Here is a 112,801-nt window from a genome sequence, read left to right on the forward strand (position 1 = left end):
TCAAGCATCCGATTCCGCGACAGTCGAAGGTCCGGCGCACATCCAAGACTTCCAAGACGACGCGCAACGGTTCGCTGACGGATCTGGGTCCGCCAATCTTGGTTCCGCCGCGCGCCGGCCTCGCGTGCAGTACGTCGGCGATCCCTACTACGACGATCGCGGGAACACCTCAGTGCTGATTCAGGAGTTCCGACTTCCTGTGCCTGGGCCTCAGCGCGTGCGCATCGACCTTGCGGTAACCCTCCCCGGGACCGGCGGGCGGGAAATAGATCCGCCAATCGGCGCCAGCAAGCCCGAGCTGATCGGTTGGGAAGACCCCACCGGGGGGTTGTTCAGCTCCGATCCGCAAATCCTCGAGGGCGGCGAAACCGTCTGGCGGGCCGTCGTGCGGCCGGCACCGGACACCATGACTGAGATCGGCATCAAGGTCGAGGCGGTGAAGACCCCGTGACTCGACGCGTCCTTCCCTACCGTGTTCCTTCCGAAGACGTCGTCGCTGTCGAGCCGTGGCGCCTCGTGGTCGAGGACGGCGAAGTAGCCTTGCCGGAGGCTTTGCCGGATTGGGACTACCAAATGGATCTGCACGTGCGCAGGAGCGTCCGCGTCGATTTGGACCGGACACGTCAGCAGTCGGGTCTGCCCGCAGACGCTTCGCTCATGCTTTCCACCGTGTGGACCGCCACCGGATCAAACCTGAGTGGCCCGGCGCAGCACCTGCCTTTGGCTGAAGCCGGCACCGTAACGGCAGAGTTCGACGTCCGTCTGCGTGGCTCCGACCTCGGCGGTCTGCTGCTGCTGGACACGGCGCTGGTGCTGGCCGAACGAAGGAACGACACACGGCCTTCGTCACCTCGGCGGGCGGGCTCCGTACTGTGGAGCGACCGAGCGGAACTACGGCTCCAGGGGGACGCCCCGCAGTTCCCCATGGCTGTGATCGACTTCGCCCGGACTTCGTTCCCCGATGAAGCTGCCTGGCACCTCCAAATCAGCGGCGGCTTGGAGCACGCCACTATGGGCGCGCTGCTACTTCTGGTCAACGAGCGAAATACGGTCACCGCCACGGCTTTCCAGAATGCGGCGAGACCTCGTTCCATTGATCGGATTGTGCTCTCCGCGGTGTACGCCGATGCCGCCCGCGTCATGATTGAACACGCTCTGAGCCACGACGACTTCACCGAGGATGCTGACTTCCCGGATGGTTCACTCGGCGCCACCCTGCTGAGTCTGTTCGACCAGCTCTTCCCAGGGCAGTCGATCACTGACATACGTCTGCGCCAACGGCAGTCACCTGCCTTGTTCGCCTCGGACCTGCAAGCAGCCGTCAAGATCTTCGAGGTGTCATGATGAGCTTCCTCTATCCTCGGCTGCTCGCCGAGCAGGCGAGACCGCTCTTCGCCGAGTACGGGCATCTCACCATCGACGAACTCTCCCGCCGTGTGGCCCTCGCCCACGAGTCCGCGGTATACGTGGCCACCGGTGGTGACCGAGTCTCCGCCACTCAGCTGCTTGAGCTGCGGGAAGGCGTAATTGACCTGGCGAAGCAGGCCGGGTTCCCAGGGGACACCGACCGGAACCGTAACGCCGAGTTCGACCTGCGGCTGGCAGCTCTGTTGCACGCCGAGATGGGGATGGTGCCGGCAGAAGCCGCGTCCCGAGACGTCTGGGCATTCCTGGCCCTGGTCCTCTTGCCGGACGTCGCCTTCTGGCGCTACCCCCAGCCGCCCAAGGATCGCGTTCTGGGCACCGACCTCACCCGACACGTCTTCGGCCGACTCTGGTGGCGCGCTCAGCTCGTGCGCTCGCCAGGTGATCCGGAGCCGTACGGTGCGCTCAAGATTCTCGGCGAGGCCGCGTTCGATCAAATCTACGCTCGCCGCGCTGCACTCGGTGGAAGCCCCCATCTGGTCCGGGCCATCCTACGGGTCTGGAAGGACCTCGACCTGACGGGTCTGAACGAGCGCGAAACGCTACGCGACTTCCTCAAGCGGCTGCTCCGACTAGCGCCGTTCGTTCTCTTCGACGGTATTGAGGAGAACGCTTTGGATGAGGAGTTGCGGACAGTGGCACAGGAATCCCTTGCTGCTCAACGCCCTACCTCTCTCCCTGCGACACAGCTCACTGCGCAGAACGAGGCCGTTGTACAGAGTGATGCACCCGGCAGCGAACTCGCAACAGCGCTGGGGGGCACAGAGCCGCAGACGTCTCAGCCCTCACCGGTGGCCTTGGGCAACCTCCATCGATTCCGTTCGGTCGAAATATGCGCCGGGGCCGGCGCGCAGGCTCTCGGGCTCGAGCGTGCCGGATTCGACCCGGTATTGCTCATCGACAGCAAGGCAGACGCGTGCTTCACAATCGACAAGAACCGCCCGCACTGGGACGTGGTCTGCATGGACCTCACTGAATTCGATCCGAGCATGCGCCCCGAGACGCTTGGGGTCGATCTACTCAGCGGTGGCCTGCCACGTGTCAAGTCGTCGGCGACTGTCGCTCGGGTAGAGGACACGGAGGAGCGCACAGTCCTCAAAGCCGCGATCGCTCTGGCACGAGCGATCAAGCCAAAAGCGGTGCTTCTGGAGAACGTTCCTGATCTCGTCCAAAGCGCCGACTTCGAGGCCGACCGCACGTGGATCGAAAGGGAACTTGAAAGCGCGGGCTACCACTTGACGTGGCAAGTCCTCAACGCGGCGGAGTTCGGGGTTCCCCAGAATCGCAGCAGTGGATTCCTGGTGGCCCTGCAAGACCCTTACTTCGCACGCTTCTCCTGGCCTGAATCGGACGGTCTTCAACCTCCGACCGTCGGCCAAGTCCTGGGCCCATCTATGGCATCCCGAGGTTGGCCCGGCGCAGACCGCTGGATCAAGACCGCCGACCGCGTCGCACCAGCACTTGTTGGCGGCTCCGAGCGCCGGGGTGGTGCAGACCTCGGCCCGACCGGCAGCAAGAAGGCGTGGGCCGCGCTCGGGATCAATGGCAACAGCCTTGGAGATGAACCCCCGGACGCGACCTTTCCTGCGGAGGGCGTGCCCAAGCTCACCGTCGAGCAGGCCGCAGCGATCCAAGCATTCCCCGAGGACTGGCGTTTCGCCGGAGGAAAGACGTCCAGGTACCGTCAGATCGGCCATGCCATGCCGCCGCCGCTGGCAGCTGCTGTCGGGCGTGCGCTCGCAGCAGCGCTTCGAAGCTAAGATCGCTCCATGCACACGCCCGGCCCCCTCAGCCCCGAGCCCATCACAGTCGTGGACCTGTTTTCCGGCTGCGGCGGGTTCACCCAGGGGTTTCACGAGTTTCGCCCCGAGGGGGCACCTGGTGACGGACCCGTCTTCCACAGCATCGCCGCTGTCGAACACAACGCCGCGGCGGCTGCCACGTACGCCGTGAACTTCGGAAGCGGCCGACCGAACAAGAGTCTCCCACCCGCCCGTGTCCACTTCGGTGACATCGAGAAGTGGGAGCCGACACCAGAGGCTCTGCACGCGGATGTCGTGGTGGGAGGCCCTCCATGCCAGGGCTTCTCAGCTCTGAACCGTGGCAGAACAGGCATAGAGCGCAATCGTTTGTGGGAAGAATACGTCCGCATCGTTGCCGTGATCCGCCCGAAGATCTTCGTCATCGAGAATGTCGATCGATTTCTAAAATCGGATGAGTTCCGCAACCTGCTCATGCAGGTGGAAGACGGCGGACTTTTGGCCGAATACAAGCTCGTCGACCCGCCAGGCCACACTCCGAGCGAGACACAGGAGCAGAAGAACAGGCGTTACCTCTTGAACTCCGCCGATTATGGGGCGGTTCAAGCACGTAGACGTACGATTGTCATTGGCGTGAGGTGCGACATCGACAACGGTCGCACGATGAAGTACCCGGAAAAGACGCACATCCGGGGTCCGAGGCGCAAGGCGGGCACCCCTAATCAGCCTATCGATGGTATTGACGGGGGCTTGCCCTCTTGGCTGGCAGTCGACGACGTATTCAAAGAGTCCCGCGAACTCGCACTCCGAGGTACCGACCTTCCGGACGGCAAGGAGTACATCGCCGAGATCGACGCTGTACAGCCCGGAATCTTCATGACGAGCGACCTCCACTTCGGCCGCAATCCAGAACCGCTCTCCATAGCTCGCTACCTCGCGATTCCCAAGGGAGGGAATCGCAAGGACCTACGGGGGAAGTGGTTCACTCAGGACGAGTCCGGTAAGATCCAGATCTTCTACACCCCGGACCCTGCTGGGGTAAGGACACCGGTCAGATATCTCTCGACCGAGAGCTGGGACAATCACAACACAGGAACCGGCGATGTCATGGGACGTCTCCGGGAAGGGGAGCCGTCGGTCACGATCCGAACCGAGTTCTTCAAGCCGGAGAAAGGCCGCTACCTCCACCCGGAGGAGCCCCGGCCCATCACGCACTACGAGGCTGCCAGAATCCAAGGCTTCCCTATCGACTTCCGCTGGTGCGGTTCAAAGACTGACATCGCCACGCAGATCGGCAATGCCGTGCCCATCCCTCTCGGGACGGCCATCGCCGGGGCAATCCACTCCTATTTGCGCGGTTGAGACAAATATTCGCCCCATCACGGGCTGTGTCCCTCCCGCGATGATGGGGTGTGAATCTGTCAGTTGCGCCGCTGATGAAGGTTGACGGCTCCGACTACGCCCTGCCGGTCTCGCGCGTCTGCATCATTCGGCGGGATGAGCAATCAGGCGCATCCCGTGGTCCACTCACAGGCCGGCCCTCAACGATCGACAGCTTTGGCATCGGCTTCTGCCTCGAAGTGCATCTGGGCTCGATCGAGGGCGTCGTCAGCGTCTCGTCCATGGGCTCGGAACCAGTAGAGGATGTCGGCGATGACCTCAATCGCCGCCTCCTCCGCTGCCACAGCATTCAACCTGCTGCCGTGCGCGGCGGGCGGCGCCTTGGCCTCGCCGTAAAGACCGAGCAACGCTTCGGCTCTTGCGACGCGTGGGTTCTCCCGATGGCCGCTTGGTGTTGTCAGGCCGGTAGCCAGTTCACACCAAGTCACTTTCTGGTCGGCAAGTAGTTGGACGCCCCACCGGTCAGCAACCGCGTCGACCAGCGCCACCCCTCGCCCGCTCTCCGCCTCCGCCCCGGCGTCGAGCAGCGTCGGCAGGGCCCGAGTATCCGGATCACGCACCTCAATGCGCAGGCGAGTGCCACTCATCGAGACGGCCAAAGTGCTCGGCGTACCGCGACCCACGTGGTTGATCACATTGGCCACGAGTTCGCTGACGCAGAGCTGAGCGGAGTCCACGATGTCGTGCAGCCCCCAGAGCCCGAGTCGCAGACGCAGGATGCGCCGTAAGGCGCCCACTTCTTCAGGCTCGGCGGCGAAGGCCACGTCCCACGGCTTTCGTGACATACAGGCTTCATGAACCACGGAGACCTCTCTCATCGCTTGCCGACTCCGCCTGCGTAGCGGAGCGTTATGAGCACTCACTGTGAGTGGCACCACTGACAGGATGGCGGCCGCACATCCCGCCGTGCAATGTGCACGACGGGAATCCCACTTCCGAGTGATTGGCAAGCACACCCCTTGGCGCGAGACTGAATGCCCGCTATTCGACCGACTGTTGAGAGGGCTGTGATGGCCGGTTCTCCGACGGCGCGGCGCCGCCGTCTCTCGATCGAGCTCAAGAAGCTGCGTGAGACGAGCGCACTCACCTGCGCCCAGGTCGGCGAGGCCCTGGACTGGAGTGGCTCCAAGGTGAACCGGATGGAGACGGGGAGCGGCAGAATCCAACCCTCGGACGTCGACGCCTTGTGCCGGTTCTACGGAACCAGCGACGAGCTGCGTGAGTTCCTGAAGTCGTTGGCGAGGCAGGCCAAGACACGTGGCTGGTGGCAGGTGCACGGCGCCGGTGTTCCCGAGTGGTTCAACATCTACATCGGCCTGGAGCAGGACGCGTCAACGCTTCGGCAGTACCAGTGCGAGCTGCTGCCCGGTCTCATGCAGACGGCTGTGTACGCGTCCGAGCTGCACAAGACCGGCGCGCATATGTCTCCTCACGACATTGATCGCGCGGTTCGTGTGCGCATGGAACGCCAGACCATGCTGACTCGGCCCTCAGCGCCAGACGCCTGGTTCATCGTGAACGAGGCTGCCGTGCGGAACGTCATCGGAAATCGGGCACTGATGCGGGAGCAGCTCGAGCGTGTGCTGGAGTCGGCAGAATTGCCCAGTGTGACCTTGCAGGTGCTTCCGTTCGACTCCGGTACCTATCCGGCCACGGGCTCGTTCACCATGCTCGGCTTCCCTGATCCGGAAGACCCGGACATCGTCTACCGGGATGGCATCACCGATGCCATCTACCTCGAGGGCGAGCACCATGTTCGTGAGTACGCAAGAGCCTTCGACGGCCTGCGGGCCGCGGCTCTGAGTCCTCAGCGCTCCAGTCAGCTGATCAAGTCGGTACTGAAGGAACACGCGAATTGAGCACGGTAGAGGCACAGGGTCGCGACCGCTCGATGTGGTTCACGTCGTCGTACAGCAACGGTGCAGGAGGTGAATGCGTCGAGTGTGCAATGACCGCGAAAGCCATGCTCGTTCGGGACTCCAAGCGTAGAAGCGGGCCTGTGGTCGCCGTGCGGGCCCTGGCGTGGAGCGACTTCATACGTTCGGTATGCATCGACGGGATCGAGGCCCGCGAAAGGTGACGCGAGCGGGCCTCTCAGCCATCCCCACAGCCGGAGTTCCTCACGCGAGTCACGGTGACGCAGCCAAGTGCGCAGGCGGGAAGTGGACCACCAGACTCGCGTCCCCGGGTGTGGGGACCCCACCAAGGGTGCGAGAAGCGGACGTGCGGCGTCCGGCTGCTGACCCGAACCCCACTGCTTCGAGGGGCCCGCTATGGCGGAGAAGCGCCTCAATCCGTGGTGAGTTTTGCCAGAACCCGTCGCAGAGACCGGGCCTCATCGCTGCCCGGAGGCAGCGTGGAAAGGCAGGCTCGCAACCGCCTTACGGCGCCCACCGGCACCTGATCCGCACCCAACTCGTCGACCACCCGGCCGAGGACGTTGAATCCCCAGTACTTGATGAAGGGCAGCTGTTCACGAACAACCGCGTCGACGAGCAGGTCGAACTTCGTCGCGTCCGGAACCGCGTACAGACGGGCATGGGCGGCCAGGCGCGTCCCGGGGTCCTCGGACGCCAGCATGGTCTGTAGGTCCAGCGAGGGGATGTGCGGGGTAACCCTGAGCAGATCGGCGAAGATCCGCTCCTGTTTCGCGGTACGCGCGGGGCCGCCGGCCTCGGTTCGCCGTAGTCGGGTGTAATCGGAGGCCAGGCGCTCCAGCGTCGCTTGCGCTGCGCGGACATCCGCCGTGTCGTCCACCCGGTCGGTGCTGCCCGCCGCCGCAAGCGCCACGCGTGCGGTTGCGGCTACTCCGTCGACCTCCTGATCGAGGAGCGTCGTCCGCGCTTCCGTAGCCTCGATACGGTCTTCTAGCTGCCTGTACTTAAATCGGGGGCCTCCCGGGAGCTCGATACTCTCCAACACGTCGCCCAGCCAGGGAACGACGGCGACCACGAGCAGCGCGACAGTGATCGTATCGATCTTGATGTCTGGCCAGATCGCGTGCACCACGGCTAACGCGGCTGCCACGAGTGACACGGAAGCGGCTATCCCGCGTCGACGCCGCCGCTGGGATGCGTCGCCTCGCCCTCGCGTGGCGCGGCCCTCTCCAAGCTCCCCCTCAGTCACCGGCCCAGCATGCCAGACCTCGGTCGACGGCTGCAGACAGATCGGTGACCTCGGAGTCCAGAGGATGCCTCGTCGTCTACGCGCAAGCGTGCCGATGGAAACAGATCCGCCAGCAGCCCGGCCCGCACCCCGCGGCTCCGTCGCGCACCAGACCGGTGTCACTGCCCCTTCTTGCCGGAAGAACCGGCAGAAGCAGACGGCGTCTTCCCTGCGGTGCCACTGCCCGCCGCGCCGTCGCCCCCGCCGTGGGGGGCACCGCCCGACGCCGGCAGATGGGCGCAGTAGTCCGCGACAGCCGCTTCGCTTCCCGCCGCCTCGACAAGGCGCCGCGGTGCGGCCGGCGGATGGCCGTGTGTCTGCCGGGCCGCCCGGTAGGCGGTGCACAGGCTGCGCAGCGACTGGGCTGCCGCGGACGGGGCCGCCGCGTCGGAGGAGGAGCGCGCTCCGGGCTTCCCGCTTCCGGGGGCCGCGCCGGTGGCACCGGCGTCAGGGAGTTGGCCGGGTGCGCGCGTCGTCGAGGGCCGCGGCTGGGAGGAGGCGGAGACCTGCGCTTCGCCCGGGGTCCGTCCCGAGGCTCCCGGGAGGGGCAGGTGGAGGGCGTTGGTCTGGACGGCCACCGCCACCCCGCCGAACGTCAGCGCGGCCGCCACCGCGCCGATCCCGGCCTTGGTCCATCCCGGCGTCCTGCGGCGGCGGTAGCGGGGCACACCCGCCGACGCGTCCGGGAGGGCTCCGGCCGACACGGCCCGGAAGGCGGCCACCGCGGCCTCCTCGCCGTCCGCGGGCGAGACGTCCTCGGGGGTGGCGGCCGCCGCCCACAGCACCGCCGACAGACTGCCGAACTCCCCACCGCCCGCATCCGGTGCACGCTGCAGCAACCGCTCGGCCGTGCGGTCGTCCAGCCGGCTCCGCTGTCCTTTCCTCACGCGGTGTCCTCCAGTATCGCCGGTCGGCCCACGGCCGGGCGTGGCGGCTGACCGGTGTGCAGCATCTCGGCCAGTTTCCTCAAACCCCGGTAGGCGCAGACGCGTACGGTGCCGGGACGCTTGCCCAGCACCCGTCCGGCCTGCTTGGCGTCCAGCCCCAGCACGACGCGCAGCAGGACCGCCTCCGCCTGGTCGCGGGGGAGACTGGCGATGAGCGCCAGGGCGCGGTCCGTGGACACCGATTCGAGCGCCTCGTTCGCGGTGTCGGACGCCGACGGCAGGTCCAGCAGGTCGTTCTCGTCGCCGCCGGTCACGGGGCGTCGGCCGGAACGTCGCAGATGGTCGAGCGCCCGGTTGCGGGCGACCTTGGCGGCCCAGCCACGGAACCCGTCACCGTCCCCGTGGAACGTGCCGAGGTCACGGGCGATGTGCAGCCATGCCTCGGACATCACGTCCTCCGCGTCGGCCGCGCCGACCAGCGTCCGCACATAGCGCAGCAGCATCGGGTGCACCATCCGGTAGACGCGGCGGAACCCGTCCTCGTCACCGTTCCGGGCGGCGTGCACGGCATCGGTGAGGGCGGCGTCATGACTCTGCCGGTCCCGGGCCGCCGGGTCTCTCCTTGCCTCGCGCACGGTGGTCATCCTGCCGCACGGCGGGCCCCGACAGACCACCGGCCCGGTTCCTCACCGTTTGTGCGACTCGTCCCGCACCGTAGGGACGAGGTGTAACACTTCCGGCCGAGTCGGCTCTCTCTTTGCGGTCGGCCGAGTCGGCAGGCCGGTCAGGACAGGGGGCACAACTCGTGCAGTGGACGGACGAAAGCGGCAGAACGTACGGCGAGGATCCGTACGGCGGCGTCGGGTACCCGTATGCCCACGGGTACGACCACGGCGGCAGCACCGTCGCGGACACCGCCACCGTGCCCGGGTACCCGACACACCTCGGGCAGTGGACGCACCCGGGCGGTGGCCCCCGTGCGACGGGACCGGACCCCTACGTCACCGGAACGCCGTCTTACACGGTCGGCACGCAGCCTTATGCGGCCGGCACACCGCCTTACGCGACCGGACCGGCCCCCGCACCCACGGGATGGGACGCCCCCCACGGCGACGTCCTGACCGTGCCGCCCCCGGAACCCGACACCCCCGGCCACGTACCAGCCGCGGACGCAGCCGACAGCGAGTCGGTGCGGCCCGTCTTCGTCGACTCCTCCGGGCGACGCCAGCGCCGCGTGCTGCGCGCCGTCCGGCTGCTGCTGATCCCCGCCGGCGGCTACGTCGCCCTGCTGATCAGCGCGGCGCTGGGCGGCCCCACCCTCGACGCCCCCTTCGTCCCCCAGCCGGACCCCACGCACCACCCGGCGGGGCCCAGCGCGGCCGCGCCCGACTCCTCCCCCGAAGCCGGCCGGTCCGCAGGGAGCGCGAGCCCCACCACGGCGCACCAGGCCTCCCGCCCCGCCGCCCGGCCGACAGCGGCCGCCACCCGTGCGGCCACGTCCGCGCCCACCGCCGGCGCCTCCCCGACTCCGGCCCCGGCCGCCACCCGTGCCGCCGCGCCCAGCCCCACCCCCAAGGGCCGCGCGATCGGCTCGTCCCACAAGCCCGTGAAGTGACCAAGGCCCCCTGACGTGACCAACCGCCGTCGCAGCGACGCCGCTCCCCCGCGCCGCCACAGCCACAGCCGCAGCACCCGCGAGATCACGCCCCGCACCCACTGGCTGCTGCTGAGCGTGCTCGCGGTGACCCTGTCGGCGGCCCTGCTGCTGCAGGGTTACACCCACCACATGTTCGGCATCGCGTCGGACGACGTGACCGGCGCCCGCGGCCGGAACGACACGGTGCCCGGCCAGGTGGTCCACGGCGGCCCGGTGGTCGCGAACGCCGCCACCTCCCCGCACACCGCCCGGGCGAAGGCCCGCACCATCGCGCTGACCTTCGACGACGGCCCGGATCCCGTCTGGACGCCACGGATCCTGGACGTGTTGCGCCGCAACCATGTGCACGCGACCTTCTTCGTCGTCGGAACCCAGGTCGTCGCCCATCCGGAGCTGGTCCGCCGGATCATCGCCGACGGCAACCAGGTCGGCGTCCACACCTTCACCCATCCCGACCTGGCCCGCCTCGCCCCGTGGCAGCGTTCCCTGGAGCTGCGGGAGACCCAACTGGCGGTGGCCGGCGCCGCGGGGGTCACCACCGCGCTGCTGAGGCCGCCGTACTCCTCGGAGAACGACGCGCTGAGCGACACCGACTGGACCGTCCTCAAGGAGGCCGACGCGGCGGGCTATGTCACGGTGCTCGCCACCCGGGACGCCGAGGACTGGCAGCGGCCCGGCGTGGACCGCATCGTCGCGAACGCGACACCCCACGGTCCCGCGGGGCAGATCGTGCTGATGCACGACGCCGGCGGTGACCGGGCGCAGACCGTCGCCGCACTGGATGTCCTGGTGCCACGCCTGAAGGCCCGGGGTTTCCGGTTCGCGACGGTCGGCGACGCCGTCGGCATGAGCGCACCCGTGCGGCCCGCCGGGCTCCGCGACCACCTGCAGGGGCTGGCCCTCATCTGGATGCTGCGGGGCGGCGACTGGGTCGTGTGGCTGCTGGGCGTGCTGATGTACGCGGCGGGGGCGATCAGCGTGCTGCGCGCGGTGGTCGTGCTGATCGCCGCCCGACGGCACCGGCGGCTGCGGGCCCGGCGCCGGGGCCGGACCTGGGGGCCGCCGGTGACCGAGCCCGTCAGCGTCATCGTCCCCGCCTACAACGAGAGCGCGGGGATCGAGGCGGCCGTACGCTCGCTGCTCGGCTCCGACCATCCGGTGGAGATCATCGTGGTGGACGACGGTTCGACCGACGGCACCGCCGACCTGGTGGAGTCGCTGCGCCTGCCGGGGGTGCGTGTGATCCGGCAGCGGAACGCGGGCAAGCCCGCCGCCCTCAACACCGGACTCGCCGCCGCCACCTGGGACCTGGTGGTCATGGTCGACGGCGACACGGTCTTCGAAGCCGACACCGTCCGCACGCTCGTGCAGCCCTTCGCCGATCCCCGCGTGGGTGCCGTCTCGGGCAACGCCAAGGTCGTCAACCGGGGCGGTCTGCTGGGCCGTTGGCAGCACATCGAGTACGTGATCGGATTCAACCTGGACCGGCGCCTGTTCGACCTCGCCGAGTGCATGCCGACCGTTCCGGGCGCGGTGGGCGCGTTCCGCCGCCGGGCGCTGCTGGACCTCGGCGGCGTCAGCGACGTCACCCTCGCCGAGGACACCGACCTCACCATGGCGCTGTGCCGCGCCGGCTGGCGCGTGGTGTACGAGGAGGGCGCGAAGGCGTGGACCGAGGCGCCCGCGTCACTGAACGCCCTGTGGCGGCAGCGGTACCGCTGGTGCTACGGCACCCTGCAGGCCATGTGGAAGCACCGCGGGGCACTGGTGCAACGGGGTGCCGCCGGGAAACTGGGGCGCCGGGGCCTGGTCTATCTGCTGCTCTTCCAGGTGCTGCTGCCCCTGCTCGCCCCCGTCGTGGACGTCTTCGCCGTGTACGGGCTGGTCTTCCTCGACCCGGTGCGGGTCATCGGGCTGTGGCTGGCCTTCCTGCTGCTGCAACTCGTCATGGGCCTGTACGCGTTCCGCCTGGACGGGGAGCGGCCGGGCCCGCTGTGGAGTCTGCCGCTGCAGCAGTTCGTCTACCGGCAGCTGATGTACCTGGTGGTGATCCAGTCCGTGTTCACCGCCGTGTCGGGCTCGCGGCTGCGCTGGCAGCGCATGGAGCGGTACGGCAGCCTGCAGGCCCCGGCCCCGGTGGGTGCGGAGGCTCCCCCGAGCGACCTCAGCCGGCAGGCGCCCGGTTTCGCGCAGCCGGCACCGTACGACGGCCCTCCCCCACCGTCGCCGCACGGCCCCCTTCCGCGGCCGGCACCGTACGACGCCCCTCCGCACCCGGCACCGTACGACCCCTTCGCGCGACCGGCACCGTACGACGGACCTCCACAGCCCGCACCCCACGACGGCTTCCGGCAGCCCACGCCGCACGAGACGACCCAGTGGTACTGAGAGGACAGTGACTCGAGCACATGAGCGGACACCGGCGCCGACCGCCGCAGCGCACCTTCGCCGGCAGCCGTGCCGCGGGTGACCGCGCCACGGGCCGCCGGGCCGCACGGCACCAGGCACCCGGCCCGGGGCAGCAGGTCCCCGGGCCGGGCATGTCACGGCGCGTGCGGAGAGCGGCGCCGCAGAGGAAACGGTGGATCGACTACCCGCGCGCGGACAGGACGGGTCCGCGCCGCTGGCTGCCGTCGGTGCGTCAGCTGCTGGGGCTGTTCCTGTTCTTCTTCGGCGCCACGGTGGCGGCCGTCGGTTACGCCTACGCCACGGTCACCATCCCCGACCCCAATCCGTCGACGCTGCTGCAGAACAACGTCTACTACTGGTCCGACGGCACCGTCCTCGCGACCGACGGCAGCGTCAACCGGCAGAACGTCACCCTCGCGCAGGTGCCCGCGGACGTGCAGGGGGACTTCATCGCCGCGGAGAACGCGTCCTTCTACACCGACCCGGGCATCGACCCGCAGGGCATCCTCCGCGCCGTCGTCCACATGACCGAGGGCGGATCCGTGCAGTCCGGATCGACGATCACACAGCAGTTCGTCAAGAACACCTATCTCGACCAGTCGCAGACGCTCTCACGCAAGGTCAAGGAACTGCTGATCTCTTCCAAGATCGGCGCGGTCATGAGCAAGCAGCAGATCCTCCAGGGGTACCTGAACACCTGCTTCTTCGGCCGTCAGGCCAACGGCATCGAGGCCGCCGCCCGCATGTACTACGGGCTCCCGGTAGAGAAGCTCAACGTGAGCCAGGGAGCGTTTCTCGCGGCAGCGGTCAACGAACCGAGCCTCTTCCAGTACGCGGACTCCGACCCCGCGGCCAGGGCGCAGGCCAAGGCACGCTGGTCGTGGGTGCTCGACCGGATGGTGACCGTCGGCAGGCTGACGCCGCAGCAGCGGGCCCGGTACGCGGCCGCCGGCTTTCCGGCGCCCAGGAAGTGGAGCCCCGGTTCGGGGTTCACGGGCCAGGTCGGCTACCTGGTCCAACTGGCCAGGTCGTACGTCCAGGCGCACGATGCGCACATCACCGACAGCAGCCTGAGCCGGGGCGGTTACCAGATCCACACCACCTTCGACAGGAAGAAGACGGCGGAACTGTCCCGGGCCGTGGCGAAGGTGGGCAAGGAGCGCCTCGACCCCGCGCACCGGTCGGTCGACCGGGACGTGCAGGTCGGAGCCGCCTCGGTGGATCCCAGGACCGGAAGGATCCTGGCCGTCTACGGCGGTCCCGGCTTCGACCGGGCCCACTACGCGGACAACGCCGACACCTCCGGCGTCCCGGTGGGCTCGACCTTCAAACCGGTCGTCCTCGCCGCCGCGCTCCAGTACGGGGCCGTCCTGCAACCCGGCAAGTCCCCGCAACCGATCACCCCGGCCGGCAAGTTCGACGGCGACGACGGCATCCAGATCAGGGACCAGCAGGGCCATTACGTCACCGACGACAAGGACCCCACCGGGCTCCTCCACCAGCACAACGACACCGACCAGCGCTGGGGTTACATCTCGCTGCGCACGGCGATGGAGCAGTCGGTCAACACGCCGTACGTGCAGCTCGGGGAGGACGTCGGCTACGGGAACGTCGCGAGGACGGCGGAAGCCCTCGGGCTGCGCTCCGGCAGCCTCGCCGCCCCCAGCGCCGGCTTCTACATCGGCACCTCGACGCCGAGCGCGATCCGGATGGCGGGTGTCTACGCGACCTTCGCCGCCGACGGGATGCAGGCCGCTCCGTACTCGGTGACCGAGGTGACCCACAACGGTTCGCCTCTGACCGGCTTCACCGCCCCCGCCCCCGTACGGGCCCTGCCGACGGCGGTCGCCGAGAACGTGACCGACGTGCTCCGGGGCGTCATCGCCCGGGGAACCGGCACCAAGGCCCAGGCGCTCGGCAGGACCGCTGCCGGCAAGACCGGAACCACCGACGACTACCGGTCGGCCTGGTTCATCGGCTACACCCCGCAACTCGCCACGTCCGTCGTCCTCTTCCGGGAGGACCCGAAGCACCCGCAGTTGCAGTCGCTGATCGGCGTCGGCGGCCTGCAGAAGGTGTTCGGCGGCGACATCCCCACCGAGATCTGGACCCAGTACATGCGCGACGCCCTCGCCGGCCTGCCCGACGCCTCCTTCCCCGTGCCGGCCCCACTCGGCCGGGGTGCCGACGAGCCCGGCGCTCCGTCCCCCTCACCCTCCCGCGCCAAGCCCCCCGTCAAGCGGGGCGGCGGCACCGGCAAGAAGACGGCCCCCACCCGGGACGCCCCTACGGCCGGCCCCGTCTGCCGCCATCGGAAGTGCCGTTGACCCCCGTCCTCCCGCTCGCAGCGCGACGCCCTGCTGCCCGGCAGTCCCGGACGCTCTACGTGATCTGGCCGGCGGCCCACTCGGCCCAGTCGCGGCGCGGGCCGTGACGGTGGGCTACTCCCCCGTCGCTCAGTTGTCGGGCGATGTCGAGGTGGCCGACGTGGCGGGCGTACTCCTGAAGGCCCTCTGTCAGGGCAGCCGGGTACGGGAAGACCGCCACCCCTGGCGAGGTGGCGGTCTTCCCGGCTGCGGTCGCGCTCCGGGCGCGATCCGCTCGAAGCGTTACGAGGGGCTGTTGTAGCGCTCGATCATGTGGACCCGGTCGAAGGTCCAGTTGCCCGGGGCGGCGGTCCAGCTCCCCGCGGGCCCGTTGAGGGTTCCGTCGGCCTTGGTGGTCCAGGTGATGGTCTTCACCGAACCGTCGGCGTAGCCGTAGAAGGTGGCGAGGTCGTCGCGGCCGTCACCGTTGAAGTCCCCGGTCACGAGCTGCATGTGATCCCGGTAGTAGTCGCCGGCGGCGGTGGTCCACAGGTCGGTGCGGTTGCCCAACTGGCCGGAGGGGCCGGTGGGGGTGAAGCCGATCACCGCGTCGTGGCCGTCGGCGTAGTCGTACCAGACCGCGACGTCGTCACGGCCGTCGCCGTCGAAGTCCCCGGAAAGGACGGTGGCCCTGGCGAAGGTCCATCCGGTCGGCGAGTTCCAGCCGGCCACGGGCTCGCCGAAGCCGCCGTCGGGCTTGGCGGGGAAGGTGAAGAACTTGACCTCACCGGTGGCGTAGCCGTAGAGGGCGGCGAGGTCGTCGCGGCCGTCGCCGTTGAAGTCGCCGGTGACGAACTTCATGTTCGTGGCCGTCCAGCCGTCCGTGCGCTGGAACGAGGAGAACGGGGCGTTGAAGCCTCCGTCGGGCTTGGCGAGGAAGGTCTGCAGCTTGTCACTGCCGTCGGCGTAGTCGTACCAGACGGCGATGTCGTCGCGGCCGTCGCCGTTGAAGTCACCGGCGTTGACGGTCATCCGGGAGAAGGTCCAGCCGGAGGTGGCCTTCCAGGAGAACTGGGGAGCGGCGAAGGTGCCGTCTCCCTTGCCGATCCAGGTGATCAGGGCGACTTCGCCGCTGTCGTACCCGTAGAAGGCAGCCACGTCGGCGATGCCGTCCCCGTTGAAGTCACCGGTGACCCTCTTCATGTGGGAGGCCACGTAGTTGCCTGCGGGGGTCTGCCAGCCGCGGGCGGGGGCGCCGAAGCCGCCGTCGGGGGTGGCGGGGAACATGTGGATCTGGTCGCTGCCGTCGGCGTAGTCGTACCAGTCGGCCATGTCGCTGCGGCCGTCGCCGGTGTAGTCGTGGCGGACGGTGGTGCCCGCGGCCCACTGCGACTCGCCGTTGGCGTTGTAGATGACGAAGTTGCCGCGGTCCTGCAGAACCGCCTTGCCACCGGGAGCCGTGGTTCTGGACTGCCACAGGACGGTGGTGCCGTCGGTGTCGACGACGGCGAGGTTCCCGTTGGCGTCGAAGCGGGCGGTCGCGCCGGGGTGACCCCCGGTCTTGGTGGACCACCTGGTGGTGCCCGCGTTGGAGACCACGACCAGGTTGCCGTCGGACTGCAGGGTCAGCCGGGCGGCGTTGGAGGTCAGGCTGTCGCCCGCCCTCAGCACGGTGCCGGCCGCGAGCGTGTTGCCGTGGGCGACGTTGTCCAGCCGGGTGGAGACGGCGTCGGTGCGGGTCTCGGACGAGTCGATCCCGAAGCAGCCGCCCTGGTAGGACTGGCTGCTGAGGGCGACCAGTTCGGTCCTGCCGTCCTTCTGCCGCACGATCGGCCCGCCCGCGTCGCCGGCGCAGATGGCGTCCCCCGCCGTCTTGCCGTGCATGGCGATCGTCGTGCCGTTCACGGAGTCGACGGTGAAGGTCGCGGTGTGGAGTTTGAGCGGTGCCCACTCGTCCTTGGTGCGGCCGTATCCGGCCGCCGTCAGCTCCTCGCCGGCGGCGGGTGCGGTGCTGGCGAACGCGACCGGCGTGATCCCGGTGGTCGGTGAAGCCAGACGGCCCAGCACCAGGTCCCGGTCATCCCGGGGGACGAGTTCGACCACGTCACGGGTCTGGCCACCGGTGGTGGTCAGATCGGTGCGGCCGATGGTGGCCGTGGTCTTCCACTTCGGCTTGCCGGGGGTCACCTGGGTCGCGTCGTCCGCGGCGAAGCAGTGCGCGGACGCGGCGATCCACTGCGGCGCCACCAGTACCGCGGAACAGGCACGCAGGCCGTCCCCTATGTCCAGACGGGCGGTGAAGGCGTAACTGTCGTCGGTGGGGGCAGGGCCGGTGACGGCGGACGCGGGCGGGGCGCACAGAGCGGCCGGGCCGGCGAGGAGTGCGGCGACGAGTGCGGCAACGCGCACGTGTCTGGTGTGTCGCATGACGTGAATTCCTGGGAGTGAGGTCTGCGGGGCCGATGACCGGCCGCCGGCGGAACGGGGCAACGGAGGCTGCACACGGGCTACTTGGAGGACCTGATCTCCACGAGCATGAACGCACGGCCCTGGTCGTCGGCGCTCTCCCCGACCGCGGTCCAGGCGTTCTTGTCGACGTCGAAGGACTTCTGCTCCGTGCCGGTGGTCATGTCCACCTGCGTCGCGTAGTCGTTGCCCTTGATCCCGTAGACGGAGGGGATCTCCAGGGTGAGCCAGCCGGAGTTGCCGGTGACCTGGAAACAGATCTTGTCCCTGCTGCGCGCCCAGACCTCGAGCTGCCCCGTTCCGCTCACGCAGTCGGCGAGCGTGATGTGTCCGTCGCCCCGTTTGAGGACGATGTGCTTCTCCGCCAGGATCTTGTCCGCCTGCGGGTAGTTGAAGTTCTCCACGGCGTAGCCGGGGGCTTCACCGGCGACGGGCGCGGCCGCCTGTGTTCCGGAGTTCCCGGAGGCGGAGGTGCCGCCCGGGAGGGCCAGCCAGGTCAGCGCGCCGGCCACTGCTGCTGCCAGCACGGTACCGACGAATCTCTTGTTCCTCGGCCTTGCCGCGATTGCGCTACGCGCCTTCATTGAAGTCCTATGGGTTGATTCTGATGGGTACGCCAGAACGCGTTCAGTACGTACGTCGGGCTGCGACGGGCCGGGTGGCGGAAGTCGGCGCGAAATGAGCACCCTCAGAAATGCACATGGTCATGGAATCGCCCCCCGGAAATGGGCCATCGACGGGAGAGACCCCTTCTGGGGATCACAGCGTGAAACTCACCCGCAGTCTCGTTCATCCAAGCTGGAATTGTTGATCGCTGTCCACCGGACGAAGAGTGGAAAAAAGGTTACTTTGCAAGAGTCCCGCATGGCGTGTGTCACACGACGAAAGGACTGTCGCCGCCCGTGTAAGGGTTTTAGTCACCTCGTTGTGCGAGCAGCCACCGTTTTTCTGGCCACCACCGCCTTACTGGTTTTCGTGGTCGGGTCCTCGATCCACCGGTCCTGCCTTTGACCGCGGGCTTGACGCTCGGTTCGGGTTCGAGGCAGGTGCCGGCGAGAATGTGGTGAAGAGGCCGGGATGGGGCTGGGCGACGGTGAGCCGGCCCTGCCGCCGAGCGTGGCGTTTCACCCGGCGGCTCCTGCGGCCGGAGCGCGTCCGCCACCCGCGGGCGGCGCCGTCGCGGTTCAACCCGGTTGAGAATGCGGGCCGTTCGCTTCGCCTTGGGTCCCCGTCATGCCACAGACGGCCGACTTGCCGAACGGCGCATCGAAGATCAGCGATGACTCCACGTGTTCCCCCTCCATGGACCTGGTGTCACGCACACGCGGGGAGCCGTCAGGAAGGGTCATTTCCCGAGTCGGACACTCGAAAGCCTGCACGTGGCAGATAAAGCTGATCGAGATGATCCTTGGCTTGCCGTATGCAGAAACGAGGGCGAGGAGAGCCGGCGCAAGCATCTCCAGCGCGATTCCATTCATCCTGCACGGGACGGCCGCAGAGGGATTGGGACACCTCTGCCGCCAGCGTGTGACCTGAACACGTTAACTCCCGGTTGTTCACCTGTCCAGCAAGGCGAAACGGACAACCACGCCAAAAGCAGACAAGAAAGTTGTAGAAATCTGAAATATCTGGGTGGCTGCATTGGTCATTGTGAAGAAACGGTGAAGGTGATGTGCCAGAATAACGGGTTGCCTTGATCCCTGTAAAGATCAGGCAAGGAAAACCGTTCGCGCCCGATGAGTCCTTCGGTGATTCCCGGATGTCGCAGCATTCGGACAACCGGGCCGGATCGGGAGGACCTGCCGGTCATTTATCTGTTCTCCTTTGCTTGCACCGAAAAACTGTGTGAGGATCCCCTTTCGGTTGGCGCACAGGAGAAGTGATGGGGGAAAGTCACCGTGCGCCGATATGGAGCGGCCTGCACTCAAGCGGCACGGTCACAGCTGCCAAGGGCCGCAGGACCGTACGCCCAGGGCGCCCGCCGCGGTTGCCTCCTCGCCCTCCACCGGCCTCGACGAGATGTCCGCCCATCGGTGTCGCGTGCCGCCAGCCACTTCGCCCTGTCAGTCAGCACCTTGAGGACGACACACATATGCAGACAACTTTCTGGAGCAGACGGCGCCTCCTGACTGTGGCGGCTGCCACCGCGGCAGCGTCGGCGCTGCCGCTGACCAAGGCGCCCCGGGCCTTCGCCGACACGAGTGGGACCCCCGACATCCCCTCGCTCCCCGACACACCGCGGGCCAAGGCCGTCGCCGCGTGGCAGGGCGGCGGCAAGGCGACCAAGGCCGCGGCGGCCGCCGCGCTCGCCGGCACCGACGCGGACGTCGAGGCGTTCCTCACCTCGGCGTTGCCGGCCGCCATCGCCGAGGACAACCGGGCCGCCGTCTTCAAGACGCTCTCTCTCGCCGGCAAGGGCACGACCGCCGAGATCTCCCGTGTGCTGGAGGCGGGGGACGCCGAGATCTCGGCCTTCCTCGCCGGTGGGTACAGGACGGCGCAGATGGAGGACATGCGGGTCCTCGCCCTCACGCTGAAGTCGTTGGGCGGCAGTGGCGTGCAGGCGGCCGCGGACACCGCCGTCAACGACGGTTCCGGCGACGCGCTGCTGAAGTTCATCACCGACACCCAGTTCTCCGCGCGTCTGGAGGACGAGACCGTCGAGGTCTTCAAGATCCTCAAGGGTGCCGGGCCCGAGCTCACCAAGTACGCGCGGCGCGCCCTGGACGACGGTGGCGCCGACGCCATCCGCTGGTTCCTGGAGATCGGGCAGAACATCGCCCGGGCCCGGGACGACGAGGCCGCCACCATCGAGCAGCTCGTCGCGGTCACCGAACGGCAGTCCAAGCGTGCCCAGTTGTCGACGGAGAAGGCGAAGGAGGAGTCGGACAAGGCGAAGACCGCCGCCGCCGAGGCCAAGAAGGCCGCGCTGGAGGCCGCCGACGAGGCGCAGGCCGCCAAGGGGGACGTCGCCAAGTCCGCTGCCGCCGCCCGCAAGGCCGCGAGCGCCGCCAAGGGCGCGGCCAACGCCGCCTCCATCGCCATCTCCGCCTCGTACGCCGCCCAGACCGCGGCCCGCAAGGCCGCCTGGGCCGCGCACGCCGCGACGTCCGCCGCCGCCACGGCCGCCTACGCCGCGTCCGCCGCGTACCAGGCCGCCATGGCCGCCTCCAAGGACGCGTCGAAGACGGCGGCCGCGAAGGACGCCGCGATCGCCGCCCGCAACGCCGCTGCCAAGGCGCGTACCGCCGCCAAGGCCGCCGACGCCGCCAAGATCGCCTCCGACCAGTCGGTCGCGGCCGGCAACTCGGCTGCCGCCGCCGCCCGTGACTCCGCCGCCGCCGCGAACGCCTCGGCCACTGCCGCCACCGCCGCCGGCGCGGCCAACTCCGAGGCCGCCGCCGCGCGCGCCGCCGCCGCCGAGGCCGACGCCCAGGCCGCACGCGCCACCAGGGCCGCCTCCTCCGCGCAGTCCCTGGCCAACACCGCGGCGAACGCCGCCGGGGCCGCCCGCGACGCGGCCAACTCCGCGGCCGACCACGCGGAGAAGGCGGCCGCCGCGGCCGACGAGGCGGTCAAGTACGCGGGGCAGGCGCTCGACTTCGCCAACAAGTCCACCGCATACGCCAACGACGCCCAGGCGGCGGCCGATGCCGCGGTCAAGGCTGTCCTGGACGCGCGGGACGTGGAGCAGAAGGCGCGCGACGCGGAGCTGGCCAAGCTCGACGAGTACACCGAGCAGGGCAAGGCCGACGCCGCCGCGCTCGCCGCGCTCGAGCAGCGGGACAACGAAGCGGCCCGCAACCAGCTGACCCAGCAGCAGGCCACGGACTCGGCCACGCTGGACCTGATCGCGGCGGCCGAGAAGGCGTTCAAGGACGGCGACCACCCGACCGCCGTCGGCCACGGCCGCAAGGCCTGCCTCGCTCTGCTGTCGTCGCACGGCACCTGGACCCGCGAGGCCGCGGCGTTCGCGCTCGCCGCCGGTGACGAGTCGATCCTGACCTGGATCGACACCGACCGGACCATCGCGCAGAAGCAGGACGACCGCGAGACCGTCCTCTTCCTGAGCACCGTCTCCACAGCCGGTGTGGCGGCCGCGGCACAGGCGGCCCTGGAGTCCACGGACGAGGCCGCACCCACCGCCTTCCTGACCACCGGCGCGATCGAGGCGGCCAAGGAGGACCAGACTGCGGCGATCTTCCGGATCCTCGGCAACAACCCCGGCAACGCCGTCAGGCAGGCGGCGAACGACGCGCTCAACGACGGGTCGGCCAAGGCGGTGCACGAGTTCTTCACCGTCAAGTACGCGCCGGCTCAGGCCGAGGACGACAACGTGGCCGTCTTCTTGGCCATCGGCTCCGCGGGCCCGTACACCAAGATGATGGCGACCGTGGCGCTCGAGGGCCCGAGCTGGATGCGCCGCAACTTCGTCTCCACCGTCTACCAGCGGACGCTGCAGCTCGACGCGGACTCCGCCGCCCACATCGCGGCGATGCAGGCCTTGCTGGCGCACGCCGCCAAGCTGGCGCAGGACGCGACGACGAACGCGGCCTACGCGCAGAAGGTCGCGGCGGAGGCGCGCAAGGCGTCGGACGAGGCGCAGAAGTGGGCCACCGCCGCCACGAACTCCGCCGCCAAGGCGCAGACGTACAAGCAGCAGGCGCAGGCGAACGCGGACGCCGCGGAGAAGTCCGCGGCCGACGCCCAGGCCTCCGCCGACAAGGCGAAGAGCGCGGCGCTGGCCGCCCGGGGCGCCTCACGGCGCGCCAACTACTCGGCGAACCAGGCGACCGCCGCCGCGGCAGCGGCGACCATCTCCGCCAACAACGCGCAGGCTTCCGCCAATGCGGCCGCCGCGTCCGCGCTCCAGGCCGGCAAAGACGCAACGACGGCGGCGAAGGCCGCGTCCGAGGCGAAGCACATCGCCGCCACCAAGCGCAGGCAGGAGCAGATCGCGGCGGCCAAGGCGGCCGCGGAAGCGGCCGCGAAGGCCAAGCAGAACGGCGTCGATCAGGCGGACAACGCCGACAACGACGCGGCGAAGGAACCGTACAGGTTTCTGGGCGGCACGGCGAAGGACTGGAAGGGTGTCGCCGACACGCTCGGCACCATCTCCACGTACACGGGCTACGCCGCCGCCCTGTCGCTGCTGGTGCCCCCGCCGGCGGGCGAGGTCCTCTACGGCGTCTTCGGCGGCGTCTCCCTGATCACCGGTGTGGCCAGCACCGTCATCTACGGGTTCGCCGAAGGGCCGTTCTCCGCGGACTGCCTGAACTCGGCGTTCGGTGTGGCCGTGGGTGTCTTCACCACCGGCCTTCCGTGGGGCAAGTTCGGCGGGGTGATAGGCGACGCCCTCGGCCCGCTCGAACACGGCGCACTGTCCGTCGGCGCCCAGATCCAGCGCGTCGGTACGGCGGCCCTGTCGCCGGCCACCGGTGCCATCGTCTCCGCCGGAAAGGCCGTGGGTGACGCCGTCAGTGACACCTGGCATGACCTGACGCCATGGTAAGAGCTCACGTCACCACGGACGGCTGGGTCCTCATCGCCGGCGCCGCCACCATCGTCTACCTGGTGGCGATGCGCTGGTGCATGCCCACCCCCAAGGCGAAACAGCGCGTGTCCGTGGCGCCCTTCGTCGGCCTGGTCTTCTTCGTGCCCGCGGCCGTGGTGAGGGGTTACTCCCTCTCCCACACGCTGTACTTGTACAGCTGCGTCCTGCTCACGTTCGTCGTCATGCTGGTCCCGGTGCGGAAGAGGGTGATGGCCGACATCGTCGAGCAGCAGCAGAAGCCCTGGGAAAAGGTCCCGTTCGACGTGGTGAGCCTGTACTGGGTGGCCTTCTCGTTCACCGGCTGCGTCATCGCGACGGTCTGTCTGTGGCCGGTCCTCGAATAGCATGACACGGAGCGTAAAGGGCGGCGCACGCCCGTGGTCCGGGTGTGCGCCGCCTTCGGCGTTTCGGCGCCCGGCACCGCCCGGGCGCCGGCACCTCAGGGGTCACCGAGAAGCGGCCGGGCCTACGTGATCTGCCCGGCCGCCCATTCCGCCCAGTCGCGGCGCATGGCGTTGAACCGCAGGCCGTACTCCAGGACGATCCGGCGGGGCTGAGGCCCTTCATCCGGACCAACGTCGTCATCACCGCCGTGTGGACCGCCGCCTTCGCCCTGACCGCCATCGCGCTCGCCGTCGTCGCGCACGCGGGGAACGCCCACTCCACCACGGCCACCCTCATACAGGTCGCCGGGTTCGTGATCCCGATGGTGTTCACGGTCCGCTACATCGCCGCCGTCCAGGCCAAGGCGGCCGGCGCCGCGTGAAACAGATCGGCCGGCCCGTCCTGCCCGGCCGACCCGGTCCTGCACGGTCGACCGGCCGGACGGCCGCGGACGTTACCTCCGTACCCAGAGACAGAACGGGTGCCCCGCCGGGTCGTACAGGACGCGTACGTCGTTCTGGGGTTGGAAGTCCGCCACCGTGGCGCCCAGCGCGCGGGCGTGCTCGACGGCTGTCGGCAGGTCGGCCACCTCGATGTCCAGGTGCATCATCATCTGCTGGTCGGACGGGGTGGACGGCCAGCGTGGGCGCCTGTAGGACGGCTCTGTCTGGAACGACAGGCCGGCCGTGCCGTCGGGTGGCGCGATCTCGACCCAGCCCGGCTCTTCCTTCCGCACCGGCCAGCCGAGCAGGTCCTGGTAGAACCGCGCGAGCTCGTGGGCGTTCGGCGCGTCGAGGGTGGTCGCGGACAGCGTGAAACGTGGTTGCGGCTTCATGGGGTCCTGGTGCCCCGGTTTCTTGACGGGAGGCCGTCACGTCAGCGGGAGGGTTCGCTCGACGAGCGTGTCGACCTGGGCACGCCCCGTGTCAGGGCTGGGCGGCCAGCGCGTCCAGCAGTTCCACCTACGGGCTCTCTTCGCCGTTGAGTCGCCGGAGCAGGCCGAGGAGTGTCTCCCGGTCCCCCGCCGGCAGGACGGCGAAGCATTCGGCGAGTACTTCGTCGGCGACCTTGCCTCCCCTCGCCAGGACCTGTTCGCCGGCGGATGTCAGGTGGTGCTCGATGCGGCGGCCGCGGCCCGGGCGGCGCTCGATCAGGCCCTGGGTGGTCAGGCGGGCCGCGAGGGTGCCGAAGGCCTGTTCGGTCTGGAAGGTCGCCGCGGCGAGTTCGCGGGCCGACGCCCCGGGGGAGCGGCTGATCGCCCTAAGGGCGTCCCACTGGGCGAGCGTCGTCCCGACGGCCGCGAGGGCGCTGTCGAGCGCCCGGTGCTGCCGGTACTGGGCTTGCTTGACCGCTCTGCCGAGGACTTGAAGGTCGCCGAGGTCGCCGCGCGTGAACTGCATGATGCAAGTCTACGCTCGTGACTAAGCTAGCTTAAATAAAGATATTTAGTTACTGTGGTCGCATGCAGACAGAGACCACAGCGGTCGTCCACGACGACCTGCCCCTCACCTTGTCGGAGGCCGGCCGCGGCAGGCCGGTCCTGATCCTGCACGGCGGTGGAGGCCCGGCCACGATGACCGGTCTGGCCGCGCGCCTCTCCGAGAGCGCGCACACCCTCACGCCCGTGCACCCCGGATGGGACGGCACCCACCGGCCCGCGTGGCTCACCGGTGTCGACGACCTGGCCCTCGCCTACCTGGACCTTCTGCGCGACCGTGCGCTGGACGACATCCTGGTCGTCGGCTCCTCGCTCGGCGGCTGGATCGCCGCCGAGATGGCCGTGCGCGACACGGCCGGGATCATCAGCGGCCTCGTCCTGATCGACGCCGTCGGCGTGCACATCGAGTCGGAACCGATCACCGACTTCTTCGCCCTCGACGCCCGCGGCGTCGCCGAGCACTCCTGGCACGACCCGGACCGCCACTACGTCGACCCGGCCGGCATTCCCTCCGACCAATTCGCCGTCCGCCAGGCCAACATGGCCACCCTGCACACCCTGGCCGGCGACCCCTACATGCACGACCCCAAGCTGCTGCGCCGGCTCGGCCGCGTCCGGGTTCCCGCCCTTGTGCTCTGGGGCGAGAGCGACCGTATCGTCAGCCCCGCCTACGGCGCCGCGTACGCCGAGGCCTTCGGTGACGGCCGGCTCGAGGTCGTCCCGAAGGCGGGCCACCTGCCGCACATCGAGCAGCCGGACGCCACCTTCGCGCACATCGCCGCACACATGGAGGGGCGGGAGCCGCTCGTCGTACACGAGTGACACCCGCCCCTTGAGACCATGCGTCCCAGCGTCAGCCGAACATGCCCGGCCGGTAGTCCCCCGCCGGCTGCCGGACGATGACGTTCAGACGGTTGTAGGCGTTGATCACGGCGATCAGGGACACGAGGGCCGCGAGCTGGTCCTCGTCGTAGTACTTGGCGGCGTTCGCCCACGCCTCGTCGGTGACGCCACCGGCCGCGTCGGCGATGCGGGTGCCCTGCTCGGTCAGTTCCAGGGCGGCGCGCTCCGCGTCGGTGAAGACCGTGGCCTCCCGCCAGGCGGCGATCAGGTTGAGGCGGACGGAGGTCTCCCCGGCATGGGCGGCGTCCTTGGTGTGCATGTCGGTGCAGAAGCCGCAGCCGTTGATCTGGCTGGCGCGGATCTTCACCAGTTCCTGGGTCGCGGCCGGGAGGACCGAGTCCGACACGACCTTGCCCGCGGAGTTGATGTGCTTCAGGAACTTGGCCGCGATCTGGTTGCCGAAGAGGTTGAGACGGGCGTCCATGGTGATCTCCCCACACCTTGCCGTGTCGATGGTTACGCAACAAGGACAGGACGACCCGGTGCGGATGTGACATGCGGGCGGGCCAGATCGGTGTGATGTGCGCCACTCGCCGGCCTTCCGGGAACGCGCTGACGGCCGCGCGGCCGCATGCGGGTGTGCCGGCCGGTCCAGGGTCGCTTCGGGAGGGAGCGGTTGCCGCCGCGGGGCGAGGAGCCGGGTCGCTCGGGGGCGCCGGTCCTCGCTCCGCGGTCATGGGGGCGATCACATATGCGTGGGTGCGGGTGTCACACCGCCGGTGCCAGTTCCGCCTTTCCGAACAACAGCGCGAACCCGGAGGGGAGTTGGCGGAGCAGACGAGTCGTCAGGTCGTCGCCCACCAGGGCGGGCAGCGTGCTGAGGACCGCGCTGACGTCCCAGCGCGCCGTCGCCGGTGTGGCGCCCTCGATACGGGTCGCCACCGCGTCCACGAACTCGGGCGCCGTCAGCGGCCGTGTCACCGGGATCTGCGAGGCGATCAGACGCGCCGCTTCCTCGGGGAGGCGGCGGGCCAGTTCCACGCGCTCGTCGCCGATCACATGTCCGCCGAGGGCGCGGAGCACGATACGGGTGATGCGCTCGGCCTCCTTGATGGTCGTGTACTGGCCGGATTCCTGCACCGCGTCGACCAGCCTGGACCAGTCGGGCCGCGTCGTCGCCTCCACCGCGCTCGGCGCGTCCACCAGGATTGCCGTATCGATCGCGCCCGTCGTCGCCGCTCCGGTCGCCGCCGCCGCTCTCGTCGTGGTCGTACTCATCGTGCGGGTACTCCTCCGTTTCGCTTCCCCACCCGGTCCCCTCCCGGGTACCCGATTGCCGTCGCCCGTCCCGCGGCGTTTTCGGACACGGGACGGGCGCTTTTTTGCCGCGGCGGACGTCAGCTGCTGAGCTGCTTGCGCTTGTCGCCGCCCGTGATCTGGATGCGGCGCGGCTTGGCCTCCTCGGCGACGGGGATGCGGAGGGTGAGGACGCCGGCGTCGTACGAGGCGTCGATGCGTTCCGTGTCCAGGGTGTCGCCCAGGAACAGCTGGCGGGTGAAGGTTCCGGTGGGGCGCTCGGCCACGACCATGTCGGCGCCTTCGGGGGCCGCGGTGCGGCGTTCGGCGCGGACGTTCAGGACGTGGCGTTCGACGTCCAGGTCGATCGACTCGGGGTCGACGCCGGGGAGGTCGAAGTGGACGACGAGTTCGTCACCGGAACGGTAGGCGTCCATCTGCATCGCCGCGGGGCGTGCGGTGCTGCCGAAGACCTGCTGCGTGAGCCGGTCGAGTTCGCGGAACGGGTCGGTGCGCATGAGCATCACAGGTCACTCCCTTCCTGAGGCGCTGCTGTGCGATGCCCTTTACGACTTCTTATATAGCGCGGAGGCAGAAAGTTGACAAGCTCCGACTCAAGTTGCGGGGAGGATGGTGTTTGCGCAGGTGAGTCGGGGGCGTGGGGCCGGACGCGACGGCGCGTGCGGGAAGACGGTGGTGGCGCGCCGGGTGGACACCCCGCGCCGCGACGCGCCCGCGCGCAGGGTTAGCCTCGATCGATCACACACAGATCACACACACGCACCATCAGGAGGCAGGCAGCGATGGCGAAGGTTCCCACAGCTCTGGTCGCCGCGAGCGGACTCGTCGGCGGGTACGGGGTCGCCCGCTGGACGGGGAAGCGGCAGCTGGGCGGGGCCGTACTGGCCGTCGCGGGCGCCGCGGCCGCGCAGCAGTGGCGGCGGCAGGCCGGGGGCGTGGCGGCCGGGGCGCTGAGCGCCGCGTACGTCGCCGCGTTCGCCGGGTCGCACCCGCTGGCCAAGAAGGTGGGCGCGTGGCCGTCGGTGTTCGGGGTCGCCGGGGCCGTCGCGCTGGCGTCCTGGGCCGTGGCCGACCGGCGCGGCTAGGAGAGGCCGACCGGGCCCGGTAGGACAAGCGGACGGCGAGCCCGGCCCCGGCCGTCGACCCTGCTGACCGGGCTCACCGCAGCGGTCCCGAACAGGGCCCAGCCACGTCCATCCTCGCCCCCGGCCCTCACAACGGATTCGTGAGCGTCAGCTCCTCCCTCTCCTTCGCCCACTCCCCCCGGAACGCCCGCGCCACCCCCGCCGCGACCAGTACCCCGGCCGCGATCAGCAGCGTGAAGGCCCCCCAGGCCAAGGGCCACAGGGAGGCGTCCGGGTCCGGATGGGCGCGCAGGGAGACGTGCATCAGCGCGGCCGGGGGTCCCGCCACCAGCAGCAGGGGCCAGCCGAGGTCGTCCCAGTGGCCGAAGTAGGCCGCGAGGAGCAGCAGGGCCAGCGCGAGGAGGAGGACGCCGACGACCGTCACGGGGGTCGTCTCCTCGGTGACCTCGGGGGCCGTGGGGCGGTTGCGCAGGTCCCACGGCAGGCACAGGAGGTACGCCCCGGCCGCGAGCGCGGCGCCGAGCAGGCGGATCAGCCAGCGCTCGGGCCAGGGGCGCCTTCGCATGGGCGGAACAGCTTCTCGGTCATACGTACGAGGGTGACCGCGGAGCGGCGGGGTCGGGAGAGTACGGATACTCAGATCCTCACCGCTACGCGGCCACCGGTGCCGCCTCTTACGGCGTCGCCTGTGCCCCTCGCGTCGTCGTCGCCGCCGTCAGCGGCCGGGCGATGTCCTCCAGCGAGCGCCGTTCCGCCCGTACCGCGAGCAGGGCCGCGACCAGGCCCGCCGCGCACATCACGGCCGCACCGATCTGGAAGGCGAGGACCGTGTCGGCGACCTTGCCGGTGCCGGTGAGGTCCGCGAACAGGATCGGGCCGCTGATACCGCCGGCCGCGGTGCCGATCGCGTAGAAGAAGGCGATGGACATGGCCCTGGTCTCCATCGGGAACACCTCGGAGACCGTCAGATAGGCGCTGGAGGCGCCCGCCGAGGCGAAGAACAGCACCGCGCACCAGCAGGCCGTCAGCGTGCCCGCGCTCAGCGAGCCCTGGTCGAACAGCCAGGCCGTGCCGAACAGCAGCACGCCGGAGATCAGGTATGTCGAGGAGATCATCACCCGACGGCCGACCGTGTCGAAGAGCTTGCCGAGCAGCAGCGGGCCCATGAAGTTGCCGATCGCGATGACGGCGAAGTAGTAGCCGGTGTGGTCGGCGGGCACGTCGAAGAACTTGGTCAGGATCGCGCCGAAGCCGAACGTGATCGCGTTGTAGAGGAACGCCTGGCCGATGAAGAGCGAGAAGCCCAGCACGGAGCGCCTGCGGTAGTCGTGGAAGACCGTGCGGGCGATGGTGGCGAAGCCGATGCTCTCGCGCTGGTGGATGGTGATGGTGCCCTCAGCCTCGGGGAGCCGCTCCCCCCGCTCGTCCTCGATCCGCTGTTCGATGCCGGAGACGACCTGTTCCGCTTCCTGCTCCCGGCCGTGGATCAGCAGCCAGCGTGGGCTTTCGGGGACGTGCCGCCGTACCAGCAGGATGACCAGGCCGAGGACGACGCCAAGGGCGAAGGTCAGCCGCCAGCCCACGTCCTTCGGCAGGATCGCGGTGTTCAGGGCGAGGATCGACAGCAGCGCGCCGCCGACGGCGCCCACCCAGAAGCTGCCGTTGATGATCAGGTCGACCCGGCCGCGGTACTGCGCCGGGATCAGTTCGTCGATCGCGGAGTTGATGGCCGCGTACTCACCGCCGATGCCGAAGCCGGTCAGGAAGCGGAAGAGGAAGAACCACCAGGAGTTGAAGGACACCGCGGTCAGGGCGGTGGCGCCGAGATAGACCGCGAGAGTGATCATGAACAGTTTCTTACGGCCGAACCGGTCGGTCAGACGGCCCCAGAACAGGGCGCCGACGCAGGCGCCCGCCACGTACAGGGCGGCCGCGAGACCGGTGACCTGGCTCGAGCTGATCGCGAGTCCGCTGCCGGGCTCGGACAGACGGCTGGCGATGTTGCCGACGACCGTGACCTCCAGGCCGTCGAGGATCCACACCGTGCCGAGGCCGATCACGATCGTCCAGTGCCAGCGTGACCAGGGCAGACGGTCGAGACGGGCGGGTATGGCGGTGGTGACCGTGCCAGGGCGTGGCGCGGTGATCGACATGGCTCCCTCCTCACGGGCGCCGGGGGTGACGCCGCATGCGCCCCGGGTTCCCGCGCCGGCGCCGGTTACGCCCCCAGCGCCCGCGACACCGTGTAGATCAGCAGCCCGGCCAGCGAACCCACCACCGTGCCGTTGATCCGGATGAACTGCAGGTCGCGGCCGATGTGCGCCTCGATCTTGCGGGTGGTGTGGCCGGCGTCCCAGCTCGCGACCGTGTCCGTGATCAGGGAGGTGATCTCCTTGCGGTAGGTGGTCACGACGTGCACTGCGGCGCCCTCCACCCAGGAGTTCACCTTGCCCTGTGTCTTGGGCTCGGTGGCCATGCGGGCGCCCAGCGACAGCAGCGACGCCCGCACCCGCAGCCGCAGCTCGCTGCGCTCGTCCTCCGCCGCCGAGACGATCATGGAGCGTACGGCCGTCCAGGCGGAGGCGATCAGGTCCTGCACCTCGCCGCGGCCCAGCACCTCGCCCTTGAGCCGCTCCACGCGCGCCCGGGTGTCGGTGTCGGACTGCAGGTCGGAGGCGAAGTCGGCGAGGAACCGGTCGAGGGCGCCGCGCGCGGGGTGCGTGGGCGCGTCCCGCGTCTCGGTGACGAAGCGGAGCAGCTCCTTGTAGACCCGCTCACCGACCTTCTTGTCCACGAAGCGGGGCGTCCAGCCGGGGGCGCCGCCCTGGACCGCGGCCATCACCTGGTCGTCGTGCAGGACGAGCCAGTCGTGGGCGCGGGCGCAGATCAGGTCCACGATCCGTCGGTGGCCGCCGTCCGCGACGACGCGCTCGAGCAGCTTGCCGAGCCCGGGCGCGATCTCCTGGGCGTCGGCGCGGCGGGTGATGGCCTCGCCGACCACCGCCTGGACGTCGGAGTCGCGCAGCACGGTCAGGGCCCCGCGCAGGGCCGTCGCCAGCTCGGCCGTCACCCGATCGGCGTGCTCCGGATCGGCGAGCCAGGCACCCAGACGGCTCGCTATGCCGACGGCGCGCAGCCGCTGCCTTACGACCTCCTGGGACAGGAAGTTCTCCCCGACGAACTCGCCGAGGGAGACGCCGAGCTGGTCCTTCTTGTTCGGGATGATCGCCGTGTGCGGGATCGGCAGGCCGAGCGGGTGACGGAAGAGGGCCGTGACCGCGAACCAGTCGGCGAGCGCGCCGACCATGCCCGCCTCGGCCGCCGCCGCCACATAGCCCGCCCAGGGCCCCGCGCCCGTGTTCTGCGCCCATCTGGCCAGCGCGTACACCACCGCGACCAGCAGCAGCAGCCCGGTCGCCGTGCCCTTCATCCGGCGTACACCCCGGCGCTTCTCCTCGTCGGCAGGGCTGAAGGACGTCATCGCCCGGCCGGCGGCGACGCCCGGGCCGGACGGCTGCCGCACCGTCACCTCGTCGTCCGTCTTCGTCCGTTCCATCCACTCCACCCGTCCGCGTCCCCCGTACACATTGTCCCTTCCCGACCGACTCATGGAACGGAACAGGAGTTCCCGGCGTCTTGTCCGGAGAGGGAAGATTCGGGGGCTTTCCATGGTTACGTCGGGGGTTTCCCCCAAGGGGCCGGCCCAGGGCCGCGCCGGTTTCCTTCCGCCCCATGACGCATCATGGGAATGATCAATACGGAGCCCCGGGCTCCGCTCCCCTAGGAGACAACGCAACCGCATGACCAGGAAACACGGTTATGCCCTGCTGGCGGCTGTCCTGACGATCGTTCTGACCGTCTCGGCCGCCATATACATCGGCGTCACGGCCGGTGACGGCGGCCGCCGTCACACTCCGGCCGCCGGCCGGCCGACCCCGCCGAACGCCGCCGAACCCGCCTCCACCGGCATCTGGGTGGGCGCCTGGGCGGCCTCGCCGTCCGGGGCCGAGCCCGGCACCTGGGCGACCGGCCTGGCGGGCAGGTCCGTCCGCAACGTCGTACACGTCGGCGTCGGCGGGACGAGTGCCCGCATCACGCTGTCCAATCTCTACGGCGGACAGCCGCTGAGCATCACGCACGCCTCGATCGCCCTCGCCGCCGCGGACGACACCGCCCGGGTGGCCGACGGCAGCATGCGCCGGCTCACCTTCGGCGGCCTCCCCTCGGTCGTCATCGCGCCCGGCGGGCAGGTGGTCAGCGACGCCGTACGGATCGTCGTCCCGCGCGACGCGGACGTGCTGGTGACCACCTACTCCCCCGCCCCGTCCGGCCCGGTCACCTACCACCGGCACGCCCAGCAGGTCTCCTACGCGGCCCAGGGCGACCGCACCGAGGACACCAGCGGCGCCCCCTTCACCGTCCCGACCCTCTCCTGGCGCTATCTGACCGCGCTCGACCTGCTCAGCAACGAGGCGACGGGCACCGTCGTCGCGCTCGGCGACTCGATCACCGACGGCATCACCTCCACCGTGGGAGCCGACCGCCGCTGGACGGACGTGCTGTCCGAGCGGCTGCGGGAGGCGGCCGGACCGGGTGAGGTGCCCCGCTACAGCGTGGTCAACGAGGGCATCAGCGGTAACGAGGTCCTGGCGAGCGGCGGGGGCCGGCCGGCCGACAACCCGAGCGGTCTGAGCCGTTTCGGCCGCGACGTGCTGGAGCGTACGAACCTCAAGGTGGTCGTCATCGACCTCGGCGTCAACGACATCATCCACAACCCCGGCCGGGCCGACCCGGACCGGATCACCGCGGGGCTGCGCACCCTCGTCCACGAGGCCCACGCACGCGGCCTGAAGGTCGTCGGTGCGACCCTGATGCCGTTCAAGGGCCACCGCGTCTACCGGACCGACCGCGAGCAGGTGCGCCAGGCCGTCAACGCGCGGATCCGCTCGGGCACCGTGTTCGACGCGGTCGTCGATTTCGACCGGGCGCTGCGCGACCCCTACGACCCGCGCCGGCTGCGCTCCGACTACGACTCGGGCGACCACCTCCACCCCAGCGACAAGGGGTTCCGGAGGATGGCGGAGGCCGTCGACCTGACCTCGCTCAAGGGCGCCGCGCCCGCCGAGCTGTAACCCGGCTCACCGAGCCGCGATCCCGCTCACCAGCCGCCGTGACGGCGCCGGTCGCGTTCCTCGCGCCGCGCCTCACGGCGCTCGCGGTGCTCCTCCTGCCGCTCCTCGCGGCGCTCGCGCACCCAGTCGCGGTGCTCCTCGAGCGCCTTGTGGGCGTCGAACAGGCCCTCCAGGCCCTCACGGGGGGTGTTCTCCAGTTCCCCGCGACCGGCCTTGCGTTCCAGCTTCTCCTGGCGCCGCTGTTCCTTCAGCCGTTGCCGCTCGGCCTTGGTCAGCTTGCGCTCGACGCCGACCCCGCCCCAGAACGCGAACCCGGTGATGACCACGCGCGGCGCGCCCGGCTCCCCCGGCACGCCCTCCTCACGGTGGTCGAAGCCGCCCATGATGCCGATGCCGCGCACGACCACCTCGACCCCGGGCGGCACGATGACGTTCATTCCGCCCATGATCGCCACGCAGTTGATCTCGACCTCCCGGTCCGCGAAGTCCGCCTCCCTGAGGTCGATCTCACCGCCGCCCCAGAAGGCGAAGCAGTTGAACCGCCTGGGCACCCGCCAGCGGCCCGTGCGCTGGAACCCGGACATCACGGCGACCGCCCACGTGGACGACCCCTCGCCACCGGTGATCCGCTCGGCCCAACGGCCGCCCAGCACCGGTTCCTTGGTCAGGGACACGGCCGGCGGCGTGGCACCCGCGACCGGCAGGTCCCGGGTGATCGGCGCCAGTTCACGGTACGTCCGCGCCTTGTACGTCGCCTCCAGCCGCTCCTCGAACTCCTCCATGTCGAGACGGCCCTCCGCGAGGGCGTCCCTGAGGACCTCGGCGACTCGTTCACGATCGGCATCGGAGGCGCGCAGATCCGGATCCGGGACCGGGGTGTGCGGCGCCGGCCGCTGCTCGTCGCTTCCCCCGTGTGACACAGCGTCGGTCATGGGCGTCAGCCTACGAGTTCGCGGCGTCCCGGACCACGCCGCGGCCCTCACCGGCCTCCTCGGTGTGCTTCTCCGCGTGTACCTCGGTCCCCTTCCCCGCGTGCACCTCCGTGTGCTTCTCCGCGTACATCTTCGCGATCACCGCCTCGATGTCCGGCTCCCGCACCGACAGGTCCACCAGCGGATACTCTGCCGCGACCCGCGCCACCAGCGGCGCCGCCGACTGTGACGCCGGGAACGCGAGCCACTGCCGCGGCCCCTCCACCCGCACCACGCGCGCGGGCGGCGCCTGGATCGGCGGCAGCTCCCGCTCCAGGTCGACCACCAGGGTGCGTTCGCTGTCGCCGACCTCGTGCAGCCCGGCGAGCGGGCCGTCGTACATCAGGCGGCCGTGATCGATGACCATCACCCGGGAGCACAACTGCTCGATGTCCTGCAGGTCGTGCGTGGTCAGCAGCACCGTCGTACCGCGCTCGGCGTTCACCTCCCGCAGGAACTCCCGCACCTTCGCCTTGGAGATGACGTCCAGCCCGATCGTCGGCTCGTCCAGGTACAGCACCTCGGGGTCGTGCAGCAGCGCCGCCGCGATGTCGCCGCGCATCCGCTGGCCCAGCGACAGCTGCCGCACCGGCACGTCCAACAGCGCGCCCAGCTCGAGCAGTTCGACCAGACGGTCGAGGTTCTCACGGTAACGGGCGTCCGGGATGCGGTACATGCGGTGCATCAGCCGGTAGGAGTCGATCAGCGGCAGGTCCCACCACAGGGTCGTACGCTGCCCGAAGACCACGCCGATGCGCTGCGCGAGCCGGGTCCGCTCCCGGGAGGGGTCGATGCCGGCGACCCGCAGCCGGCCGCCGCTCGGGGTCAGGATCCCGGTCAGCATCTTGATCGTGGTGGACTTCCCCGCGCCGTTCGGCCCGATGTAGCCGACCATCTCACCGCGTGCCACGGTGAAGGAGAGGGAGTCCACGGCCCGCACCTGCCGCCGCTCGCTCTTGAGGAACCCGGTCCTCTTGCGCACGTCGAAGACCTTCTCGACACGGTCGAGTTCGATGAACCGGCCGTCTTCGCGCCGGCCGTCGTGAACGGGGCCGCCGTTCATGCTGTCCATGAGTTGTCCCTCAGCTCCCCGTACTCCGGTACGAACGCAGTCCCGCCCGCCACGCCAGCCCCGCCAGCCCGCAGCAGCCCGCCGCGACCAGCGGCGGGGCGAAGGCGACCCAGGACGGCAGGTCGAGCGGATAGGGCCGCCCCAGCACGTACAGCGCGGGCAGCCAGTTGACGAAGGCGAGCGGCAGCACGAACGTCACCCCGCGCAGCAAGTCCTTCGCGAACACGGTGGGCGGGTACTGCAACAGCGTCTGCCCGCCGTAGGTGAAGGAGTTCTGCACCTCGGAGGCGTCCTGCGCGACGAACTGGAACGCCGCGCCCGCCACGAACACCGCGCAGAAGATCCCGGCGCCGCTCGCCAGCGCCAGCGGGACCATCAGCACCTTCAGCGCGGTCCAGGAGACGTCCAGGGCGGCGACGGCGTACCCGAGGACCAGCACCCCCTGGGTGATCCGGCCGAGGCGGCGCAGCCCGAAGCGGTCCGCGGCGACCTGTGCCAGCACCGGCACCGGGCGCACCAGCAGCGTGTCCAGCGTGCCGTCGCGCACCCGCCGCCCCAACCGGTCCATCGAGCCGAGCGCGAGGTCGGCGAAGCCGAAGGCGGTCGCGGACAGGCCGTACAGGAACGCGACCTCCGACAGGCTGTAGCCGCCGAGCGTGTCGATCCGCGAGAACATCAGCATGATCGCGACGAAGTCCAACGCGGTGCCGGCGAAGTTGCCGAACGTGGTCATCGCGAAGGAGGCGCGGTAGGCCATGGTGGAGCGGATCCACATGGCGGTGATCAGACGGTAGGCGCGCAGCCCCTCGCGCACCCGGCCGTACGTCCTCCCGTCGCCGTACGTCCTCCCGTCCCCGTACACCTCCGTACGCTCCCGGCCCGACGAGCGGACGAGGTCTCCTTCAGCCACCCTGCACCACCACCCGCCGGGTCGCCGCCGACTGCACCAGCCGCCCCGCGGCCAGCAGCACCACCGCCCACGCGCCCTGGAAGGCGTACGTGGGCAGGGGATCCGCCGTGCCGAGCAGCACGTCCAGGGGGGCCTGGAGCAGCGCCGACCAGGGCAGCACACGGACGATCTCGCCGAGCGCGCCGGGGAAGACGTTCAGGGGCAGCAGCATGCCCGAGCAGAAGACCGCCAGCAGCCAGGACAGCTGGGCCACGCCCGCCCCGTCCAGCAGCCAGAACGCGCACAGCGCCACGACGAACCGGATCGCGAAGCTCACCACCACTCCGAACCCGACCGCGACCAGGAAGGCCAGCCAGGTCAGCGGGCTCGTGGGCAGCGCGAGCGGGAACAGCAGCGCGCCCACCACCAGCGGCACCACGCCCCGGCCGAGCAGGTGGAACAGCGCCCGCCCCACGTCCGCGGCCAGCCACCACAGCTGCAGGTCGGCGGGCCGGTACAGGTCGATCGCGATGTCACCGGTGCGGATTCGCTCGATCAGCTCGTCCTCGAAGCCGCCGCCCATCACGGAGACGGTCATCAGCAGTGCCTGCCCCGTCCACACGTACGTCAGCGCCTGGCCCTCGTCGTAACCCCCCAGGTGCGGCCGTTCGTGCCACAGGGCCAGATAGGTGTATGCCAAGATCAATCCGAAGACTGTGTTGGTGAACACCCCCGCCGCGGTCGCGGTCCGGTAGGTCGCGTACCTCCGGAAACCACCGGCCGCGACAGCGGCGTACAACCGCCCTGCCCCCACGGGAGTCCTCCCTTCGAAGCGTTCCGGGCGAAGCGCAGGAGCCTAGCGCGCGGGCGACGTGGTGTACCACACGTTTTCCCGCGCGGAACGTCCCTCGCGCAGGGAACTGGAACGCAAGGTGCGACAGTCTTCATCAGGGGATGCAGATGGCGCATGAGGACGTACGGGAACGTACGACGCGAAACGGGAGTCCGGCACCACGATGAGCGACGAGCCACAGCCGCAGAAGAGCAGCCAGGTGGTGGCGTCCGAAGAACCACGGACGGCGCCTGTCGCCGCGATCCCCGGCGACGGCCCGAAGCGGCCGAAGCGCACGGGATGGCGCCGGCTGCTCCCCACCTGGAAGACGGTGCTCGGCACCCTCGTGGCGGGCGTGCTGCTCCTGGCCGGACTGTTCGCCCTCGGCTACTACACGGTCAAGATCCCGGCGGCGAACGCGGCGGCCACCAAGCAGAGCAACGTCTACCTGTACGCGGACGGCAGCGAGCTGGCCCGCGACGGCACCGTCAACCGCGAGAACGTCGAGCTCGCGGAGATCTCCAAGGCCGCCCAGCACGCCGCGCTCGCCGCCGAGGACCGCGACTTCTACACCGAGTCCGCCGTCGACCCCAAGGCGATGGTCCGCGCGGCCTGGAACACGGCCACCGGCAAGGGCAAGCAGTCCGGCTCGACGATCACCCAGCAGTACGTGAAGAACTACTACCTCGAGCAGCAGCAGACCGTCACCCGCAAGGTGAAGGAGTTCTTCATCGCGATCAAGCTGGACCGCGAGAAGAGCAAGGACGACATCCTCGAGGGCTACCTCAACACCAGCTACTTCGGCCGCAACGCCTACGGCATCCAGGCCGCCGCCCAGGCCTACTACGGCGTGGACGCCAAGGACCTCGACGTCGGCCAGGCCGCCTACATCGCCGCCCTGCTCAACGCGCCCAGCGAGTACGACGTGATCGCGCACCCCGAGAACAAGGGCGCGGCGCTGGCCCGCTGGAACTACGTCCTCGACGGCATGGTCAAGAAGGGCTGGCTGAGCGCCGGCGAGCGCCAGAAGGTGACCTTCCCCGCGCCCCGCCAGCAGGTCCACGCCTCCGGCATGTCCGGGCAGCGCGGCTACCTGGTCGAGGCGATCAAGGACTACCTCACCGGCAACAAGATCATCGACGAGGACACCCTGGCCCGCGGCGGCTACCGCATCACCACCACGCTGGAGAAGTCCAAGCAGGACGCCTTCGTCAAGGCCGTCAACGACCAGGTGATGAGCAAGCTCGACAAGAAGAACAACAAGGTCGACCGGTACGTCCGCGCCGGCGGCGCCGCCATCGACCCGGCCACCGGCAAGGTCGTCGCGATGTACGGCGGCATCGACTACACCAAGCAGTACGTCAACAACGCGACCCGCCGCGACTACCAGGTCGGCTCCACGTTCAAGCCGTTCGTGTTCACCTCGGCGGTGCAGAACGGCTCCCGCACCCAGGACGGCGTCACCGTCACCCCGAACACGGTGTACGACGGCACCGACAAGCGGCCCGTGCAGGGCTGGTCCGGCGGGGCGTACGCGCCGGAGAACGAGGACAACGTCTCCTACGGCCCGATCACCGTCCGCAAGGCCACGGACAAGTCCGTGAACGCCGTGTACGCGCAGATGGCGGTGGACGTCGGCCCGTCCAGGGTCAAGCAGACCGCGATCGACCTGGGCGTGCCCGCGAACACGCCCGACCTGCAGCCGTACCCGTCGATCGCGCTCGGCACGGCCACCGCGAGCGTCCTCGACATGACGCAGGCGTACGCGACGCTCGCCAACCACGGCAAGCACGGCGCGTACACGCTGGTCGAGAAGGTCAGCAACGGCACGCAGAACATCGAGCTTCCGCAGCAGTCCACGAAGCAGGCGGTCAGCCGGGAGGCGGCGGACACCACCACGTCGGTCCTGCAGAGCGTGGTCGACAACGGCACCGCGACCGCCGCACAGGGCGCCGGCCGGCCCGCCGCCGGCAAGACCGGCACCGCGGAGGAGGACCAGGCGGCCTGGTTCGCGGGTTACACCCCGCAGCTGGCCACCGTGGTCGCGGTGATGGGCCAGGACCCGGACACCGGCAAGCACGAGTCGCTCTACGGCGCGATGGGCCTGGCTCGCATCAACGGCGGTGGCGCGCCCGCGCAGATCTGGGCGCAGTTCACCAAGGACGCGCTGCAGGGGCAGCCGGTGAAGGACTTCGACCTGCAGCTGCAGGCGGGCGCGGACCAGACGCTGGAGCCTCCGAGCACCGGGCCTACGGACCAGCAGCCGGGCACCACCGGCGACCAGTCGAACGGCGGCACGACGGGCGGCCAGTCCACCACCCCGGGCCAGAACCAGGGTCAGACCCAGGGGCAGACGACGGGCGGCACCCCGGGCACGGGCGGTACGACGACGGGCGGCACACCCGGCACGGGCGGTACGACGACCGGCGGCGCCACGACGGGGACGGGCGGCACCACCGGGGACGGCGGCACGACCGGCACCGGAGGCACCACCGGCGACGGCGGCACGACCGGCACCGGAGGCACGACGGGCACGGGAGGCACGGGAGGCACCGGGGGGACCACCGGGGACGGCGGCACGACGGGGAACGGCGGGACGACCAGCGGGGCGGGGACGCTGAGCACACAGGGCCACAGGCTGTAGCGGCAGGGTCCTCGCCGTACGCGACGGCCCGCACCGGATCACACCGGTGCGGGCCGTTCGCACGCGTGGGAGTCGGGACGGTCAGATGCCCAGATCCTTGATGATCTTCGCCACGTGGCCCGTCGCCTTCACGTTGTACAGGGCGCGCTCGACCTTGCCGTCCTCGTCCACGATCACCGTGGAGCGGATGACGCCGACGACCGTCTTGCCGTACAGCTTCTTCTCGCCGAAGGCACCGTACGCCTCCAGCACCTTCTTGTCCGGGTCGGCGAGGAGGGTGACCTCCAGGGACTCCTTCTCGCGGAACTTCGCGAGCTTCTCCGGCTTGTCCGGGGAGATGCCGATGACGTCGTAGCCGGCGCCCGCCAGCAGTTGAAGGTTGTCCGTGAAGTCGCACGCCTGCTTGGTGCAGCCGGGGGTGAGCGCCGCCGGGTAGAAGTACACGATGACCTTACGGCCCTTGTGTTCGGCCAGGGAGACCTCGTTGCCGTCGGCGTCGGGCAGGGTGAAGGCGGGGGCGGTGTCGCCGGGCTGGAGTCGCTCGCTCATCGGTACCTCACGGGGCAAGGGGCGGGTCACGCGGATCCGCGGGTCAGCGGTTCACCGGACGAGCCTAATCTCCTTCGGACCCTCCACGGGGTGCCGATGGGTGCCTTCGGCACGAAGCTGACAGACTGTCCAGCACAGAATCAGGAAATTGCGCGGAACACGTCGCACACGACCACGGAGGAAGCGCGGTGACGGACACGTCGAGCACACCGGACACCAGGACTCCGGCCGAGATCGAGGCGGACATCAAGCGCCGCCGCGAGACGCTGGCCGAGACGCTCGACGAGATCGGAGTCCGGGTGCACCCCAAGACGATCGTCGGGGACGCCAAGGCCAAGGTCGTCTCCAACATCGACCACACGCTCGGGCGGGCCTACGTGGGCGTCAACCGGGCCGTCAGCGAGGTCAAGGGCCAGCTGGTCACCGAGGAGGGCGCGCCGCGCCTTGAGCGCATCGTGCCCGTGGCGCTGGTCGTGGTCGGCGTCGTGGGACTGTTCGCGCTGGGCTCCCGGCGGCGCAGGGACTGACCCGGCCGCGCGCGAAGCCGTCGAAGGCAGGTAGGTTCAGGGCGTGAGCGAGAAGACCCACCACGACAAGTTGCCCATCCGGATGCTGCACGACCGCGTACTCGTGCGGCAGGAGACCGGCGAGGGCGAGCGCCGCTCCGGCGGCGGCATCCTCATCCCCGCGACCGCGGCCGTGGGCCGGCGCCTCGCCTGGGCCGAGGTCGTCGCGGTCGGGCAGAACGTACGGACCGTGGAGCCGGGCGACCGGGTCCTGTTCGACCCGGAGGACCGGGCCGAGGTGGAGGTGCGCGGCATCGCGTACGTCCTGATGCGCGAACGCGACCTGCACGCGGTGGCGGCGGACCGCTTCGAGGGGGCGGAGGACTCGACGGGGCTGTACTTGTAGAGGGCGGCTGAGGGGCCGGCCACCCATCGCCGGCCCCTTCGACGTCACCGCGCCCTGCCGACGGGCCCCCGCCCACCCGAACTGCCATGCCGTGACGGCGACATGGCGTGGTCCGAAGGGTGGGGGGCCAGCGGGGCGTGCCGAGTCCCCCGTACACTGAACGGCACCGAGCGGCACGAGCAGGCGAAGTGTTCGCTTTGGGGCGGTCGTGGCGAAATAGGCGATACGCGCGGGTTTTAGGTGCCCGTGGGAGAAATCCCGTGTGGGTTCGAGTCCCACCGACCGCACACAGACATCGCATGGTGAAAGGCCCGGTCCGAGCAAGGGACGGGGCCTTTCGTGCAGCCTGCGTCAGCCCAGCAGTTCCCGCACCGCCGGTACCAGTGCGCGGAACGCCTTGCCCCGGTGGCTGATCGCGTTCTTCTCCTCGGGGGTCAGTTCCGCGCACGTTCGGGTCTCGCCCTCCGGCTGGAGGATCGGGTCGTAGCCGAAGCCGTTCGTGCCGGTGGGCTCGTGGCGGAGGGTGCCGCGGAGTTGGCCCTCGGCCACCCGTTCCGTGCCGTCGGGGAGGGCCAGGGCCGCCGCGCAGGCGAAGTGGGCGCCGCGGTGGGGCTCGTCGATGTCCGCGAGCTGGGCGAGGAGCAGGTCGAGGTTGGCCTTGTCGTCGCCGTGGCGGCCCGCCCAGCGGGCGGAGAAGATGCCGGGCGCGCCGTTCAGGACGTCGACGCACAGGCCGGAGTCGTCCGCCACCGCGGGCAGGCCCGTGGCCTTGGCCAGGGCGTGGGCCTTGAGGAGGGCGTTCTCGGCGAAGGTGACGCCGGTTTCCCTGACGTCGGGGATGTCGGGGTAGGCGTCCGCGCCGACCAGGTCGTGCGGGAGGCCCGCTTCGGCGAGGATCGCCCTGAGTTCGGTGATCTTTCCGGCGTTGCGCGTGGCGAGGATCAGGCGGGTCATGGGACCAGTATCCGTGGGCGGTGCGTGGCCGCGGCGCCCGCCTGCGGGGCTACGAGGACGTGCAGACCTTCGTCAGTTCGCCCGCCGCGTTCGTCACCGGGGCCACGTCGGGGGTCTTGTCGCCGTTCTTCATGGCGTCGCGGACACCCGTGACCGCCTTGTGCAGGTCGTCGACCGCCTTGTTGACGTCGACGTTGTCCGTCTTGTCGCTGATCTTGTCGAGGTTCTTCTCGATGGAGTCGAGGGCCTCATCCGTCTGCGTCGGGTCGTTCGCCGCGTTCTCGACGGCCTGCTGGAGGCCGGTGACGCTGTCGGCGATGGCGTCGGCGGTCTGGACGCAGTCGATGGCCTTGTTCACGGCGTCGCAGCCCGCGCTCGCGCCGATGGCGGCGAGGACGGCGACGGCCGCGAGAGCGGCGGTGGCGGTGCGTCGGCGGTGGCGCGCGGCCATGGAGCGGTTCCCTCTCCGTGGGTGGTGACGGTGGGGCGCGCGGTGTCGCGCGTGCGCCCCGCCCGGGTCACTCCTGAAAACGCCGTACCGCGCTACGCGGTTGCCTCCAGCGCCGCCCGCTGGATCGCGGTGAGCTGTTCGCAGCCCGCCATCGCGAGGTCGAGGAGGGCGTTCAGTTCCCCACGGTCGAAGGGTGTCGCCTCCGCCGTGCCCTGGACCTCGACGAAACGGCCGTCGCCGGTGCAGACGACGTTCATGTCGGTCTCCGCGCGGACGTCCTCCTCGTAGCAGAGGTCGAGGAGCGGCACGCCGGCCACGATGCCTACGGAGACGGCGGAGACGGTGCCGGTCAGCGGCTGCCGGGTGGCCTTGACGAGCTTCCTGCGCTGCGCCCAGGCGACGGCGTCGGCGAGCGCCACGTAGGCGCCGGTGATGGCGGCGGTGCGGGTGCCGCCGTCGGCCTGGAGGACGTCGCAGTCGAGGACGACGGTGTTCTCGCCGAGCGACTTGGTGTCGACGACGGCGCGCAGGGAGCGGCCGATGAGGCGGCTGATCTCGTGCGTGCGGCCGCCGATCCTGCCCTTGACCGACTCGCGGTCGCCGCGAGTGTTGGTGGAGCGGGGCAGCATGGCGTACTCCGCGGTGACCCAGCCCTCTCCGCTGCCCTTGCGCCAGCGCGGCACGCCCTCGGTGACGGAGGCGGTGCAGAGGACCTTCGTGTCGCCGAAGGAGACGAGGACGGAGCCCTCGGCGTGCTTGCTCCAGCCGCGCTCGATGGTGACCGGGCGGAGCTGTTCGGGGGTACGGCCGTCGATTCGAGACATGGCGCCGAGCCTATCCGCAACTGCGTCAGGGGCCTCTCCCACGGTGGGAGAGGCCCCTGGCCACCTGCGCCCGCGCACTGGTGTGTGAGTCGGCGGGCTCACATCATGTCTTCGATCTCCGCGGCGATCGGGTCGGCGTCGGTGCCGATGACGACCTGGATGGCGGTACCCATCTTGACGACGCCGTGAGCGCCGGCGGCCTTCAGTGCGGCCTCGTCGACCAGCGAGGCGTCGTGGACCTCGGTGCGGAGCCGGGTGATGCAGCCCTCGATCTCGTCGATGTTGTCGATGCCGCCGAGCCCGGCAACGATCTTCTCAGCCTTGCTGGCCATGTCCCTACTCCCTGAGCCGAACCGCTGTGTCGAAAGCTGGTCTACACCACCCCGGGAACGGCCGCAAAGCGCCGGGGGGAACAGCGCGCCCGTCTACGTGGCCTTTATCACGAGTGCGGCATTTGCCCCCAGTCTGTCCGAGGCCACAGAATTCATGGGTTCCTTATCCCGCCTTCACCGTGCTACAACAGGTCTACACCACAGGTGGTGTAGACCACACGGGGCTGTTTCACCCCGTTCCACTCCCCCTTCCCGTCCCCCGGCAGCCCCGGCACATGGAGGAAGTATGAGCACCGCCACCGCGACAACGGCGGCCCCCGCGAAGAAGCGGGGTTCCGGTCTGTTCCAGGGCCTGCAGAAGGTCGGCCGCAGCCTGCAGCTCCCGATCGCCGTGCTGCCGGCGGCGGGCATCCTGCTCCGGCTGGGCCAGCCCGACGTGTTCGGCGACGACGGACTCGGCTGGCACAAGGTCGCGTCCGTCTTCGCGACCGCGGGCGGCGCCGTGTTCGACAACCTGCCCCTGCTCTTCTGCGTCGGCGTCGCGATCGGCTTCGCCAAGAAGTCGGACGGCTCCACCGCGCTCGCGGCCCTGGTCGGCTTCCTCGTCTACAGCAACGTCCTCAAGGCGTTCCCGCTGAGCGAGCAGCACATCGAGAACGGCAAGATAGTCGAGGCGACGTACAACAACCCGGGCGTCCTCGGCGGCATCCTCCTGGGTCTGCTGTCCGCCGTGCTGTGGCAGCGGTTCCACCGCACCAAGCTGGTGGACTGGCTCGGCTTCTTCAACGGCCGCCGGCTCGTCCCGATCATCATGGCGTTCGTCGGCACGCTCTTCGGCGTCTTCTTCGGCCTGGTCTGGAAGCCGATCGGTGACGGCATCTCCGACGTGGGCAAGTGGATCACCGGTCTCGGCGCCGTGGGCGCGGGTCTGTTCGGTCTGATCAACCGCGCGCTGATCCCGGTCGGCATGCACCAGTTCGTGAACGCCGTCTCCTGGTTCCAGATCGGTGACTACAAGAACTCCGCGGGCGTCATCGTGCACGGCGACCTGAACCGCTTCTTCGCCGGCGACCCGACCGCCGGACAGTTCATGTCGGGCTTCTTCCCGATCATGATGTTCGGTCTGCCGGCCGCCGCGCTCGCCATCGCGCACACCGCCCGCCCCGAGCGCCGCAAGGCCGTCATGGGTCTGATGATCTCGGTCGCGCTGACGTCCTTCGTCACCGGTGTCACCGAGCCGATCGAGTTCTCGTTCATGTTCATCGCGCCGGTGCTGTACGGGATCCACGCGGTCCTCACCGCGCTGTCCATGGCGATCACCTGGGCGCTCGGCGTCCACGCCGGCTTCACGTTCTCGGCCGGCGCGATCGACTACCTGCTGAACTGGAACCTCGCCACCAAGCCCTGGCTGATCATCCCGATCGGCCTGGTGTTCGCGGCGATCTACTACTTCGTCTTCCGGTTCGCCATCGTCAAGTTCAACCTCACCACCCCGGGCCGCGAGCCCGAGGAGGAGATCGAGGACCTGACCAAGGCCTGACCCCCATACGTACGAGGGCCCCGGAACCACGCTGGTTCCGGGGCCCTCGTACGTATGGGGGCGGCTAGAGCTCGTACGTCGCCCGTGGCTCCGCCAGTTCGACCGGTCCCGGGTAGACCGCGCGGGCGTCCGTCAGGTTGACCTGGGGGTCGGTCCACGGCGGGATGTGGGTGAGGACGAGGCGGCGGGCCCGGGCGCGGGTGGCGGTCTCGCCCGCCTCACGGCCGTTCAGATGGAGGTTGGGAATGTCCTCCTTGCCGTGGGTGAACGCGGCCTCGCACAGGAACAGGTCGGCGTCGCGCGCGAGTTCGTCCAGCGCCTCGCTCACACCGGTGTCGCCCGAGTAGGTGAGCGACCTGCCGCCGTGCTCGATCCGGATGCCGTACGCCTCCACCGGGTGGCGTACGCGTTCCGTGTGCACGGTGAACGGGCCGATCTCGAACGTGCCCGGTTTGACCGTGTGGAAGTCGAAGACCTCGCTCATCGAGGAGGCCGAGGGTGTGTCGCCGTAGGCGGTGGTCAGGCGCTGTTCGGTGCCCTCCGGGCCGTAGACCGGGATGGGGGCGCAGCGGCCGCCGTCGTGGCGGTAGTAGCGCGCGACGAAGTAGGCGAGCATGTCGATGCAGTGGTCGGCGTGCAGATGGCTCAGGAAGATGGCGTCAAGGTCGTAGAGACCGCAGTGGCGCTGCAACTCGCCCAGGGCGCCGTTGCCCATGTCGAGCAGCAGCCGGAAGCCGTCGGCCTCGACGAGGTAGCTCGAGCAGGCCGATTCCGCGGACGGAAACGACCCCGAGCAGCCGACGACGGTGAGCTTCATAGAGCTGGAACCTCCGTGGCGGGACGTGCGCAAGGCAGGGGCGGGGAACGGTGACGGGGGTCGTGCGGTCCGTCGAGCGTAAGGCGCAAAAGGGCGGGTCGCTCCTCCGCCAGGGGCCGTTGTGGGGGAACTCACCTGTGGTGTCACCGGTTCGGCTGGAACAACGGCGCGCGCGGCACACCGTACGGCGCACCGGAGTTGCGAAGGGCGCGCAGTGATGCGGACGCGCCGGTACCGTCGTCCGTATGGACACGTCGTGGTGGCTCGCGCTGGCGGCCGTGGTGCTGCTCGCGCTGGTCGCGACGCTGGTGGACGGATGGGGGCGCGGGCGGCGTCACCGTGCCGCGGCCGCGCGTCCGCCGGGGCGTGCCCGGGTTCATCCGCGGCCGGCCGAGATCTGGTGGGCGAGCGTTCCCTACGGGGACCGGCCGGGCGGCAAGGAGTGGCCGTGCCTGGTGCTGACGGTGCGCGGGGACAGCGCGACGGTCGCGCGGATCACCAGTCGGTACCGCGACGAGCGGACGGGCGTGATCCCGCTCCCGCCGGGGTCGGTCGGCGACGTTCAGGGGCGGCCCAGCTTCCTGGAGACGGACGAGCTGCGGGACGTGCCGCTGTGGGACTTCCGGCGCCGGGTGGGGGTGGTGGACCCCGCGCTGTGGGACCAGGTGCGGTACCTGGCGGGATGAGCGTGTTCATGGCGGCCCTCATGGCTTGGTCACCGCGACCGTGACGCTCCACCGCTGGATGCCGAGGCACGACGTCTGGCCGGGGCGCTTCGCGCACAGCGGGCGGGTGGCGGTCAGCTGTGCGGTGCCCGGACCGACGGCGTCGAAGGCGGCCACGGCGTCGCCCGGCTGAACGACGAAACCGGCGTTGGCCGCCTTCAGCGCCGCGCCGGTGGCGGTGACCGGGGTCCAGGGGCGGTCCTTGGTGCCGTCCAGGGTGAGGCGGAGCTGTCCGCCGGTGGTCAGGCACACGGTGTGGCCGGTGTCGGCGGCGGTGAGCTGGACGTGAGGGGTGCAGTCGGTGGGGGTGGCCGTGGGGGACGGTGCCCCGGAGGAGGGCGCCGAGGGGGAGGCCGACGGGGACGCCGATCCGGACGTGGGCGCCGAGGCCGACCCGGACACCGACGGGGACGGCGACACCGCGCCGCTACCGGCCGCTCCCGGCCCACTGTGCGTGCCGCAGCCCGCGAGGAGGAGCGCCGCTGCCGCGACGGCGATGACAGTGGTCCGCTGAGCGGTGGTACGGCGCATGGGGGCCGCCTCTCGTTACTCGTGCCCGTGTGTGCCGATGTGACGTTTCTCCAGCGCATCAGGATCCCCACGCGCTCGCAAACGGGCCCCGGCCCACACGCCCGGCCGGGGCCCCTTCGTGCACAGGTGCGTCAGCTAGTCGTCAGGGCGGTGTCGTCGATGACGAAGCTGGTCTGCAGCGAGGAGTCCTCCACGCCGCTGAACTTCAGGGTGACCGTGGACCCCGCGAACGAGGACAGGTCGAAGGACTTCTGGGTGTAACCGGAGGCCGCGTTGACGTTCGAGTACGTCGCCAGCGTGGTCGACCCGGCGGTCACCGTCAGCTTGTCGTACGCGGTGCTGCCGGACTCCGCGGTGTCGATGTGCAGGTAGAAGGTCAGCGTGGCCTTGCAGCCGGACGGGATGGTCACCGACTGGGACAGCGTGTCGGTGTGCGAGGAGCCGTACCCGTCGAGCCAGGCGTAGTAGGAGCCGCTGTGCGCCGCCTCACCGCTGTCGTTGGTGATCACGCCGCTGGAGGCGCTCCAGGTGGTGTTGCCCGACTCGAAGCCCGGGTTGCCGAGCAGCTGCGCCGAGGAGCAGGTGCCGCCGGAGGAGCCGACCGTCCAGGTGAAGGAGGTCGAGCCGGAGGCGCCGGTTGCGTCCTTGGCGGTGACGCTCACGCTGTAGGTGCCCGCGGTGGAGGCGGTGCCGGAGATCAGGCCGGTCGAGCTGTTGATCGACAGGCCGGTGGGCAGTCCGGTGGCGCTGTAGGTGAGGGTGGCGCCCGCGCTGTCCGTCGCCTTGATCTGCAGGCTGACCGAGCTGCCGGTCGTGGTGGACTGGTTGCCCGGGTTGGTGACGGTCACCGTGTTGCCGGTGCTGCCGCCGGAGGAGAAGGCGCTCGTGCCGTTGGGGGTGCCCCAGCCGGTCGGGCCGTCGTAGCCGGTGCGCGCGGTGCAGAAGTACGAGGTCGAGCAGGAGCCGTTGCTGCCGCTGGTGACGTCGTACAGGTTGCTCGTGTGGGAGTAGGGGTACTTCGCCGGGTAGTCGCTGGAACCCGGGGTGCCCGCGAGGGCGTAGACGCCGGCGATGATCGGGGCGGAGGCGCTGGTGCCGCCGTAGACGGCCCAGCCGGAGCCGCCGTAGGTGTCGTAGACCGCCACGCCGGTGGCCGGGTCGGCGACCGCGGAGACGTCGGCCTCCATGCGCTTGGAGCAGCCGGTGTCGGTCTGCCAGCTCGGCTTCGGGTCGTAGGCGGAGCAGCCGGAGCCGGTGCCCTCGGTGGAGCTGGTGTTCCACACGGACTCGGTCCAGCCACGGGAGTTGGACGACGTGCTCAGCGCGGTCCCGCCGACGGCGGTGACGTACTGGGAGGTCGCCGGGTACTCGGCGCCGTAGCCGGAGTCGCCCGCGGAGACGGTGATCGCGACACCCGGGTGCTTGAAGTACGAGGTGTCCTCGCTGGTCTGGGAGGAGGACTCGGAGCCGCCCCAGCTGTTGGAGACGAACTTGGCGCCCAGCGAGACGGCCTCGTTCTCGGCGATGCCGAGGTCGGTGTCGTTGGCGGAGTTGGCCTCGACGAGGATGATGTTGCAGTTGGGGCAGACGGCGCTGACCATGTCGATGTCGAGCGCCTCCTCACCGGCCCACCCGGAGTCGTTCGTGGGCAGCGAGGTGGTCGAACCGGTCTGGCTGACCTGCTTGAAGCAGCCGTTGGCCTTGGTGCACGCCGACAGGCCGTACGTCGAGCGGTAGGTGGCCAGGTCCGACTCGGCGTTGGGGTCGTTGTAGGCGTCGACGACGGCGACGGTCAGGCCGGAGCCGCCGGTCGAGGGAAGGTTGTAGGCGCTGTGCAGGTTGGCCGGGCTCAGGCCGGAGGGCGCGGCGGCCGCGAGCGCGGAGGCCAGGCGCTGCCTGACGTCGGTGCGGCGCTGGGCGAAGCAGGACGCCTGGCCGGGCTTCGCGGTGGCGCACAGGTGCTGGGTCGGGACCTTCTGACCGGCCTTGCCGGTCGAGTGGACGGTCTGCCGCTGGGGGTCGGTCAGCGCCTTGGCGTTCTGGGACGTGCGGGTGGTGTGCGCGGTGGCGGCGGGCGCGCTCTGCGCGCCCGCGGACGGGGCCGCCAGGAACCCGGCGACGGTGAGGGTGAGGGCCGGGACGGTGGCGGTCAGGAGTCTTCGAAGACTCCGGCGCCGCTTGTTCGGGCGTGACTCACGCATGGGGGTGTTGCCTCCATCGGTCGAGGCCGGCACCGCGCGGGCCTGGGTGGGGCCGGACGCGGACCACAGCCGGAAGTGGGGATTCACGAGCTGAGTGGCAGGCTGTGACGCGCGTAGCGGCGGTGGGACGCACGTCATGGGCATGACACTTGGAACACCCTGCGATGCCGATGAGCGTGACATTGACAGGACGGGCAGAACGTAGCTCCGTCCGCCTCCGAAAGGTTCCCCCCGGCGAAGATCTTTGCCGCGCCGTAAGCAACGCTTAGCCCCCTCATAGGAGGGGGTTGGCGCATTGATGGAGGGACGGGCCGCGGGGGCGTTAGGCCCAGAGCTGGCCCTGGAGCGTCTCGATGGCCTCTTCCGTGGTGGCGGCCGTGTAGACGCCGGTCGACAGGTACTTCCAGCCGCCGTCGGCCACGACGAAGACGATGTCGGCGCTCTCGCCCGCCTTGACGGCCTTCCTGCCGACGCCGATCGCGGCGTGCAGCGCGGCGCCGGTGGAGATGCCCGCGAAGATGCCCTCCTGCTGGAGCAGTTCACGGGTCCGGGTCACCGCGTCCGCCGAGCCGACGGAGAAGCGGCTGGTGAGGACGGAGGCGTCGTACAGCTCCGGCACGAAGCCCTCGTCGAGGTTGCGCAGGCCGTACACCAGGTCGTCGTAGCGCGGTTCGGCGGCGACGATCTGCACGTCCGGCTTGTTCTCACGCAGGTAGCGGCCCACGCCCATCAGGGTGCCCGTGGTGCCGAGCCCGGCCACGAAGTGCGTGATGGACGGCAGGTCGGCGAGGATCTCGGGGCCGGTCGTCGCGTAGTGCGCCCCCGCGTTGTCCGGGTTGCCGTACTGGTAGAGCATCACCCAGTCCGGGTGCTCGGCCGCCAGCTCCTTGGCGACGCGTACGGCGGTGTTGGAGCCGCCCGCCGCCGGGCTGGAGATGATCTCGGCACCCCACATGGCGAGCAGCTCCCGGCGCTCCTGCGAGGTGTTCTCGGGCATCACGCACACCATGCGGTAGCCCTTGAGCTTGGCCGCCATGGCCAGGGAGATACCGGTGTTGCCCGAGGTGGGCTCGAGGATCGTGCAGCCGGGGGTGAGGCGGCCGTCCTTCTCCGCCTGCTCGATCATGTGCAGCGCGGGCCGGTCCTTGACCGAGCCGGTCGGGTTGCGGTCCTCCAGCTTGGCCCAGATCCGGACGTCGGGGGACGGCGACAGCCGCGGCAGGCGCACCAGGGGGGTGTTGCCCACCGCGGCCAGCGGGGAGTCGTAGCGCATCGGTGATCAGCGACCGTCGGGCTCAGGCCATGCCGCCGGCGACGGCCGGCAGGATCGTCACGTTGTCGCCGTCGGCGACCTTGGTGTTGATGCCGTCGAGGAAGCGGACGTCCTCGTCGTTCAGGTAGACGTTCACGAAGCGGCGCAGCTCGCCGCCGTCCACGATGCGGGCCTGGATGCCCGGGTGCCGGGTCTCGAGGTCGGCGAACAGGTCGGCGAGGGTCTCCCCGGTGCCTTCCACCGCCTTCTGGCCGTCGGTGTACTGGCGGAGGATGGTCGGGATGCGGACCTCGATGGCCATGGTTGCGGGCTCCTGTCGGAAGGATGGCGGGTCGGAGAGCGCGCGGCGGCGCGAGAGCGTGGTGGTACGCGGGTCGGGCGCCGCGGCTCACGGCCGTACGGCGGCAGGGACAGCGTCAACAGATGGCGCTGGCGAGCCTGCACAGGTCGACGTGCAGCCGCGCCACGAGCAGCGCGCCCGGCGTCTTGTCGCTCACGTCGTTCAGAACCATGCGCTCATCGTAACGATTCCCGGCCGGGGCCCCGGAGTGTGATCTCGCTGTTCGGACAGATTTCATCCGAGGCGCGAGATGGGAGGTCGGCCACAGGTATCAGTGGCGGACGACCACCGGATCAGTACGACTCCACGATCTTGACCTCTTCCTCCGTGACCTCGCCCTCCACGATCCGGAACGAGCGGAACTGGAAGGGGCCCGCGTCGTCGGTGTCGGCGGTGGAGACCAGGACGTAGTGGGCGCCGGGCTCGTTGGCGTAGGAGATGTCCGTGCGGGACGGGTAGGCCTCGGTCGCGGTGTGGGAGTGGTAGATGACCACCGGGTCCTCGTCGCGGTCGTCCAGTTCCCGGTAGAGCTTGAGCAGGTCGCCGGAGTCGAACTCGTAGAACGTGGGCGAGCGGGCCGCGTTCAGCATCGGGACGAAGCGCTCGGGGCGGTCCGAGCCGGCCGGGCCGGCGATGACGCCGCACGCCTCGTCGGGGTGGTCCTGGCGTGCGTGCGCGACGATCCGGTCGACGAGGGCCTGGGTGATGGTCAGCATGACGGTCAGCATAAACAGAGGGGCCGTCCCGTACCGAGGGGTGGTACGGGACGGCCCACATGGTGAGCTACGCGTGAGCCAGGAGACTCACGGGAGACTCAGCGGACCTTCTCCAGCTCCTGCTCGCGGCGCTGGGTGACCTGCGGGTTGCGGGCCTTCAGCACCGCCCAGCCGACGGCCAGGGCGGCCGCCCAGACCGCCATCACGTACAGGCAGACGCGGGAGTCGGCGTCGTAGGCGATCAGGCAGGTGACGAAGAGCAGGAACACGATGGCGATCCAGCTGCACACCGCGCCGCCCGGCGCCGGGAAGGAGGAGGCGGGCAGCCGGCCCGCGTCCACCGCGCGGCGGTACAGGACGTGGCTGATCAGGATCATCAGCCAGGTCCAGATGCCGGCCGCGGTGGCCACCGAGGTGACGTAGCCGAACGCCTTCTCCGGAACGACGTAGTTGAGGACCACGCCGATGCCCATGAAGGCGACCGAGACCGTGATGCCGAGGGCCGGGGTCTTCGAGGCGGACAGCTTGCTGAAGACGCGGGGGGCCTCGCCGTTGTCCGCGAGGGTGCGCAGCATGCGGCCCGTGGAGTACATGCCCGAGTTGCAGGACGACAGGGCCGCGGTGAGCACCACGAAGTTGACGATGCCCGCGCCGGCCGGGATGCCGATGACCGCGAACGCCTTCACGAAGGGGCTGACGCCCGCCGCGAACTCGGTCCACTTCACCACGCACAGGATCACGGTGAGGGCGCCGACGTAGAACAGGGCGATGCGCCAGGGCAGCGTGTTGATCGCCTTGGGGAGGGTCTTCTCCGGGTCCTCGGACTCGCCCGCGGTCACACCGACCAGCTCGACGGCGAGGTAGGCGAACATGACGCCCTGCAGGGTCATCAGGGAAGAGCCGATGCCCTTGGGGAAGAAGCCGTCGAACTGCCAGAGGTTGGAGACCGCGGCGGTGTCACCGGCCGCGCTGAAGCCGAAGGTCAGCACGCCGAGACCGATGACGATCATGCCGATCAGCGCGGTGACCTTGACCATCGAGAACCAGAACTCGATCTCGCCGAACAGCTTCACCGAGATCAGGTTGGCCACGAACAGGACCACCAGGAAGACCAGCGCCGTCACCCACTGCGGGATCGACGGGAACCAGTAGTGGACGTAGATCGCGGCGGCCGTCAGCTCGGCCATGCCGGTCACGACCCACATCAGCCAGTACGTCCAGCCGGTGAAGTAGCCGAAGAACGGGCCGAGGAACTCGCGGGAGTACTCCGCGAAGGAACCCGACACCGGGCGGTACAGAAGCAGCTCGCCGAGCGCCCGCATGATGAAGAAGATGATCACGCCGGCGAGGGCGTACATGAGGATCAGGCTGGGCCCGGCCTTGGCGATGTTCGCCCCCGCGCCCAGGAACAGGCCGACGCCGATGGCGCCGCCGATCGCGATCATCTGGACCTGACGGCTGCCGAGCCCGCGCTCGTACCCCTCCTCAGGGGTGTTCTCCTTCTCGACCTGCGCTGAGGTCATGTGTGGTGCGCCTTTCTCCATGCCGACCCGGGCCTCTCGTCGGCCGCGGATCGTCTCGATCCCCCCGGATTGATGGAGCGAGCGGGCTCGGGCTTTCCCGGGTCCGCTCATGCCTGGCCGACGGTCGTCGGCTCGGTGGCGCACCCGGCGCAACATGGGTGGTGTTCGCCGGGCGGTCGTGAAGATTTATCACGACCGCAACACTGATCACCTGGACGCGGTGTGGCGCAGCACACAGCAAGAAGCGGACAAAGTACGCACGAACGGCCCATACATGGCCGCAATGGTGACGCGATCGTTATCCGGATTTGAGCGTCCGCTGAGCGAACACAAAATCCACACAGGTCAGGGCATAAGGGTGGTCACGAGCGTCTCCTGGAGACCACCGAGCCACAGATACGCCATCACCATCGGCTTGCGCGGGTCCTCGTCCGGCAGCCGGTACAGCTCGTCGGTGTCGTCCTCGTCGGCGACCTCGAGCCGGGAGCCGATCGCGAGGCGCAGGTCGTTCAGGGCGCCGAGCCACTGCTCGCATTCCTCGCGCGACAGCTTCAGCACCCCGCCCTCCCGGCTCGCCGAGGTCAGCGCGTCCAGGGTGCGGATCACCGCCAGGGCGTTCTCGCGCTTGCGGGCACGCAGGTCGTTCTCGGTGAAGCGGCGGAACTCGGCGGAGTGGGCGCGCAACTCCTCGGCCTGATCGGGCGAGACGGACTCGCTGCCCGGGTCGCCGTACGCGTCCGGGAACAGCCGGCGCAGCACCGGGTCGGCGGGCGGCTCGCTCGGTCCCTCCGCGAAGAGCTCGGCGAGCGGGTCCTCGGGGGCGTCCTCGGCGGGGCCGGGCCCGATGAGTTCCAGCAGCTGTACGGCCAGTGACCGGATGATGGAGATCTCGACGTCGTCGAGGGCGACGGCCGCGCCGCCGCCGGGGAGCGGTTCGAAGTGTCCTGACATGAAGGGAGGTCGCTACTTCCGGTCCTGCTGGAGGGTGGCCCACAAGCCGTAGCCGTGCATCGCCTGCACGTCGCGTTCCATCTCCTCGCGACTACCGCTGGAGACGACCGCCCGGCCCTTGTGGTGGACGTCGAGCATGAGCTTGGTGGCCTTGTCCTTGGAATAGCCGAAGTACGTCTGGAAGACGTACGTCACGTAGCTCATGAGGTTGACCGGGTCGTTGTGGACGATCGTGACCCAGGGGACGTCGGGCTCGGGTACGGCGAACTCTTCCTCCGCCGACTGCGTTCGTTCGATCTCTACGGGAGCGGGTGACGTCACAAGCCCCATGCTGCCACCCGAGGGGGGTGGTCGCACAAACGGACACCTCCGCCCGACCCGTAAATCGTCAGACTGACGAGATGAGGAGTACGATCGGCCGTCGCAGGCACTTGTAGCACCGATGGGTGCACCCGAAGAGTCGTGTGTGAGGAGAGCTTTGGTGGGCGTAGCGGACCTTGGGCTGCCCGAAGAAGAAGGGCGCGAAGCGCTTCCTCATAAGGACGGCGGTGGGCGACGGGTGGGCGTTCCCTCGACGGCGCTCTTCACCGACCACTACGAGCTGACGATGCTGCAGGCCGCCCTCAGGGCGGCCACCGCCGAGCGGCACTCCGTCTTCGAGGTCTTCACCCGGCGGCTGCCCGACGGCCGCCGCTACGGCGTGGTGGCCGGTACCGGGCGTGTCCTGGACGCGGTGGAGAACTTCCGCTTCGACGCGGGCGTCCTCGGCTTCCTGCGCGAGCGCCGGGTCGTCGACGACGAGACGCTGGACTGGCTCGCCGGCTATCGCTTCAGCGGCGACATCTGGGGCTACCCGGAGGGCGAGGTGTACTTCCCCGGCTCGCCGATCATGCGGGTCGAGGGGTCCTTCGCCGAGTGCGTGCTCCTGGAGACCGTCATCCTCTCCATCCTCAACCACGACTCGGCCGTCGCGGCCGCCGCCTCCCGCATGGCCTCCGCCGCCGGGGGCCGGCCGCTGATCGAGATGGGCGCCCGGCGCACCCACGAGCTGGCCGCCGTGGCCGCCTCCCGCGCCGCCTACATCGGCGGCTTCACCACCACCTCCGACCTGGCGGCCGGGTTCCGGTACGGCATTCCCACGGTCGGGACGTCCGCGCACGCTTTCACGCTGCTGCACGACAGCGAGCGGGACGCCTTCCGGGCCCAGGTGGACTCGCTGGGCCGGGGCACCACGCTGCTCGTGGACACCTACGACGTCACGGAGGCCGTCCGGCTGGCCGTCGAGGTGGCCGGGCCCGAGCTGGGTGCCGTGCGCATCGACTCGGGCGACCTGCTGTTGGTCGCGCACCGGGTGCGGCAGCAACTGGACGCGCTGGGCGCCACCCGAACGAAGATCATCGTGACCTCGGACCTGGACGAGTACGCCATCGCCTCGCTGGCGGCGGCGCCCGTGGACGCCTACGGCGTGGGCACGCGGCTGGTGACGGGCTCCGGGCACCCGACCTGCTCGATGGTCTACAAGCTGGTCGCACGCGCCGAGTCGGCGGACCCGAAGGCGCCGCTGGTGCCGGTGGCGAAGAAGTCGACCGGCGGCAAGACGTCCGTCGGCGGGCGCAAGTGGGCGGCGCGGCGGCTGGACGAGCACGGGGTGGCCGAGGCCGAGGTGGTCGGCATCGGGCCGGTGCCGGACGAGCTGGCGGACCGGCAGCTGCTGGTGCAGCTGGTCAAGGGGGGCGAGGTCATCTCCCGGGAGCCGCTGGACGTCGTCCGCGACCGGCACGCGGCCGCCCGCGGCAACCTGCCGCTGTCGGCGACGCAGCTGTCGCGCGGGGAGCCGGTGATCCCGACCGAGTACGTGTGACGCGTCGCTGTTGACGCGCCGGGGGGACCATGGAGGGAGGGGCCGGGTGCGGCTTCGACCGCTGTTCGCCTGAGGGCGCATGAGCGGACGACGGGCGGGAATGCAACGGCAACGCACCCCGCGCACCCGGCCGACCGCCCGATGCCCTCTCCCGCCCGGTCCCCGAAGTCTCTAGGCTCGGTAGGTCATGTAGTTCACGGACGGCCGGGCCCGCACCCTCCACACCCGAACCGCTGCCAAGCCGAAGGACACCGACCATGCGCCGCGCCTTGATCGTCGTAGACGTGCAGAACGACTTCTGTGAGGGTGGCAGCCTCGCGGTGGCCGGGGGTGCCGATGTGGCCGCCGCGATCACCGAGCTGATCGGGCAGGCCCCCGCCGGGTACCGCCATGTGGTGGCCACTCGGGACCACCACATCGCCCCGGGCGGTCACTTCGCCGACAATCCCGACTACGTCCACTCGTGGCCCGCGCACTGCGTGGCGGGTACGGAGGGCGTGGGCTTCCACCCGAACTTCGCCCCGGCGGTCGCCTCCGGCGCGGTCGACGCCGTGTTCGACAAGGGGGCGTACTCGGCGGCGTACAGCGGGTTCGAGGGGGTCGACGAGAACGGGGTCGCGCTCGCGGACTGGTTGCGGGAGCGGGAGATCGACGACGTGGACGTGGTGGGGATCGCCACGGACCACTGCGTGCGCGCCACCGCGCTGGACGCGGTGCGCCAGGGCTTCCGTACGCAGGTCCTGCTGGACCTGACCGCCGGGGTGGCCGAGGAGACCACGGAGCGCGCGCTGGAGGAGCTCCGGGAGGCGGGCGTGGAGCTTTCCGGCAAGCCGGTGGTGTCCTGACACCCGCCGCGCCCCCGCGGCCGCGTCCCCTGCCTCCCGTGCGCCTCAGCGGGTCACGGCTGGGCCGTCCGTCTCAGCAGGGACCTGATCGGGTGCCACAGCTCGACCGACAGGTCCTGTGCCGCGGTGTCCGGGGCCGTGCGCCATATCAGGCCGTCGGGGTGGTGCAGGACCGCCGTGACCTCGTCCGGGGAGGGCGGGGCCGCGTTGCCGCGCAGGTAGACCGCGCGCAGGCCCAGGTTGCGCAGGCGCGTCAGGGCGCGGGCGCGGTTCTGGGCGTGGACCAGGACGCGGACCGAACCGGCGCCCGAACCCGGGCTGGGCAGGTTCAGAGCCACCACCACACTGCCGTTCGGCAGCTTGCAGAAACCTCCTGCGGCCATACGCGTCATACCCCCGTGAGACCTGGTGTCAATAAGAGAGCCACAGCAGGCACCTAAACACGATCGGCCGTGACCCGCCAGAGGGTTGCGGCCGATCATGCGTTGACCTGCGAAAACAGTGTTCAGTTTGTGACCATCACCACTATGGGCGTGATCGTCCGGAGGTGTCCTACTTCGACGGAAGCACCGCCACCGTCAATACGCTGCCGTCCTTCGTCTGCCGCAGCAGCATGATCTTCGTCCCGGCGTCCGGCACCTTCACCAGACAGATCTTGACTTGGACATGCCAAGTACATCAACGGGACGAGACGTTCGCTATACGAACGGACGTGAACGGCATAATCTCCCGTCAACGGGCGCGCGCACGTGTCCAGTTGCTGGAACGCATGACTCCGTGCGCCCCTTGTGCTTCGGCACCGTGGGTTAGGTCACGCTTACCAGCCGTTCCGCTCGGGCATGGTGGCGAATAGAGTCGGCGGCTGGAGCGCCGGAATGACGGCGGTTTGCCCTGTCGACACGTTGTCGTATCCGCGATTCCGTGGTTGTACGTCCAAGTGCTCCAGTTCTGTCCGCAGTTGTCCGCATCCTCCCCCATTACGAGAGGCACGGGGGGAGTCCCCCACCCCGAGGAATGGCCATGCCTCGTCCGAACGCCGCACAGCTCGCCTACGGTTCCTGCACCGTGATCTTCTCCACCCTCGCCATGCTGCTGCTGTCACAGACGAGTTCGGGCCTGGGGATCGCCGTGATCGCCCTGTCGGCGCTCGCACTCGGGCTGCTCGTCGCCGTGACGGTACCGCTGCCGAAGTCCGCACCGGCCGCCGCGGAGCGGCCCGCCGCGCGGCAGCACGCACCGGCGGGGCGCCCGACGGCGTCGGTCGGATCCACCGCGGCCCCCGAGTCCGTCCGGGAGACGGTGAAGCCCTGAACCGGGCGCGCGTACGCACAACTTCACACCGAGCACTCGAACCGGCGGGCCCGTGATGCACGGGCCCGCCGGTTCATGCGTACGCCACCGCCGTCTGTCAGACCGCCGTGCTGACCTCCACCGTCCTGGCCGCCTTGTCGTGCAGCCCCTGTTTGTAGGGCCGGTCGAAGAAGCTCCAGCCGCCGCAGATCGCGGTCCACACGCAGGCGCAGCAAAACGCGAACGGCAGCCACAGCACCAAGGCGCGGATCAGGGACGCCTGGAGGGAGGGTTTCGAGCCGTCGTCGAGGTTGGCCACGCGCATGTTCAGCAGCCTTTTGCCGAACGTCTGCCCGGTTCTGCTGATCAGGATCGTGTCGTAGGCCGTGTAGAGCACGGCCGCGATCACGGACTGGCCGAGGGACTTGCCGGTGTCGACCTTGGTGGCCTCGACGTTGTACTCGACGGTGTGGAACGCCCAGGACAGCAGCCAGACGACCACGCCGACGAGGATCATGTCGATGATCCTGGCGAGGACGCGCTTGCCGCTGTCGGCGAGCGGGGGCATACCGGCGAGGGGGTCGGCGCCGTCGTAGGGACCCTGCGGGCCCCCGCCGCCGTACGGGCCCCCGCCCTCGGGGCCACCTTCCCCGTACGGGCCGCCGCCCTCGGGGCCACCTTCCCCGTACGGGCCGCCGCCCTCGGGGCCACCACTGCCGTACGGGCCGCCGCCCTCGTCGGGGCCGCCCGGGTGGGGCGGGGGTGTGCCGTACGGGGGGCTGCCGCCGGGTGGTTCACCGCCGGAAGGGGGCTGTCCGTGGGGCGGCGGGCCACCGGGCGGGGGCTCGCCGGCGGGCGGCCGGCCGCCGGACGCGGCCCCACGACCGGGCGGTGGCCGGTCGGGGTCCGCGGCGTCTCCTCGGCCGGGGGGTGGCGGTTCGGTGCTCATGGCCCGAGTCGACCGCGAACCCTCCGGCTCCGCATCCCTACAGGTCCGTCCGGGTCAGCCGGCCACGAACGTGCGGGCGGCCTTGTCGTGCCAGCACTGGCGCCACGGGCGGTCGAACACGCACCACAGAACGCCGACCACGCCGACGACGAGCACACCGGGGACGCTGTAGACCAGCCAGCGGCGCAGGGCCTGGCCGAAGGTGGGCGGCTCGTGGGCCTCGATGTCCCGTACCTCCAGACCGCACACCTTCTTGCCCAGTGTGCGCCCCCACTTGGCGGTCGGCAGCGCCTCGTAGAGGACCCCGAAACCCAGCAGCACGGCGAGCACGATGGCGAGGTAGACCGACGTCGTGCCGTCGAGCAGCCAGACCGTGACGGTCTGCCCGGACAGCTTCGCCGAGTCGATCTTCCCGTTGATGTGGTCGATCGCCTTCGTGCCCAGCGGTACCGCGGCCACGCCCGTGACCGCCGCCAGGACCAGGGTGTCGAGCAGCCGCGCCGCGAGCCGCTTGCCGAGTCCCGCGGGGCGGGCCGCCGCCTGTGCCCGGGCGACCGCCTGGAACGGGTCGTCCACCGGTGGCTTCCAGGGCGCGACGGGCCGGTCGCCGCCGGGGCCCGGGCTCGCCAGCTGGTGCACCTGCTGCGCCCAGGAGGGCTGGCCGCCACCGGGGCCGCTGGTCAGGGGCGTGGCGACCGGCACGGCGGGCTGCTGCGGGGGCACCCCCGCCGCGGGCGCCGGGGCGGACGGCTGCTGCGGTGCCGGGACGGACGGCTGCTGCGGTGCCGGTACGGACGGCTGCTGCGGTGCCGGGACGGACGGCTGCTGCGGTGCCGGGACCGGGCTCGGGGCCTCCGGGTCCAGGCCCAGCGCCTGACGGGCCGCGGTCTGGGCGCTCGCCGGGCGCGCGGTGCCGGGCTGCGCCGCACCGGAGCCGGAACCGGCCGCCGTCGTGCCTCCGCCCTGCTCCCCCGTGCGCGGGGAGACCGCGCGGAACTTCATGGTGCCCTCGGAGGGGGCGGGTTCGTCGGTACCGGCGGTGCCCTCCGGGCGCGCCGGCCGGCGGAGCGCCGCCGTGCCGGGCGAGCCTGGGGAAGCCTCGGACCCGGACCCGGACCCGGACCCGGACCCGGCGGCCGGCAGCCGCGGGTCCGCGGCCTGCGCGGCGCCCCAGGACACCCGGCGGTCCTGCTCGCCACCGAAGCCGGACTGCTGGGAGCGGTCGGCACCCCAGGCCGGGGCGGGCTCCGGGTGGCCGTCGGCCTGGGCGCCGCGGTCGGGTTCGTCGACCGGGTCCTCGTCGAAGAAGTGCGGCCCGGTCTCCTCCACCGAGGGCTGCGCGGGGCGTGCGCCCGCCGGCGGGGAGAGCGGCTCGCCGTCGGTGGGAGCCGGCCGGCTGGTGCCCGGGACCCAGGAGACACCGTTCCAGTACCGGACATATCCGGGAATGGAGGGGTCCGGGTAGTAGCCTTCGCGGGGCCTGTCGTCGCCGGGTGCCGGGGTTGGGGCGCTCATGTCCGTCGTCCCGTATCTGCTCGGGGGGTCGTGTGAGGCTCCACATCTATCAGAAGTGCGCAGGCGGCATTGGCGGTCCGCCGGTACCCACCCCTTTCCGGGCGACACCGTGCACGCCCTTCACACGCCCTGAACACACCCCGAAAGAAGTGGGCCGAACGGGTCAGAACAGCTTGCCGGGGTTGAGGATGCCCAGCGGGTCGAAGACCTGTTTGACGGCCCGTTGCATCTCCACGCCCACCGGGCCGATCTCGCGCGCCAGCCACTCCTTCTTCAGGACGCCGACGCCGTGCTCGCCGGTGATCGTGCCGCCGAGTCGCAGGCCGAGGGCCATGATCTCGTCGAATGACTCGCGGGCGCGCCGGGACTCGTCGGGATCCTGGGCGTCGAAGCAGACGGTCGGGTGGGTGTTGCCGTCGCCGGCGTGGGCGCAGACGCCGATGGTGAGCTGGTACTTCTCGGCGATGCGCTCGACCCCCTCGAGCATCTCGCCGAGCCTGGAGCGGGGCACGCACACGTCGTCGATCATCGTGGTGCCCTTGACGGCCTCGAGCGCGGTGAGCGACAACCGCCGCGCCTGCAGCAGCAGTTCGGACTCGGCCGCGTCGTCGGCCGGTACGACCTGGGTGGCGCCCGCGGCCTCACACAGCGCGCCGACGGCGGCGAGGTCGGCGGCAGGGTCCGGGGTGTCGAAGGCGGCGAGGAGCAGCGCTTCGGTGCTCTCCGGCAGGCCCATGTGGGCGAGGGCGTTGACGGCCCTGAGGGTCGTACGGTCCATGAGTTCCAGGAGCGACGGCACATGCCCTCCCGCCATGATCCGGCACACCGCGTCGCAGGCGGCCGCCGCGGAGGCGAACTCGGCTGCCAGGACGAGCTGCCGGGGCGGCTGCGGCTTCAGCGCGAGGATCGCCCGTACGACGATGCCGAGGGAGCCCTCGGAGCCGACGAAGAGCCGGGTGAGGTCGTATCCGGCGACGCCCTTGGCGGTACGGCGGCCGGTGGACATCAGGCGTCCGTCGGCAAGGACGACGTCGAGGCCGAGGACGTACTCGGACGTCACTCCGTACTTCACGCAGCACAGGCCGCCGGAGGCCGTGCCGATGTTGCCGCCGATGGTGCACATCTCCCAGCTGGAGGGGTCCGGCGGGTAGCAGAGGCCGTGTTCGTTCACCGCGCGGGAGAGCGTGGCGTTGACGACGCCGGGTTCGACGACGGCGATACGGTCGACCGGGTCGATCTCCAGGATGCGGTTCATCCTGGTCAGCGAGAGCACGATGCAGCCGTCACAGGCGTTGGCCGCGCCGGACAGGCCGGTGCGGGCGCCCTGCGGGACGACGGGCACGCGCAGTTCGGTGGCGGTCCGCATGACGTGCTGGACCTGTTCGACGGTGCGGGGCAGCACGACCACGGCCGGGGTCCCGGCCGCGCAGAAGCTCGCCATGTCGTTCGCGTACGAGGCCGTGACGTCGGGGTCGGTCAGGACGGCCTCGGGCGGCAGGCCGGCCCGCAGGCGGTCGAGGAGGTTGCCGGTGACTTCGTCGCGCGGGGCTTCGATACGGCTCATGATCACAGCGTCGCACCGGGGGGCGGCGGTGGGAAGCCCGGAGCGCCCCTGGAGGAGCGCCGGGGGCCGGCGCTCCTCCAGGGACGGCTTCCGGGAGGCCTACAGGTTGCCGCGCTTGGCCTGCTCGCGCTCGATCGCCTCGAACAGGGCCTTGAAGTTGCCCTTGCCGAAGCCCATGGAGCCGTGGCGCTCGATGATCTCGAAGAAGACCGTCGGGCGGTCCTGGACCGGCTTGGTGAAGATCTGCAGCAGATAGCCGTCCTCGTCGCGGTCGGCGAGGATCTTCAGCTCGCGCAGGGTCTCGACGGGGACGCGGGTGTCGCCGACCCACTCGCCGAGGGTGTCGTAGTACGAGTCCGGGGTGTCGAGGAACTCCACGCCGGCCGCCCGCATGGTGCGGACCGTCCGCACGATGTCGTTGGTGTTGAGCGCGATGTGCTGGACGCCGGGACCGCCGTAGAACTCCAGGTACTCGTCGATCTGGGACTTCTTCTTGGCGACGGCGGGCTCGTTGATCGGGAACTTGACCTTGAGCGTGCCGTCGGCGACCACCTTGGACATCAGGGCGCTGTACTCGGTGGCGATGTCGTCGCCCACGAACTCCTTCATGTTCGTGAAGCCCATGACCTTGTTGTAGAACTCCACCCATTCGTTCATGCGGCCGAGTTCCACGTTGCCGACGCAGTGGTCGACGGCCTGGAAGGTGCGGTGGGCGGGCGGCTCGACGATCGGGTCGGCGGCGGCGTAGCCGGGCAGGTAGGGGCCGTCGTAGCCGGTGCGCTCGACCAGGGTGTGGCGGGTCTCGCCGTAGGTGGCGATCGCGGCGAGGACGACGGTGCCGTGGTCGTCCTTCAGCTCGTACGGCTCGGCGACGGAGCGGGCGCCGTGCTCGAGGGCGTACGCGTAGGCGGCGCGGGCGTCGGGGACCTCGATGGCGAGGTCGATCACGCCGTCGCCGTGCTCGGCCACGTGCTGGGCGAGGAAGTGGCCCCAGGTGGTGGTCGGCTTGATGACGGAGGTGAGGACGAAACGGGCTGAACCGTTCTCCAGGACGTAGCTGGCGGTCTCGCGGCTGCCGTTCTCCGGTCCGGAGTACGCCACGAGCCGCATGCCGAAGGCGGTGGAGTAGTAGTGGGCGGCCTGCTTGGCGTTGCCGACTGCGAAGACGACCGCGTCCATTCCCTTCACCGGGAAGGGGTCGGCCTCGCGCGCGGTGTCAGGGGCGTGGTGTGTGGTCTGCGTCATAGCGGCAGCCTCGCCCGGCTCCGCAAGGTGCGCAATAGTTTGCTTTCCGGCTGGGCAATCTGCCCAGTGAACAGCCCGGGTCGCCGGGCGTTCTGTACAGGATGACCATCGAGGAGCGCGGTATGGCGATCGATCATCTGGACGCCCGGCTCATCGTGCTGCTGGCGCGGGAGCCGCGCATCGGGGTGCTGGAGATGTCCCGGCGGCTCGGGGTGGCGCGCGGCACGGTCCAGGCGCGGCTGGACCGGTTGCAGGGGAACGGGGTCATCCGCGGCTTCGGCCCGGAGGTGGACCCGGCGGCGCTCGGCTACCCGGTCACGGCGTTCGCGACCCTGCAGATCCGCCAGGGCCAGGGCGCGGACGTTCGGGCCCATCTGGCGACGGTCCCGGAGGTCCTGGAGCTGCACACGACGACGGGCAGCGGCGACATGCTGTGCCGCCTGGTGGCCCGCTCGAACGCGGACCTGCAACGGGTGATCGACCGGGTGGTCGGCTTCGAGGGCATCGTCCGCGCCTCCACGGCGATCGTGATGGAGAACCCGGTGCCGCTGCGGGTGATCCCGTTGGTGGAACAGGCGGCACAGGACCGGGAGGAGGCCTGAGCGGTGGGGTCGAGCCCCACGACGGAGCGGTGGGACCGGGCCCTTGCGGTGCAGTGGTGGGATCAGGCCCCGTGCGCGGCCGGGTCCGCCGTGGCGCGCAGCACCGGGTCGTTGCGCAGCCGTACGAAGGTGACGAGCAGGGTCACCGCCTGCAGTACGGCGCACGCCCCGATGACGTCGGTCAGATACGGCGGTGGGGTGACGGCGAGCAGGATGCCCGCCACGGGGAAGGGCAGCAGCAGGAGCAGGATCGTCAGGGACAGCGTCGTGCCGAAGGTCGCGGGCGGGATGATCAGCGAGCGCAGCGTGCGCAGCACCACGGTGAGCCCTCCGTCGGCGGCCATGAAGAGGGCCACGAGGGCCGTGTAGCTGAGGTAGGAGGGGGCCTGCGGCACGGCGAGGCAGGCGGCGGACGCGACGGTCGCACTGATCACCCCCACCCCCCACAGGCCCAGCCGGTCGAGAGCGAACCGGCAGCAGGTGACCGCGACCAGCGTGGCGGCGGCGGCGACCGACCAGAGGGTACCGACGGCGGCCGGGGACCGGCCGAAGCGGCCCTCCACGAGGACGGGGCCGGCCGACTGCAACAGGCCGAGCGCCAGGTTGGAGCAGGCGAGGCCGGCCACGAGCCGCCGCAGGGAGGGCAGGGACCGCAGCGTCCGCCACCCTTCCCGCATGCCTCCGCTGCGTCCCTGTCCGCCCTGGCGCGCCGCACGCAGGGGCGTGGGAGGGGTCTGCAGGGCGAGGCTGGCGGACAGGAAGGACAGCACGCTCAGGCACGCGAGCATGCGGGTCGGCCCGGTCAGGAGCAGCACGCCGCCCAGGGCCGGGCCGACGAGGGTGGCCGTCTGGTCGATGCCGATCAGCACCGGCTGCACCTTGTGGGACCGTCCCTCGATGCGGCGGCCGACGATGGCGCCCACCGCCTCGTTGGCGATGAAGCTGAACTGGGTGAGGGCCCCGGTCACGGCGGCCAGTGCGATGACGGTGGCGGTCTCGGCCGTCCCCCGCGGCAGCATCACCAGCACGACGGCGGCGCCCGCGACCAGCAGGGCGCGGCTGAGCGAGGCGAGGAAGCACACGATCGCCGCGCCGCTGCGGTCCACCAGGTCACCCGCGAAACCGAAGGCGGCCACCCGGGGAATCCACTCCAGCGCGAAGGCCAGGCCGGTCAGGGACGCCGAGCCGGTGGTCGCCAGCACGGCGAGCGGCATGGCGTAGGTCGCCATCGAGTAGGCGAGCGCTTCGCAGGCGCGCGGCGCGTAGACCCGTCGGAACAGGCTGCCCGTGGGCACCGCGGCGTGCCGGCCGGCCGGCTGGATCTCGTACAGGGAGACGGTCACGAAGTGTGGGGCTTTCGGTGAGCGGGTGCACGGACGGACGGCCGGAGCGTTCCCCGCCGTTCAAGCGGACGAGGGTGCTTCAACCGTCTCGGGCATGGGCATGACACAGCGCTGGGTCACGGGGTACTCCGCTCGGAAACGGGAGCCGAAGACAGGCAAAGGCCGCGCCGACAGGCCTGGTTGAGGCGTTAACTACGGCGCGGTAACAAGATAGCGGAAGAGATCGCTCCCGCAGAGCCCCCGCGTTGCGTCGGTTGGCTCGGGGTTTCGTGTGCCGGTCCCCCGGGGCCGTCGACCGGTCCCTGAGGCCCTCGACCGGTCCCCGGGGGTTCGTCGACCGGTCCCTGGGGGCCACAGCACTAGCAGCTCGGGACCGAGTCCTTCGCCTTCTCGAGGGACACCAGGGCGTCGATGGCGCTCTTGAGGGTGGTCACCGGGACCAGGCGCAGGCCCTTGGGCAGTTCCGCCTTCGCGTCGGTGCACTCCGCCCTCGGGACCAGGAAGACCGTCGCGCCGTCGCGCTTGGCGGCCTGCGTCTTGAGGGCCACGCCACCCACCGGGCCGACCTGGCCCGAGGAGTCGATCGTGCCCGTACCGGCGATCGTGCGGCCGCCCGTGAGGTCGCCGCCCGTGCCGTTGCCGTTCAGCTTGTCGATGATGCCGAGGGTGAACAGCAGCCCCGCGCTGGGGCCGCCGACGTCCGCGAGTTTCAGCGTGACCCTCACGTTCTTGTCGCTGAGGCGCAGATACGACAGGGCCGCGCGGGTCGCCGCGTCCTGGGACTGCTTCATCTGCTCGGTGTTGTGCTGCTCGATCTCCTTGACCGTGTCGCCGCTCGGGTAGACCGCGTCGCGCGGCAGCACCGCGCGGTCCGTGCGGAACCAGCCGTCGACCACGTCACCGAGTGAGACCTGCGCGTCGGGGCCCGTCGCCTCGATGGTCGTCATCCGCAGCTGACCGGTCGTCGTGCGGGTGGGCGCCCCGTTGATCGTGATCACGGCGGTGCCCTTGTTCTCGCCCAGCACGTTCGCCGTCATGCCGGGCTGCGCCACGGCGAACGGCAGCGGCGCGAACACCGCCGTGGCGAGCAGGGCCACGACGGGCAGGGCGCAGACGGTGGCGGCCTTGGGGCGGGAGAGGCGAGAGAGCACGGGATCAATCTAACGCGGCGGCCACTTTTGGCCAGGTGCCGGTCAGGCCCCGGTTCTCGCTCAGGCCGTGTAGAGGTCCGCCCTTCCCGTCGTGAAGCGCCGTAGTGCGTCCGGCAGCGGTTCCACACCGATCCCGGGCGCGGACGGGACCCGCAGATGGCCGTCCTGAAGGACGAACGGCTCGGTGATGTCCTCCGCGAAGTAGCGGGCCGACGCCGAGGTGTCGCCCGGGAGCGTGAAGCCGGGCAGGGCCGCCAGGGCGAGGTTCGGCGCACGGCCGATGCCCGTCTCCAGCATGCCGCCGCACCACACCGGCACCCCGTGCGCGTGCGCCACGTCGTGCACACGCCGGGCCTCCGGATAGCCCCCCACCCGCGCGGGCTTGACGTTCACCACGCGGCAGGCGCCCATGGCGATCGCGGAGGCGGTGTCGCGGGCGTTGTGCAGGGACTCGTCCAGACAGACGGGCGTGGCCAGGCGCTGCTGGAGCCGGGCGTGGGCGTGCAGGTTGTTCTCCTCCAGCGGCTCCTCGATCAGCAGCAGCCCGAACTCGTCCAGCCGCCGCAGGTGCTCGGCGTCGGCGAGCGTGTACGCGGTGTTCGCGTCGACCTGGAGCGGCAGCGCGTCCCCGAACCGCTCGCGCACGGCCCGTACGGGCTCGAGGTCCCAGCCGGGCTCGATCTTCAGCTTGATGCGGACGTACCCCTCGGCCAGGTAGCGCTCGACGTCGTCCAGCAGCTCGGGCACGGAGTCCTTGATGCCGACCGACACGCCGGCCGGCACACGGTCCCGTACCGCCCCCAGGTAGGTCGCGAGCGGCATGCCGTGCGCGCGCAGCTCGGCGTCCAGGACCGCCGTCTCCAGCGCCGCCTTCGCCAGCTCGTGCCCCTTGACCTGCGCCAGGGCCGGGGCGAGCGCGGCCGTGGTCAGTCCCGGCAGGGCGGCGGCGCGCGGCAGCAGGAAGTCCCGCAGGACGATCTCGGCCCCGGCGACGAACTCGGAGCAGTAGCGCGGCTCGGGGTCGGCCGCGAACTCCGACCAGCCCTCGGCGGCGTCCGTGACGACGTGCAGCAGGAAGGTGTCCTTCGTGGTCATCGTGCCGAAGGAGGTGCGGAACGGGGTCACGAGCGGGATCGCCACATGGACGATCTCGACGCGTTCGAGCCTCATGCCGGGGATTCCTCCTCTCGGGTGAGCGTTCGGCTGAGCGTGTACCAGCCGTCCCGGGACATGCCCGTCGCCGTGAACCCCTCGGCGAAGGCCCCGGTGAAGACGTCGCGGACGGCGTGCCGCCAGCGCAGGGCGAGAGCGGGGTCGGCGGCGCGCAGGGCGACGATGTCGTCCGGTACACGGCACCACGCCTGCCGGCCGTCGTGGGAGCGGCGGGCGAGCGGGGCGCCGTCGGGGGCGAGGTGGGTGACGGGTGCGGCGGCGCGGTCGCCGCTCCCGCGCCCCTCGCGGGGCGCCGTCAGGTCCCAGGTCACCGTGAGCCGGTCGCTCTCGTCGCCCTCGTTCACGCCGTCGGCCATCGGGCCGTAGAAGTCGACCAGGTACTCGGTGCCCCTCGCGCCCAGCTTGACCAGGTTGAAGCGGGCGTTGCGGCCCACCAGCGGGTCGAACGTCCAGCGCAGGGTGCGCGCGCCGTGTTCCAGGAGCCAGCTGCGCTGCGCCTGCTTCACGGCGTGTCCGACGCCCCGGTCGGCCGCGGCCAGCAGGGAGTACGCGTCCGCGGACGCCGGCGGCCCGAAGACGGCGACGCAGGCCCCGGCGAGCCGGCCGCCGTCCAGGGTGTACGCCGCGTGCACGGCGCCGCCCGCGTGCGCCAGGCTGTGCATCACCTCGGCGGGCAGCGGCGGGGCCTGCCGGGGGGTCCGCCAGACGTCGCTGAAGAAGTCGGCAACGGCGGCGATACCGGTCACGTCGTGCACGGTGTGCACGGTGACCCCGGCCGCGCGGGCGGCGTGGTCGGCATCGTCCGTGTGGGTGCGTACGGATGGTCGGTCCGTCTCTGCAGTCATGACACGAGTGTCGAAGCAGTGGCGGACGTCGGCGTTGTGGAGACGGACAACGTACGCGTACGTTGCTGAGGGGATCGGCCAAACACCCGGGGACACTGCCATGGACGTCCGCACGCTCGGCGACCTGTTGGACGTCGTCGGCGAACCCTCCCTGCGCCTGCTCACCGCGCCCGCCGGGCCGACCGCGCCCGTCACCGAGGCGCTGCTCCACGACACTCACGCCCCGCTCCCGCGCACCCCGGGAGCCCTGCTGCTCGCGGTGGGCGTGGCGCCCCGGGCCGCCGGACCGCTGGTGCGGGCAGCGGCGGACGCCGGGATGACCGGCGTCGTCCTACGGGGCGAGGACGGGCCGGTCGCCGAGGCGGAGGCGGCCGGGGTCGCCCTGCTCTGCGTGGACGAGGACGCCGCCTGGCACCAGGTGCACCTGCTGCTGGCGTCGGCGCTGGCCGCGCGCCCGGCGGCCGGCGGCGGCGGGGACACACGCGGGGAGTTGTTCGCGCTGGCCGACGCGGTGGCGGCGGCCGTCGGCGGGGCCACCGCGATCGAGGACCCGGGGCAGCGGATCCTCGCCTACTCGACGGTTCCCGGGCAGGCCACGGACGAGGACCGCCGCCAGGGCATCCTCGGCCTGAGGGTGCCGGAGATCCCGGACAACGCCGAGCAGTACCGGACCGTCCTCGCGGCCCCCGGCCCGGTACGGCTGCCGGCTCTCGCGGGGGCGCTGCCACGGCTCGCCGTCGCCGTACGCGCCGGCGGCGAGACCCTCGGGTCCCTGTGGGTGGTGGACGACGGCCGGCTCGCACCCGACGCCGAGGAGGCGCTGGCGCGGGGAGCGTCCACGGCGGCCCTGCTCCTGCTGCGGGCGCGTGCCGCGCGCGAACTGGCCCGGCACCAGGACGGCGCCCTGCTGCGCCGCGTCCTCGACGGCACCGCCGACCCGGCCGCCGCCCACCGGCTGGGGCTCCAGGCCGTACGGGTCGCGGCGTTCGTCCTGGACTCCGACTCCACGGTGTCCGCCCCGTCCGCCCCCTCCGCGCCGGACGACGAACAGACCACGCTCCGGCTGCTGGACCTCGTACGGCTGCAGTGCGAGGCGCGGTACGGGCGCCACGCGTGCGTGCTGGTCGACGGGGTGGTGTACGCGCTGCTGCCCGCCTCCGGGGAGCGCGGTGGTGAGCGGCACGTGCGGTTGACGGAGGACATCGTGCGGCGGGCGGGGCGGGCGCTGCGGGTACCGGTGCGGGCGGGGCTCGGGGAGGTGGTGCCCTCCCTCGCCGAGGCGGCCGCCTCGCGGCAGGACGCGGACCTGGTGCTGCGGGTGCTCGGTCCGGAGCAGCCGGTGGCGTCCGTGCGGCAGGTGCGGGCCCGGATCACGCTGCTACGGCTCGCCGAAGTGATGCGGGACAGGCGGGAGTTGGCCACGGGCGCGTGGGAGGAGGTCGTGGCGTACGACGCCGGGCACGGCACGGAGTACGCGGCGACACTGCTCGCGTGGCTGGAGGCGGGGTGTGATGTGGGGGCTGCGGCGGAACGGCTCGCCGTGCACCCGAACACGTGCCGGTACCGACTGCGTCAGGTTCGGCGGCAGCTCGGGGTGGACCTGGACGACGCGGATGAACGGCTGGCGCTGTGGCTGCAGTTGAGGGTTCTGAACGATTGAGGGTTTCGAACAGCCGAGGACTGGACGGCTGAGGGTCCTGGACAGCCAAGCCGAAGGTTCCGGACAGCCGAGGCCCCTGGACAGCCGAGGCCCCTGGACAGCCGAGGGTCCCGGACAGCCGGCGGTCAGCGCAGTGCCTCCGCCACCTCCCTCGCCGCCTCCACCACCCGCGGGCCCACCCGCTCCGGTACCGAGTCCGCCAGCATCACGACGCCCACGCTGCCCTCGACCCCGGTCACCCCTATCAGCGGTGCGGCGGCCCCGCAGGCCCCTGCCTCCAGCTCGCCGTGCGTGAGCGTGTACCCGGGCTCGGCGATGGGCTGCCGGCGGGCGGCGAGGATCGCCCGGCCCGCGGCTCCCCGGTCGAGCGGGTGCCGGAACCCGGCGCGGTACGCCACGTGGTAGTCGGTCCACGACGGCTCGACCACCGCGACGGCCAGCGCCTCCGCGCCGTCGACGAGCGTGAGGTGCGCGGTCGCCCCTATGTCCTCGGCCAGCGACCGCAGCGCGGGCAGCGCGGCCTCCCGCACCAGCGGATGCACCTGGCGCCCCAGACGCAGCACGCCCAGCCCGACCCGGGCGCGGCCGCCCAAGTCACGGCGTACGAGGGAGTGCTGCTCCAGCGTGGCCAACAACCGGTACACCACGGTGCGGTTCACGCCCAGTTTGTGGGAGAGCTCGGTGACGGTCAGCCCGTGGTCGGTGTCGGCGAGCAGCTTGAGGACCTTCAGGCCCCGGTCGAGCGTCTGGGAAGTCTCCGCGGTCACGACGCCCACTCCTTAGTGGTGAGGTCGACGGCCCCTTCGCGGCGGATGCGACGCCGAGTCCCGTCGGCGACGCGCTTCAGAGGCCGCCGATCGGCTGGCGGCCCGGGCGGCTCCCGGACTCTGTCGCTTCACGGCTGCGCTCCGCGGCGGCGCTGCCACGGGGCGTGTGCGTAGCGGGACAGTAGCGAGCCGGTTCGCTCAGCGGAAGGCTCCGTCCAGAATCCGGTCAACGGCCGGTGAGGAGTGGTTCGGTTTGCGCAGATACATCCCCTCGTCAGCTAGTCTCCCGGTCCCGCGTCCGCCCGGTCCCGTGGTCCCCCGCACCTCGGTTGCACGCCGTCGGGCGTAGGGGTCACTTCATCCGCGTGGCCCACTCCTGGACCTTCGCGATCCGCTGCCGCAACTGCCCGGCCGTGCACTCCGCGCTCGGCGGGCCCCCGCACACCCGCCTCAGCTCGTTGTGAATCACGCCGTGCGGCTTCCCGCTCTGATGGACGTACGCCCCGACCATCGTGTTCAGCTGCCGACGCAGCTCCATCAATTCCTTGTGCGTGACCACGGGCCGCCGTTCCGCGGGCAGTTCCAGCAGGTCGGCCTCCGCGTCCGGCTTCTTGCGGCTGTGCGCGATCTGCCGGGCCTGCCGCTTCTGCAGCAGCAACTGCACCTGCTCCGGCTCGAGAAGCCCCGGGATGCCGAGGTAGTCCTGCTCCTCCTCGCTGCCCGGGTGGGCCTGCATCCCGAACTCGGCGCCGTTGTACATGACCCGGTCGAAGACGGCTTCGGACTCCAGCGCCTCGAACGGCAGCATGTCCTGCTCGCCGGTGTCCTCGTCCTTCTCCCGGTTCGCCTCCTCCATCTCCTTCTCGGACTCGGCGTACGGGTCTTCGGCCTCGCCGTCCTTCTTCGGCTTGTCGAGGACGTGGTCGCGTTCCCGCTCCATCTCGCCTGCGAAGGAGAGCAGGTCGGGCACGGTCGGCAGGAACACGGACGCGGTCTCGCCGCGCCGGCGGGACCGTACGAAGCGGCCGACGGCCTGGGCGAAGAAGAGAGGCGTCGAGATGGTGGTCGCGTACACCCCGACCGCGAGCCGGGGCACGTCGACGCCCTCGGACACCATCCTGACCGCGACCATCCACCGGTCGTCGTTGTTGCTGAACTCGTCGATCCGGTCGGAGGCACCGGCGTCGTCGGACAGCACGAGGGTCGCCTTGTGCCCGGTGATGTCGCGGATCAGCTTGGCGTAGGCGCGGGCCGAGTCCTGGTCGGAGGCGATGACCAGGGCGCCCGCGTCCGGGATGGACTTGCGGACCTCGGTCAGCCGCTGGTCGGCGGCACGGAGCACGCTCGGCATCCACTCGCCGCGCGGGTCGAGCGCGGTGCGCCAGGCCTGGCTGACGGCGTCCTTGGTCATGGGCTCGCCCAGCCGGGCGGCGATCTCGTCGCCCGCCTTGGTGCGCCAGCGCATGTTGCCGCTGTATGAGAGGAAGATGACCGGCCGCACGACGCCGTCGGCGAGCGCGGACCCGTAGCCGTAGGTGTAGTCGGCGGCCGAGCGCCGGATCCCGTCCGCCCCCTCCTCGTACGTCACGAACGGGATGGGGTTGGTGTCCGACCGGAACGGCGTACCGGTCAGGGCGAGACGGCGGGTCGCCGGCTCGAACGCCTCCAGGCACGCCTCGCCCCAGGACTTGGAGTCGCCCGCGTGGTGGATCTCGTCGAGGATGACGAGGGTCTTGCGCTGCTCGACGCGGTTGCGGTGCAGCATGGGCCGCACGCCGACGCCGGCATAGGTGACGGCGACGCCGTGGTATTCCCGGCCGAGGGGGCCGGCGCTGTACTCGGGGTCGAGTCTGATCCCTATCCGCGCGGCGGCCTCCGCCCACTGCTTCTTCAGGTGCTCGGTCGGCGCGACCACGGTCACCTGCTGCACCACGTGATGGTGCAGCAACCAGGACGCGAGCGTCAGGGCGAACGTCGTCTTACCGGCGCCGGGGGTGGCGACGGCGAGGAAGTCACGCGGCTGCTCCTGGACGTACTTCTCCATCGCCCCCTGCTGCCAGGCACGCAGCTTGCTGGCGGTGCCCCAGGGGGCACGGCCGGGGAAGGCGGGCGAGAGGTGGTGGGAGGAGGAACTGGAGCTGGCGGCGGTGGTACTCACGGTCTCCGTGGGGGTCGGGCGGCTCGGCTACGTGTGACAACCGGGCCACCCTACCGGCGCCCCGGTGGGGTCGACGCTCGGACGGCACCGGGTCGGCCGGGGATGGGATTCAGCTCACATCGCGCCACGCACGCACCTCGGTCGGCGCGCGAAGCGCGGCAACCGTGGTACCACTCGGTGTCAGCGGGATTCCGTCCGCAACCGGGTCGTCACCCACGCCCCCACCAGCGCCACCACAGCCATCGGCAGGAACACCGCGGCGAAGGCGGCCGGATGAGAGCTTTGGGCGGTCGTTTCCGTGGCGGTGTGGGCGACGGTGCCGCCGCCGAGCGCGGCGAACGCGGCGCCGCCCGCGGACAGGAGCACCACGTTGGACAGGCCGTCGGAGATCTGCAGGGCGGCCGAGTTGGCGCCCGCCTCCTCGGGCGCGGACAGCTTCAGGAGCAGGACGCTGGTCGAGGAGATGACCAGGCCCATGCCGAAGCAGCCGAAACCCCAGGCGACCGCGACGATCCACGGGGGCACGGAGTGGATCAGCACGCTGGGCGCGGTGGCGATCGCGACCGCGACGACCACCATGCCGAGCGTCATCAGCCGCTCCCGGTACGGCTCCAGCCGCGGCCTGGACTGGATGTACGAGCCCAACGCCCAGGTCGCGCCGGCCGGCGCCAGTGAGAACCCGGCGAGGGTCGGCGACAACCCGCGCTCGGTGACGAGCATGAGCGGGATGAAACTCTCCGCCGAGATGAAGGCGCCCGCCGACACACCGCGCAACAGCACCACGGACGGCAGGCCGCGCGCCGCCCGGCAGGTGCCGCGGGGCAGCAGCCCGAGCACCGCCGGGACGAGCAGGGCGGCGCCTGCGACGCCGGGGACGAGGGAGACCCAGTGCAGGTCCTGAGCGGCGTACTGGAGGAGTCCGGCGCCCAGGGAGATGCCGAACGCCAGACGGATGCGGCGCGCGTCGAAGGGGGCGGCGGTCTCCGTGGCGGGACCGCCCGCCCGCCGCCGTATCTGCGGCAGGGCGAGCGCGAGCGGGAACACCACGAGCACGGGGATGCCGATGAACACCCAGCGCCAGCCGAGCTGTTCGGTCACCGCGCCCGACGCCAGGGGGCCGACCACCGACGGGATCACCCAGCTCGCCGCGAACGCCGCCATGATCGCCGGGCGCAGCCGCTCCGGGTAGGCCCGGCCGACGAGGACGTACAGCGCGACGATCACCAGTCCGCCGCCGAGCCCCTGCACGGCCCGGCCCAGGATGAACAGCCACATCACGCTCGCCGTCCCGGACACCAGCAGACCGGCCGCGAAGGCGGCGATGCCGCAGGTCAGCGAGGAAAGAGGGCCGCTGCGATCGGACCACTGGCCGGCGAGCACCATACCGAACAGGCTGGTCGTGAAGTACCCCGAGAACGCGAAGGCGTACAGGGACAGCCCGTCCAGCTCCCGCGCGGCGACCGGCATCGCCGTACCGACGGCCGTGGCCTCGAAGGCGATGAGCAGCACGACGGAGACGATCCCGATGCTCAGGGCCCGGTACGGCCCGCTCAGCACGCCGCCGGTGGCGTGGGAAGGGGAGGGAGGGGCGGCGGCGACGTCGGTGTCGCGGGGGTCCAGGGCGGTCATACAGGCAGGGTAAGGGGCTCGATGGGGATTGGCTCCTGTCAGGAGCCGGTGATGGGCCGGGACCTTGGTCTTAGGACCGAGCCCGGTTTCATGAACGGCGTATGGCAGTCCCGTTGCAGGCCCGCCGATCCTCTTGAGCCGGTGATCCACCGCTCCTACGGTCGGTACATCAGGACGGCACGAGCAAGCCGTACCGCGCCTGATCCCGGCCGTGTGCCCGAGTGGTTCAGGGACTCGCCTGCAAAGCGAGTTACGCGGGTTCGATTCCCGCCACGGCCTCCGACGCCTTGGGCAGGCAAGATCATGGGGCGGCACCCTGTGCGGGGTGCCGCCCCTTAAGTCGTCCGTCTCTTTTCTCGTCTCAGTCGGCCCCCCTCCTCACCGGTTGGTCAGGCCTCCCCCGCCGGCGTCACGGCCGGCCACTGGCGGGTGGTCGGCCGAGCGCCTTGTCCTCTTCTCGCGGTGGGCCAGCCACACCGTGAAGGCCAGGGTGGAGATGTCCGCGTTCAGCGGGCGCAAGGTCGTGTCCTGAGCGCTCCAGCACCGGAGCGTCCCGTCGGCGCCGTCCAGGAGCAGGCTCGTGTCGTCCGGCAGGTGGCCGAGGCGTATCAGGCGGGCCGCATCCTCCGGAAGGTCTTCCTCCACGAAGCAGTCCTCATCCGCGCAGTACTCCGCCAGCGTCGGCAGCGGCACGTCCATGTCCAGTTCGTACCAGTGGCCGTTCTCCGGCAGGCCCACCTCGCGCAGGAAGCGGCGGGTCGGCTCGTGGGTGAGAGCGGCGGGGAAGTCGACGTCCTCGAAGCGGACGACCGCGGCGGTGCCGAACTCCCCGTCCAGCAACCGTGGTGGCAGATCGAGGGCGAGGCCCGTGCCGGGACGGGCGATCCGGGTCAGGGGCCGGATCAGTGCGGCCGCCCGCCAGTACGGCGCCGGATCGTCGGTCGGTTCGTGTGCCGCCGCCGCGAAACGCAGCACTCGCTCCAAGGACGGTGCGAGCGGCGACGGGTCCATCAGGCAGGGCATGCGCCGGAAGGCGTACGTCGTGGCGCCGTCCAGGAGCGACTTGAGATCGCGGTCCACGGTGCGCAGCGCTCCGACGACCAGTTGGTCGCGCAGCGCCTCGGCGAGCCTCTCGGCGTCGTCGACCAGCTCGGCCACCCGCTTCAGGGCCCGCCGGCCGCCCATGATGCGGAGCCCCGGAACGGCGGTGGGGGAAGGCAGTCCCGTACCCGTCAGCAGGCGCCTCGTCTCCCCGTGCGTCGGGCAGACATCCAGCTTCGCCCCGTCAAGCGCGATCACACCACCGGTGTCGGTCCTGCCCATGGTTTCCCCCGCGTGCTTCGTCCCCGGCCCAGAGCCTCCGCAGCGCAGGACGCATCGTCCCGCCGAGCGGCTCTCCCCCAACGCCAAGAACCCTATGCGGCACCACTGACAACGCCGCAGCAGCGCGCCGCCCTTCCGGCCAGACCCGTGACGAGGACCACACCGCTCACCGCGGGCGCCCCGCTCACTGCGTGGTCACCACCGCCGCCTGCGGTCGGATCGGCAGGCGGTTGACCGGGCGGCCCGTTGCCGCGCGGACCGCCGATGCGATCGCCGCCGGGGATGTCACCACCGGTACCGCGCTGACCGCCTTCGCGCCGAAGGGGGCGACCACGTCCCGTTCCTCGACCAGTTTGACGATCTTGATGTCGGGGGCGTCCAGGGCCGTCGGCAGGGAGTAGCCCGTCAGGTCGGGGTGGCGGACCACGCCGCGCGCCGTGCGCAGGTTCTCCGTGAGCGCGATGCCCATGCCCTGGGTCACCCCGGCCTCGAGGCGCGCCGCCAGCTGCGCCGGGTTCAGCACCCGGCCCACGTCCTGGGCCAGCGCCAGCTCCACCACCCGTACCGAGCCGATCTCGATGTCCACGTCCACCACGGCGCGGATCGCGCAGAACGCGAGCCCCACGAAGGCGTCGCCCTGGCCCGTCTCGTTCAGCGGTTCGGTCGGATGCGGGCGGCACTGCGCGGTGGCCCACAGTTCCTTGCCCTCCATCGCCTCCGTCACGGTCGTGGACAGGACCCCGTCGTACGACGTGATCTTGCCGTCCGTGATCTGGAGCAGCTCCGTGGACAAGCCGAACTTGTGCGCCAAGGGCTGCAACAGCTGGGTGCGGACCATCTTCGCGGCCCGTTCGACCGCGCCGCCCGACACCCAGGTGTGGCGGCCCCGGCAGCCCGCGCCCGCCGGCGGCTGGTCGGTGTCGACCGGGGCCACGTGCACCTCGTCGATGCCGAGGGTCTCCTGGACGATCTGCCGCGCGAGGGTCGCGAAGCCCTGACCGGTCTCCACCGCCGCGCACAGCACCGTCGCCACGCCGTCCTGGACCTTCACGGTCGCGGTGGAGACCTCGTCGGCGCCCTCCGCGCCGAGCATGTGGACCATGCCGAGGCCGTAGCCCACACCCCGCCGGACCGCGCCCGGTTCGCCCGCGCCCTCGGGGCCGCCCGGCAGCAGCCACTCCTCCTCGGGGGTGTCCTTGGGAAGCGGGGGCAGCGGGTGGTCCCGTACGGCCTCCAGCAGTTCGGCCACCGGCGCGGGGCACGTCACCGTCTGGCCGGTCGGCAGCACGTCGCCGGTCGCCATGACGTTGCGCATCCGCAGCTCCGCCGGGTCGAGACCGAGCTTCTTGGCGAGCTTGTCCATCTGCGCCTCGTAGGCGGCGCACACCTGCATCGCGCCCTCACCGCGCACATGGCCCGACGGCGGGTTGTTGGTGCGGACGGCCCAGCCCTCGATGAAGGCGTTGGGGACGACGTACGGGCCGCAGGCGAAGGAGACCGCTGCGGCGAGCGCGTCGGAGGAGGTGTCCGCGTAGGCGCCCGCGTCCAGCAGGATCTGCGCCTCGACCTTCACCAGCCTGCCCTCGGCGTCCGCGTGGTGGCGGTAGCGCAGCAGTGTGGGGTGGCGGTGGACGTGGCCGAGGAAGGACTCCTCGCGGTTGGCGGTCAGTTTCACCGGGCAGCCGGTCTTCAGCGCGAGGAGCCCGAGCGGCAGCTGGAAGCCCTGGTCCTCGCGGTCCGCGGTGGCGCCGGGCACTCCGGTGACGACGACCTTCACCCGGTCCGGTTCCAGGCCGTAGACGGCGGCGGCCCGGTCCCGGTCGGTGTGCGGGTCGGTGGAGGCGAGGTACAGCTCGACGCCCCCGTCGGGCCGCGGCACGGCGAGGCCGGCCTCTGCGCCGATGGGGGCGGGGTCCTGGCGGCCGATGCGGTACAGGCCCTCGACGACGACCTCCCCGACCGCGTCCGGGTCGCCGTGGCGCAGCGGGATGTGGCGGATCAGGTTGCCGTCGGGGTGCAGCGGCTCGGCCTCGAACGCCTGCTCGGGGTCGGTGACCGGGTCGAGCACCTCGTACTCGACGATGACGGCCGCGGCGGCCATGCGGGCGGTGTCGGGGTGGTCGGCGGCGACGGCCGCGATCGGCTCCCCGTGGTGGCGTACGACGTCGGAGGCGAAGACGGGGCGGTCGGCGGTGCCGCGTCCGTGGAGCGCGCCCGCGGGCACGTCCTCATGGGTGAGGACGGCCCGCACGCCGGGCATCTCGCGCGCGTGGCTGGTGTCGATGGACACAATGCGCGCGTGCGGGTGCGGCGAGCGCAGGACGGCCGCCCACAGCAGGCCCTCGGCCCACAGGTCGGCCGCGTACGGGAAGGTGCCCTCGGTCTTGGCGCGGGCGTCGGCGGACGGCAGGGAGGCTCCGATGCCGTGCGGCAGCGGCTCGGGGGCGGGTGCGGCCGCCGCGGTGGTCGCGGTGGCGGCTTCGTTGCTCACGCCTGGCCTCCGTCCTGGCCGTACGGGTGGTCGTTCGGGGTCACGTTGCCGAAGGCGTCGAGGTGGACGCCGCCCTCTCCGGGGCCCGCCTGGTGCGGGATGCGCGGTTCGGCGCCGTCCGCTGCCGGGTCGCCCTCGGTGCGGTGCGCCTCCCGCTCGGCGACGACCTCCTGCACGGCCTGCAGGACACCCCGGTAGCCGGAGCAGCGGCACAGGTTGCCGCACAGCGCCTGGCGGGCCTCGAGGTCGGTCGGCGCCGGGTTGCCCTCCAGCAGGTCGTGCACGGTCATCGCCATGCCGGGCACGCAGAAGCCGCACTGCACGGCACCGCACCGGGCGAGCGCGCGCTGCACGTCGGAGGGCTGTCCCTCGACGGCGAGTCCCTCGACCGTACGGACCTCACTGCCCGCGGCGGTGACGGCGGGCACCAGGCAGGAGGCGACGAGCCGTCCGTCGACCTGCACGTTGCAGGCGCCGCACTCGCCCTGCGAGCAGCCGTCCTTGGCGCCGGCGAGGCCGAGCCGCTCGCGCAGCACGTACAGCAGGGACTCGCCGATCCAGGCCTCGGTGACGGGCCGGTCGGCGCCGTTCACCCGCAGGACGTACGAGGCCAGGGGGTGCTCGTCGTGCGGGGGCGCGGGCTCGGCGGCCTGATCCGGGGGCGGGTCCTGGGCGCCGGCGGGCTCGGGGGCCGGGTCGCGCTCGTGGTGCCGGGCCGCTTCGGGAGCCGGTGCCTCCTCGGCGCCGGAGGTGCCGTCGGCGGTGTCGGACGCATCGGCGGCCTCGGGCGGCTCCTGGGCGGCCTCCGGCGCCTCGGAAGCACCATCCGCCCTCGAGTCCTCGTATGCCTCGTAGGACCCGTCGGACGGCTCCCCAGGGGCCTCCTCCGGCGTCTGCGCGGCGGTCTCCTGCCCGTGCCACGACGGTACGGCCGCCTCCGTCGCCCAGGGCGCGGGCGCGCCGCCCGGCAGGGTCGCGGGCGGGGTGCCGCCCCACTGCTCGACGAGCGACGACGTGGTGAACTCGCCCGACTCGTCCGGGAGATCGCCGTCCGCGACGGGGATCGACCACTGCCCGGTGACGTCGTGCCCGGGCGCGGGCTCCCGCGCGGCCTGGGCCTCCTCGAAGGTCCACTGCCCGGTCGCGCCGGGGTTGTACGTGAACCGGTCCCCCGTACCGTCCTGCGTGGCGCCCGGCCAGTGGGCGCCCTCGGCGGGCGCGCCCCAGTTCCCGCCGTGCTCCTCGGCGCCCGTGCCCTCCTGCGGGGTGAAGGTCGGCGGCACATAGCCGTGGCCGGGCGCGGCCAGCGGGCTGTCGGAGGCGAGGAGGGCGTCGATCCCGCCCTCCGGGAGCTGGACGAAGGCGGTGGCGCCGTCGTCGTAGTCCCCTTGCGGCAGCCGCTCCCAGGAGCCGTTGGTGCCCTGGCGGCGGGCTTCCTGCGGGTGCTGGTCGTCCGTCACGACAGTGCCCTCCCCAGTGCTCGTCGGGCCAGCGCGGCGACGGTGCGCCGCAGGTGCAGTACGGCGGGCGGAAGCTGCTGCACGGTGCCGTCCTCCGCGGGCGCCGGATCGGGGATGCAGGCCGCGGCGACGTACTCCCCGAAGGCGTTCAGGGCCTCCGGGACGATCGCGCGGTTGTTGTCCCAGTCGATGAGCTGCGCGACCCACTGCTCGGCCTCCAGCGGGCGCAGCGGCATCGGTGCTATGGCACCGACGGCGCAGCGCACCCCGCGCCGGGCCGGGTCCAGCACCAGCGCCACCGACGCCATCGCCCGCCCGGGTCCGGTGCGGCCGGTCGCCTTCAGGAAGACCTGGGGGGCGTGCAGCAGCGGCACGCGCACATAGCCGATGAGTTCACCGGCGCGCAGCATCTCCACGCCGGCCAGCAGGTGCGAGACCGGGATCTCCCGGCGTGCCCCGCCCGGGCCGGCGATGATCAGCGTGGCCTCCAGGGCGGCGAGCACCGGAAGCGCGTCCCCGGTGGGGGCGGCCGACGCGATGTTGCCGCCGAGGGTGCCGGCGTTGCGGATGTGCGGCGGGCCGGCCGCGCGCGCCGCCGCAGCGAGGGCGGGGATGAGCGCCGCGAAGTCGGGGCGCCCCATGCGCGCGTGCGTGAGGCCCGCGCCGAGCAGCGCGTGGCCGTCCTGGTACTGCCAGCCGCGGATCTCGCTGATGCGGCCGAGGCCGACCAGCGCGGCGGGCCGCAGCTGCCCCGAGTTCACGGCGGCCATGAGGTCGGTGCCGCCCGCCACGGGGACGGCGGCCGGATGGGCGGCGAGGGCCGCCACGGCCTCGTCCAGCGAGGCGGGCAGCGTCACGGCCTGCGCCGCCTGCGGTGCGTGCGTGGTCAAAACCGGCTGCCCCTTCCCGCTGCCCCCTGGTCCCACCTGTGTTGCCGTACGGTACGTGCTGACAGGGCGGACGTGGCAACTCTGGCACATCTTTCACGGCCTCCGACGCGGGGGTCCGCTAGGAGGCATTCGCCCCTGCGACCAGGGAGATGGACCGTTTTGCCAAGACATTCCCGATGGGGGTGTATTGCGACTCTTCGACGTTCCTTGCACTGCTTTTCCCATGCGGGGGTACGTTTCCAGCCGACCCGGCGCCTCGCCTGCCCTCCGTCCACCACCTCACACGTTCGGGGGCGCACCCTCGATCGGGCGTCCGAGCACCCCGGGTCGCCGCTGCCACGGCAGCGGGCCCGTGGACGGCCGGTAGGCGACTCCCAGGGCGTCCAGACGGCGGTAGTGGGCGGCCATGCGCCGCTCGAAGTCCGCGAAGTCGCGCTCGACCGGGGCGGGAAGCGCGCTCCAGGCGACCTCGGCGAACGCCGCGAGCCGGGGAAACGCCTGGTAGTCGACGCGCCCCTGATCCTCCGTCACCTCGGTCCACACGTTGGCCTGGGTGCCGAGAACGTGCCGCGCCTCCTTGGGCGTCAACTGCGGTGGAACCGGCTCGAACCGGTAGACGTCCTCCAGGGTGCGCACGTACCCGATGGGCACCGGCTCGTCGGCACCGCCGTCCTGACGGTGGTCCAGATACACCTGCTGTTCGGGGCACATGACCACGTCGTGGCCGGCGCGCGCCGCCGTGATCCCGCCGGCGTACCCACGCCATGAGGAGACGGTCGCACCGTCCGCGAGGCCGCCCTCGAGGATCTCGTCCCAGCCGACGAGCCGGCGCCCGCGTGCGGTGAGCCAGGTGTCGAAGTGGCGCACGAACCACGCCTGGAGCTCGTCCTCGTCCGCAAGCCCCAGCTCCTTGATGCGCGCCTGCGCGGCCGGCGAGCGCCGCCACTGGTCCTTGGGGCACTCGTCGCCGCCGATGTGGACGAAGGGTGACGGGAAGAGTTCCAGTACCTCCTCGAACACACCCTCGTAGAACCGCAGGGTGGTGTCGGTGGGGGCGAGTACGTTGGGGTTGATGCCCCAGTCGTCCCAGACCGTGAGGGAGGTCGTGTCGATGACGTCGGAGTTGCCGAGTTCCGGGTACGCGGCGATGGCCGCCTGGCTGTGCCCGGGGACGTCGATCTCGGGGACGACGGTGATATGCCGCTCGGCCGCGTACGCGACGATCTCGCGGATGTCGTCCTGCGGATAGAAACCGCCGTGCGGCTTCTCCTCCCACAGCGGCGAGGCCCGGTGGCCGAATCTGGTGCGCGCCCGCCAGGCACCGACCTCGGTGAGCCTCGGGTGGCGCTTGATCTCCAACCGCCAGCCCTGGTCGTCGGTGAGGTGGAGGTGGAGGACGTTGAGCTTGTGGGCGGCCATCAGGTCCAGGTAGCGCAGGACGCCGTCCTTGGGCATGAAGTGCCGGGCCACGTCGAGCAGGAGGCCGCGCCAGCGGAAGCGGGGGGCGTCGTGGATCGTCACCGCGGGCACCTCCCACCGACGTTTCCCGGTCACCGGGGCACGGCGGAAGGCCTCCGGCCCGAGCAACTGGCGGAAGGTCTGGGCGCCCCAGAACAGGCCGGCCTCGCTCGCGCCGTCGATGACGACGACGTGGCCGCCAGCGGTGAAGCGGTACGCCTCAGGGCTGCCCAGTTCCTCTTCGAGCCCGGGGACGATGCGCAGCACCACCCGGTTCCCGTCGGCGCCGGCCGACGGCAGCGGCAGCCCGGTCGCGGCGCCGACGGTCGCCCGCAGCCAGCGCGCGACGCGCTCGGTGCCGGGGCCCGCCGTCTCGATCCCGGTCTCCTCGTCGATGACGGGACCCACGCCGCCACCGATCGAGGGGGACATCCGGGCGGGGGCGGGGACCAGGTGCGCGTCGAGCCCCGGGTGGAGGGAGTGCGGAAACTCAGGCATGCCGCCAGTCTTCACCGCCCGGCCCGGCCCGGAGGCGTCAATCTCGACACCGAGGAATACCGAGGCATACCGACGCATCCGGCAAAAGGCGCAAAAACTCCCGGGACGGGCCACAAACACGTCCCGGGAGCCCAGCAGTCGTCAGGCAGCCGAGCGGTCGGCTACTTGTCGTCGCCCTTGCCTTCGCCGCCGCTGCCCATGGAGTCGTAGATCTCCTTGCACATCGGGCAGACGGGGTACTTCTTCGGGTCGCGTCCCGGGACCCACACCTTGCCGCACAACGCCACGACGGGCGTGCCGTCCAGGGCGCTCGCCATGATCTTGTCCTTCTGGACGTAGTGGGCGAAGCGCTCGTGGTCGCCGTCGCCGTGCGACACCTGCGGCGTCGGCTCTACGAGGGTCCCCGTACCGGTACCGCGCTCGGGCTCAAGAGTGCTCATAGCGCCAAGGGTACTGAAGCTCACGCGCATCAGTTGAGCGTAGGGTCGTCCGGGTACGTCGCCACCATCGCCAGCTCGCTGCGCTGGCGTCGCAGCACGTCACGCCAGAGTTTCTCCGGCGCCGGGGACGACACGTCGCCGGGTTCCGACTCGACGACGTACCACGCCCCGTCCACCAGCTCGTCCTCCAGCTGGCCCGGCCCCCAGCCGGCGTATCCGGCGAAGATGCGCAGCGAGCCGAGTGCCTTGGCGAGCAGCTCCGGAGGGGCCTCGAGGTCGACCAGGCCGATCGCGCCGTGCACCCGCCGCCAGCCGAGCGGGGCGTGGTCCGGGGACGCGCCGCCGGGAATCACCGCGACACCGAGCGCCGAGTCCAGCGACACGGGTCCACCCTGGAAGACCACACCGGGCTCGCCCGCGAGGTCCGCCCAGCCCTCCAGGATGTCCCCCACGTCAACGGGCGTGGGGCGGTTGAGGACCACGCCGAGCGAGCCCTCCTCGTCGTGGTCGAGGAGCAGCACCACAGCACGGTCGAAGTTCGGGTCCGCCAGGGCGGGGGTGGCCACGAGCAGCCGCCCTGTGAGCGAGGACACCTCGGTCATGCCAGACATGATCCCGCATCTTGCCTTCGGATGGGGAGGCAACGGGGGTACGTGGGTGAACGCAGCTCAGGGCTCATGGGTGCGCTGCGGGCGCACGGACGCCCCGGTAACCCCTCGCGTCCGCCTCCGCACCGTTCGTGTTGTGGCAAAGCTATGACCTTCCTTGGGGCCACTTGGGCTTACTGAAGGGGGGTACGCGGCCATTACGCTTACGTCTTCGGCCCCTGCCCCCCTCCACGGAACGCGAGATTCATGACCGTCAACGACGATGTCCTCCTTGTCCACGGCGGCACCCCGCTCGAGGGCGAGATCCGTGTCCGCGGTGCGAAGAACCTCGTACCGAAGGCCATGGTCGCCGCCCTTCTGGGCAGTGCCCCGAGCAGACTGCGCAACGTCCCCGACATCCGCGACGTGCGCGTCGTCCGGGGGCTGCTGCAGCTGCACGGTGTGACGGTCCGTCCGGGTGAGGAGCCGGGTGAGCTGGTGCTCGACCCGACGCACGTCGAGAGCGCGAACGTCGCGGACATCGATGCCCACGCCGGCTCGTCGCGCATCCCGATCCTGTTCTGCGGTCCGCTGCTGCACCGGCTCGGCCACGCCTTCATCCCGGGTCTCGGCGGCTGCGACATCGGCGGCCGGCCGATCGACTTCCACTTCGACGTGCTGCGGCAGTTCGGCGCGGTCATCGAAAAGCGTGCGGACGGCCAGTACCTGGAGGCGCCCAAGGGGCTGCGCGGCACGAAGATCCGGCTGCCGTACCCGTCCGTCGGCGCGACCGAGCAGGTGCTGCTGACGGCGGTGCTCGCCGAGGGTGTCACCGAGCTGTCCAACGCGGCGGTGGAGCCGGAGATCGAGGACCTGATCTGCGTGCTGCAGAAGATGGGCGCGATCATCGCGATGGACACCGACCGCACGATCCGCATCACCGGCGTGGAGAAGCTCGGCGGCTACACCCACCGCGCGCTCCCGGACCGGCTGGAGGCCGCGTCCTGGGCGTCGGCGGCGCTGGCGACCAACGGCAACATCTACGTCCGTGGTGCGCAGCAGCGGTCGATGATGACGTTCCTGAACACCTACCGCAAGGTGGGCGGCGCGTTCGAGATCGACGACGAGGGCATCCGGTTCTGGCACCCCGGCGGGCAGCTGAAGTCGATCGCGCTGGAGACGGACGTGCACCCCGGCTTCCAGACGGACTGGCAGCAGCCGCTGGTCGTGGCCCTGACCCAGGCGACGGGCCTGTCGATCATCCACGAGACGGTGTACGAGTCCCGGCTCGGCTTCACCTCCGCGCTGAACCAGATGGGCGCGCACATCCAGCTCTACCGCGAGTGCCTCGGCGGCTCCGACTGCCGCTTCGGCCAGCGCAACTTCCTGCACTCCGCGGTGGTTTCGGGCCCGACGAAGCTGCAGGGCGCGGACCTGGTCATCCCCGACCTGCGCGGCGGCTTCTCCTACCTGATCGCGGCCCTTGCGGCGGAGGGCACGTCCCGCGTCCACGGCATCGACCTGATCAACCGCGGCTACGAGAACTTCATGGAGAAGCTGATGGAGCTGGGCGCGAAGGTCGAGCTGCCCGGCAACGCACTCGGCTGAGGTCCACCAGCGGCTGGGGGTCCGGGGGTCGTCCCCCGGACCGGCACAGCATGGAGAAGCTGATGGAGCTGGGCGCGAAGGTCGAGCTGCCCGGCAACGCACTCGGCTGACGGTCGCCCCTCTGCCGAGGGGCGCGTCCGGTCGGCCTTCCGAGGCGGCCCATGGCGGCCCATGGCGGCCCATGTACGCGAAGGGGCGGTCACCCTGGTCCGGGTGACCGCCCCTTTTGGCCTTGCTGGGCCCGTACGCCGTCGCGAGGAGCTCGCCGGGCTCGTCACTCGCCGTCCCGTGGCGGTACGGCCTCATCGCGCCGTCCCTGCGACGGGCGCGGCCTCGTCACGCCGTCCTACGGCAGGTAGGGCCTCGTCACGCCGCCCTGTGGCGGTCAGGCTTCGTCACGCCGCCCTGTGGCGGTGCGGCGGCCTTGCTGCGCCGTCCCGTGGCGTCACGGCGTCGTACGCCGTCCCGTGGCGCACGAACGGCAAGATCACTTGCCCTTGGCGGCTTCCTTGAGCTTGGAGCCCGCGGAGACCTTCACGCTGTAGCCGGCCGGGATCTGGATGGGGTCGCCGGTCTGCGGGTTGCGCGCGGTGCGAGCGGCACGGTGGGTGCGCTCGAAGGTGAGGAAGCCAGGGATGGTGACCTTCTCGTCGCCCTTGGCGACGACCTCGCCGACGGTCTCGGCGAACGCGGCCAGCACGGCGTCGGCGTCCTTGCGGGTCACCTCGGCGCGGTCGGCCAGCGCGGCCACCAGCTCACTGCGGTTCATGTTGTTACTCCCGTGTTCTTCTTGCCGTTGAGGCGTGCCACGCGGCGGAGCCGCATGTTGGGCACGGTGAAGCCGATGCTGCCAGGGTCCTCGGTGAGTCCCCGGACCCGGGTCCGTCGTCAGACCCTCGCGCCCGAAGACGCATCCTGCCCCCACCTGCGGCGGGAAAGCCAATCCGGCACCCGTAGGAGTCGTGAGAACACCCTTGGGAGTCACACGAAGGGCGCCACCGCCGTCTGGCGGTGACGTTCCGTCCGCTTTCCGCGACAGATCGCAGGTTCCGGGGGGTCCGAGCCCGGCCGCCACCATAGAGGTCGGCCGGGCACCCGGGGTTCCACGACGCGCCGGTCGGCCGCCACCGTGGCGATGGTCACAGCGGCGGCACACAATCCCTACTCGTCCGACGTCGCCGACGCGCCCGCCGCCTTCGCGGCGTCCCGCACCGCTCCGGCGACCGCGCCCGCGACCTTGTCGTTGAAGACGCTCGGAATGATGTAGTTCGGGTTCAGCTCGCCCTCGGTCACCACGTCCGCGAGGGCCTGCGCGGCCGCCAGCATCATCTCCGTGTTGACCGTGCGGGACTGCGCGTCCAGCAGACCGCGGAAGACGCCCGGGAACACCAGCACGTTGTTGATCTGGTTCGGGAAGTCGGAGCGCCCGGTGGCCACAACGGCCGCCGTCTGACGGGCGATTGCGGGGTCGACCTCGGGGTCCGGGTTCGCGAGCGCGAACACGATCGCGCCGTCCGCCATGGCCGCCACGTCGTTGCCGTCGAGCACGTTGGGCGCGGAGACACCGATGAAGACGTCGGCGCCGCGCACCGCTTCCTTCAGCGTGCCGGTCAGGCCCTCCTGGTTGGTGTTGTCGGCGATCCAGCGCAGCGCCGAGTCCGGCGCGGCGTCCACGAGGTCCTCGCGGCCGGCGTGCACGACACCGTGGATGTCGGCCACCACCGCGTTCTTCACGCCCGCCGCGAGCAGCAGTTTGAGGATCGCCGTACCGGCCGCGCCGGCGCCCGACATCACGACGCGGACGTTCTCGATCTCCTTGCCCACCACGCGAAGTGCGTTGGTGAGGGCGGCCAGCACCACGATCGCCGTGCCGTGCTGGTCGTCGTGGAAGACGGGGATGTCGAGCGCCTCGCGCAGCCGTGCCTCGATCTCGAAGCAGCGCGGCGCGGAGATGTCCTCGAGGTTGATGCCGGCGAACCCGGGAGCGATCGCCTTGACGATCTCGACGATCGCGTCGGTGTCCTGGGTGTCGAGGCACAGCGGCCAGGCGTCGATGCCGGCGAACCGCTTGAAGAGGGCCGCCTTGCCCTCCATGACGGGCAGCGCGGCCTTCGGGCCGATGTTGCCGAGGCCGAGCACGGCCGAGCCGTCCGTCACGACCGCAACGGAGTTGCGCTTGATGGTGAGGCGGCGGGCGTCCTCGGGGTTCTCGGCGATCGCCATGCACACGCGGGCCACACCCGGCGTGTAGACCATGGACAGGTCGTCACGGTTGCGGATGGGGTGCTTCGACGCCATCTCGATCTTGCCGCCGAGGTGCATGAGGAACGTACGGTCCGAGACCTTGCCCAGCGTGACGCCCTCGATGCCGCGCAGCTTCTCGACGATCTCCTGCGCGTGGGCGGTGGAGGTGGCGGCGATGGTGACGTCGATGCGGAGCTTCTCGTGACCGGACGCGGTGACGTCGAGGCCGGTCACCGAGCCTCCGGAGGACTCCACGGCGGTGGTGAGCTGCGAGACGGCGGTTCCGCTCGCGGGCACCTCCAACCGGACCGTCATCGAGTAGGAGACGCTGGGCGCCGTTGCCATGGCCGACTTCCTCTGCTTTCACCGTGTCGCGGATGCGTCCGCGGATGTGTCGCGGATATGCCGTCCGATCGTCGCACCTACCGGAGAGTACGTGGTAGTCGCCCCGGATTTGCGAACGTTTTGTTCGTCGGCATGGTCGAGCTTCGGAAGGCGACTTCCACGATACGAGAGGCAAGGGAACGGTCGCAGAGGCACGCCGTACACGAGAGAGGTCCGCGTCACACAAGGACGCGGACCTCTCCGCAAGTCAGTGACACCGACCCGCCATGCTCGCCTCGCGGCAAGTGGTCGCTCGTAGCGACTAAGGTTGGGCCCGGGGGCTTGGATCGGGCCGGTGCCACATCCAGGCTAACAAACGGATCCGGTAAGGCCATTCCCGTACCCGGAGTTCATCTCGTGTACAGGGCCCCCGCCCTGGGCCTCAGTCCCGCAGCAGGTCCGGAACCCCGGCCGCGTCCGGCTCGTCCCGCTCTCCCGAGACCACCGTCAGCTGCTGCGTCGCCCGGGTGAGCGCCACGTACAGCACGCGCAGCCCCGCGGGGCTCTCGTCGGCGATCTCCGCGGGCGAAACGACGACCGTCGCGTCGTACTCCAGGCCCTTGGCCTCCAGGCTGCCGAGGGCCACCACCCGGTCGCCGAGGCCGTCCAGCCAGCGGGCCGCCTCCTCGCGCCGGTTCATGGCCACGACGACGCCGACCGTGCCGTCGACGAGGCCGAGGAGCCGGGCGGCCTCCTCGCGGACGGTCCGCGCCATCGAGTCCCGTATCACCGTGAAGCTCGGCTGGACGCCGGTCGAGCGGACGGCCGTGGGGGCGGTGGAGCCCGGCATGGCGAGCGCGAGGACCTTGGACGCCAGGTCGGCGATCTCGGCGGGGTTGCGGTAGTTGACGGTGAGCGTGAAGCGGCGGCGCGGGCGGGTGCCCAGGGCCTCGTCGCGGGCCTCGGCCGCCTCGTCCGGGTCGGACCAGGACGACTGGGCCGGGTCGCCGACGACGGTCCAGGTCGCGTGCCGGCCGCGGCGCCCGACCATCCGCCACTGCATCGGTGTGAGGTCCTGCGCCTCGTCGACGATCACGTGCGCGTACTCGGTCCGCTCCTGCGCCAGCCGCTCGGCGCGCTCGCGCTGTGACTCCTCGCGGACGGGCATCAGCTCCTCGAGCCCGGTCAGCTGGTCGAGCGGGTCCAGCTCGCGCCTCTTCTTCGGGCGGGCCGGCAGGCCGAGGATCGCCTGGAGCTCGTCGAGCAGGGCGATGTCGTGCACCGAGTAGCCGTCCCGCCTCAGGGAACGCGCGACCCTGCGCACCTCGCCGGGGGTGAGGACGCGCCGCGCCCAGCGGCCGAGCCGCCTCTCGTCGGCCATCGCGGTGAGGACGGACCGGGGCGTCAGCTCGGGCCACCAGGCGTCCAGGAACGCGATGAAGGAGTCTTCGGAGGTGATGTCCTCGTCGAAGGAGGACCGCAGCTCGGCGGCCAGCTCCGGGTCGGCGTGCCGATTCGCCGCGCCGGACTGCGCCCACAGGGCGTCCAGGAGCAGCTTGCGGGCACGCGGACGCAGCAGGTTGACGGGCGCCGTGCCGGTGAGGGCGGTGTGCCGGATCCGCTCCAGCTGCTCCGCCTCCAGCTCCAGGCGGCGGCCGAACGCGACGACCCGCAGCCGGTCCGGTGTGCCGCTGCGCTCCAGGGCGCCGCGGGCCGCCTTGCGCAGCACCCTGAGCATGCGGGAGGAGCCCTTGGCGCGGGCCGCGGACGGGGAGTCGTAGAGCGTGGCCTCTACGCCGTCGACGAGCGAGCCGATGGCGCGGATCGCGACCTGGCCCTCCTCGCCGAGCGAGGGCAGGACGCCCTCGGTGTAGGCGACCAGAAGCGGGGTGGGCGAGACGATCAGGATGCCGCCCGCGTAGCGGCGCCGGTCCTGGTACAGCAGGTACGCGGCCCGGTGCAGGGCGACGGCGGTCTTGCCGGTGCCGGGGCCGCCCTCGACGTAGGTCACGGAGGCGGCGGGGGCGCGGATGACAAGATCCTGCTCTGCCTGGATGGAGGCCACGATGTCCCGCATGGTGTGGGTGCGGGCCTGGCCGAGGGCGGCCATCAGGGCGCCGTCGCCGATGACGGGCAGTTCGTGGCCGTCGAGGAAGGCCGTCAGCTCGGGGCGCATCAGGTCGTCCTCGACGCCGAGCACCCTGCGCCCCTTGGAGCGGATGACCCGGCGGCGCACGACCCGCCCGGGGTCGACCGGAGTGGAGCGGTAGAAGGGGGCGGCGGCGGGCGCCCGCCAGTCGATGACCAGCGGCGCGTAGTCCTGGTCGAGCACGCCGATGCGGCCGATGTGCAGGGTCTCGGCGATGTCGGCGGTGTTGTCGGGGCGCACCGCGCCCTCGGCGGGCTCGACGGCCGTGTACGCGCCGTCGGGCCCCTTCTTGCCGTCCCTGCCCAGCAGCAGGTCGATCCGGCCGAAGAGGAAGTCCTCGAACTCGTTGTTGAGCCGGTTGAGGTGCACACCGGCCCGGAACACCTGGGCGTCGCGTTCGGCGAGCGCACCGGGCGTGCCGACCTGGCCGCGCTGGGCGGCGTCGTTCATCAGGAACTCCGCCTCGTGGATCTTCTCCTCGAGGCGCCGGTACACCCGGTCCAGGTGTTCCTGTTCGACGCTGATCTCCCGGTCACGGAGCGAGTCGTGCGCGGACTTGCCGACCGGGCCGAGCGCGGTTTCCTGTTGAACCTGAGCGGCCACCGGGCCCCCTTCTGACGTGCTGAGCAGCCGTCCACCGTACGCGAAGGGGGACCGGGGAGGCTACGGCGCGCCCCGACCCGCCGCGGCCCTGTCGTCGAACTCCCGACCGCCCTGCGGGCGGACTACGGAATGTGACGACAGGAGCGCACACGTCGGCCCGCGGCGTGACTCGGACGCACGCCGCGGGGAAGCGCTCAGGCCGGCCGGGGGACGGCTACGCCTTCACCTCCACCAGCTTCTTCCCGTCGAACGTCATGAGCTCGAAGTGGTCGATCTGGTTCGGTGTGAAGGCGGCGGCGCCGCTCACGTAGAGCGGGTTCTTCGACTCCTCCGTCTTTCCGTCGGGGATGCCGTAGCCCCACTTCGGGACGGACCAGGAGGCCAGTGTCTCGCGCTCGCCGTTCTTGCCGACGGCGACCCACGAGCACTTGAGCGGGCCCTTGACGCCCTTCACCTCGATGGCGCCGCTGGTGCCCCAGTCCTTGGCCTGCATCGCGACCGTGGCGCTGACCCCGGTGGTCGGGTCGGTCGCCGAGACCTTGTCGGTCATGGACTGGAAGGCGGCCTTGGCCGGCGAGACCGCCGCCACCGTGTGTCCGTTGGTGGTGTCGTCGCCGCCGTTCACCGCCATCACGGCGACCGGGCCGCCGATGATCAGCGCGGCGGCGGCCGCGACGAGGTAGAAGCCGCGTCGCCGCTTCTGGGCCCGCCGCTCGGAGACCTCGTCGACCAGCCGCTCGACGAGCCGTGGGCTGGGTTTCGCGGACAGGGATTCGCCGATGGCCAAAGTGCCCTGGCTGCCCGGCATGTCGGCGAGCGCGGCCAGCATCGGTTCCATGCCGGCCAGGTCGTCGAGCTGCTGGGCACACCAGTCGCAGGTGGCGAGGTGCGCCTCGAAGGCGGTCGCCTCCGCGTCGTCCAGGATGCCGAGGGCGTAGGCGCCGACGGTTTCGTGGATGTCGCCCTCCCCCTGGGGACCGCCTCTCACGGCCCCGGGGCCACCAGTGCCGAATCCCCCGTACAGGTTGCTCATGCCGTCACCCCCCGCTCCTCCAGTGCCAGCTTCATCGACCGCAGGGCGTAGAACACCCTGGAGCGCACCGTTCCGCTGGGGATGCCGAGCGTTTCGGCCGCCTCATTGACCGTACGCCCTTTGAAGTACGTTTCGACCAGGACCTCCCTGTGGGCAGGGGTCAGGTCTTCCAGCGCGTCCGACAGTGTCATCAGCCACAACGCCTTGTCGATCTCGTCCTCCGCGGGGATGACCTCCAGCGGCGACGGGTCGACCTCCTGCGGCCGGGCCTGCCGGCTGCGGTGGCCGTCGATGACGATGCGCCGGGCGACCGTCACCAGCCAGGGGCGTACCGAACCGGTCGCTCGGTTGAGCTGGCCGGCGTTCTTCCAGGCACGGATGAGCGTCTCCTGCACGACGTCCTCGGCGCGCTGCCGGTCGCCCGCGACCAGGCGCAGCACGTAGGCGAGCAGGGGTCCCGCATGTTCTCGATACAGGGCACGCATCAGCTCCTCGTCCGGCTCGGTCGAGGACGCCGAGGACGAGGTCATGCGATGTCGGGCCCTGGGCCGCTTTCGTTCATCAGCCACGGCGGAATCCTTGCGCACGCCTACCTCCGGTGTCCGGGGGTTCCCCCAGTCGGTCGCTCACATCCGGGTACGCGCGAACGGGCCGTTGTGTTCAAAGCGACACCACAAATTTCCTGGAGAAGGTGTGGAGGCATCTGTTCCCGGGCAGCCATTTCTCCCCCAACGGGACATACAGCCGCCGGAGCGGGGAGACCCAGGTCACACCGGCAGGCGCTTCACTCCCGGACCTACCGGGATCGCCGTGTGAAAATTTGGCCGGACTTCGGTGGAGGAATTGTCGAGATCCCGGCGCGCCCTGCCCGATTTCAGCCACATTTTTCGGTAACTCTCCTTTTTCGGCGAGCCATACGGATGGCCTCCTTTCCCGCCCGGCGCCCGTTTTCCCTCGGCTTCCTTTCTCTTTCAGAGTGCTCACGCCCGGCCGCCGCCTCACCGCGCCCCGGGCCGCCAGGTGAGAGCAACGTTCCCTTCCGGTCACCCGGTGCCACAGGGCGGAAACGCGTCCTCCCTACCTTCGGGACTCATCACCGCGTACGACACCCGGGCACCGCAGAACCGTGGAGGCGTCATGACAGCCCCGAGCACAGCCCCCGCCACCGGCAGGGGAGGCCGCTGGATCCAGCAGTGGGATCCCGAGGACGAGACGTTCTGGAACGAGACCGGGGAGAAGATCGCCCGGCGCAACCTCTGGTTCTCCGTCTTCTCCGAGCACATCGGGTTCTCGATCTGGACCCTGTGGTCGGTCCTCGTGCTCTTCATGGGCCCGAAGTACGGGCTGACCCCCGCCGACAAGTTCATGCTCACATCCATGGTCACGCTCGTCGGCGCCGTGGTCCGCGTCCCCTACACCTTCGCGGTCGCCCTCTTCGGCGGGCGCAACTGGACGATCATCTCCGCGAGCCTGCTGCTCATCCCGACGATCGCCGCCTTCGTCGTGATGAAGCCGGGGACCTCCTTCTCCACCTTCCTGATCGTCGGGCTGCTCGCCGGTGTCGGCGGCGGCAACTTCGCGTCCTCGATGACCAACATCAACGCCTTCTTCCCGCTGCGGAAGAAGGGGTGGGCGCTCGGCCTCAACGCGGGCGGCGGCAACATCGGCGTGCCCGTCATCCAGCTCGTCGCCCTCGCGATCATCGGCGCGAGCGGCGGGCCGCGAGTGCTGCTCGGGATCTACATCCCGCTGATCGTCGTCGCCGCCGTGCTCGCCGCCCTCTTCATGGACAACCTCGCCTCCGTGAAGAACGACACCGGCGCCGCCCGGGACGCCGCGAAGGACGCGCACACCTGGATCATGTCCTTCCTCTACATCGGCACCTTCGGCTCGTTCATCGGTTACAGCTTCGCCTTCGGGCAGGTGCTGCAGAACCAGTTCGGGCGCACCCCGCTGCAGGCGGCGTACGTCACCTTCATCGGCCCGCTGCTCGGTTCGCTGATCCGTCCCGTGGGCGGCTGGCTCGCCGACCGCTACGGCGGCTCGAAGATCACGCTGTGGAACTTCGTCGCCATGGGCGCGGCCACCGCCGTCCTGGTCTTCGCGAGCATGCAGAAGTCGCTGCCGCTGTTCACCGCCGCGTTCGTCGTGCTGTTCGTCCTCAGCGGGCTCGGCAACGGGTCGACGTACAAGATGATCCCCGGGATCTTCCAGGCCAAGGCCGTCGCCAAGGGGCTCCAGGGCGAGGAGGCCGCCGCGTACGGCCGGCGGCTGTCCGGCGCCTCCATGGGCCTCATCGGCGCCGTGGGCGCGCTCGGCGGCGTCGGCATCAACCTCGCCTTCCGGCAGTCCTTCCTCTCCTACGGCTCGGGCACCGGCGCCTTCGTCGCCTTCCTCGCCTTCTACGCCGCGGCCTTCGCGGTCACCTGGGCCGTATACCTTCGCCGCCCGGCCGCGCAACCTCAGGCCAACGCTTCCACCACCGAGGCGAAGCAGCAGCTCAGCTACGCCGAGGTGTGACGTAACACCAGCGACATGAAGCCGAACCGAGCCTGTCACGAGCCGTTGACAGGCTCGGTCGGCATGTAGGTACGACGCGTACGACCGGGGTTCACGACCACGTGACCACCGGTATGCCGACTCGAGCGCGGGACGAGAGCCATGTACGACAACCAGCAGCGACCGGAACACGGGCCTCTCGAGGGGTTCACCGTGGGCGTGACGGCCGCGCGACGGGCCGACGAGCTGGGGGCCCTGCTCCAGCGGCGCGGCGCGTCCGTGCTGCATGCGCCGGCCCTGCGTATCGTGCCGCTCGCCGACGACGGGGAACTGCTCGCCGCCACCAAGGAATTGATCGACCGGGCGCCCGACATCGCGGTCGCCACCACCGCGATCGGCTTCCGCGGCTGGGTCGAAGCGGCCGACGGCTGGGGGCTCGGCGAGGATCTGCTCGCCCGGCTGCGCGAGGTGCGGCTGCTCGCGCGCGGCCCGAAGGTCAAGGGCGCCATACGGGCGGCCGGGCTGACCGAGGAGTGGTCGCCCAGCTCCGAGTCCATGGCCGAGGTGCTCGACCGGCTGCTCGAGGAAGGCGTCGACGGCGTCCGTATCGCCGTCCAGCTGCACGGCGAGCCGCTGCCGGGCTTCGTGGAGGCGCTGCGGGAGGGGGGCGCCGAAGTGGTGGGGGTGCCGGTGTACCGGTGGATGCCGCCGGAGGACATCGGGCCGATGGACCGCCTCCTCGACGCGACCGTCAGCCGGGGCCTGGACGCCCTCACCTTCACCAGCGCGCCCGCTGCCGCGTCCCTGCTTTCCCGGGCCGAGGAGCGCGGGCTGCTGCCGGAACTTCTCGCCGCCCTGAACCACGACGTGCTGCCCGCCTGCGTCGGCCCGGTCACCGCGCTGCCGCTCCAGGCCCTCGGCATCGACACGGTCCAGCCCGAACGCTTCCGGCTCGGCCCGCTCGTCCAGCTTCTGTGCCAGGAACTGCCCGCCCGGGCCCGTACGCTGCCCATCGCCGGCCACCGGGTGGAGATCCGCGGGCACGCGGTGATGGTGGACGGCGCCCTGCGGCACGTACCGCCGGCGGGGATGTCCCTGCTGCGTGCCCTGTCCCGGCGGCCGGGCTGGGTGGTCCCCCGCTCCGACCTGCTGCGCGCGCTCCCGGGCGCCGGGCGCGACGAGCACGCCGTGGAGACGGCGATGGCCCGGCTGCGGACGGCCCTCGGGGCGCCCAAGCTGATCCAGACGGTGGTCAAGCGCGGCTACCGGCTGGCGCTCGACCCGGCGGCGGACTCCAAGTACGCGGACGTGTGAGCCGCGTCGGTGGTGACCGGTGCCGCTCTCGTGGTCCACGCGCTCGCCTTTGAGGCCTGGGAGGCGGGGGCGTACGGGGCCTTCCCGAGGAGTGTGCGGGCGGGCACTGTAGAGGGGGCGACCGCGGCGACTCCAAGGCGGTGACAGGCACATGGCATCCGGCACGGTCACGGCCTCGTACACATTGCGGTTCGGCTCCGGGCGGATCTGTCTGGATCTGCTCACGACGACCCATCCCGAGGAACGGCTCGACTCGGTGGACCGGTTGCGGGCGTGGATCGCCGGAGCCGGCCTGGTGCCGCTGGGCACCGCGCTGACCGGGGTGGACGCGGGCTGGCTGCGGGCGTTTTGCGAACTGCGCGAGGACATCGGCCAGTTGGTGGGCGGGGAACTGGACGGGTGTCCGGCGGACGGGGCGCTGGCCCGGGTCAACGCGGCGGCCCGGATCGCACCGCCCGCGCCGTGCGCGGTCCGTACGGAGGACGGCGCGCTGGTGCGACGGCTGCGCACACTGCCCAGCTGCGAGGACCTGCTGGCGGCGGTGGCCCGCGAGGCCATAGAACTGCTGACCGACCCGAAGGCCAGGGCGAGCCTGCGGCGGTGCGAGGGCGACAACTGCCCGATCGTCTACCTGGACACGTCCCGGGGCCGACGCCGCCGCTGGTGCTCGAGCGAGGTGTGCGGCAACCGGGAGCGGGTGGCCCGCCACCGTCGACGGGCGGCGCTGGCACGGACGTAGGACGCAGGTCGTGCCGGACGTCCTCCCGCCTCCTACGGGATCACATGCCTGTCTCGGTCACCACGTCGTCGGCGGGCGCGGGCGGCGCGGTGGTCGCGCGAGGGATCAGATGGGTGGGCAGCACGACGTGGGGCGTGCGGTCGGCCTCGGGGTCGTCGATCATCTTCAGGGCGAGTTCCCCGGCCACCCGCCCCATGTCCGAGGGTGACTGGGCGACCGTGGACAGATCGAACCACTCGGCGACCTGGTGGTCGTCGAAGCCGATGACGGACATCCGCTCGGGCACCTGGATCCGCGCCGCACGCAGGGTGTGTATGACGGCGACGGCCAGCTCGTCCTGCTCGGCGAAGACTGCGGTGGGCGGCTCCCGCAGGCTCAGCAGCGCGCCTATCCCTGCGGCGAGACCGCGCTTGTCCTCGACCGACATGGTGACCACCAGCTCGTCGTCCAGGCGGATGCCGGCCTCGGTGAGCGCCTGCCGGTAGCCGAGCAGCCGTTCGCGCGAGCTGAAGGTGAAGCCGGTGGCACCCACCGTCGGCACGAAGGCGATCCTGCGGTGCCCGAGGTTGAGCAGGTGCCGGGTGGCCTTGCAGCCCCCGGCCACGTCGTCGACGTAGACGCTGGGGCGGCCCTTGGCGTGCTGGCTGACGTAGATGACCGGCATCCCGAGGTCGTCCAGCCGTGCCGTCTCCTCGTCGGTGAGGTCGAAGCCGAAGACGAGGAGCGCGTCGGCGTTCCGCCGGGCCGGGAGGTGCTCGAAGAACGAGGTGCGCTCGGCCATGTCCGGGATGACGTAGACGTTCAGCTCCATGCCGGCCGCACGCAGCAGCGGGCCCAGGCTGGACAGCGCCGACCCCATGAACCACGAGTTGAGCGTGGGCACGAGCACCGCGACGACCCCGGTCTTCCCCGTGACCAGGCTCGCCGCCTGCCGCGAGACCGCGAAGTTCAGCTCGCGGGCGGCCTGTTCGACGCGCACGCGGACGTCCGCCGAGACGGACGTCAGTCCGCGCAGGGTGCGGGAGACCGTGGACGCGGAGACGCCGGCCCGTTCGGCGACGTCGGCCATGGTGGGGTGCCGCTGAGCTGGTGGCATGAGCGGAAGTTAGCACAGAGGCGGACGTTTGACAGCTGGCTTGTGAAAGCGCTGTCACAGCCCCATCATGGGACCTTTTGCCCCGTTTTGCTGTAAAAACAGCTGCGGTACACACCTAAAACTGTCTGAATCATCGGCGACTTATGGATTGACTTCCCCTAACTGCACTCCTAGCGTGCAAGCGTTGTCACGGCGGCGTGCAAGGTGCTTTCGTGTAGCCGGCCTTGAGGGCTCCGACCTGCGCTTTTGAAGGATCTTCGCGCCGTGACAGCACTGTCAGCCGCGCCTTCGGTTCCGCACGACCAGGAGAGAGACAGTGATGACCAGGACCACCAGAGCCCTTCAGTGTTCGGCGACGCTCGCCGCCGCCGGGCTGCTCCTCACCGCCTGCGGCTCGTCCGGCGGCAGCGGCGGCAGCTCCGGACAGGACTCCCAGAGCATGTCGTTCAAGGGCCGCGGCCCCATCACGTACGTGGCCGGCAAGGACACCACCGGAACCATCCAGACGATCATCGACCGCTGGAACAAGCTGCACCCCAAGGAGAAGGTCACCTTCATCCAACTGCCGACGGACGCGGACTCTCAGCGGCAGCAGATGATCCAGAACGCGGAGACGAAGTCCGACGCCTACACGGTGCTCTCGCTCGACGTCGTGTGGACGTCGGAGTTCGCCGCCCACCAGTGGATCGACCGCCTGCCCGACACCCAGTTCCCGGTGCAGAACATGCTGAAGCCCGTGGTGGAGACCGCGAAGTACCGCGGCGGGCTGTACGCGGTTCCGGGCAGCTCCGACGGCGGCCTGCTGTACTACCGCAGCGACCTGCTGAAGAAGGCCGGCATCACCAGCCCTCCGGTGACCTGGCCCCAGATGACGGCCGACTGCGCCAAGGTGAAGAAGTTGCCCGAGGCCAAGGACATGTCCTGCTACGCCGGGCAGTTCCAGAAGTACGAGGGCCTGACGGTGAACTTCTCCGAGGCCGTGAACTCCGCGGGCGGCCAGGTCACCGACGCGAGCGGCAAGCCGGACGTCGACACCCCGCAGGCGAAGAAGGGACTGGACTTCCTCGTCGACTCCTTCAAGGACGGGACCATCCCCAAGGAGGCCATCACCTACCAGGAGGAGGACGGCCGTCAGGCGTTCCAGTCCGGCAAGCTGGTGTTCCTGCGCAACTGGCCGTACGTGTACGCGCTGGCCCAGAAGAGCCCGGTCGGGGGGAAGTTCGCGGTCGCGCCGCTGCCCGGCCTGAACGGGACCGGCTCCTCCAGCCTGGGCGGTCACAACCTGGCCCTGTCGTCCTCCGCCAAGAACAAGGCGACGGCCCTGGACTTCATGAAGTTCTTCAGCAGTGAGGAGAGCGCGAGCTACTTCCTGAAGAACGCCTCCCTCGCACCGCCGTACACGAACCTGTACGACGACGCGTCGCTGGACAAGCAGTATCCGTACCTGCCCGTCCTCAAGCAGTCCATCCTGCATGCCGTGCCGCGCCCGCGGGTCGTGCAGTACGGGGACGTGACGTCGGCGATCGAGAAGGAGGCCTACGCAGCCCTGTCCGGCAGCAAGAGCAGTGCGCAGGCTCTGCAGGATCTGCAGGCGGACCTGCAGAAGCTGACGGCGCAGTGAGGACACGGGTCATGTCCGACATCAAGATCCCGTCCGGAACGGCCGGGCGGGAGCCCGGGGCGGTCGACCGCCCCGGGCGGCCCTCCGCGCTGCCGAACCTCCGGCGCACACCCGCCCGCGCGACCACGGGCACGGGCCGGCTGGCGGCGCTGCTGGTCTCCCCCACGCTCCTGGTGCTGACGATCGTCGTGATCTATCCGACGCTCATGGCGCTCAACGAGTCGCTGTACGGGCCGAAGGGACTGGACCCCAAGACCGGCTTCATCAACAACACCGAGCCGTTCGTGGGCCTGAAGAACTACACCGACATCTTCACCCAGGCCGGAGACCGGTTCTGGAACGCCTTCTGGAACACCACCCTGTTCACCGTCGTCACGGTGCTGCTGGAGACGGTGATCGGTGTGGCCATGGCACTGATCATGCACAAGGCGTTCCGGGGCCGGGCCGTGGTGCGGGCGAGCATCCTCGTGCCCTGGGCGATTCCCACGGCCATCTCCGGCCTGCTGTGGCGGTGGATCTTCAACGCCGACGGAATCGCCAACGTCCTCGTCGGGCACCACGTCCTGTGGACCGCCGACGGCTTCTCGGCCAAGATCGCGGTCATCATCGCCGACGTGTGGAAGACCGCCCCCTTCATCGGGCTGCTGGTCCTGGCCGGCCTGCAGGTGATCCCGAAGGAGGTCTACGAGGCGGCCCGGATCGACGGGGCTGCCGCCTGGGGCCGGTTCTGGCACATCACCCTGCCTCTGGTGAAGCCCGCGCTGCTGGTCGCGGTGCTGTTCCGGTGCCTGGACGCGCTGCGGATGTTCGACCTGCCCTACATCCTCATCGGCGCACAGAAGAACTCGGTGGAAACCCTGTCGATGCTCGCGCAGAACGAGGCGTCCAACGTCCGCTTCGGACCGGCCTCCGCCTACGCGGTGCTCCTCTTCCTCTATGTCTTCCTCATCGCGCTCGCCTTCGTCCGGCTGCTGGGCGCCGACCTCGTCGGCGACGGCGGCGTCCACGGCAGGCGCGAGCGCCGGACCGGGCGCCGGGGCGCCGTGGCGCTGCGCCGTGCGGAGGTGACGGCATGACCCTCACAGCCACCTGGCGTCAGCGGCTGCCCTACGTGGGTGTCGCCGTGGTGGTCGCCTACTGCCTGGCCCCGTTCTACTGGATGGTGGTCTCCAGCCTGCGGCGCGACGACGACATCTTCAGCACCTCGCTGTTTCCCACGCGCCTGTCGTTCGCGAACTACCGGGCGGTGTTCAACCCCTCCCAGGGGTTCTCGCGCGCGCTGCTCAACAGCCTGATCGTCGCCGGCATCACCACGGCACTGGCGCTGCTGCTGGCCACGTTCACCGCGTACGCGATGGCCCGGCTGGACTTCCGGTTCAAGCGGCTGGTCCTCACGCTGATCATCGCCACCTCGATGTTCCCGGTGGTGTCGATCGTGGTTCCGCTGCTGAAGCTGTTCACGGACATCGGCTGGATCAACACCTACCAGGCCATGATCGTGCCGAGCATGTCCTTCGCGCTGCCGCTGGCGGTGTGGAACCTGACCACGTTCTTCCGCCAGATGCCGGACGAGCTGGAGCACGCCGCGATGGTCGACGGCTGCACCCGCGGCCAGGCGTTCCGCAGGATCATCATTCCGCTCGCCGCGCCCGGCATCTTCACCACCGCGATCATCACCTTCATCGCCGCCTGGAACGAGTTCCTCATCGCCCTGTCGATGACCAACAAGCCCGCCATGCAGACCGCGACGGTCGCCATCTCGAAGTTCTCCGGAGCCACGACGTACCAGACGCCGTTCGGCAGCCAGATGGCTGCAGGCGTCATCGTCACGATCCCGCTGGTGATCATGGTGCTGCTCTTCCAGCGCCGTATCGTCGCCGGACTCACCGCAGGCGCGGCCAAGTAGGCACCGGCGCCGCGCCGCCCCTTCCCGACGTCCAAGGAGTAACGCACTCGTATGTCCGGTACCGCACCGTGGTGGCGCAGCGCCGTCATCTACCAGATCTACATCCGCAGCTTCGCCGACGGGAACGGTGACGGCGTCGGCGACATCGCCGGCATCCGCTCCCGTCTGCCGTATCTGAAGTCGCTCGGGGTCGACGCCATCTGGATCAACCCGTGGTACAAGTCGCCGATGGCGGACCACGGTTACGACGTGGCGGACTTCCGTGAGATCGACCCGCTGTTCGGCACGGTGGCCGAGGCGGAGAAGCTCATCGAGGAGGCGCACCGGCACGGGATCCGCGTCATCCCCGACATCGTGCCCAACCACACCTCCGACCAGCACGCCTGGTTCCAGGCGGCGCTGGCGGCGGGGCCGGGCAGCCCCGAGCGGGAGCGTTACGTCTTCCGGTCCGGCCGTGGGCCGGGCGGCGCGGAGCCGCCCAACGACTGGGTCTCCTGCTTCGGCGGCCCCGCCTGGACACGGCTGCCCGACGGGGAGTGGTACCTGCACCTGTTCGCCCCCGAGCAGCCCGACCTCAACTGGGAACACCCTGAGGTGAGGGCCGAGTTCGAGTCGATCCTGCGGTTCTGGTTCAGCCGGGGCGTGGACGGTTTCCGTATCGATGTGGCGCACGGACTCGTCAAGCACCCCGAACTGCCCGACCTGCCGCCCCGCCCCGAGCCGGCGGGGGTGCTCGGACCGCTCTCCCGCCGCGAGGACACGGAGGAGCGGATCCGGCAGCACGTCGACCACCCGCACTGGGACCGCGACGAGGTCCACGACATCTACCGCGCGTGGCGCAAGGTGGCCGACGAGTTCCCCGGCGACCGGTCGTTCGTGGCCGAGGCCTGGGCGGACACCCCGGAGCGGCTCGCCGCCTACGTCCGCCGGGACGGCCTGCACACCGCGTTCAACTTCGACTTCCTGATGGCGAGCTGGGACGCGAAGGACCTGCGCGCGGTCATCGACGACTCGCTCGCCATGCTCGGCGCGGTGGGCGCACCGGCCACCTGGGTGCTGTCCAACCACGACGTCATGCGCCACGTCAGCCGCTACGGCCGCAGGACCGTCAAGCGGTGGCTGGCCAACGAACGCTACGAGCCCGAAGGCCCCCTGGACCTCGAGCTGGGCATCCGGCGCGCCCGTGCGGCGGCCCTGCTGATGCTCGCCCTGCCCGGCGGCGCCTACATCTACCAGGGCGAGGAACTCGGCCTGCCGGAGGTCGAGGACCTGCCCGAGTCCGTCCTGCAGGACCCGATCTGGGAGCGCTCCGGGCACACGGACCGCGGCCGTGACGGCTGCCGGGTGCCGATCCCCTGGTCCGGGCACACCCCGCCGTTCGGCTTCAGCCCCGAGGGTGCCTCGGCCGCGCCCTGGCTGCCACAGCCCGCCGACTGGGGCGAGCGCAGCGTGGAGGCGCAGACCGGTGACGAGACGTCGATGCTGGAGCTCTACCGTCGCGCCCTGCGCGTGCGCCGCGAGCATCCGGCGCTCGGCGACGGAACTCTGGTCTGGCTGGACGCTCCCGCCGGAGTCCTCGCCCTCCGCCGCGAACCCGGCTTCGTCTGCGTGGTCAACCTCTCGTCCGAGGCGTACCGGCTGCCCGACCACACCTCGGTCCTGCTGGCGAGCGGTCCCGTCGAGGACGGCGTGCTGGCACCGGACCAGGCGGCCTGGCTGGCGGTGTAGCCGTCCATGGGACACCAGGGCCGTCCGGTGCGTCCCCGCTCACCGGACGGCCCTGGTTCTGCCCGGCTCTCACACGGACCCGGCCCGCCTGCGTCCCGCCGACCGGTTCCGCCCCGGCCCGTTCCGCCCCGACCCCTTCCGACCTGGCCCGTTCCGACCCGGCCCGTTCCGACCCGCCCCGTTCGGCCACAGCCTCGGGCTCCGCTTGGCCGCCCTGTCCTCGATCCAGCCGAACGCTACGATCGCCAGGCCGATCAGCGGCCAGATCAGGACGAACATCCACAGCGTGTACGTCGCGTCCAGCGCCGCCACCGCGCTGTCGGCCTGCAGGAAGGGGAGCTTGTAGAGCTGGTCCAGGATCGGGACCGTGGCCATGATCAGCATGTTGTGCCACAGGTAGATCGTGACCGCGCGGTTGTTGGACAGGGTCACCAGCTTGTCCCAGCGGCGCAGCCGGCCCGGGAGCTCCTGCCAGGACGGGGAGTACTGCAGGAGGATGACGACGAACCCGAAGGACCAGGTCGCCTGGGCCAGCGGGATGTCGTTCAGGTCCCATCCGTCGGGGCCCTGGTGGCCCGACGCCCACCACAGGCCGAACGCCATCAGCTGGGCCGAGCAGGAGACGGCGACATAGCGGGGGATCCGGGCCAGAAGGCCCTCGTGGTGGGCGAAGCCGAGGACCCAGCAGCCGCCGTATACCGCGAAGTCCGTCACCGCGTTGCCCGTCTCGCCGGGGATCGAGACCAGGCCCGTGCCGACGACCGCCGTCAGGCCCAGCGGCGCCAGCAGCGTCGGCCACGGAGCCCGCCTGAACGCCCACAGGAGCAGCGGCGAGGCCACCACGAACCACAGGTACGCCCGCAGGTACCACAGCGGCCCCACCGCCTGCACCGCCCAGGTGTCCTCCAGCAAACCCGACTTGGCGCCCAGGTGCCAGGGGAAGGGCGGGGCGCCGACCGGGAGCACATAGTCGACCAGGCCGAGCAGGCCCCAGGTGCCGCCGTGGTCCCGGTCCTTCAGCGGGTTCCAGCCGCCCGCGAACATCAGCGTCAGGACCACCGCGCTGAACGCCCACAGGGGCGGCAGCAACCTGCGCACCCGGCTCCTGACCACGCTCAGCGCCGGGCGGCTCAGGGAACGGGCCATCAGGGAGCCCGCCAGGGCGAACATCACGCCCATCGACGGGAAGAGCACGGTCAGCCAGGCCCAGCCGAAGAGGTGGTAGACCACGACCCGGACCAGGGCCAGGGAGCGCAGGAGGTCCAGGTAGCGGTCGCGGCCCGGTGTGCGGGCTTCGGGGCTCTTCTTCTCCGCCTCCTGCTGCCGCGGGATCCCGTACGCCGACGTCGGCTCCGGGCCCGTGCCCGTTCCCGTGGTGTAGCCGTGGGTCATGCCACGGGCCTCCGATCACTGTGCGGCCGCGGCTGCGGCACGGGGCCGCCCGGCGCCTCCACGACACCGGTGCGCCGCAGCTTCTGCCAGCGCAGCCGGCCGCCGGTGAGCGCCGTGATCCAGGACTGGAGCAGCACGACGTACATCAGCTGGCGGTAGAGGATCTGCTGCAGGGGCAGCGAGAGCAGGTGGGTCATGCGTTCGCGGTCGAGGCGGAAGGCGTACGCCGCGCAGGCGGCCTGGATCGCCAGGACGCCCAGCCACGCCACGACCGTCTTCTGCGTCGGGCCGAACACCACTCCGTAGAGCAGGAAGACGTCGATGAGCGGGGCCAGCAGCGGGGCCACCACCATGAACAGGGAGACCAGGGGAAGGCCCACCCGGCCGAAGCGTCCGGACGGACCGCGCTCCAGCAGCGCACCCCGGTGCTTCCAGATCGCCTGCATGGTGCCGTACGACCAGCGGTAGCGCTGGGACCACAGCTGCTGGACCGTCTCCGGGGCCTCCGTCCAGGCACGGGCGTTCTCGGCGTACACCACCCGCCAGCCGTCGCGGTGCAGCGCCATGGTGATGTCGGTGTCCTCGGCGAGCGTGTCGTCGCTCATGCCGCCCACCCGTTCCAGCGCGGACCTGCGGAACGCCCCGACCGCGCCGGGGATCGTCGGCATGCAGCGCAGGATGTCGTACATGCGGCGGTCGAGGTTGAAGCCCATCACGTACTCGATGTGCTGCCACGCGCCGATGAGGGAGTTCCGGTTGCCCACCTTCGCGTTGCCCGCCACCGCACCGACGCGCGGGTCGGCGAAGGGCTGGACCAGTTCCCGGACGGTGGCCGGCTCGAAAACCGTGTCGCCGTCCATCATCACCACCAGGTCGTAACGGGCGTTCGCCACACCGCGGTTGAGGGCGGTCGGCTTGCCCGCGTTGAGCTGCCGTACGACACGCACGTTGGGCAGGCCCATCGCCTCGACGATCCGGGCCGTGCCGTCGGTCGAGCCGTCGTCGACGACGACCACCTCGATGGGGTGCTCGCTCGCCATCAGGGAGCGGACGGTGTTCTCGATGCACTTGGCCTCGTTGTACGCGGGCACCAGCACCGACACCGGTTCGGTGACCGGCGCCCCCCAGCGGAAGCCGCGGCGGCGCACCCGGCGCGCGTGGACGCCGGAGAGCAGCAGCATCAGCACGAAGCGGCCGATGACGAGGCTGCCGACCACCGCGAGGCAGACCACCATGACGTCGGTGACCTTCTCGGAGGCCTGGACCAGGAAGATCCACGCCTTGCCCTTCCACGCGTCGAGGCCGGTGACCGGGGTGAGGGCGCTGGGCGCGCCGAGCGCCTCGGTGAGGTTCTGGAACCGGTAGCCCTCGGCCTGGAGTCCCGGCAGGAACCGGTCCAGTGCCTGCACCGTCTGGTGGCGGTCGCCGCCGGAGTCGTGCATCAGGACGATCGCGCCCTTGCCGCCGTGCGGCGTGGCACGGCGGATGATCTCGCCGACACCGGGCTTCTGCCAGTCCTCGCTGTCGGTGTCGTTGACGACGGTGATGTAGCCGCGGCTGCCGATGTACTCGGTCACGGGCCAGGACTTGTCGTCCATGGCGTCGGCGAAGGAGGAGTACGGCGGCCGGAAGAGGGAGGTGCGCACGCCGGCCGCCCCGCTGATCGCGAGCTGGTTCGTGGACAGCTCCCAGTCGATGCGGCGCTTCGACTGGTAGGACAGGTCGGGGTGGTTGAAGGTGTGCAGGCCGACCTCGTGGCCCTCCGCCACCATGCGGGCGACGAGGTCGGGGTAGCGCGAGGCCATGGTGCCGGTGACGAAGAAGACCGCGTGCGCGTGGTGTTTCTTCAGCACGTCGAGGACCTTGGGCGTCCACGTGGGGTCGGGGCCGTCGTCGAAGGTGAGGACCAGGCGGTGGTCCGGCACACGAATGGTGCTGGTGCGGCCGCTGCGGGTGTCGATGACCGGACCGCCGTCCAGGATCTTCTCCGGGACGTGGCCGGTGGCCGCCTCGGGCCGGATGCGGTGGTCGGCGAGGATCTCGCTGTGCACGAAGCCGCGCAGCATCAGCATCGTCACGAGGGTGACGAGGAGGAGCGTGGGCAGCAGCAGGCGCATGGGCACGCGGCGGCGCCGGGCGCCGTCGCGGGCGCCGGTCGCGGCGCCGGGACGGCGGGTGCGGGATGCCATCAGAGGACGTACTCCGGGGGACGGGAGAGCGAGGAGGAGGACCCGGCGGCGTCTTCGGCGACGGGGGTGTTCGTGCGCGGGCCCTCGGCCACCGGCGTCGGCCTGCTCGGGCCGTCGGCGACGCTGCCCATGCCCGGGCCCGTGCTGCCGCCGTCCGGGCTCGGCGACGGGTCGGGCGAGGGGTTGCCGCCCGCCGAGGGGCTCACGGCGGGCGGGATGGAGACGGGCACCGACGGGCGCAGACTCGGCTGGGTCACGCCGGACCCCGGGTTCCTGGTGGTGCTCGTGGCGGACGGCCCGGGATCGGCGGAGGTGCCCGGCCGTCCCGGGCTCGCGGAGGCGCCGGCGGTGTGGGCGCCGAGGCCCGGCGACGGTGTCGTGGCGTCGCTCGCCGACGCGGTCACGCCCGGGGCGGGGCTGCCCGACACGGACGGCTGCGCGGACTGGGAGGGCAGCGGCGAACTGTCGACCTTGCTCGCCGGCACGTCCTCCTGCTCCCTGGGCACCGGCAGCCAGGGCGCGGCGGAGTTGCCCGACAGCAGGGTGGCGACGATGACGGCGGCGTAGGCGGCGCAGGCGACACCGACGGCGATGCCGATACGGCGCAGCCGGCGCCCGCGCCGCCCGGACTCGTCCACGAAGACGGGGCCCTCGGAGCCGTCCCGGCCGCCGGGCTCCCCACGCTCGGCCTGTCCGGGTCCCGCCCCGAGCCGCCAACCCGTGCTGTCGAGCTGGACGGTCACCTCGTGCGGGTCGTGGGCGTGCTCGATGTCGGCCGAGCCGTGCCAGGCGTCCCGGCGAGCGGCGCCGCCGCGCTGCGCGGGGATGCCCGGGGCCCCGGCCGGCTCCGGCAGGCCCGCGTGACCGGCGAGCCCGGGAGGAAGCTCGATCTCGGTGACCTCCGGAGGACGCGCACCGGCACCGGCCTTGAGAACGGCCTCGGCTTCGGTGACGCCCGGGCGTCCCGCGCGACGGTCGGCCCTGCGAAGGACCTCGGTCCGGGCGGCCTCCGGCAGGCCCGCGCGCCGCACGGCCCTGGGAAGGAGCTCCGTCTCGGTGAGGTCCGGCAGGCCGACGCCCGCGCCCGCACCGGCTCGCGGCAGGACCTCGGTCGCGTCCATGCCCGTCTGACCCGCACCCGCGCGCAGCGTCTCCGTTCCGCCGAACTCCGCCAAGGAACGGATGTCATGCCCGCCGACTGGGACTTCTCGGGTCGCCGATGCGGCATCGGGCCATTCCGGTTGGGCGTCTTCCCGCCACTTTTCCACGCGCGCACATCCCCCCACGGGACAGTTCCGGGTGCGCCTACGACCCCGAGCACCCGTCGACCGGACCAGGCCCCCACCTGGCCCGAGCGCCCCCCTCTTACCAAGTCCTTGCCCGGGCCATGAATGTAGCGCATGTGGGGGATGTGTGGTTCCGATGCGCTAGTTCCGGGTACTCATGGCTGCCTCGTCATTGGCCGGAATCCATCCATCCACGGGCCGCCGCAACCACCCCTCCGCCGCGGCGACCTCGGCCGAGGCCCGTCGAAGCGCATCGAGTCCCGGATGCGTCAGCCCTTGTCGCCACACCAGCGAGACAGGCGAAAGCGGTACGGGATCGACGAGCGGACGCCGCACCGTCCCGGGCAGCGCGGGGAAGTCCACCACGGCAAGAATCGGATGGCCCGTCCTCGCCATGATCCGCTGGAACTCCTCGTCCCCGACGGCCAGCGGGGCCGGTGGCGCAACCTGGATGTCCCGCCCGTCGAACAGTCGGTGCGCGAGGTCGGTCCACTCCGGCGTGCGCGGGTTCCCGGCGCCCGCGTACACCGTCTCCCCGGCAAGGGCGGCCAGCGGCACCGCCTGCAGCGCCGCCAGACGGTGGTCCTCGGGCAGGACGACCGCCATCGGCTCGTACCGCACGGGCTGCTGGTCGAGCCCGGTCCGCAGCGCCGGCGGAAGACCCGCGAACCGGCCGAACGACGCGTCCAGCCGGCCCGCGAGCACTTCGGCCGCGGCATACGTGAGACCGCTTTCGTAGCGGGCCATCAACTCCAGATCGGGGACCAGCGCACGAGCCCTGTGCAGTACCCGTCGTCCGGTGACCAGCCCCGGGGAGTTCAGGTCCACCAGGAGCGGCCGTGCCTGCCCGAAGGCGGCGAGGAGTTCCTCCTGCGCGTCCAGCACCCGGCGCGCGTACGGCAGCAGGCGCTCGCCCTCGGGGGTCAGCGTGACCTGCCGTGTCGTACGGACGAACAGCTCGGTGCCCAACTCCCGCTCCAGCCTGCGGATGTCCCGGCTCAACGCCTGCTGGGCGACGTAGAGGCGGGTCGCGGCGCGGGTGAAGTGCAGTTCCTCCGCGACGGCGAGGAAGGCGCGGAGCAGGCGGGGGTCGACGGCGGCGGGCATCCGGCGAACTTACAACGCAGGTGCGTCAATCGCCACGGAGTAAGTGTTGGACCCCAGGTCACGGGCCGGGCGACGCTTCCTGCATGCCGCAGCCTTCCTCTCGCAGACCACCCCTGCTCACCGTCACGCAGGACACCCTCGTCGCCGTCGACTTCACCCCGCGCACCGCCGGCAGGGCGCCCGACCCGCGCAACCCCTACCGCCGGCTCTTCGCCCACCCCGGCACCCGCGCCTTCACGATCGGGAACCTCATCGCCCGGCTCCCCATCGGCATGTTCAGCGTCAGCTCGGTCATCATGATCGCCGGTTCGCGGGGCTCGTACGCACTCGCCGGAGCGGTCACCGCCACCGGCCTCGTGGCCACGGCCGCCGTCGGCCCCTGGGTGGCGCGGCTCGTCGACCGTCGCGGCCAGGCCCGGATCGTCCTGCCCGCAACGCTGTTCGCGCTGCTCGGGAGCCTCGCACTGGTCCTGTGCGTGCACTACGACGCCCCCGCCTGGACCCTGTTCGCCGCGCACGCGGCCACCGCCACCACCCCCAACGTCGGCGGCCTGTCCCGCGCCCGCTGGGCCCACCTGTTCCGGGACGCCCCGGACGCCCTGCACACGGCGAACTCCTTCGAGCAGGCCGCCGACGAACTGTGCTACCTGCTCGGCCCGGTGCTCGCCGCCTTCCTCTGCACCCGGCTCTTCCCGGAGGCCGGCACTCTGGCCGGCGCCTTCCTGCTGCTCACCGGCATGCTGATCTTCACCAGCCGGCGCGCCACGGAACCGCCGCCGCGCCGCCGCCCGGGCACCCGGCCCCCGCTGCGCGCCCCCGGTATGCCCCCGCTCCTGCTCGGCCTGCTGGCCACCGGCGCGGTGTTCGGAGCCATGGAGGTCGTCACCGTGGCGTTCGCGGACACACAGGGGCACAAGGCGGCTGCCGGCCCGGTCCTCGCCCTGCAGGCCGCCGGTTCGTGCGCCGCCGGACTGCTCTACGGCGCGCTGCGGCCCGCCGGTCCGGCCGAGCGCCGCTATGTGTGGTGCCTCGCGGCGATGACGGCCCTCATGGCCCTGCCCCTGCTCGCGGCGCGCACCACCGGTTCCCTCCTCGCCCTCGCGCCCGCCCTGCTGCTCGCGGGCATGGCCACCGCCCCGACGATGGTCACGGCGATGGTGCTGGTCCAGCGGCGCACTCCCGAGGGCCGTTCGAACGAGGGCATGACCCTCGCCGTGACGGCTCTGCTCGGGGGCGTGGCCTGCGGTTCCGCCATCGGCGGCTGGGCGGTGGAGCACCTGTCCCCGACCGCCGGTTTCGCCCTCCCCACGACCGCCGCGGGCCTCGCCCTGGCAATCGCTCTCGGGCACAGGGCGGTCGAAGGAATCCGCACCGATTCGTGCGCCCCCCATTGACGCGATCGGAACGCCCACATACCTTCCCCCGTCGAAGCGCTTCGACGTCGCGCATCGAAACGATTCGACGAACCCTGCGTGATCGCTCCGATACCCGTCCGACTCCCGCGGAGGCACTGGATGTTGACAGCACGACGACGTGTGGTGGCGACGGCTGCGGTGGTCCTGTCCGGATCCCTGCTCCTGGCCTCCTGCGGCGGCTCGGACAGCGGCTCTTCCGACGGCAAGACGCTGAAGCTGTGGCACTACGAGGGCCCGGACAGCGCGATGGGCGCCGCCTGGAACGAGGCCATCAAGGAGTTCGAGGCCAAGCACCCGGGCGTGAAGGTGAAGTTCGAGGAGAAGGGCTTCGAACAGATCCAGAAGACCGCGCCCATGGTGCTCAACTCCTCCGACGCGCCCGACATCATGGAGTACAACAAGGGCAACGCGACGGCGGGCCTGCTGTCCAGGCAGGGACTTCTGACCGATCTGACCGCCGAGGTCACCAAGCGCGGCTGGGACAAGAAGCTCAGCGCGGGCGTGAAGACCACGAGCCAGTACGACGCGGGCGGCGTCATGGGCTCCGGCAAGTGGTACGGGGTGCCCAATTACGCCGAATACACCATGGTCTTCTACAACAAGGACCTGTTCAAGAAGTACGGGATCGCCGAGCCGAAGACGTTCGACGACCTGACCGCCGCGATGGACAAGTTCGTCGCCAAGGGCATCACCCCGCTCGCCGACGCTGGCGCCGAGTACATGGCCCAGCAGTACCTGTACCAGCTGGCGCTGTCGAAGGCCGACCGCTCCTGGGTCGACAGTTACGAGCTGTACAAGGGCAAGACCGACTTCCACGACGCGGCCTGGACGTATGGCGCGACCACCTTCGCCGACTGGGTGAAGAAGGGCTACATCAGCAAGACGTCCAGCGGCACCAAGGCCGAGGACGCGGGCGTCGCCTTCATCCAGGGCAAGAACCCGATCCTGTTCAGCGGAAGCTGGTGGTACGGGCGCTTCAAGACGGAGAACAAGTTCGACTGGGGCACCATGCTCTGGCCGGGCTCCGCCCTCACCCTCGGGTCCGGCGGCAACCTCTGGGTCGTGCCCAAGGGCGCCGAGAACAAGGACCTCGCCTACGACTTCATCGACATCACCATGTCGGCGAAGATCCAGAACCTGCTGGGCAACAAGGGCGGCGTCCCGGTCGCGGCCGACCCGAACGCCATCACCGACCCGCAGTCCAAGGCCCTCATCGCCGACTTCAACACGCTCTCCCAGCGCGACGGCCTCGCCTTCTACCCCGACTGGCCCGTCCCCGGCTTCTACGACACCCTCGTCTCCGAGACGCAGAAGCTGATCACGGGCAGCGAGCAGCCGGACGCCTATCTCAGCGCGTTGCAGAAGGCGTACGACCAGGGCGCGCCGAAGCAATGACGATCACCGTCGAACGGGGGGCGCGGGCCGTCGGCAAGCGCCCGCACACCGGCCCGCGTCGCCCCCGCTCCCAGACCTCGTACGCGCTCTTCCTGCTGCCCGGCGTGCTCTCGTTCCTCGCCGTGATCATCGTCCCGTTCCTGATGAACACGGGCGTCAGCTTCACCGAGTGGAGCGGCATCGGCTCACCGAAGTGGACCGGTCTCGACAACTATCGCCAACTGCTGGACGACAGCGAGTTCTGGGCGTCGTTCCGGCACAGTCTGTTCATGGTCGTCGCCATGGCGGTCGTGCCGACGATGATCGGACTCGTCCTCGCGGCCGCGCTGTTCGACTACATCGGCAAGCACTTCGGCAGCAAGCTGGCCGCCGTGCTGCGCGCCTGCTTCTACCTGCCGCAGGTCCTGCCTGTCGCGGTGGCGGGCATCGTCTGGAGCTGGGTCCTCGCCCCGGACAACGGCTCCCTGAACGCGCTGCTGAAGGCGGTGGGTCTCGGCTCCTGGCAGCAGGACTGGCTCGGCGACCCGGACATCGCCCTCTACAGCGTCATGGGGGTGATGGTGTGGGTGCAGCTGGGCTTCCCGCTGGTCGTCTTCATGGCCGGGCTCCAGCGCGTCGACCCGCAGTTGTACGAGGCGGCCGAACTGGACGGCGCCGGTTGGTGGCGCCGCTTCTGGCACATCACGCTGCCGCAGATCAGACCGGAGATCTATGTGGTGCTGACCTGGTGCACGGTCGCGGCGCTGAAGGTGTTCGGGGCGGTGTACGTGCTGACGAAGGGCGGCCCCGGCGGGGCGACCGACGTCCCGTCCTACTTCTCCTTCACCACCTTCTTCGAGAAGACCCAGGCCGGGTACGGCGCCGCGATCTCCACCGTCCTCACCGTGATCATCCTGCTCCTCGCGATGGTGGGCCTGAAGCTCCAGACCCGCGCCGAGGACGCCGAGGAAGGGGCCCGCGCATGACCGCCGTACGCACCGAGATCCGCACGCGGCCCCGCACGGCCCTCGGCCGCTACCCCGTTCTCGTCGCCCTGTGCATCGCGGCCCTGTTCATGGTGCTGCCGTTCCTGATCGTCGCCGCCAACGCCGTGAAGTCCCCCGCCGAGTACTCCCAGCACGGGCCGCTGAGCC

At 70.8% G+C, this 112,801-nt stretch carries 100 protein-coding genes and 2 tRNA genes (2 of these 102 running past the window's edge); 39 read left to right on the plus strand and 63 right to left on the minus strand.

Annotated features, from left to right (window positions below; all coding sequences use genetic code 11):
• The 4 genes in view from ACZ7L1_RS09785 to ACZ7L1_RS09800 are tightly spaced (at most 9 nt apart) and all read left to right on the plus strand, a layout consistent with a single transcriptional unit that may run on beyond the window.
• Positions 1–451, plus strand: partial view of a hypothetical protein gene (locus ACZ7L1_RS09785; protein ID WP_471435719.1) — the end only. It extends 1,532 nt beyond the left edge of the window; only the last 451 of its 1,983 coding nucleotides appear in the window; the start codon falls outside the window, past its left edge; it ends in the stop codon at positions 449–451.
• The gene (locus tag ACZ7L1_RS09790) at positions 448–1,344 is read left to right on the plus strand and encodes a hypothetical protein (RefSeq protein WP_471435720.1); all 897 of its coding nucleotides are present in this window, start codon (positions 448–450) and stop codon (positions 1,342–1,344) included. Before ACZ7L1_RS09785 ends, ACZ7L1_RS09790 begins: the two co-directional genes overlap by 4 nt.
• Entirely contained in the window at positions 1,341–3,185 is a 1,845-nt protein-coding gene (locus tag ACZ7L1_RS09795) for a DUF6339 family protein (protein ID WP_471435722.1), read from the plus strand. Before ACZ7L1_RS09790 ends, ACZ7L1_RS09795 begins: the two co-directional genes overlap by 4 nt.
• Positions 3,186–3,194: 9 nt before the next feature.
• On the plus strand, positions 3,195–4,547 hold the full coding sequence (locus ACZ7L1_RS09800; protein ID WP_471435724.1) for a DNA cytosine methyltransferase: 1,353 nt from the start codon (positions 3,195–3,197) through the stop codon (positions 4,545–4,547).
• A 179-nt stretch (positions 4,548–4,726) separates the two neighbouring features.
• Here the strand turns inward: ACZ7L1_RS09800 and ACZ7L1_RS09805 are convergent, their stop codons facing one another.
• The gene (locus ACZ7L1_RS09805) at positions 4,727–5,371 is read right to left on the minus strand and encodes an ATP-binding protein (protein ID WP_471435725.1); all 645 of its coding nucleotides are present in this window, start codon (positions 5,369–5,371) and stop codon (positions 4,727–4,729) included.
• 225 nt (positions 5,372–5,596) lie between these two features.
• Here ACZ7L1_RS09805 and ACZ7L1_RS09810 point away from each other — a divergent pair, with 225 nt between their 5' ends.
• Together ACZ7L1_RS09810 and ACZ7L1_RS09815 are read left to right on the plus strand one after the other, a co-directional pair.
• Positions 5,597–6,445, plus strand: a complete 849-nt coding sequence (locus tag ACZ7L1_RS09810; protein ID WP_471435727.1) for a helix-turn-helix domain-containing protein — start codon at positions 5,597–5,599, stop codon at positions 6,443–6,445.
• Between the two features lie 32 nt (positions 6,446–6,477).
• Entirely contained in the window at positions 6,478–6,666 is a 189-nt protein-coding gene (locus tag ACZ7L1_RS09815; protein ID WP_471435915.1) for a DUF397 domain-containing protein, read from the plus strand.
• Between the two features lie 209 nt (positions 6,667–6,875).
• Here the strand turns inward: ACZ7L1_RS09815 and ACZ7L1_RS09820 are convergent, their stop codons facing one another.
• The 3 genes from ACZ7L1_RS09820 to ACZ7L1_RS09830 form a co-directional block, all read right to left on the minus strand.
• The gene (locus tag ACZ7L1_RS09820; protein WP_471435729.1) at positions 6,876–7,613 is read right to left on the minus strand and encodes a hypothetical protein; all 738 of its coding nucleotides are present in this window, start codon (positions 7,611–7,613) and stop codon (positions 6,876–6,878) included.
• 257 nt (positions 7,614–7,870) lie between these two features.
• Positions 7,871–8,638, minus strand: coding sequence for a hypothetical protein (locus tag ACZ7L1_RS09825; protein ID WP_471435731.1), 768 nt, complete (start codon positions 8,636–8,638; stop codon positions 7,871–7,873).
• Positions 8,635–9,273 (minus strand): sigma-70 family RNA polymerase sigma factor, encoded by a 639-nt coding sequence (locus ACZ7L1_RS09830; protein ID WP_471435733.1) that lies wholly within the window; start codon positions 9,271–9,273, stop codon positions 8,635–8,637. Before ACZ7L1_RS09830 ends, ACZ7L1_RS09825 begins: the two co-directional genes overlap by 4 nt.
• Positions 9,274–9,443: 170 nt before the next feature.
• On the opposite strand from ACZ7L1_RS09830, the gene ACZ7L1_RS09835 reads away from it, so the two are divergent.
• Genes ACZ7L1_RS09835 through ACZ7L1_RS09845 form a run of 3 tightly spaced genes read left to right on the plus strand, consistent with a single transcriptional unit; the run spans position 9,444 to position 15,031 of the window.
• Positions 9,444–10,253 carry a hypothetical protein gene (locus ACZ7L1_RS09835; RefSeq protein ID WP_471435734.1) on the plus strand — a complete coding sequence of 270 codons (810 nt, stop codon included), beginning with the start codon at positions 9,444–9,446 and terminating at the stop codon, positions 10,251–10,253.
• Between the two features lie 15 nt (positions 10,254–10,268).
• Complete coding sequence (locus ACZ7L1_RS09840) at positions 10,269–12,683, plus strand: bifunctional polysaccharide deacetylase/glycosyltransferase family 2 protein (protein ID WP_471435736.1); 2,415 nt, start codon at positions 10,269–10,271, stop codon at positions 12,681–12,683.
• A gap of 20 nt (positions 12,684–12,703) precedes the next feature.
• Complete coding sequence (locus ACZ7L1_RS09845; RefSeq protein WP_471435738.1) at positions 12,704–15,031, plus strand: transglycosylase domain-containing protein; 2,328 nt, start codon at positions 12,704–12,706, stop codon at positions 15,029–15,031.
• 55 nt (positions 15,032–15,086) lie between these two features.
• Here ACZ7L1_RS09845 and ACZ7L1_RS09850 read toward each other — a convergent pair whose 3' ends face one another.
• The 3 genes from ACZ7L1_RS09850 to ACZ7L1_RS09860 all read right to left on the minus strand — a co-directional run bounded on the left by ACZ7L1_RS09850 (position 15,087) and on the right by ACZ7L1_RS09860 (position 18,060).
• Entirely contained in the window at positions 15,087–15,251 is a 165-nt protein-coding gene (locus ACZ7L1_RS09850) for a hypothetical protein (protein WP_471435739.1), read from the minus strand.
• Between the two features lie 62 nt (positions 15,252–15,313).
• Positions 15,314–17,437 carry an FG-GAP-like repeat-containing protein gene (locus tag ACZ7L1_RS09855; RefSeq protein ID WP_471435741.1) on the minus strand — a complete coding sequence of 708 codons (2,124 nt, stop codon included), beginning with the start codon at positions 17,435–17,437 and terminating at the stop codon, positions 15,314–15,316.
• Between the two features lie 80 nt (positions 17,438–17,517).
• Entirely contained in the window at positions 17,518–18,060 is a 543-nt protein-coding gene (locus ACZ7L1_RS09860) for a hypothetical protein (RefSeq protein ID WP_471435743.1), read from the minus strand.
• A gap of 1,508 nt (positions 18,061–19,568) precedes the next feature.
• Here ACZ7L1_RS09860 and ACZ7L1_RS09865 point away from each other — a divergent pair.
• The 3 genes from ACZ7L1_RS09865 to ACZ7L1_RS09875 all read left to right on the plus strand — a co-directional run bounded on the left by ACZ7L1_RS09865 (position 19,569) and on the right by ACZ7L1_RS09875 (position 23,796).
• Positions 19,569–22,988 carry an ALF repeat-containing protein gene (locus ACZ7L1_RS09865; RefSeq protein WP_471435745.1) on the plus strand — a complete coding sequence of 1,140 codons (3,420 nt, stop codon included), beginning with the start codon at positions 19,569–19,571 and terminating at the stop codon, positions 22,986–22,988.
• Positions 22,982–23,374: a hypothetical protein gene (locus ACZ7L1_RS09870; RefSeq protein ID WP_471435747.1), complete on the plus strand. Its 393-nt coding sequence runs from the start codon at positions 22,982–22,984 to the stop codon at positions 23,372–23,374. The genes ACZ7L1_RS09865 and ACZ7L1_RS09870 overlap by 7 nt, the downstream gene beginning before the upstream one ends.
• A 248-nt stretch (positions 23,375–23,622) precedes the next feature.
• Positions 23,623–23,796 (plus strand): hypothetical protein, encoded by a 174-nt coding sequence (locus ACZ7L1_RS09875; RefSeq protein WP_471435749.1) that lies wholly within the window; start codon positions 23,623–23,625, stop codon positions 23,794–23,796.
• A 72-nt stretch (positions 23,797–23,868) separates the two neighbouring features.
• Here the strand turns inward: ACZ7L1_RS09875 and ACZ7L1_RS09880 are convergent, their stop codons facing one another.
• Positions 23,869–24,249, minus strand: a complete 381-nt coding sequence (locus ACZ7L1_RS09880; protein ID WP_471435750.1) for a VOC family protein — start codon at positions 24,247–24,249, stop codon at positions 23,869–23,871.
• 127 nt (positions 24,250–24,376) lie between these two features.
• Entirely contained in the window at positions 24,377–24,814 is a 438-nt protein-coding gene (locus ACZ7L1_RS09885) for a MarR family winged helix-turn-helix transcriptional regulator (RefSeq protein WP_471435752.1), read from the minus strand.
• Positions 24,815–24,876: 62 nt separating this feature from the next.
• Between ACZ7L1_RS09885 and ACZ7L1_RS09890 the strand changes: the two genes are divergently transcribed.
• Positions 24,877–25,674, plus strand: coding sequence for an alpha/beta fold hydrolase (locus ACZ7L1_RS09890; protein WP_471435754.1), 798 nt, complete (start codon positions 24,877–24,879; stop codon positions 25,672–25,674).
• Between the two features lie 31 nt (positions 25,675–25,705).
• On the opposite strand, the gene ACZ7L1_RS09895 is transcribed toward ACZ7L1_RS09890, so the two are convergent.
• The 3 genes from ACZ7L1_RS09895 to ACZ7L1_RS09905 form a co-directional block, all read right to left on the minus strand.
• Positions 25,706–26,179: a carboxymuconolactone decarboxylase family protein gene (locus ACZ7L1_RS09895; protein WP_471435756.1), complete on the minus strand. Its 474-nt coding sequence runs from the start codon at positions 26,177–26,179 to the stop codon at positions 25,706–25,708.
• 284 nt (positions 26,180–26,463) lie between these two features.
• Complete coding sequence (locus ACZ7L1_RS09900) at positions 26,464–26,898, minus strand: DUF2267 domain-containing protein (protein ID WP_471435917.1); 435 nt, start codon at positions 26,896–26,898, stop codon at positions 26,464–26,466.
• A 194-nt stretch (positions 26,899–27,092) separates the two neighbouring features.
• Positions 27,093–27,515, minus strand: coding sequence for an Hsp20/alpha crystallin family protein (locus ACZ7L1_RS09905; protein ID WP_471435758.1), 423 nt, complete (start codon positions 27,513–27,515; stop codon positions 27,093–27,095).
• A 279-nt stretch (positions 27,516–27,794) separates the two neighbouring features.
• Here ACZ7L1_RS09905 and ACZ7L1_RS09910 point away from each other — a divergent pair, with 279 nt between their 5' ends.
• Positions 27,795–28,097 (plus strand): hypothetical protein, encoded by a 303-nt coding sequence (locus tag ACZ7L1_RS09910; RefSeq protein WP_471435759.1) that lies wholly within the window; start codon positions 27,795–27,797, stop codon positions 28,095–28,097.
• A 127-nt stretch (positions 28,098–28,224) separates the two neighbouring features.
• On the opposite strand, the gene ACZ7L1_RS09915 is transcribed toward ACZ7L1_RS09910, so the two are convergent.
• From ACZ7L1_RS09915 to ACZ7L1_RS09925, 3 genes are all read right to left on the minus strand, one after another.
• The gene (locus ACZ7L1_RS09915) at positions 28,225–28,662 is read right to left on the minus strand and encodes a hypothetical protein (RefSeq protein WP_471435760.1); all 438 of its coding nucleotides are present in this window, start codon (positions 28,660–28,662) and stop codon (positions 28,225–28,227) included.
• A 109-nt stretch (positions 28,663–28,771) separates the two neighbouring features.
• Positions 28,772–30,250 (minus strand): MFS transporter, encoded by a 1,479-nt coding sequence (locus tag ACZ7L1_RS09920; RefSeq protein ID WP_471435761.1) that lies wholly within the window; start codon positions 30,248–30,250, stop codon positions 28,772–28,774.
• A gap of 65 nt (positions 30,251–30,315) precedes the next feature.
• Entirely contained in the window at positions 30,316–31,653 is a 1,338-nt protein-coding gene (locus tag ACZ7L1_RS09925; protein WP_471435762.1) for a DUF445 domain-containing protein, read from the minus strand.
• A 244-nt stretch (positions 31,654–31,897) separates the two neighbouring features.
• On the opposite strand from ACZ7L1_RS09925, the gene ACZ7L1_RS09930 reads away from it, so the two are divergent.
• Entirely contained in the window at positions 31,898–33,229 is a 1,332-nt protein-coding gene (locus tag ACZ7L1_RS09930) for an SGNH/GDSL hydrolase family protein (protein WP_471435763.1), read from the plus strand.
• 26 nt (positions 33,230–33,255) lie between these two features.
• Here the strand turns inward: ACZ7L1_RS09930 and ACZ7L1_RS09935 are convergent, their stop codons facing one another.
• From ACZ7L1_RS09935 to ACZ7L1_RS09950, 4 genes are read right to left on the minus strand one after another with little or no spacing between them, the layout of a single operon-like run.
• Positions 33,256–34,161 (minus strand): DUF1707 SHOCT-like domain-containing protein, encoded by a 906-nt coding sequence (locus ACZ7L1_RS09935; RefSeq protein ID WP_471435765.1) that lies wholly within the window; start codon positions 34,159–34,161, stop codon positions 33,256–33,258.
• A gap of 10 nt (positions 34,162–34,171) precedes the next feature.
• Positions 34,172–35,272 (minus strand): ABC transporter ATP-binding protein, encoded by a 1,101-nt coding sequence (locus ACZ7L1_RS09940; protein WP_471435766.1) that lies wholly within the window; start codon positions 35,270–35,272, stop codon positions 34,172–34,174.
• A 10-nt stretch (positions 35,273–35,282) separates the two neighbouring features.
• Positions 35,283–36,134: an ABC transporter permease gene (locus tag ACZ7L1_RS09945; RefSeq protein WP_471435919.1), complete on the minus strand. Its 852-nt coding sequence runs from the start codon at positions 36,132–36,134 to the stop codon at positions 35,283–35,285.
• Between the two features lie 40 nt (positions 36,135–36,174).
• Positions 36,175–36,975 (minus strand): ABC transporter permease, encoded by an 801-nt coding sequence (locus tag ACZ7L1_RS09950; protein ID WP_471435768.1) that lies wholly within the window; start codon positions 36,973–36,975, stop codon positions 36,175–36,177.
• 202 nt (positions 36,976–37,177) lie between these two features.
• Between ACZ7L1_RS09950 and ACZ7L1_RS09955 the strand changes: the two genes are divergently transcribed.
• Entirely contained in the window at positions 37,178–39,637 is a 2,460-nt protein-coding gene (locus ACZ7L1_RS09955; RefSeq protein ID WP_471435770.1) for a transglycosylase domain-containing protein, read from the plus strand.
• 81 nt (positions 39,638–39,718) lie between these two features.
• Here the strand turns inward: ACZ7L1_RS09955 and bcp are convergent, their stop codons facing one another.
• Positions 39,719–40,186: a thioredoxin-dependent thiol peroxidase gene (gene bcp, locus ACZ7L1_RS09960; protein ID WP_471435771.1), complete on the minus strand. Its 468-nt coding sequence runs from the start codon at positions 40,184–40,186 to the stop codon at positions 39,719–39,721.
• Between the two features lie 188 nt (positions 40,187–40,374).
• Between bcp and ACZ7L1_RS09965 the strand changes: the two genes are divergently transcribed.
• The 3 genes from ACZ7L1_RS09965 (at position 40,375) to ACZ7L1_RS09975 (ending at position 41,385) form a co-directional block, all read left to right on the plus strand.
• On the plus strand, positions 40,375–40,713 hold the full coding sequence (locus ACZ7L1_RS09965) for a DUF3618 domain-containing protein (protein ID WP_471435772.1): 339 nt from the start codon (positions 40,375–40,377) through the stop codon (positions 40,711–40,713).
• Positions 40,714–40,756: 43 nt separating this feature from the next.
• The gene (locus tag ACZ7L1_RS09970) at positions 40,757–41,098 is read left to right on the plus strand and encodes a GroES family chaperonin (RefSeq protein ID WP_181139332.1); all 342 of its coding nucleotides are present in this window, start codon (positions 40,757–40,759) and stop codon (positions 41,096–41,098) included.
• Between the two features lie 202 nt (positions 41,099–41,300).
• Positions 41,301–41,385 (plus strand) — tRNA-Leu (locus ACZ7L1_RS09975).
• Positions 41,386–41,449: 64 nt separating this feature from the next.
• Here the strand turns inward: ACZ7L1_RS09975 and rdgB are convergent.
• The 4 genes from rdgB to ACZ7L1_RS09995 form a co-directional block, all read right to left on the minus strand.
• Positions 41,450–42,052, minus strand: coding sequence for an RdgB/HAM1 family non-canonical purine NTP pyrophosphatase (rdgB, locus tag ACZ7L1_RS09980; protein ID WP_471435773.1), 603 nt, complete (start codon positions 42,050–42,052; stop codon positions 41,450–41,452).
• Positions 42,053–42,101: 49 nt separating this feature from the next.
• A complete protein-coding gene (locus ACZ7L1_RS09985; protein ID WP_471435775.1) occupies positions 42,102–42,503 on the minus strand; it encodes a hypothetical protein in 402 nt (133 codons plus the stop codon).
• A 92-nt stretch (positions 42,504–42,595) separates the two neighbouring features.
• The gene (gene rph, locus ACZ7L1_RS09990; protein WP_471435776.1) at positions 42,596–43,327 is read right to left on the minus strand and encodes a ribonuclease PH; all 732 of its coding nucleotides are present in this window, start codon (positions 43,325–43,327) and stop codon (positions 42,596–42,598) included.
• Between the two features lie 98 nt (positions 43,328–43,425).
• Entirely contained in the window at positions 43,426–43,659 is a 234-nt protein-coding gene (locus ACZ7L1_RS09995) for a PTS sugar transporter subunit IIB (RefSeq protein ID WP_043440579.1), read from the minus strand.
• 286 nt (positions 43,660–43,945) lie between these two features.
• Here ACZ7L1_RS09995 and ACZ7L1_RS10000 point away from each other — a divergent pair, with 286 nt between their 5' ends.
• Positions 43,946–45,199: a PTS transporter subunit EIIC gene (locus ACZ7L1_RS10000; protein ID WP_471435778.1), complete on the plus strand. Its 1,254-nt coding sequence runs from the start codon at positions 43,946–43,948 to the stop codon at positions 45,197–45,199.
• A 64-nt stretch (positions 45,200–45,263) separates the two neighbouring features.
• On the opposite strand, the gene ACZ7L1_RS10005 is transcribed toward ACZ7L1_RS10000, so the two are convergent.
• Positions 45,264–46,016, minus strand: a complete 753-nt coding sequence (locus tag ACZ7L1_RS10005; RefSeq protein WP_471435780.1) for an MBL fold metallo-hydrolase — start codon at positions 46,014–46,016, stop codon at positions 45,264–45,266.
• Positions 46,017–46,261: 245 nt separating this feature from the next.
• Between ACZ7L1_RS10005 and ACZ7L1_RS10010 the strand changes: the two genes are divergently transcribed.
• On the plus strand, positions 46,262–46,702 hold the full coding sequence (locus tag ACZ7L1_RS10010) for a type II toxin-antitoxin system PemK/MazF family toxin (protein WP_471435781.1): 441 nt from the start codon (positions 46,262–46,264) through the stop codon (positions 46,700–46,702).
• Positions 46,703–46,720: 18 nt separating this feature from the next.
• Here the strand turns inward: ACZ7L1_RS10010 and ACZ7L1_RS10015 are convergent, their stop codons facing one another.
• From ACZ7L1_RS10015 to clpS, 9 genes are all read right to left on the minus strand, one after another.
• Complete coding sequence (locus tag ACZ7L1_RS10015) at positions 46,721–47,272, minus strand: hypothetical protein (RefSeq protein WP_471435783.1); 552 nt, start codon at positions 47,270–47,272, stop codon at positions 46,721–46,723.
• A gap of 131 nt (positions 47,273–47,403) precedes the next feature.
• Positions 47,404–49,473 (minus strand): putative Ig domain-containing protein, encoded by a 2,070-nt coding sequence (locus ACZ7L1_RS10020; protein WP_471435784.1) that lies wholly within the window; start codon positions 49,471–49,473, stop codon positions 47,404–47,406.
• Between the two features lie 322 nt (positions 49,474–49,795).
• Positions 49,796–50,746 carry a PLP-dependent cysteine synthase family protein gene (locus ACZ7L1_RS10025; RefSeq protein WP_471435786.1) on the minus strand — a complete coding sequence of 317 codons (951 nt, stop codon included), beginning with the start codon at positions 50,744–50,746 and terminating at the stop codon, positions 49,796–49,798.
• Positions 50,747–50,768: 22 nt separating this feature from the next.
• Positions 50,769–51,047 carry a MoaD/ThiS family protein gene (locus ACZ7L1_RS10030; RefSeq protein ID WP_103845066.1) on the minus strand — a complete coding sequence of 93 codons (279 nt, stop codon included), beginning with the start codon at positions 51,045–51,047 and terminating at the stop codon, positions 50,769–50,771.
• A 115-nt stretch (positions 51,048–51,162) separates the two neighbouring features.
• Positions 51,163–51,258, minus strand: a complete 96-nt coding sequence (locus ACZ7L1_RS10035) for a winged helix-turn-helix domain-containing protein (protein WP_216825713.1) — start codon at positions 51,256–51,258, stop codon at positions 51,163–51,165.
• 121 nt (positions 51,259–51,379) lie between these two features.
• Positions 51,380–51,802 (minus strand): M67 family metallopeptidase, encoded by a 423-nt coding sequence (locus ACZ7L1_RS10040; RefSeq protein ID WP_471435787.1) that lies wholly within the window; start codon positions 51,800–51,802, stop codon positions 51,380–51,382.
• Between the two features lie 98 nt (positions 51,803–51,900).
• Positions 51,901–53,325 carry an amino acid permease gene (locus tag ACZ7L1_RS10045; RefSeq protein ID WP_471435789.1) on the minus strand — a complete coding sequence of 475 codons (1,425 nt, stop codon included), beginning with the start codon at positions 53,323–53,325 and terminating at the stop codon, positions 51,901–51,903.
• A gap of 345 nt (positions 53,326–53,670) precedes the next feature.
• A complete protein-coding gene (locus tag ACZ7L1_RS10050; protein WP_471435790.1) occupies positions 53,671–54,276 on the minus strand; it encodes a DUF2017 domain-containing protein in 606 nt (201 codons plus the stop codon).
• 12 nt (positions 54,277–54,288) lie between these two features.
• Positions 54,289–54,606, minus strand: a complete 318-nt coding sequence (gene clpS / locus ACZ7L1_RS10055; RefSeq protein ID WP_471435792.1) for an ATP-dependent Clp protease adapter ClpS — start codon at positions 54,604–54,606, stop codon at positions 54,289–54,291.
• Between the two features lie 151 nt (positions 54,607–54,757).
• Here clpS and ACZ7L1_RS10060 point away from each other — a divergent pair, with 151 nt between their 5' ends.
• Both ACZ7L1_RS10060 and ACZ7L1_RS10065 read left to right on the plus strand, forming a co-directional pair.
• Positions 54,758–56,137 carry a nicotinate phosphoribosyltransferase gene (locus ACZ7L1_RS10060; RefSeq protein ID WP_471435794.1) on the plus strand — a complete coding sequence of 460 codons (1,380 nt, stop codon included), beginning with the start codon at positions 54,758–54,760 and terminating at the stop codon, positions 56,135–56,137.
• Positions 56,138–56,394: 257 nt separating this feature from the next.
• The gene (locus ACZ7L1_RS10065) at positions 56,395–56,982 is read left to right on the plus strand and encodes an isochorismatase family protein (protein ID WP_471435796.1); all 588 of its coding nucleotides are present in this window, start codon (positions 56,395–56,397) and stop codon (positions 56,980–56,982) included.
• 53 nt (positions 56,983–57,035) lie between these two features.
• Here the strand turns inward: ACZ7L1_RS10065 and ACZ7L1_RS10070 are convergent, their stop codons facing one another.
• Positions 57,036–57,365 (minus strand): hypothetical protein, encoded by a 330-nt coding sequence (locus tag ACZ7L1_RS10070; RefSeq protein ID WP_366024787.1) that lies wholly within the window; start codon positions 57,363–57,365, stop codon positions 57,036–57,038.
• A 637-nt stretch (positions 57,366–58,002) separates the two neighbouring features.
• Between ACZ7L1_RS10070 and ACZ7L1_RS10075 the strand changes: the two genes are divergently transcribed.
• Positions 58,003–58,293, plus strand: a complete 291-nt coding sequence (locus ACZ7L1_RS10075; RefSeq protein ID WP_471435798.1) for a hypothetical protein — start codon at positions 58,003–58,005, stop codon at positions 58,291–58,293.
• Between the two features lie 97 nt (positions 58,294–58,390).
• Here the strand turns inward: ACZ7L1_RS10075 and ACZ7L1_RS10080 are convergent, their stop codons facing one another.
• The 4 genes from ACZ7L1_RS10080 to hppD form a co-directional block, all read right to left on the minus strand.
• The gene (locus ACZ7L1_RS10080; RefSeq protein ID WP_471435799.1) at positions 58,391–59,221 is read right to left on the minus strand and encodes an RDD family protein; all 831 of its coding nucleotides are present in this window, start codon (positions 59,219–59,221) and stop codon (positions 58,391–58,393) included.
• A 54-nt stretch (positions 59,222–59,275) separates the two neighbouring features.
• Positions 59,276–60,736, minus strand: a complete 1,461-nt coding sequence (locus ACZ7L1_RS10085; protein WP_471435800.1) for an RDD family protein — start codon at positions 60,734–60,736, stop codon at positions 59,276–59,278.
• A 163-nt stretch (positions 60,737–60,899) separates the two neighbouring features.
• Positions 60,900–62,306, minus strand: coding sequence for an FAD-binding oxidoreductase (locus ACZ7L1_RS10090; RefSeq protein WP_471435802.1), 1,407 nt, complete (start codon positions 62,304–62,306; stop codon positions 60,900–60,902).
• A 93-nt stretch (positions 62,307–62,399) separates the two neighbouring features.
• A complete protein-coding gene (gene hppD, locus ACZ7L1_RS10095) occupies positions 62,400–63,545 on the minus strand; it encodes a 4-hydroxyphenylpyruvate dioxygenase (protein ID WP_471435804.1) in 1,146 nt (381 codons plus the stop codon).
• A gap of 122 nt (positions 63,546–63,667) precedes the next feature.
• Between hppD and ACZ7L1_RS10100 the strand changes: the two genes are divergently transcribed.
• Entirely contained in the window at positions 63,668–64,147 is a 480-nt protein-coding gene (locus tag ACZ7L1_RS10100) for an Lrp/AsnC family transcriptional regulator (protein ID WP_471435806.1), read from the plus strand.
• Positions 64,148–64,209: 62 nt separating this feature from the next.
• Here ACZ7L1_RS10100 and ACZ7L1_RS10105 read toward each other — a convergent pair whose 3' ends face one another.
• The 4 genes from ACZ7L1_RS10105 to ACZ7L1_RS10120 all read right to left on the minus strand — a co-directional run bounded on the left by ACZ7L1_RS10105 (position 64,210) and on the right by ACZ7L1_RS10120 (position 68,659).
• Positions 64,210–65,490, minus strand: a complete 1,281-nt coding sequence (locus tag ACZ7L1_RS10105; protein ID WP_471435808.1) for an MFS transporter — start codon at positions 65,488–65,490, stop codon at positions 64,210–64,212.
• A gap of 359 nt (positions 65,491–65,849) precedes the next feature.
• Entirely contained in the window at positions 65,850–66,641 is a 792-nt protein-coding gene (locus tag ACZ7L1_RS10110) for a S16 family serine protease (RefSeq protein ID WP_471435810.1), read from the minus strand.
• A gap of 60 nt (positions 66,642–66,701) precedes the next feature.
• Positions 66,702–67,811, minus strand: coding sequence for an o-succinylbenzoate synthase (menC, locus tag ACZ7L1_RS10115; RefSeq protein ID WP_471435811.1), 1,110 nt, complete (start codon positions 67,809–67,811; stop codon positions 66,702–66,704).
• Positions 67,808–68,659 (minus strand): chorismate synthase, encoded by an 852-nt coding sequence (locus ACZ7L1_RS10120; RefSeq protein WP_471435813.1) that lies wholly within the window; start codon positions 68,657–68,659, stop codon positions 67,808–67,810. Before ACZ7L1_RS10120 ends, menC begins: the two co-directional genes overlap by 4 nt.
• Before the next feature lie 100 nt (positions 68,660–68,759).
• On the opposite strand from ACZ7L1_RS10120, the gene ACZ7L1_RS10125 reads away from it, so the two are divergent.
• Positions 68,760–70,319 carry a PucR family transcriptional regulator gene (locus tag ACZ7L1_RS10125; RefSeq protein ID WP_471435814.1) on the plus strand — a complete coding sequence of 520 codons (1,560 nt, stop codon included), beginning with the start codon at positions 68,760–68,762 and terminating at the stop codon, positions 70,317–70,319.
• Positions 70,320–70,444: 125 nt separating this feature from the next.
• Here ACZ7L1_RS10125 and ACZ7L1_RS10130 read toward each other — a convergent pair whose 3' ends face one another.
• The 3 genes from ACZ7L1_RS10130 to ACZ7L1_RS10140 all read right to left on the minus strand — a co-directional run bounded on the left by ACZ7L1_RS10130 (position 70,445) and on the right by ACZ7L1_RS10140 (position 74,873).
• Entirely contained in the window at positions 70,445–71,086 is a 642-nt protein-coding gene (locus tag ACZ7L1_RS10130) for an IclR family transcriptional regulator (RefSeq protein ID WP_471435816.1), read from the minus strand.
• Between the two features lie 352 nt (positions 71,087–71,438).
• Positions 71,439–73,244: a DEAD/DEAH box helicase gene (locus ACZ7L1_RS10135; RefSeq protein WP_471435817.1), complete on the minus strand. Its 1,806-nt coding sequence runs from the start codon at positions 73,242–73,244 to the stop codon at positions 71,439–71,441.
• Positions 73,245–73,424: 180 nt separating this feature from the next.
• Entirely contained in the window at positions 73,425–74,873 is a 1,449-nt protein-coding gene (locus ACZ7L1_RS10140) for an MFS transporter (RefSeq protein ID WP_471435818.1), read from the minus strand.
• A gap of 207 nt (positions 74,874–75,080) precedes the next feature.
• On the opposite strand from ACZ7L1_RS10140, the gene ACZ7L1_RS10145 reads away from it, so the two are divergent.
• A tRNA-Cys gene (locus ACZ7L1_RS10145) sits at positions 75,081–75,152 on the plus strand.
• A gap of 99 nt (positions 75,153–75,251) precedes the next feature.
• Here ACZ7L1_RS10145 and ACZ7L1_RS10150 read toward each other — a convergent pair.
• The 7 genes from ACZ7L1_RS10150 to ACZ7L1_RS10180 form a co-directional block, all read right to left on the minus strand.
• Positions 75,252–76,196, minus strand: a complete 945-nt coding sequence (locus ACZ7L1_RS10150) for an SUKH-4 family immunity protein (protein WP_471435819.1) — start codon at positions 76,194–76,196, stop codon at positions 75,252–75,254.
• Between the two features lie 184 nt (positions 76,197–76,380).
• The gene (locus tag ACZ7L1_RS10155; RefSeq protein ID WP_471435820.1) at positions 76,381–78,687 is read right to left on the minus strand and encodes a xanthine dehydrogenase family protein molybdopterin-binding subunit; all 2,307 of its coding nucleotides are present in this window, start codon (positions 78,685–78,687) and stop codon (positions 76,381–76,383) included.
• Positions 78,684–80,147 (minus strand): (2Fe-2S)-binding protein, encoded by a 1,464-nt coding sequence (locus ACZ7L1_RS10160; protein WP_471435821.1) that lies wholly within the window; start codon positions 80,145–80,147, stop codon positions 78,684–78,686. Before ACZ7L1_RS10160 ends, ACZ7L1_RS10155 begins: the two co-directional genes overlap by 4 nt.
• A complete protein-coding gene (locus ACZ7L1_RS10165; protein WP_103840999.1) occupies positions 80,144–81,037 on the minus strand; it encodes an FAD binding domain-containing protein in 894 nt (297 codons plus the stop codon). The genes ACZ7L1_RS10160 and ACZ7L1_RS10165 overlap by 4 nt, the downstream gene beginning before the upstream one ends.
• A 279-nt stretch (positions 81,038–81,316) precedes the next feature.
• Entirely contained in the window at positions 81,317–82,993 is a 1,677-nt protein-coding gene (locus ACZ7L1_RS10170) for a beta-N-acetylhexosaminidase (protein ID WP_471435823.1), read from the minus strand.
• 161 nt (positions 82,994–83,154) lie between these two features.
• Complete coding sequence (locus tag ACZ7L1_RS10175) at positions 83,155–83,433, minus strand: DUF3039 domain-containing protein (protein WP_366024809.1); 279 nt, start codon at positions 83,431–83,433, stop codon at positions 83,155–83,157.
• Positions 83,434–83,462: 29 nt separating this feature from the next.
• Entirely contained in the window at positions 83,463–84,035 is a 573-nt protein-coding gene (locus tag ACZ7L1_RS10180; RefSeq protein WP_181139086.1) for a YqgE/AlgH family protein, read from the minus strand.
• 252 nt (positions 84,036–84,287) lie between these two features.
• Between ACZ7L1_RS10180 and murA the strand changes: the two genes are divergently transcribed.
• Positions 84,288–85,628 carry a UDP-N-acetylglucosamine 1-carboxyvinyltransferase gene (gene murA, locus ACZ7L1_RS10185; RefSeq protein ID WP_200417675.1) on the plus strand — a complete coding sequence of 447 codons (1,341 nt, stop codon included), beginning with the start codon at positions 84,288–84,290 and terminating at the stop codon, positions 85,626–85,628.
• Between the two features lie 487 nt (positions 85,629–86,115).
• On the opposite strand, the gene ACZ7L1_RS10190 is transcribed toward murA, so the two are convergent.
• From ACZ7L1_RS10190 to ACZ7L1_RS10210, 5 genes are all read right to left on the minus strand, one after another.
• On the minus strand, positions 86,116–86,397 hold the full coding sequence (locus ACZ7L1_RS10190) for an HU family DNA-binding protein (protein ID WP_007498188.1): 282 nt from the start codon (positions 86,395–86,397) through the stop codon (positions 86,116–86,118).
• 392 nt (positions 86,398–86,789) lie between these two features.
• Entirely contained in the window at positions 86,790–88,217 is a 1,428-nt protein-coding gene (locus ACZ7L1_RS10195; RefSeq protein ID WP_471435826.1) for an NAD-dependent malic enzyme, read from the minus strand.
• Positions 88,218–88,638: 421 nt separating this feature from the next.
• Entirely contained in the window at positions 88,639–90,948 is a 2,310-nt protein-coding gene (locus ACZ7L1_RS10200; protein ID WP_471435827.1) for a HelD family protein, read from the minus strand.
• Positions 90,949–91,162: 214 nt separating this feature from the next.
• A complete protein-coding gene (locus tag ACZ7L1_RS10205; protein ID WP_471435829.1) occupies positions 91,163–91,981 on the minus strand; it encodes an anti-sigma factor family protein in 819 nt (272 codons plus the stop codon).
• Positions 91,978–92,568 carry a sigma-70 family RNA polymerase sigma factor gene (locus ACZ7L1_RS10210; protein ID WP_103841015.1) on the minus strand — a complete coding sequence of 197 codons (591 nt, stop codon included), beginning with the start codon at positions 92,566–92,568 and terminating at the stop codon, positions 91,978–91,980. The genes ACZ7L1_RS10205 and ACZ7L1_RS10210 overlap by 4 nt, the downstream gene beginning before the upstream one ends.
• A gap of 550 nt (positions 92,569–93,118) precedes the next feature.
• Between ACZ7L1_RS10210 and ACZ7L1_RS10215 the strand changes: the two genes are divergently transcribed.
• The 3 genes from ACZ7L1_RS10215 (at position 93,119) to ACZ7L1_RS10225 (ending at position 96,533) form a co-directional block, all read left to right on the plus strand.
• Positions 93,119–94,501 carry a NarK family nitrate/nitrite MFS transporter gene (locus ACZ7L1_RS10215; protein WP_471435831.1) on the plus strand — a complete coding sequence of 461 codons (1,383 nt, stop codon included), beginning with the start codon at positions 93,119–93,121 and terminating at the stop codon, positions 94,499–94,501.
• Between the two features lie 141 nt (positions 94,502–94,642).
• A complete protein-coding gene (locus tag ACZ7L1_RS10220) occupies positions 94,643–95,794 on the plus strand; it encodes a uroporphyrinogen-III synthase (protein WP_471435832.1) in 1,152 nt (383 codons plus the stop codon).
• Positions 95,795–95,945: 151 nt separating this feature from the next.
• Positions 95,946–96,533 carry a CGNR zinc finger domain-containing protein gene (locus ACZ7L1_RS10225; protein WP_471435833.1) on the plus strand — a complete coding sequence of 196 codons (588 nt, stop codon included), beginning with the start codon at positions 95,946–95,948 and terminating at the stop codon, positions 96,531–96,533.
• A gap of 40 nt (positions 96,534–96,573) precedes the next feature.
• On the opposite strand, the gene ACZ7L1_RS10230 is transcribed toward ACZ7L1_RS10225, so the two are convergent.
• Positions 96,574–97,629 (minus strand): LacI family DNA-binding transcriptional regulator, encoded by a 1,056-nt coding sequence (locus ACZ7L1_RS10230; protein ID WP_471435834.1) that lies wholly within the window; start codon positions 97,627–97,629, stop codon positions 96,574–96,576.
• Positions 97,630–97,948: 319 nt separating this feature from the next.
• On the opposite strand from ACZ7L1_RS10230, the gene ACZ7L1_RS10235 reads away from it, so the two are divergent.
• Genes ACZ7L1_RS10235 through ACZ7L1_RS10250 form a run of 4 tightly spaced genes read left to right on the plus strand, consistent with a single transcriptional unit; the run spans position 97,949 to position 102,884 of the window.
• Positions 97,949–99,250 (plus strand): ABC transporter substrate-binding protein, encoded by a 1,302-nt coding sequence (locus tag ACZ7L1_RS10235; RefSeq protein WP_471435835.1) that lies wholly within the window; start codon positions 97,949–97,951, stop codon positions 99,248–99,250.
• A gap of 11 nt (positions 99,251–99,261) precedes the next feature.
• Positions 99,262–100,326 carry a carbohydrate ABC transporter permease gene (locus ACZ7L1_RS10240; protein ID WP_471435837.1) on the plus strand — a complete coding sequence of 355 codons (1,065 nt, stop codon included), beginning with the start codon at positions 99,262–99,264 and terminating at the stop codon, positions 100,324–100,326.
• The gene (locus ACZ7L1_RS10245) at positions 100,323–101,156 is read left to right on the plus strand and encodes a carbohydrate ABC transporter permease (RefSeq protein WP_471435839.1); all 834 of its coding nucleotides are present in this window, start codon (positions 100,323–100,325) and stop codon (positions 101,154–101,156) included. The genes ACZ7L1_RS10240 and ACZ7L1_RS10245 overlap by 4 nt, the downstream gene beginning before the upstream one ends.
• Before the next feature lie 51 nt (positions 101,157–101,207).
• Positions 101,208–102,884 (plus strand): glycoside hydrolase family 13 protein, encoded by a 1,677-nt coding sequence (locus ACZ7L1_RS10250; RefSeq protein ID WP_471435841.1) that lies wholly within the window; start codon positions 101,208–101,210, stop codon positions 102,882–102,884.
• Positions 102,885–102,953: 69 nt separating this feature from the next.
• Here ACZ7L1_RS10250 and ACZ7L1_RS10255 read toward each other — a convergent pair whose 3' ends face one another.
• The 4 genes from ACZ7L1_RS10255 to ACZ7L1_RS10270 all read right to left on the minus strand — a co-directional run bounded on the left by ACZ7L1_RS10255 (position 102,954) and on the right by ACZ7L1_RS10270 (position 108,858).
• On the minus strand, positions 102,954–104,276 hold the full coding sequence (locus ACZ7L1_RS10255; RefSeq protein WP_471435843.1) for an acyltransferase family protein: 1,323 nt from the start codon (positions 104,274–104,276) through the stop codon (positions 102,954–102,956).
• Entirely contained in the window at positions 104,273–106,465 is a 2,193-nt protein-coding gene (locus ACZ7L1_RS10260; RefSeq protein WP_471435844.1) for a glycosyltransferase, read from the minus strand. The genes ACZ7L1_RS10255 and ACZ7L1_RS10260 overlap by 4 nt, the downstream gene beginning before the upstream one ends.
• Complete coding sequence (locus ACZ7L1_RS10265; RefSeq protein ID WP_471435846.1) at positions 106,465–107,640, minus strand: hypothetical protein; 1,176 nt, start codon at positions 107,638–107,640, stop codon at positions 106,465–106,467. Before ACZ7L1_RS10265 ends, ACZ7L1_RS10260 begins: the two co-directional genes overlap by 1 nt.
• Positions 107,641–107,892: 252 nt before the next feature.
• A complete protein-coding gene (locus tag ACZ7L1_RS10270; protein WP_471435847.1) occupies positions 107,893–108,858 on the minus strand; it encodes a LysR family transcriptional regulator in 966 nt (321 codons plus the stop codon).
• A gap of 83 nt (positions 108,859–108,941) precedes the next feature.
• Here ACZ7L1_RS10270 and ACZ7L1_RS10275 point away from each other — a divergent pair, with 83 nt between their 5' ends.
• The 4 genes from ACZ7L1_RS10275 to ACZ7L1_RS10290 all read left to right on the plus strand — a co-directional run.
• Complete coding sequence (locus ACZ7L1_RS10275) at positions 108,942–110,252, plus strand: MFS transporter (protein ID WP_471435849.1); 1,311 nt, start codon at positions 108,942–108,944, stop codon at positions 110,250–110,252.
• Between the two features lie 120 nt (positions 110,253–110,372).
• Complete coding sequence (locus ACZ7L1_RS10280) at positions 110,373–111,668, plus strand: ABC transporter substrate-binding protein (RefSeq protein WP_471435851.1); 1,296 nt, start codon at positions 110,373–110,375, stop codon at positions 111,666–111,668.
• A complete protein-coding gene (locus tag ACZ7L1_RS10285; RefSeq protein ID WP_471435853.1) occupies positions 111,665–112,633 on the plus strand; it encodes a carbohydrate ABC transporter permease in 969 nt (322 codons plus the stop codon). The genes ACZ7L1_RS10280 and ACZ7L1_RS10285 overlap by 4 nt, the downstream gene beginning before the upstream one ends.
• Positions 112,630–112,801, plus strand: the start of a protein-coding gene (locus tag ACZ7L1_RS10290; protein WP_471435855.1) for a carbohydrate ABC transporter permease. Its footprint extends 686 nt past the window's final position; the window shows 172 of its 858 coding nt (coding positions 1–172); the start codon lies at positions 112,630–112,632; its stop codon lies beyond the right edge, outside the window. Before ACZ7L1_RS10285 ends, ACZ7L1_RS10290 begins: the two co-directional genes overlap by 4 nt.

The sequence above is a fragment of the Streptomyces sp. NPDC107546 genome, assembly GCF_055639175.1.

Bases quoted from the DNA above. Each gene is read 5' to 3' on its own strand.
- ACZ7L1_RS09795 (WP_471435722.1), top strand. From the start codon at position 1,341: ATGATGAGCTTCCTCTATCCTCGGCTGCTCGCCGAGCAGGCGAGACCG.
- ACZ7L1_RS09800 (WP_471435724.1), top strand. From the start codon at position 3,195: ATGCACACGCCCGGCCCCCTCAGCCCCGAGCCCATCACAGTCGTGGAC.
- ACZ7L1_RS09805 (WP_471435725.1), bottom strand. From the start codon at position 5,371: ATGTCACGAAAGCCGTGGGACGTGGCCTTCGCCGCCGAGCCTGAAGAA.
- ACZ7L1_RS09810 (WP_471435727.1), top strand. From the start codon at position 5,597: ATGGCCGGTTCTCCGACGGCGCGGCGCCGCCGTCTCTCGATCGAGCTC.
- ACZ7L1_RS09815 (WP_471435915.1), top strand. From the start codon at position 6,478: ATGTGGTTCACGTCGTCGTACAGCAACGGTGCAGGAGGTGAATGCGTC.
- ACZ7L1_RS09845 (WP_471435738.1), top strand. From the start codon at position 12,704: ATGAGCGGACACCGGCGCCGACCGCCGCAGCGCACCTTCGCCGGCAGC.
- ACZ7L1_RS09855 (WP_471435741.1), bottom strand. From the start codon at position 17,437: ATGCGACACACCAGACACGTGCGCGTTGCCGCACTCGTCGCCGCACTC.
- ACZ7L1_RS09860 (WP_471435743.1), bottom strand. From the start codon at position 18,060: ATGAAGGCGCGTAGCGCAATCGCGGCAAGGCCGAGGAACAAGAGATTC.
- ACZ7L1_RS09865 (WP_471435745.1), top strand. From the start codon at position 19,569: ATGCAGACAACTTTCTGGAGCAGACGGCGCCTCCTGACTGTGGCGGCT.
- ACZ7L1_RS09870 (WP_471435747.1), top strand. From the start codon at position 22,982: ATGGTAAGAGCTCACGTCACCACGGACGGCTGGGTCCTCATCGCCGGC.
- ACZ7L1_RS09880 (WP_471435750.1), bottom strand. From the start codon at position 24,249: ATGAAGCCGCAACCACGTTTCACGCTGTCCGCGACCACCCTCGACGCG.
- ACZ7L1_RS09885 (WP_471435752.1), bottom strand. From the start codon at position 24,814: ATGCAGTTCACGCGCGGCGACCTCGGCGACCTTCAAGTCCTCGGCAGA.
- ACZ7L1_RS09890 (WP_471435754.1), top strand. From the start codon at position 24,877: ATGCAGACAGAGACCACAGCGGTCGTCCACGACGACCTGCCCCTCACC.
- ACZ7L1_RS09895 (WP_471435756.1), bottom strand. From the start codon at position 26,179: ATGGACGCCCGTCTCAACCTCTTCGGCAACCAGATCGCGGCCAAGTTC.
- ACZ7L1_RS09905 (WP_471435758.1), bottom strand. From the start codon at position 27,515: ATGCTCATGCGCACCGACCCGTTCCGCGAACTCGACCGGCTCACGCAG.
- ACZ7L1_RS09910 (WP_471435759.1), top strand. From the start codon at position 27,795: ATGGCGAAGGTTCCCACAGCTCTGGTCGCCGCGAGCGGACTCGTCGGC.
- ACZ7L1_RS09915 (WP_471435760.1), bottom strand. From the start codon at position 28,662: ATGCGAAGGCGCCCCTGGCCCGAGCGCTGGCTGATCCGCCTGCTCGGC.
- ACZ7L1_RS09920 (WP_471435761.1), bottom strand. From the start codon at position 30,250: ATGTCGATCACCGCGCCACGCCCTGGCACGGTCACCACCGCCATACCC.
- ACZ7L1_RS09925 (WP_471435762.1), bottom strand. From the start codon at position 31,653: ATGGAACGGACGAAGACGGACGACGAGGTGACGGTGCGGCAGCCGTCC.
- ACZ7L1_RS09930 (WP_471435763.1), top strand. From the start codon at position 31,898: ATGACCAGGAAACACGGTTATGCCCTGCTGGCGGCTGTCCTGACGATC.
- ACZ7L1_RS09935 (WP_471435765.1), bottom strand. From the start codon at position 34,161: ATGACCGACGCTGTGTCACACGGGGGAAGCGACGAGCAGCGGCCGGCG.
- ACZ7L1_RS09940 (WP_471435766.1), bottom strand. From the start codon at position 35,272: ATGGACAGCATGAACGGCGGCCCCGTTCACGACGGCCGGCGCGAAGAC.
- ACZ7L1_RS09955 (WP_471435770.1), top strand. From the start codon at position 37,178: ATGAGCGACGAGCCACAGCCGCAGAAGAGCAGCCAGGTGGTGGCGTCC.
- bcp (WP_471435771.1), bottom strand. From the start codon at position 40,186: ATGAGCGAGCGACTCCAGCCCGGCGACACCGCCCCCGCCTTCACCCTG.
- rdgB (WP_471435773.1), bottom strand. From the start codon at position 42,052: ATGACCCGCCTGATCCTCGCCACGCGCAACGCCGGAAAGATCACCGAA.
- ACZ7L1_RS09985 (WP_471435775.1), bottom strand. From the start codon at position 42,503: ATGGCCGCGCGCCACCGCCGACGCACCGCCACCGCCGCTCTCGCGGCC.
- rph (WP_471435776.1), bottom strand. From the start codon at position 43,327: ATGTCTCGAATCGACGGCCGTACCCCCGAACAGCTCCGCCCGGTCACC.
- ACZ7L1_RS09995 (WP_043440579.1), bottom strand. From the start codon at position 43,659: ATGGCCAGCAAGGCTGAGAAGATCGTTGCCGGGCTCGGCGGCATCGAC.
- ACZ7L1_RS10000 (WP_471435778.1), top strand. From the start codon at position 43,946: ATGAGCACCGCCACCGCGACAACGGCGGCCCCCGCGAAGAAGCGGGGT.
- ACZ7L1_RS10005 (WP_471435780.1), bottom strand. From the start codon at position 46,016: ATGAAGCTCACCGTCGTCGGCTGCTCGGGGTCGTTTCCGTCCGCGGAA.
- ACZ7L1_RS10010 (WP_471435781.1), top strand. From the start codon at position 46,262: ATGGACACGTCGTGGTGGCTCGCGCTGGCGGCCGTGGTGCTGCTCGCG.
- ACZ7L1_RS10015 (WP_471435783.1), bottom strand. From the start codon at position 47,272: ATGCGCCGTACCACCGCTCAGCGGACCACTGTCATCGCCGTCGCGGCA.
- ACZ7L1_RS10020 (WP_471435784.1), bottom strand. From the start codon at position 49,473: ATGCGTGAGTCACGCCCGAACAAGCGGCGCCGGAGTCTTCGAAGACTC.
- ACZ7L1_RS10025 (WP_471435786.1), bottom strand. From the start codon at position 50,746: ATGCGCTACGACTCCCCGCTGGCCGCGGTGGGCAACACCCCCCTGGTG.
- ACZ7L1_RS10030 (WP_103845066.1), bottom strand. From the start codon at position 51,047: ATGGCCATCGAGGTCCGCATCCCGACCATCCTCCGCCAGTACACCGAC.
- ACZ7L1_RS10035 (WP_216825713.1), bottom strand. From the start codon at position 51,258: ATGGTTCTGAACGACGTGAGCGACAAGACGCCGGGCGCGCTGCTCGTG.
- ACZ7L1_RS10040 (WP_471435787.1), bottom strand. From the start codon at position 51,802: ATGCTGACCATCACCCAGGCCCTCGTCGACCGGATCGTCGCGCACGCA.
- ACZ7L1_RS10045 (WP_471435789.1), bottom strand. From the start codon at position 53,325: ATGACCTCAGCGCAGGTCGAGAAGGAGAACACCCCTGAGGAGGGGTAC.
- ACZ7L1_RS10050 (WP_471435790.1), bottom strand. From the start codon at position 54,276: ATGTCAGGACACTTCGAACCGCTCCCCGGCGGCGGCGCGGCCGTCGCC.
- clpS (WP_471435792.1), bottom strand. From the start codon at position 54,606: ATGGGGCTTGTGACGTCACCCGCTCCCGTAGAGATCGAACGAACGCAG.
- ACZ7L1_RS10065 (WP_471435796.1), top strand. From the start codon at position 56,395: ATGCGCCGCGCCTTGATCGTCGTAGACGTGCAGAACGACTTCTGTGAG.
- ACZ7L1_RS10070 (WP_366024787.1), bottom strand. From the start codon at position 57,365: ATGGCCGCAGGAGGTTTCTGCAAGCTGCCGAACGGCAGTGTGGTGGTG.
- ACZ7L1_RS10075 (WP_471435798.1), top strand. From the start codon at position 58,003: ATGCCTCGTCCGAACGCCGCACAGCTCGCCTACGGTTCCTGCACCGTG.
- ACZ7L1_RS10080 (WP_471435799.1), bottom strand. From the start codon at position 59,221: ATGAGCACCGAACCGCCACCCCCCGGCCGAGGAGACGCCGCGGACCCC.
- ACZ7L1_RS10085 (WP_471435800.1), bottom strand. From the start codon at position 60,736: ATGAGCGCCCCAACCCCGGCACCCGGCGACGACAGGCCCCGCGAAGGC.
- hppD (WP_471435804.1), bottom strand. From the start codon at position 63,545: ATGACGCAGACCACACACCACGCCCCTGACACCGCGCGCGAGGCCGAC.
- ACZ7L1_RS10100 (WP_471435806.1), top strand. From the start codon at position 63,668: ATGGCGATCGATCATCTGGACGCCCGGCTCATCGTGCTGCTGGCGCGG.
- menC (WP_471435811.1), bottom strand. From the start codon at position 67,811: ATGAGGCTCGAACGCGTCGAGATCGTCCATGTGGCGATCCCGCTCGTG.
- ACZ7L1_RS10120 (WP_471435813.1), bottom strand. From the start codon at position 68,659: ATGACTGCAGAGACGGACCGACCATCCGTACGCACCCACACGGACGAT.
- ACZ7L1_RS10125 (WP_471435814.1), top strand. From the start codon at position 68,760: ATGGACGTCCGCACGCTCGGCGACCTGTTGGACGTCGTCGGCGAACCC.
- ACZ7L1_RS10140 (WP_471435818.1), bottom strand. From the start codon at position 74,873: ATGACCGCCCTGGACCCCCGCGACACCGACGTCGCCGCCGCCCCTCCC.
- ACZ7L1_RS10150 (WP_471435819.1), bottom strand. From the start codon at position 76,196: ATGGGCAGGACCGACACCGGTGGTGTGATCGCGCTTGACGGGGCGAAG.
- ACZ7L1_RS10170 (WP_471435823.1), bottom strand. From the start codon at position 82,993: ATGCCTGAGTTTCCGCACTCCCTCCACCCGGGGCTCGACGCGCACCTG.
- ACZ7L1_RS10175 (WP_366024809.1), bottom strand. From the start codon at position 83,433: ATGAGCACTCTTGAGCCCGAGCGCGGTACCGGTACGGGGACCCTCGTA.
- ACZ7L1_RS10180 (WP_181139086.1), bottom strand. From the start codon at position 84,035: ATGACCGAGGTGTCCTCGCTCACAGGGCGGCTGCTCGTGGCCACCCCC.
- murA (WP_200417675.1), top strand. From the start codon at position 84,288: ATGACCGTCAACGACGATGTCCTCCTTGTCCACGGCGGCACCCCGCTC.
- ACZ7L1_RS10190 (WP_007498188.1), bottom strand. From the start codon at position 86,397: ATGAACCGCAGTGAGCTGGTGGCCGCGCTGGCCGACCGCGCCGAGGTG.
- ACZ7L1_RS10195 (WP_471435826.1), bottom strand. From the start codon at position 88,217: ATGGCAACGGCGCCCAGCGTCTCCTACTCGATGACGGTCCGGTTGGAG.
- ACZ7L1_RS10205 (WP_471435829.1), bottom strand. From the start codon at position 91,981: ATGAGCAACCTGTACGGGGGATTCGGCACTGGTGGCCCCGGGGCCGTG.
- ACZ7L1_RS10215 (WP_471435831.1), top strand. From the start codon at position 93,119: ATGACAGCCCCGAGCACAGCCCCCGCCACCGGCAGGGGAGGCCGCTGG.
- ACZ7L1_RS10220 (WP_471435832.1), top strand. From the start codon at position 94,643: ATGTACGACAACCAGCAGCGACCGGAACACGGGCCTCTCGAGGGGTTC.
- ACZ7L1_RS10225 (WP_471435833.1), top strand. From the start codon at position 95,946: ATGGCATCCGGCACGGTCACGGCCTCGTACACATTGCGGTTCGGCTCC.
- ACZ7L1_RS10230 (WP_471435834.1), bottom strand. From the start codon at position 97,629: ATGCCACCAGCTCAGCGGCACCCCACCATGGCCGACGTCGCCGAACGG.
- ACZ7L1_RS10235 (WP_471435835.1), top strand. From the start codon at position 97,949: ATGACCAGGACCACCAGAGCCCTTCAGTGTTCGGCGACGCTCGCCGCC.
- ACZ7L1_RS10240 (WP_471435837.1), top strand. From the start codon at position 99,262: ATGTCCGACATCAAGATCCCGTCCGGAACGGCCGGGCGGGAGCCCGGG.
- ACZ7L1_RS10245 (WP_471435839.1), top strand. From the start codon at position 100,323: ATGACCCTCACAGCCACCTGGCGTCAGCGGCTGCCCTACGTGGGTGTC.
- ACZ7L1_RS10250 (WP_471435841.1), top strand. From the start codon at position 101,208: ATGTCCGGTACCGCACCGTGGTGGCGCAGCGCCGTCATCTACCAGATC.
- ACZ7L1_RS10255 (WP_471435843.1), bottom strand. From the start codon at position 104,276: ATGACCCACGGCTACACCACGGGAACGGGCACGGGCCCGGAGCCGACG.
- ACZ7L1_RS10260 (WP_471435844.1), bottom strand. From the start codon at position 106,465: ATGGCATCCCGCACCCGCCGTCCCGGCGCCGCGACCGGCGCCCGCGAC.
- ACZ7L1_RS10270 (WP_471435847.1), bottom strand. From the start codon at position 108,858: ATGCCCGCCGCCGTCGACCCCCGCCTGCTCCGCGCCTTCCTCGCCGTC.
- ACZ7L1_RS10275 (WP_471435849.1), top strand. From the start codon at position 108,942: ATGCCGCAGCCTTCCTCTCGCAGACCACCCCTGCTCACCGTCACGCAG.
- ACZ7L1_RS10280 (WP_471435851.1), top strand. From the start codon at position 110,373: ATGTTGACAGCACGACGACGTGTGGTGGCGACGGCTGCGGTGGTCCTG.
- ACZ7L1_RS10285 (WP_471435853.1), top strand. From the start codon at position 111,665: ATGACGATCACCGTCGAACGGGGGGCGCGGGCCGTCGGCAAGCGCCCG.